Source organism: Streptomyces sp. H27-C3 (genome assembly GCF_030063415.1).
Taxonomy (GTDB): Bacteria; Actinomycetota; Actinomycetes; order Streptomycetales; family Streptomycetaceae; genus Streptomyces.
On the sequence record NZ_JASITA010000033.1, the window covers coordinates 1 to 85269 of the forward strand.

General features: G+C 71.1%; 66 protein-coding genes and 6 pseudogenes. 33 read left to right on the plus strand and 39 right to left on the minus strand.

Features of this window, described 5'->3' with window-relative positions; genetic code table 11:
* The first annotated feature begins 494 nt into the window (after window positions 1-494).
* Both QMK30_RS27830 and QMK30_RS27835 read left to right on the plus strand, forming a co-directional pair.
* Window positions 495-1067: a dihydrofolate reductase family protein gene (locus QMK30_RS27830; protein ID WP_283521085.1), complete on the plus strand. Its 573-nt coding sequence runs from the start codon at window positions 495-497 to the stop codon at window positions 1065-1067.
* 294 nt (window positions 1068-1361) lie between these two features.
* Window positions 1362-1925 carry an IS5 family transposase gene (locus QMK30_RS27835; RefSeq protein ID WP_283521086.1) on the plus strand — a complete coding sequence of 188 codons (564 nt, stop codon included), beginning with the start codon at window positions 1362-1364 and terminating at the stop codon, window positions 1923-1925.
* Between the two features lie 337 nt (window positions 1926-2262).
* On the opposite strand, the gene QMK30_RS27840 is transcribed toward QMK30_RS27835, so the two are convergent.
* Complete coding sequence (locus tag QMK30_RS27840) at window positions 2263-3933, minus strand: TIGR04141 family sporadically distributed protein (RefSeq protein ID WP_283521087.1); 1671 nt, start codon at window positions 3931-3933, stop codon at window positions 2263-2265.
* Window positions 3934-4078: 145 nt separating this feature from the next.
* Here QMK30_RS27840 and QMK30_RS27845 point away from each other — a divergent pair, with 145 nt between their 5' ends.
* A complete protein-coding gene (locus QMK30_RS27845; protein ID WP_283521088.1) occupies window positions 4079-5746 on the plus strand; it encodes an N-6 DNA methylase in 1668 nt (555 codons plus the stop codon).
* A gap of 71 nt (window positions 5747-5817) precedes the next feature.
* Here the strand turns inward: QMK30_RS27845 and QMK30_RS27850 are convergent, their stop codons facing one another.
* The 8 genes from QMK30_RS27850 to QMK30_RS27885 form a co-directional block, all read right to left on the minus strand.
* Window positions 5818-7953, minus strand: a complete 2136-nt coding sequence (locus QMK30_RS27850) for a UvrD-helicase domain-containing protein (protein WP_283521089.1) — start codon at window positions 7951-7953, stop codon at window positions 5818-5820.
* Window positions 7954-7988: 35 nt separating this feature from the next.
* Window positions 7989-9212: an McrC family protein gene (locus tag QMK30_RS27855; protein ID WP_283521090.1), complete on the minus strand. Its 1224-nt coding sequence runs from the start codon at window positions 9210-9212 to the stop codon at window positions 7989-7991.
* On the minus strand, window positions 9209-11008 hold the full coding sequence (locus QMK30_RS27860) for a DUF4357 domain-containing protein (protein WP_283521091.1): 1800 nt from the start codon (window positions 11006-11008) through the stop codon (window positions 9209-9211). The genes QMK30_RS27855 and QMK30_RS27860 overlap by 4 nt, the downstream gene beginning before the upstream one ends.
* A gap of 137 nt (window positions 11009-11145) precedes the next feature.
* Window positions 11146-13659 carry an Hsp70 family protein gene (locus QMK30_RS27865; RefSeq protein ID WP_283521092.1) on the minus strand — a complete coding sequence of 838 codons (2514 nt, stop codon included), beginning with the start codon at window positions 13657-13659 and terminating at the stop codon, window positions 11146-11148.
* A gap of 48 nt (window positions 13660-13707) precedes the next feature.
* The gene (grpE, locus tag QMK30_RS27870) at window positions 13708-14310 is read right to left on the minus strand and encodes a nucleotide exchange factor GrpE (protein WP_283521093.1); all 603 of its coding nucleotides are present in this window, start codon (window positions 14308-14310) and stop codon (window positions 13708-13710) included.
* Window positions 14307-14585 carry a hypothetical protein gene (locus QMK30_RS27875; RefSeq protein ID WP_283521094.1) on the minus strand — a complete coding sequence of 93 codons (279 nt, stop codon included), beginning with the start codon at window positions 14583-14585 and terminating at the stop codon, window positions 14307-14309. The genes grpE and QMK30_RS27875 overlap by 4 nt, the downstream gene beginning before the upstream one ends.
* Window positions 14582-16795, minus strand: coding sequence for a hypothetical protein (locus tag QMK30_RS27880; protein WP_283521095.1), 2214 nt, complete (start codon window positions 16793-16795; stop codon window positions 14582-14584). Before QMK30_RS27880 ends, QMK30_RS27875 begins: the two co-directional genes overlap by 4 nt.
* A 69-nt stretch (window positions 16796-16864) precedes the next feature.
* The gene (locus tag QMK30_RS27885; RefSeq protein ID WP_283521096.1) at window positions 16865-17311 is read right to left on the minus strand and encodes an ATP-binding protein; all 447 of its coding nucleotides are present in this window, start codon (window positions 17309-17311) and stop codon (window positions 16865-16867) included.
* A 155-nt stretch (window positions 17312-17466) separates the two neighbouring features.
* Between QMK30_RS27885 and QMK30_RS27890 the strand changes: the two genes are divergently transcribed.
* On the plus strand, window positions 17467-18330 hold the full coding sequence (locus QMK30_RS27890) for a helix-turn-helix domain-containing protein (RefSeq protein ID WP_283521097.1): 864 nt from the start codon (window positions 17467-17469) through the stop codon (window positions 18328-18330).
* Window positions 18327-18518, plus strand: coding sequence for a DUF397 domain-containing protein (locus QMK30_RS27895; protein WP_283521098.1), 192 nt, complete (start codon window positions 18327-18329; stop codon window positions 18516-18518). The genes QMK30_RS27890 and QMK30_RS27895 overlap by 4 nt, the downstream gene beginning before the upstream one ends.
* A 57-nt stretch (window positions 18519-18575) precedes the next feature.
* Here QMK30_RS27895 and QMK30_RS27900 read toward each other — a convergent pair whose 3' ends face one another.
* Genes QMK30_RS27900 through QMK30_RS27910 form a run of 3 tightly spaced genes read right to left on the minus strand, consistent with a single transcriptional unit; the run spans window position 18576 to window position 32093 of the window.
* On the minus strand, window positions 18576-22700 hold the full coding sequence (locus tag QMK30_RS27900) for an Eco57I restriction-modification methylase domain-containing protein (RefSeq protein WP_283521099.1): 4125 nt from the start codon (window positions 22698-22700) through the stop codon (window positions 18576-18578).
* Entirely contained in the window at window positions 22700-25663 is a 2964-nt protein-coding gene (locus QMK30_RS27905) for a DEAD/DEAH box helicase (protein WP_283521100.1), read from the minus strand. The genes QMK30_RS27900 and QMK30_RS27905 overlap by 1 nt, the downstream gene beginning before the upstream one ends.
* 49 nt (window positions 25664-25712) lie before the next feature.
* On the minus strand, window positions 25713-32093 hold the full coding sequence (locus QMK30_RS27910) for a protein kinase domain-containing protein (protein ID WP_283521101.1): 6381 nt from the start codon (window positions 32091-32093) through the stop codon (window positions 25713-25715).
* A gap of 471 nt (window positions 32094-32564) precedes the next feature.
* On the opposite strand from QMK30_RS27910, the gene QMK30_RS27915 reads away from it, so the two are divergent.
* On the plus strand, window positions 32565-32774 hold the full coding sequence (locus QMK30_RS27915; RefSeq protein WP_283521102.1) for a hypothetical protein: 210 nt from the start codon (window positions 32565-32567) through the stop codon (window positions 32772-32774).
* 366 nt (window positions 32775-33140) lie between these two features.
* Here QMK30_RS27915 and QMK30_RS27920 read toward each other — a convergent pair whose 3' ends face one another.
* Both QMK30_RS27920 and QMK30_RS27925 read right to left on the minus strand, forming a co-directional pair.
* Window positions 33141-34040 carry a hypothetical protein gene (locus QMK30_RS27920; RefSeq protein ID WP_283521103.1) on the minus strand — a complete coding sequence of 300 codons (900 nt, stop codon included), beginning with the start codon at window positions 34038-34040 and terminating at the stop codon, window positions 33141-33143.
* A complete protein-coding gene (locus tag QMK30_RS27925; protein WP_283521104.1) occupies window positions 34037-35047 on the minus strand; it encodes an SPFH domain-containing protein in 1011 nt (336 codons plus the stop codon). Before QMK30_RS27925 ends, QMK30_RS27920 begins: the two co-directional genes overlap by 4 nt.
* A 98-nt stretch (window positions 35048-35145) precedes the next feature.
* On the opposite strand from QMK30_RS27925, the gene QMK30_RS27930 reads away from it, so the two are divergent.
* Window positions 35146-35967 carry a sulfite exporter TauE/SafE family protein gene (locus tag QMK30_RS27930; protein ID WP_283521105.1) on the plus strand — a complete coding sequence of 274 codons (822 nt, stop codon included), beginning with the start codon at window positions 35146-35148 and terminating at the stop codon, window positions 35965-35967.
* Between the two features lie 93 nt (window positions 35968-36060).
* On the opposite strand, the gene QMK30_RS27935 is transcribed toward QMK30_RS27930, so the two are convergent.
* Together QMK30_RS27935 and QMK30_RS27940 are read right to left on the minus strand one after the other, a co-directional pair.
* A complete protein-coding gene (locus QMK30_RS27935; RefSeq protein WP_283521106.1) occupies window positions 36061-37590 on the minus strand; it encodes an amino acid permease in 1530 nt (509 codons plus the stop codon).
* 129 nt (window positions 37591-37719) lie between these two features.
* Complete coding sequence (locus QMK30_RS27940) at window positions 37720-38709, minus strand: hypothetical protein (RefSeq protein WP_283521107.1); 990 nt, start codon at window positions 38707-38709, stop codon at window positions 37720-37722.
* 328 nt (window positions 38710-39037) lie between these two features.
* On the opposite strand from QMK30_RS27940, the gene QMK30_RS27945 reads away from it, so the two are divergent.
* From QMK30_RS27945 to QMK30_RS27960, 4 genes and pseudogenes are all read left to right on the plus strand, one after another.
* On the plus strand, window positions 39038-40471 hold the full coding sequence (locus QMK30_RS27945; protein ID WP_283521108.1) for an FGGY family carbohydrate kinase: 1434 nt from the start codon (window positions 39038-39040) through the stop codon (window positions 40469-40471).
* Window positions 40468-41883: an FAD-dependent oxidoreductase gene (locus QMK30_RS27950; protein WP_283521109.1), complete on the plus strand. Its 1416-nt coding sequence runs from the start codon at window positions 40468-40470 to the stop codon at window positions 41881-41883. Before QMK30_RS27945 ends, QMK30_RS27950 begins: the two co-directional genes overlap by 4 nt.
* A pseudogene (locus QMK30_RS27955) lies at window positions 41880-42818 on the plus strand (NAD(P)/FAD-dependent oxidoreductase); the annotation flags it as partial. The gene QMK30_RS27950 and the pseudogene QMK30_RS27955, both read left to right, overlap by 4 nt.
* A 59-nt stretch (window positions 42819-42877) precedes the next feature.
* Entirely contained in the window at window positions 42878-43552 is a 675-nt protein-coding gene (locus QMK30_RS27960) for an aspartate/glutamate racemase family protein (RefSeq protein WP_283521110.1), read from the plus strand.
* Between the two features lie 288 nt (window positions 43553-43840).
* Here QMK30_RS27960 and gnd read toward each other — a convergent pair whose 3' ends face one another.
* Complete coding sequence (gnd, locus tag QMK30_RS27965) at window positions 43841-45283, minus strand: NADP-dependent phosphogluconate dehydrogenase (RefSeq protein WP_283521111.1); 1443 nt, start codon at window positions 45281-45283, stop codon at window positions 43841-43843.
* Window positions 45284-45459: 176 nt separating this feature from the next.
* On the opposite strand from gnd, the gene QMK30_RS27970 reads away from it, so the two are divergent.
* Window positions 45460-45750: a PfkB family carbohydrate kinase gene (locus QMK30_RS27970; RefSeq protein ID WP_283521112.1), complete on the plus strand. Its 291-nt coding sequence runs from the start codon at window positions 45460-45462 to the stop codon at window positions 45748-45750.
* A 122-nt stretch (window positions 45751-45872) separates the two neighbouring features.
* On the opposite strand, the gene QMK30_RS27975 is transcribed toward QMK30_RS27970, so the two are convergent.
* The 3 genes and pseudogenes from QMK30_RS27975 to QMK30_RS27985 form a co-directional block, all read right to left on the minus strand.
* The gene (locus tag QMK30_RS27975) at window positions 45873-47225 is read right to left on the minus strand and encodes a GH1 family beta-glucosidase (protein ID WP_283521113.1); all 1353 of its coding nucleotides are present in this window, start codon (window positions 47223-47225) and stop codon (window positions 45873-45875) included.
* 20 nt (window positions 47226-47245) lie between these two features.
* On the minus strand, window positions 47246-47935 hold the full coding sequence (locus QMK30_RS27980) for a carbohydrate ABC transporter permease (RefSeq protein ID WP_283521114.1): 690 nt from the start codon (window positions 47933-47935) through the stop codon (window positions 47246-47248).
* Window positions 47928-48398 (minus strand): annotated as a pseudogene (locus QMK30_RS27985) (carbohydrate ABC transporter permease); the annotation flags it as partial. The gene QMK30_RS27980 and the pseudogene QMK30_RS27985, both read right to left, overlap by 8 nt.
* On the opposite strand from QMK30_RS27985, the pseudogene QMK30_RS27990 reads away from it, so the two are divergent.
* Window positions 48397-49209, plus strand: a pseudogene (locus QMK30_RS27990) (ROK family protein); the annotation flags it as partial. The pseudogenes QMK30_RS27985 and QMK30_RS27990 sit on opposite strands and share 2 nt — an antisense overlap.
* Window positions 49210-49401: 192 nt before the next feature.
* Window positions 49402-50628: a transglycosylase family protein gene (locus QMK30_RS27995; RefSeq protein ID WP_283521115.1), complete on the plus strand. Its 1227-nt coding sequence runs from the start codon at window positions 49402-49404 to the stop codon at window positions 50626-50628.
* Here the strand turns inward: QMK30_RS27995 and QMK30_RS28000 are convergent.
* Entirely contained in the window at window positions 50598-51674 is a 1077-nt protein-coding gene (locus QMK30_RS28000) for a DMT family transporter (protein ID WP_283521116.1), read from the minus strand. The two genes, QMK30_RS27995 and QMK30_RS28000, sit on opposite strands and share 31 nt — an antisense overlap.
* A gap of 209 nt (window positions 51675-51883) precedes the next feature.
* Here QMK30_RS28000 and QMK30_RS28005 point away from each other — a divergent pair, with 209 nt between their 5' ends.
* From QMK30_RS28005 to glgC, 3 genes are read left to right on the plus strand one after another with little or no spacing between them, the layout of a single operon-like run.
* Entirely contained in the window at window positions 51884-52594 is a 711-nt protein-coding gene (locus QMK30_RS28005; RefSeq protein WP_283521117.1) for a (2Fe-2S)-binding protein, read from the plus strand.
* 43 nt (window positions 52595-52637) lie between these two features.
* The gene (glgA, locus tag QMK30_RS28010) at window positions 52638-53804 is read left to right on the plus strand and encodes a glycogen synthase (RefSeq protein WP_283521118.1); all 1167 of its coding nucleotides are present in this window, start codon (window positions 52638-52640) and stop codon (window positions 53802-53804) included.
* A gap of 17 nt (window positions 53805-53821) precedes the next feature.
* Window positions 53822-55039: a glucose-1-phosphate adenylyltransferase gene (gene glgC / locus QMK30_RS28015; RefSeq protein WP_283521119.1), complete on the plus strand. Its 1218-nt coding sequence runs from the start codon at window positions 53822-53824 to the stop codon at window positions 55037-55039.
* A 115-nt stretch (window positions 55040-55154) separates the two neighbouring features.
* Here the strand turns inward: glgC and QMK30_RS28020 are convergent.
* A pseudogene (locus QMK30_RS28020) lies at window positions 55155-55340 on the minus strand (ABC transporter permease); the annotation flags it as partial.
* A pseudogene (locus QMK30_RS28025) lies at window positions 55331-55498 on the minus strand (ABC transporter permease); the annotation flags it as partial. The pseudogenes QMK30_RS28025 and QMK30_RS28020, both read right to left, overlap by 10 nt.
* A 156-nt stretch (window positions 55499-55654) precedes the next feature.
* On the opposite strand from QMK30_RS28025, the gene QMK30_RS28030 reads away from it, so the two are divergent.
* Window positions 55655-57136, plus strand: coding sequence for an SDR family NAD(P)-dependent oxidoreductase (locus QMK30_RS28030; protein ID WP_283521121.1), 1482 nt, complete (start codon window positions 55655-55657; stop codon window positions 57134-57136).
* On the opposite strand, the gene QMK30_RS28035 is transcribed toward QMK30_RS28030, so the two are convergent.
* The 3 genes from QMK30_RS28035 to QMK30_RS28045 form a co-directional block, all read right to left on the minus strand.
* The gene (locus QMK30_RS28035; protein WP_283521122.1) at window positions 57108-57386 is read right to left on the minus strand and encodes a hypothetical protein; all 279 of its coding nucleotides are present in this window, start codon (window positions 57384-57386) and stop codon (window positions 57108-57110) included. The two genes, QMK30_RS28030 and QMK30_RS28035, sit on opposite strands and share 29 nt — an antisense overlap.
* A 14-nt stretch (window positions 57387-57400) precedes the next feature.
* Window positions 57401-58690 (minus strand): ATP-binding protein, encoded by a 1290-nt coding sequence (locus tag QMK30_RS28040; protein ID WP_283521123.1) that lies wholly within the window; start codon window positions 58688-58690, stop codon window positions 57401-57403.
* Between the two features lie 178 nt (window positions 58691-58868).
* Window positions 58869-59420, minus strand: a complete 552-nt coding sequence (locus tag QMK30_RS28045) for an inositol oxygenase family protein (RefSeq protein WP_283521124.1) — start codon at window positions 59418-59420, stop codon at window positions 58869-58871.
* 302 nt (window positions 59421-59722) lie between these two features.
* On the opposite strand from QMK30_RS28045, the gene QMK30_RS28050 reads away from it, so the two are divergent.
* Window positions 59723-59908 (plus strand): hypothetical protein, encoded by a 186-nt coding sequence (locus QMK30_RS28050; RefSeq protein ID WP_283521151.1) that lies wholly within the window; start codon window positions 59723-59725, stop codon window positions 59906-59908.
* 251 nt (window positions 59909-60159) lie between these two features.
* Window positions 60160-60906 carry a carbonic anhydrase gene (locus QMK30_RS28055; protein WP_283521125.1) on the plus strand — a complete coding sequence of 249 codons (747 nt, stop codon included), beginning with the start codon at window positions 60160-60162 and terminating at the stop codon, window positions 60904-60906.
* Between the two features lie 29 nt (window positions 60907-60935).
* Here the strand turns inward: QMK30_RS28055 and QMK30_RS28060 are convergent, their stop codons facing one another.
* The 4 genes from QMK30_RS28060 to QMK30_RS28075 all read right to left on the minus strand — a co-directional run bounded on the left by QMK30_RS28060 (window position 60936) and on the right by QMK30_RS28075 (window position 64499).
* Entirely contained in the window at window positions 60936-61415 is a 480-nt protein-coding gene (locus QMK30_RS28060; protein ID WP_283521126.1) for a hypothetical protein, read from the minus strand.
* Window positions 61416-61496: 81 nt separating this feature from the next.
* Window positions 61497-62849, minus strand: a complete 1353-nt coding sequence (locus tag QMK30_RS28065) for an amidase (protein WP_283521127.1) — start codon at window positions 62847-62849, stop codon at window positions 61497-61499.
* Between the two features lie 331 nt (window positions 62850-63180).
* Window positions 63181-63684: a DUF1990 domain-containing protein gene (locus QMK30_RS28070; protein ID WP_283521128.1), complete on the minus strand. Its 504-nt coding sequence runs from the start codon at window positions 63682-63684 to the stop codon at window positions 63181-63183.
* Entirely contained in the window at window positions 63681-64499 is an 819-nt protein-coding gene (locus QMK30_RS28075; RefSeq protein WP_283521129.1) for a YndJ family protein, read from the minus strand. Before QMK30_RS28075 ends, QMK30_RS28070 begins: the two co-directional genes overlap by 4 nt.
* 164 nt (window positions 64500-64663) lie before the next feature.
* Here QMK30_RS28075 and QMK30_RS28080 point away from each other — a divergent pair, with 164 nt between their 5' ends.
* The 4 genes from QMK30_RS28080 to QMK30_RS28095 all read left to right on the plus strand — a co-directional run bounded on the left by QMK30_RS28080 (window position 64664) and on the right by QMK30_RS28095 (window position 70275).
* Window positions 64664-65821, plus strand: coding sequence for a DUF6777 domain-containing protein (locus tag QMK30_RS28080; RefSeq protein WP_283521130.1), 1158 nt, complete (start codon window positions 64664-64666; stop codon window positions 65819-65821).
* Between the two features lie 39 nt (window positions 65822-65860).
* On the plus strand, window positions 65861-67939 hold the full coding sequence (locus QMK30_RS28085; RefSeq protein ID WP_283521131.1) for a SpoIIE family protein phosphatase: 2079 nt from the start codon (window positions 65861-65863) through the stop codon (window positions 67937-67939).
* Window positions 67940-68053: 114 nt separating this feature from the next.
* Complete coding sequence (locus tag QMK30_RS28090; protein ID WP_283521132.1) at window positions 68054-69400, plus strand: wax ester/triacylglycerol synthase family O-acyltransferase; 1347 nt, start codon at window positions 68054-68056, stop codon at window positions 69398-69400.
* Window positions 69401-69414: 14 nt separating this feature from the next.
* Window positions 69415-70275: an Fpg/Nei family DNA glycosylase gene (locus tag QMK30_RS28095; RefSeq protein WP_283521133.1), complete on the plus strand. Its 861-nt coding sequence runs from the start codon at window positions 69415-69417 to the stop codon at window positions 70273-70275.
* 116 nt (window positions 70276-70391) lie between these two features.
* Here the strand turns inward: QMK30_RS28095 and QMK30_RS28100 are convergent, their stop codons facing one another.
* Window positions 70392-71090, minus strand: a complete 699-nt coding sequence (locus tag QMK30_RS28100) for an anti-sigma factor family protein (protein WP_283521134.1) — start codon at window positions 71088-71090, stop codon at window positions 70392-70394.
* Between the two features lie 192 nt (window positions 71091-71282).
* Here QMK30_RS28100 and QMK30_RS28105 point away from each other — a divergent pair, with 192 nt between their 5' ends.
* From QMK30_RS28105 to QMK30_RS28125, 5 genes are all read left to right on the plus strand, one after another.
* Window positions 71283-71495, plus strand: a complete 213-nt coding sequence (locus tag QMK30_RS28105) for a zf-HC2 domain-containing protein (protein WP_283521135.1) — start codon at window positions 71283-71285, stop codon at window positions 71493-71495.
* Between the two features lie 20 nt (window positions 71496-71515).
* Window positions 71516-72307, plus strand: coding sequence for a LytR/AlgR family response regulator transcription factor (locus tag QMK30_RS28110; RefSeq protein WP_283521136.1), 792 nt, complete (start codon window positions 71516-71518; stop codon window positions 72305-72307).
* An 816-nt stretch (window positions 72308-73123) separates the two neighbouring features.
* Window positions 73124-73510, plus strand: coding sequence for a hypothetical protein (locus QMK30_RS28115; RefSeq protein ID WP_283521137.1), 387 nt, complete (start codon window positions 73124-73126; stop codon window positions 73508-73510).
* Window positions 73511-73515: 5 nt separating this feature from the next.
* Window positions 73516-75261, plus strand: coding sequence for a sodium/solute symporter (locus QMK30_RS28120; protein WP_283521138.1), 1746 nt, complete (start codon window positions 73516-73518; stop codon window positions 75259-75261).
* Window positions 75258-76496, plus strand: a complete 1239-nt coding sequence (locus QMK30_RS28125) for a histidine kinase (RefSeq protein WP_283521139.1) — start codon at window positions 75258-75260, stop codon at window positions 76494-76496. The genes QMK30_RS28120 and QMK30_RS28125 overlap by 4 nt, the downstream gene beginning before the upstream one ends.
* On the opposite strand, the gene QMK30_RS28130 is transcribed toward QMK30_RS28125, so the two are convergent.
* Both QMK30_RS28130 and QMK30_RS28135 read right to left on the minus strand, forming a co-directional pair.
* The gene (locus QMK30_RS28130; RefSeq protein ID WP_502963242.1) at window positions 76472-76933 is read right to left on the minus strand and encodes a hypothetical protein; all 462 of its coding nucleotides are present in this window, start codon (window positions 76931-76933) and stop codon (window positions 76472-76474) included. The two genes, QMK30_RS28125 and QMK30_RS28130, sit on opposite strands and share 25 nt — an antisense overlap.
* A 231-nt stretch (window positions 76934-77164) precedes the next feature.
* Window positions 77165-77707 (minus strand): sigma-70 family RNA polymerase sigma factor, encoded by a 543-nt coding sequence (locus tag QMK30_RS28135; RefSeq protein WP_283521141.1) that lies wholly within the window; start codon window positions 77705-77707, stop codon window positions 77165-77167.
* Window positions 77708-78026: 319 nt separating this feature from the next.
* Here QMK30_RS28135 and QMK30_RS28140 point away from each other — a divergent pair, with 319 nt between their 5' ends.
* Window positions 78027-79223, plus strand: a complete 1197-nt coding sequence (locus QMK30_RS28140) for a CapA family protein (RefSeq protein WP_283521142.1) — start codon at window positions 78027-78029, stop codon at window positions 79221-79223.
* A gap of 184 nt (window positions 79224-79407) precedes the next feature.
* Here QMK30_RS28140 and QMK30_RS28145 read toward each other — a convergent pair whose 3' ends face one another.
* Window positions 79408-79866 carry a universal stress protein gene (locus tag QMK30_RS28145; RefSeq protein WP_283521143.1) on the minus strand — a complete coding sequence of 153 codons (459 nt, stop codon included), beginning with the start codon at window positions 79864-79866 and terminating at the stop codon, window positions 79408-79410.
* A 130-nt stretch (window positions 79867-79996) separates the two neighbouring features.
* Between QMK30_RS28145 and QMK30_RS28150 the strand changes: the two genes are divergently transcribed.
* Together QMK30_RS28150 and QMK30_RS28155 are read left to right on the plus strand one after the other, a co-directional pair.
* Complete coding sequence (locus tag QMK30_RS28150; protein WP_283521144.1) at window positions 79997-80371, plus strand: hypothetical protein; 375 nt, start codon at window positions 79997-79999, stop codon at window positions 80369-80371.
* A gap of 91 nt (window positions 80372-80462) precedes the next feature.
* Window positions 80463-81326 carry a polysaccharide deacetylase family protein gene (locus QMK30_RS28155; RefSeq protein WP_283521145.1) on the plus strand — a complete coding sequence of 288 codons (864 nt, stop codon included), beginning with the start codon at window positions 80463-80465 and terminating at the stop codon, window positions 81324-81326.
* Window positions 81327-81366: 40 nt separating this feature from the next.
* Here QMK30_RS28155 and QMK30_RS28160 read toward each other — a convergent pair whose 3' ends face one another.
* On the minus strand, window positions 81367-82026 hold the full coding sequence (locus QMK30_RS28160; RefSeq protein ID WP_283521146.1) for a class F sortase: 660 nt from the start codon (window positions 82024-82026) through the stop codon (window positions 81367-81369).
* 310 nt (window positions 82027-82336) lie between these two features.
* On the opposite strand from QMK30_RS28160, the gene QMK30_RS28165 reads away from it, so the two are divergent.
* Complete coding sequence (locus QMK30_RS28165; protein ID WP_283521147.1) at window positions 82337-82816, plus strand: hypothetical protein; 480 nt, start codon at window positions 82337-82339, stop codon at window positions 82814-82816.
* Window positions 82817-82908: 92 nt separating this feature from the next.
* Here QMK30_RS28165 and QMK30_RS28170 read toward each other — a convergent pair whose 3' ends face one another.
* From QMK30_RS28170 to QMK30_RS28185, 4 genes and pseudogenes are all read right to left on the minus strand, one after another.
* Window positions 82909-83433 carry a hypothetical protein gene (locus tag QMK30_RS28170; protein WP_283521148.1) on the minus strand — a complete coding sequence of 175 codons (525 nt, stop codon included), beginning with the start codon at window positions 83431-83433 and terminating at the stop codon, window positions 82909-82911.
* 168 nt (window positions 83434-83601) lie between these two features.
* Complete coding sequence (locus QMK30_RS28175; RefSeq protein WP_283521149.1) at window positions 83602-84021, minus strand: hypothetical protein; 420 nt, start codon at window positions 84019-84021, stop codon at window positions 83602-83604.
* A gap of 235 nt (window positions 84022-84256) precedes the next feature.
* Window positions 84257-85021 carry a bestrophin-like domain gene (locus QMK30_RS28180; protein WP_283521150.1) on the minus strand — a complete coding sequence of 255 codons (765 nt, stop codon included), beginning with the start codon at window positions 85019-85021 and terminating at the stop codon, window positions 84257-84259.
* 15 nt (window positions 85022-85036) lie between these two features.
* Window positions 85037-85269 (minus strand): annotated as a pseudogene (locus QMK30_RS28185) (hypothetical protein); the annotation flags it as partial.

Sequence of the window (85269 nt, forward strand, 5' to 3'; positions counted from 1 at the left end):
TCGATTCCCCGGCCTTCCACCGCCGCCACAAGTCGGCCTTCATCTCGTCCGGCATCCCCGGCCGACCCAGTCTCGCCACGTATACCCTCCTCGACCAGCACTGTTGCTCTGACCGGTTGAATCTAAGTCCTGAGCAACTCGGGGTTACGGCAACATCCGAGCGCCGGGGGGCCCTGTTGTAATGCCAGGTGAGCTGAGAACGTGGGCCGGTCCCGATAACTCTGCATTTGGACCGAGGCCAACCGCATCTCGTCGCCGCGCCACCGGTCGAGACTGGCTTGTGCACCTGGCGGGTCCCGTGGTCGGACACCTGCCTGACTCCCCGGGGCGATCCCGGTGGCCGAGGTCGCCGGGAGGGACCGGCGAGGGCCGATGAGTTCCTCCGTGATCCGCAGTCATAGATCATGATTGGTGCACCGCAGCCACGAGCGTGGTCAGAGCGTGCACCGGCCGCACCTGCTGAGAACCAGACACGAGATACTGAGGAACCTTAGATGCGTACCCTGATCAGTACCGCTTTCATCTCCCTCGATGGCGTCGTGGAGGGCCCGGGCGGTGAGCCCGGTTACCGAAACTCTGGATGGACCTTCAAGGACGTCGAGTTTCTTCCCGAGGCATTCGACATCAAGGGCCGGGAGCAGAAGGAAGCCACCGCGATATTGATGGGCCGGACCAGCTACGAGGCGTTCAGCCCGGTGTGGCCCGACATGGAGGACTTCGCCGACTACAAAGTGATGCCGAAGTACGTCGTCTCCACCACCCTCACCAAGGATGACCTGGTGTCGAACTGGGGTGAGACCGCGATCCTGCGCTCGCTCGACGAGGTCGCCGCATTGAAGGAGACCGAGGGCGGCCCGATCATCGTCCACGGCAGCGCCTCCCTGAACCAGGCTCTTTCGGACGCCGGCCTGATCGACCGTTACCACCTGCTCGTCTTTCCGCTCCTGCTCGGCGCGGGCAAGCGGCTGTTCAGCGCCACGGACAAGGACACCCAGAAGCTGAAGCTGGTCGAGCACGAGGTCTATGCCAACGGTCTGCAGAAGAACGTCTTCGATGTCGTCCGCTGACAGCACAGTGTGCCCGTGCCCGACTCCGGCCGCGGTCGGGCACAGGGAGGCCGGTTCTGATCGAACAGGGTGCCTGACCGGGGGATCTTGGCTGGGAGGACGCATGAAGGCAGGGTCTCCGGTGCAGCACGAGGGTTGTTGAAGCCAGCTCGTGAGACCGGAGGCCTGCTGATGCTGTTCTACGTGGTTGCGCCCTCGGGGTTCAACTCGATCCGCCCGGTGTGTGATTGTCTCGCTCACCGGTGCGGGAACGCGGCCGACCGTCCGGGGCGGGTGCGGCGGTATCCCTCGGACATGACGGACGCGCAGTGGGCGGTGGTGCGTGACGCGCTGCCGGTGCCGGCGTGGATGGAGGGCCGGGGCGGACAGCCGGAGGGTTACTGTCACCGGCAGATGCTGGATGCGGTCTTCTACGTCACCGACAACGGCATCAAGTGGCGCTCGATGCCCGTCGACTTCCCTGCCTGGGACCGGGTGTACGCGTTCTTCCGCAGGTGGCGGCAGTCGGGTCTGGCCGGGGAACTCCATGACCGGTTGCGCGGCACGGTCCGCGAGGCCGAGGGGCGTGAGCGTGAGCCGACTGCGGCCATCATCGACTCGCAGTCGGTCAAGGCGGCCGCCTCGGTGCCCGCGGTCTCACGCGGCTATGACGGCGGAAAGAAGATCAACGGCGGGCGCCGGCACGTCATCACCGACAGCCTCGGCCTGGTGCTGATGGTGCTGGTGACCGCCGCGAATATCACCGACCGCCAGGCCGCCCGGGGCATGCTGCCCCGGCTGCGGACACGGTTCCCCTTCCCCTCCCTGATAAGGGGAATTCCGATCAAGGACCCAGGGGCATGCGCCGTGCAGCCCTGACCGCCGACGTCACAGCCCCGTTCTCGGAGGTCTCGGAGTGCACGAACCGCAGGCCCGGGCGAAGCCGTCATTTGTGATCGCCGCCAGCCTCCCGGACGGCATCATCGACAGCTCGCTCGACGTGCCGAGGTCTTACCCCTGCAGCCTCACGCACCGAGGGCCCGGAGGCGGCGTCCGCTCGGCGGCCGAGCTGGCGGCGCGACCGGGCGCAGCAGCGGCGTGCTGCCGAAGAATGGCTCCAGACGATTCGTGCCGCGGGTGAGCCCGACGAGCAGGTTCGGCACGAAGTGCACGCCTGCCCCGGCGGACGTCGGTGGACAGTTGGTGGGGGGTGCCGCTACGCCGCGGTGGTCCGAGCGATCTCGGCTGCCGTCGGCACGGGAACGACCTCGACGCTCACCCCGCGTCTGGTCAGCTCCCGTGCTGTCTGGTGGAGCGTGATTTGGGAGAAGGCGAAAAGCGAGTCGGGTGTGAAGGTGGCTCCGGACTTGTGCCGGACCGCGAGGACCAGTCGGCGGGGTGTGAAGTCCTCGGGCAGCCTGATCCTCCCGCCACTCTCCCGTGCGACCCGGCGGACGAACTGGCAGCGCGCCTCAGGTGAGTTGACGAGGAGCTCGACGGCGACCTGTGCCTGCCCGAGGAGGTGGCTGAAGGAGCCGGAGGAACCGGCTTGCTTGACCAGGACAAGGGTGCCGTCCGGAGTCAGCAGGTCGCAGATTTCGACCCGGTCGGTGCGCTTGAGGGGGTTGTTGATGAACTCGCCGTCGAGGAACAGCCATTCGGGCCGGGCCTTTGCGACCGCTCGGTTGTAGGCGCGTTCGTTCGCGACTTCGGGCCAGTGCGGCAGGCCGTACACGGCGGCATCGGTGAACAACCGCCGCAGGTCGTCGCGGACGGAGTCGATGTAGCCGGCGCCGAGCTCGTACCAGTCGCCGTCCAGAAGGCAGTACGTCCGTGAACCGAGGGAGATGTCGGCCTGGATCCAGTCCAGTGCGTGGGTGGTCGCCAGTGGTACGGAGGATCTGGGCGAAGGGTCGCGGTGGAGGGTCACCGTGCCGTCGCGCACGGCGGCGAGACGGCTGCCGGGTCGGCTGATGCGGGCCCGGGTGAGGACGTAGGCCAGGTCGAAGTCGTCGGACAGATAGGCCTCGGTGGTGCCGATACGGGTCCGGTAGGCGGTGGCCTCTGCGTACGTGTCGTGCAGGTCGAGGGGGACGGAGAAGGAGATCCGTCCGTCGGGGGGAGCGCCGAGATGACGGTCGAGGGAGGCGTCGAGCCCGGCGAGGGTGACGGCGTCGGTGACCGGGACGATGTGGTCGACGAATTCGAGGTCGGGGTGCGGGATGTCGTCCTGGCAGACCCGGGTGATCGTGCGCAGGTCTTCGACCAGATCTGCCGGTTCGATGCCGAGGGGAAGGCGCAGGCCGACACCCCCCTGGGCGCTGCAGGCCCGGCCGTTGGCGTGGCGGCTGCGGGTGAGCGGGATGTCGTCGAGATGGCCGCCGAGGTGGCGGACCACCCGTGCCTGGTCGCGGATGCCGAGCGCCGGGACCGAGGTGCCGGCGGGCACCAGCGAGATGTCGGTGCGGGCCATGCCGAGCGTCTTGGTGACGGCGCCGCTGATGTGTCGGGGGTCGATCATGCGGATCGCGAAGCGGAGGCCGAACCGCTTGTCCTTGAGGGCGTCGGGGACCAAGCGGTAGCCGTTGCCGCAGGTGACGGCGTACACCTGGTCGCCGACGGCGAGAAGCAGCAGCGCGCCGGTGCGGCGGACCGGTTCGGAGACCAGGATTCCGGTGGTGCGGGCATTGGGGGCGCACCAGGTGTCGGCTTCCTCCTGCTTCCCATAGGTGAGGTACACCGCGGGCACGCCGAGCACCTCCGGGTGGTGCAATTCGGCTCCCAGCCGGTCGAGCTGTTCGTGGTCAAGGGCGTCGAACATGGCCTCTGGGGTCGGGGAGACCGTGGAGAGCCGGTAGACGGTGCGGACTGCGGTGTGTGTGGACATGAAGTGCCTCCGTGTGTGCGGGTGTGGTGGAGCAAGGCCGACAGGAGCCTCATCCGTATACGGAGGACGATGACAGCAGTCTGTGTACGGTGTCAACGTAATGCAGGTGTTCCCATCTTAAAGGTGCTGCGTGTACGGTGGCCTCATGACGGACCATGCCGCACCCGCCACCGCCCCCCTCGTCACCGGGTCGGAGATCGCCAGAATCGCTGGAGTCACCCGTGCCGCCGTATCCAACTGGCGGCGTCGCTACGACGACTTCCCCGCACCCTCGGGTGGCGCTGCGAGCAGCCCGCTTTTCGCGCTGGCCGAAGTGCAGGCATGGCTGGAGAAGCAGCGGAAGGGACAGGACGTCTCGGCTGAGGTCCACGTGTGGCAGGAGCTGCGGGCCGCCTACGGAGAGGACATGGTCGCGGGTCTTGCGGATGTGGCCGAGCTACTCTCGGCGGGGCACGGGAGACGGCCCTCGAGCGGGCGGCGCCTGTCGAAAGACGCGGCAGCGCGTGTCCGTGCACTCGCAGAAGCTGAGCAGCCCGTTGACGTCGTGAACGCACTGACCGAACGTTTCGCCGACGCCGTCCGCCGCGCCGGTTCTGACCAGGTGACGTCGACCCGGCTGGCACGCGCCGTACGCCACTTCGCCCCGCCGTTGCCGTCCGGAGCGACGGTGTTCGACCCCGCCTGCGGCATCGGTCTGCTGCTCCTCTCCGTCGCCGGGCGGACCGGAGCGCTCTGCCGTGGACAGGAGGCCGATGCCGACTGCGCACGCCTCGCCAGGCTGCGTGCCGCCCTGTCCTCGCTGCCGGACGCCCGGATCGAAACGGGTGACTCGCTCCGCGATGACCGGTGGCCAGACCTCCGGGCCGAACTGGTCGTCTGCGATCCGCCGGTGGGCGTCACCGAGTGGGGACGAGAGGAACTCCTCCTCGACCCGCGCTGGGAACTCGGTACGCCGTCCAAGGCGGAGGGCGAACTCGCCTGGCTGCAGCACGCCTACGCACACACCGCGCCGGGTGGACACGCCATGATCGTGTTGCCCGCCTCCGTCGCCTACCGCAAGGCCGGGCGAAGGATCAGGGCCGAACTCGTCCGCAGGGGCATCCTCACCCAGGTCGTCGCGCTACCACCCGGCGTGGCCTCCTCACATGCCCTACCCGTCCACCTCTGGACCCTGCGCCGCCCCGAGTCGGGCGATACTCCTCCGGCGACGGTGCGCATGGTGGACCTCACCGGCAATGATCCCGACGGCGGCTTGGACCCGCGCCCCGAGCAGACCGTGGAAGTCCCCCTGATCAACCTTCTCGACGACACGGTCGACCTGACTCCGGGCAGCCACCTCCGGGCCGGGCACCGTGACTACCCCGGCGAGTTCACGGCCCTCCGCGACGACCTGGAGGAGCAGTTGCACCGGCTGACCACACTGCTGCCACAGCTCCGGCCCGGTGGCGGAGCGGGCTCGCTCGACGGCGCCACCGCCGGCGTCGCCGAACTCCTCCGGGCCGGCCTCGTGACCTATGAAGGCCCGGAACCGGTCTCCGCCAGCGACCAGCTCGACACCGATTACCTTCAGGGCTTCCTGCGCAGCCCGGCCAACACCCGCCGTGCCACCAGCGCTTCCGGCAGCTATCGGACGGAGACCAAGGGCGCCCGGATCCCGCAGCTGGCCATCGAGGAACAGCGCCGCTACGGTGCGGCCTTCCGCGACCTCACCGCATTCGAGGAGACGATGCGGGCCGTGTCCGAGCTCAGCCGACGGCTCGCCGACCTGGCCCGCGAGGGACTCTGCTCCGGCGCCCTGGCCCCGGAGGACTGAGAGCCCGTCACTGAGGACACACGGCGGGCGGCTCCGGGGGCGATACGCTCGCAGCCCCCGGAGCCGTCGGTTCAAGCGCCGACCGGCAGGAACTCGCTCGGCTCCCCGCTCCAGCTCACGCTCAGCGCCTCGCGCGCCCTGGTGCAGGCGACGAAGAGCAGGCAGCGCTCGAGCATCAGATCGGCCTCGTGCTGCGGCGCGTCCGCCTCCAGCGGGGTGATCTCCCGGGCGAAGGGCACCGTTCCAGTCATGACCCCGAGCACGGAGACCGCCCGGAACTCAAGACCCTTCATGGCGTGCATCGTCGCCAGCCGAACCCCCGGCGTCCCTGCGGCGACCTGCCCCTTCACCCGCACCACCGGGATCCCGGCGTCCTTGAGCCTTGCCTCCGCCGCGTCCAGCGTCAGGTTGAACCGGGCGCACACCCCGATCTCCTGCGGAGCGAGACCTTCGCCGAGCCACGCCCGCACCCGCTCCACGAGCGCGGCGCACTCCTCCTTCTGGCCGGCGTATCCGCCGGCCTCAGGACGGCGGCCGCGCAGCAGCGAGCGGTAGCCGGCCAGGGAGTCGATGCCGTCGCCCTCCAGCGCGTCCACGGTGACCGGGGCGAGCAGCCGCGCCGACCAGACCAGGATCTCCTCGGTGGAGCGGTAGTTGAGACGCAGCCGGAAGCTGCGGCCGGCCGTGGCGATGCCCAGCGAGCCGAGCGTCACCCGGGAGTCGTAGATCCGCTGGTGCGGGTCGCCGGCGAGGAACAGGTCGTCGGGGCCGGGGGCGACGGCAGCCCGGAGCACCCGCCACTGTGCGGGGTGCAGGTCCTGCGCCTCGTCCACCACGACATGGTTGTACGGGGCAGGACCGGCGGCGAGCAGGTCGGCCGCGCGGGCACAGATCCGCAGGTGTGTGGTGGCGCCGCGCTCCTGGAGCAGCTTCTCGAACCGCTCGACGCCGCTCCACACCAGCCCGCGCCGGGCCGCGCCGAGGCCGGTGCCGCATCCGCGCCGACTTGCCGCGAGATAGCCGTCCAGGTCGCGGATGTCCTGGCCGAGCACCACATGGCGGTACTCCTGCGCCAGGAAGCGGGCCTGGAACGGCAGGCCCAGCTGCTTGACCACCAGCTCCCACAGATGCCGCTGGTCGCGGTCGCCCACCGGCTTCGGCGTGCTGCCGGTGCGCTGTCGCACCACGCCGTTGGCGTAGGCGTCGACCGTGGCCACATCGACGCGGGTGAGGAGTTTCTCATCGTTGTCGAGGAGAAGCCCGAGCATGTCGCGCAGCCCGGCGGCGAGCGCGTTGGTGTAAGTGGTCAGCAGGATCCGGCTGTCCGGCTCGCGCCCGAGCAGGTGCTTCACGCGGTGCAGCGCGGCCACCGTCTTCCCCGTTCCCGGGCCGCCGGTGACCTGCACCGGTCCTCCGTACGAGATGCGGTGGGCGACCCGCCGCTGGGAGGGGTGCAAGAAGACCCGCCAGGCCGCGAACGGCTTCGCCAGGGCCTCCTCCAGCTCCTGCGGTCCTGTGACAAGCCGGATCCGGGCGGTGGTGTTGCTGATCACGGTGGCGAGATCCTCGACCGGCTCGGCCGGCGCGTCCACCGGGCGGCGCACCGCCACCACGTCCCGGTAGACCTCCTCCGGCGAAAAGCCCTCCGCGAGGTACTGCAGAACCTCCAGCTGGTCCTCGGGCAGCAGCGTCGCGAACGCCTCCAGCTGTGCCTTGTCCGCCAGCGAGCGCGCGGCGCGCAACACCTGGCCGTCGATGCCCAGTTCGCGCAGAGCCCCGTCGGAGACACCGGCGAACAGCAGCTTCGGCGCCTTGCGGGACGCCGTCTCGTACAGCGGCGTCAGTTCGTCGAGGGCGACCGCGTCGCGTACCTCCAGGCCGCGGGTGGCACTGTTCGTGCTGTACAGGCGCTTGGCCGCCCAGGTGTACGCGTCGTCGTGCGGCAGCACATGGACGAGGAGGAACAGATCGCTGCCGTCGTCGGGCGCGAGGACCACACCGCGCCAGAAGCCGGTGATCCGTATGGTGCGCATCCGCCGGTCGCGGGCGTTCTCCACGGATTCCAAGTGGAGCCCCTTGTCCGCGTTGAGTTCGGCCACGGTGAGCGCCTGGAACTTCGTCATGGCCTTGCGGACGCCGGCTCTGACCGGCTTCTCCAGGGTGTCGTATCCGTCCCAGAAGCTCTGGGCGAAGGCGAGTCGGGGCATGGGCCGATGGCCCCCTTTCCGTTGGTCGTTCGGTGTCAGGCGGCGGGCCCGGCCAGCCGGGCGGCGAGGTCTCGGAACGTCCGCAGCAGCGCCGCGGGCTCGCGGGAGAGGTCGAGACTGTGCTGGAGCAGCCGCAGCCCGCCGGTTCCGCGCACCTCGGTCGTCCGCTCGGGGATTCGGCCCGCCGCGTACACCAGGTGCGCCTCGCGCAGGCCGAGCACGGTGGCGTAGGCGAGCGCCTGGTACAGGTCGGCGTTCGGATAGCCGTCCGCCTTCTCGGTCTTGTACTTGGCGTCAACGACGGCGACGGGTGTACGGGCGCCCGCGCCGTACACCACCAGATCGGGCTTCATCAGGACCTGGCGGCCGGAGTCCAGGTGGTGCTTGTCCTGCAGCCGCGCAGTCAGGCCGTGTTCCCGGAGGGCCTCGCGCAGGGCGACCGTCACGAAGTCCTCGAAGAGCTTGTTCATGTCGAGCAGGAAGCCGTCCAGGGCCAGTGCGCCGGTCCTGTGCTCCGGTGAGGTTCCGTGCAGTACGGCCTCGGCGAGGCGCAGGGCGGGCTGGTAGTGGGAGTTCAGCCGGGACGGCTGCCAGCGCGGCAGTTCCTGGCCTCGCACCAGGGGGCCCACGTCCGCAAGCCTGGTTCGCTGGTGGGCGAGGCGTCGCCGCACCGTCCCCGGCACGCAAGGCAGTCGAAGCAGCCGCTCCACCGCGGCGCGCAGGATGCGGTTCGCCGCGGTGTCGGCGGTGTACGCGTCGTAGACGATCTCGACCGGCGGGGTGCGGCCGAAGTGCCGCCGGATCTGCTCGGCCTCCCGGATCCGGCCCCGCACCACCGGCGCGGACTCCGTCACCTCGCGGTAGCCCTGAAGCACGCCCTGCCGCAGTGCGCCGTCGAGCTGCCGCTCCACCGCGTACGCGAGGGCGGGCACCACGTCGTCGTACGCACCGGTGTTGACCGTGCCCTCCCGGCTGTCGCGCCAGGCACCGCCCGGGTTGAGGCTGAAGCCGAGCAGGAAGAACAGCCGCCGCACCGGCGTCTTGGGCGCGATCCGCAGCACCGTCCCACCAGGCAGCCGCACCGCACCGACCCGGCTGCCCGCCCGCAGTCGCCAGTGCCCGGGCCGTTCCGGGTCCGGCGCTACGCTCTCAAGCATCCGGGACGCGGCGAGCGCCCGTCCGGCCGCCGCGTCGAGCGGTACGGAGACGGTGTCCCCGTACTCCCGCAGCGTGATCTCGCCGGCCGCTTCGGCACTCATGCCTGCCGGGTCCGCTCGCGCAGCGCGGCCAGGCCGTAGCGGGCGGCGATGTCGGTTCCCTCGCCGTAGTGGTGTTCCTCGAGCAGCGGCAGGATCTTGGTCCGCCAGGTGCGGTCGAGGCCGCCCTCGCGGTACACGCCGGGTTTCATCAGGTAGGAGGGGCCGATGGCGAAGTCCGCGTCACCGATCGCTGCGTTGAGGGCGTCGAGCAGGAGGGCCGGCTCCGGGTCCTTGCCCTCGCGTTCCAGCCAGCGGGTGAGCAGACCGGCGGTGGGTTCCACGCGCGGGGAGAGTTCCACGAACGCGAAGCGGCGCCGCATCGCCGCGTCCACCAGTGCGATCGACCGGTCGGCGGTGTTCATGGTGCCGATCACGTACAGGTTCGGCGGCAGCCCGAAGTCGTCCCCCGAGTAGGTCAGGCGCACCGAGCGCTTGCGGTACTCCAGGAGGAAGTACAGCTCGCCGAAGACCTTCGCCAGATTGGCCCGGTTGATCTCGTCGATGATCAGGAAGTGCGGTACGTGCCGGTTGCCCTCGCGGGCGGCGGTGTCGGCGAGCTCCCGCAGGGGGCCTGCCGTCAGCCGGAACGCGACCTCACGTGTCTCGGGGTCCTCGACCGGCCGGAAGCCCTCGAAGAAGTCCTCGTACGCGTACGACGGATGGAACTGGACGATCTTGACCTGCTCCGGGCCGCCGCCGAAGTACTCGGCCAACTGCAGTGCCAGATACGTCTTCCCGGTGCCGGGTGGCCCGTAGAACACCATCTGCCGCTCGTCGAGGAGGAGTTCACGCAGCTCGTCCAGCCAGGCTCGGTCGTGGACGAGCAGCTTCCCGGCGAACTCATCGGTGACTGCGGGGAGCGAGAGGACACGCTGCTCGGACGAGTCCAGGACCTGCTCGGCCTCGTCCGACGCGGTCTCCGCGCCGCCGGTGAGCGCGGGGAGCTGTTCCAGGACGGAGGTCAGGTCGACCACGTCGTGCTGGGCGGAGAGCTTCTGCTGCACCTCCTCAGGCAGTTCCTCGTACGGACGGCCGGTCTCCTGCCAGGTCACCGTCCGCCGCAGGTTGGAGAGCCCGCCGGGTGAGCCCGACTGCACCGGATCGCCGGTGATCCGCCCGAGGTGGAGCAGCCCGTCGTTGAGGGTGGCGACGGTGTCCCCGATCCGCATCTGGGTGAAGAAGGCGTGGAGTTCGTCAACAAGTCCGCGCTTCTGGTGGTACGTCGCCGACCCCTCGTAGCCCTCCTCGACGAAGCGGCGCAGCACGCTCTTGGTCGGGTCCGGCTCGTCCACCTGCGGCAGGTGTGTCCCGTCGAGCGAGACGACGCCCTCCTTCAGCCAGAGCTGCCGGACCAGGTTGTGTCCTGAGACGTTGTTCCCGCGCACCAGCCAGGCCTTCTGCGGGGCCCGCCAGCTCTGCGGCAGGAAGTCGCCGAGGCGGTGCCCGTCGCCGGTGCTGCGCCAGGTGCCGGGTCCGGTGGCGGCGTAGCCGAGGACCAGCGTGGCGGCGGCGGACGGCGAGTTGCACTCGATGTCCCGGGACACGGTCCAGGTGCCGGAACGGTGTCCGTCGGCCAGCGTCCCGTTCCCCCGCAGCTCGGCACGGAACCGGCGCGCGAAGTCGCTCAGCCCCGGCCAGTCCTCCGCCGACACCGCCGACCCGGCGGTCACCAGGAACTTGTGCGATCCGTTGTCGCCGAGCGCGGAGAGCAGGAAGCCGCGGGCCTCCCCGGCGTCCTGGGGCAGGGCGATACGGAAGTCCGGGAAGCCGGGGAGACGATCGGGGAGTCGCGGCATGGGGACCTTCCGGGCGCGGGCGGATCGGCTGCATGAAGTGCGTCCAGCCTACGTGTTGACGGTGTCAATCGGTGTGTGCTGTGTGCAGAGCGCTCACTGCACCCTGTCCGTTGCGCCCTCGGCCCGGCCCCGGCCGGTTACCGGCGCTCGGGGAACACCTGGGCACTTCCCCGGAGCTCCTGCGCCGCCGGGTCGGGCGCCTCCGAGCGGGTGTTGAGGTTTTCCAGCGCCTTGTGCAGGGTGTCCTGGGCGGCGTAGTCCCTGCGTGCCGCCGCGGCACACAGTTCGTCCCAGGTGGTAAGGACAGAGCGTCGTACGGAATCCCGGAAGCGGCCGATCTCGGCGTTGTGAGCCGTGACCATGGAACGCCAGACGGCGGCGTCGATCTTCCGCCAGAGGCCACGGGCGGTCCCCGTCGCGGCCTGCATCGCGGGCAGGTCCATCCGCTCGCGTGCCGAGTCCAGGGCGCGCCGGGCGTCGCCCAGCTCTCCGGCCAACTGGTCGAGCCCCAGCTCCCGGCCCCGCTGGGCGCCGATGGACGCGCTGGCTGTCCAGCTGCGGGCGTTGCGGCAGGCCTCCAGCGTTGTGCGGGCGCCGTCGAGGAATCCGTCGAGGGACCGGCCGAGAGGTTCGCCGCGCACGATCGCCGAGAGCTGCTCGGTCAGTTCGGCGAAGGTGTCGCTCTCCGCCGCCGTGAGCTCGCTGCCGAAGTACTCGCGATGGGTACGGACCTCGCGGAGCAGATGCGCGGCATCGCGGCCGATCCCGCCGGCGACGGCGTTGCGCCGCAGCCGCGCTCCGACCTCCTCGCCGTCGCCGACGCGGTACTTGAGGTGCACGGTGCGGTTCTCGTCGATCTGCACGCGGAGTATGAGCCGCTCCGCGCTGCCGGAGCCCGCGCCGAGGTGGTGCGTGTGTTCTCCGCAGAACTCATTGCGGGAATGGGCCTTGTCGTGCGGCCCTTCCACGATCTGGAAGGTCAGCGCGGTGGCGTCATCCGACCGAACCCGGAGATTCTCGATGTTCTGCCATGCGGTCGGGTACTTCGTCCCGGCGGGGAAGAGGACCGCGACGGTGCCGTCGTTGAGTGCCAGGCCCAGGTTCTGGGCCGTGACCTGCTCCGGCTGGTCGGTGTGGAACAGCGCGTCGCAGGCCGAACACGCCGTCAGACCGGTGGCGTTCACCATCTGGCACTGGGGGCACTTCAGGCCGCCCGCGTCCAGGGGGCGGTCGCAGTCCTGGCACGCGGTGGCCGAGGTGGAGTTCTCCCGGCAGCCGCAGTGCGGGCATTCACCGCGGGCCGCGACTGGGGCGGCTGCCCGCAGGCCGGAGAGATCGGCGGCGCAGACCGGGCAGTTCGAGGTCCCCTCGGCCGCGGGCACATGGCAGCCGGGGCAGTCGACTGTCGCTGTGCCGAGCAGCGAGGCGCCGCAGTCTGGGCAGGCGTTCTCGGTGAGCGGGATTCCGGTGGTCAGGCACGGCTCGGAGGGGCAGGGGAGAACGCGAACCAGCCCGGTCTCGACGGCGGCGCCCAGCGCGACGGCAGCCATGGGGTCGATCTGGTGGCTCACCCTCACCTTGTCCTTGTCGAACAGTTCGGTGAGCAGGCGGCGGACGAGCGGGATGCGGGTCGAGCCGCCGACGAGGAGGACCTTGTCGATGTCCTCGGGTGTCCTGGACGCGTCGCGCAGCACGGTGCGGGTGATGTCCAGGGTGCGGGCGATGCCGGCGTGGATCAGCTGCTCGAAGTCGGCACGGGTGACCTTCCCCGTCCAGGAGCCGCCGTTCTTGCCCAGCGGCCCAAGGACGATCTCCGACGCGGGGACAGAGGACAGTTCGATCTTGGTGCGTTCGGCCGCGGCGCGGATCCGCCCGGCGTCGTTGCTCCCGGAATGGTCGCGGTCGCCGAGCCGCGTCGTGAGCATCTCGTGGAGCGCGTGGTCGAAGTCGGCGCCGCCGAGCGCTTTGTCCCCGCTGAGGCCGTAGACCTCGAAGTAGCCGGGCCCGGTGATCAGCAGGGATACGTCGAAGGTGCCGCCGCCGAGGTCGTAGACGAGTACCGAGCACATGTCGTCGTCATCCTGGACGGGACGCCCCACACCGAACGCGTGGGCCGCCGCGGTCGGCTCGGGCAGGATCCGTGTGACGGTGAATCCCGCCAGCTCCCCGGCCTCCCTCACCGCCGCGTACTGCGGTTCCGTGAAGTACGCCGGGACGGTGATCACAGCACGCCGGAATGCCTCCCCGGCCGTGTTCTCGGCGTCCGTGCGCAGCCGGCGCAGCAGGATCGCCGAGATCTGCACGGGCGTCAGGTAGTGCACGCCGAGCCGGATCTCGACCCCGCCGTCCGCGGACTCCCGCACCAGCCGTTCGCCATCGGGCCGTTCGCGGATGATCCGCTGTACGTCCACGTCGGCGTAGTTGCGTCCGATCAACCGCTTCACCTCGGTAATCACGGAACCGGGCAGCCGGTCGCGCGAGCCGAGCGCCTCGCTGCCCACCAGGAGCGACCCGTCGGCGGCGACACCGACGGCGGACGGGGTGGCCTGCTCCTTGTGGCGGTTGGACAGGACGACCGGGACGCCGCCGTCCAACCAGGCGGTGACGGAGTTGGTGGTTCCGAGATCGATTCCGAGCGTGCGGTACGGCATGGCGTGGCCTCCGGACAGGGGACGGACAGGTGGGCGTGTGCCGCGCGTTCAGCGGCGGCGCTTGGAGGGCTTGCTGGGCAGCGGTAGCGGCTGTCGGCGCCGGGCGCGGCTGATGCGGCGCGGTTGGTTCCGGCGTTCCCGCGCGGTCTCGCCGTCCGGCTGCCCGGCGGGCGCGTCAGGCTCGGCGGCGGGCCCCGGCCCGGGCACGGCGAGTACGACGTCGGCACGGCGCAGGCAGTCGGTCCCGAGGCGGAAGCCGGTGACGGTCTCCCGCAGGACGGTGCCCTCGGGGGCGGTCGGGTGCGGTTCGACGGTCAGTACCTGCGCCTCCACCGGGTCGGCGGTCTTCCCCACGAGGTCCATGGGCCGGACCTGGCAGCGGGCGAGCTCGGCCCGGAGCATCTGGTGGGCGGCGTCCGTCTGTTCGTGCACGGCGGCCGCGAGCACCCCCGTACGGCCTGCTCCTGACCGCCCGAGCTGTTCGGCCCGGAGAGCCGTGTCGGCGAGGAGGTCGTCGAGCGGGAGCAGTGCGGCGAGGAGGCCGGTCAGCCGGGCTTCGGCGTCGTCGCGTTTGCGCGCGAGGGCTTCGACGCGGAGGCGCAGCTTCTTCAGCTCTGGGGTGTCGTCGGTGCCGGGCGGGGGCGTGGTCACGTCGGTGGGGGGCCTTTCGGTGCGGCGGTCGGCGGGAGCGGAGGAGTCAGCAGTTCGCTGACGAGGACGTCGTCCGTGGTGCGGGCCGCGTCCCTGGCGGCCTCCAGCGCGAGGACGCGAGCGCGGCTCGTGTCCTGGTCGCGGCGGGCCCGCGAGATCGCCACGGCCGCCGATTTCGCGAGGTCCGCCGGGCGGGTGCCCAGGCGGGCACCCGGGAGGAGCTCGAACACGGTGGGGCCGAAGAAGGGCATCGGTGTGCGGGACTGCGTGGTCACAGAATCTCCTGGATGTACGCCTGGCCGTCCTGGTCCGGCTGCGGTACGGGACGGTCGAAGAGCCCGGGGAACAGTTCGGAGTCGATCGGAAGGGCGATCTGCCGTCCGGTCTCCAACCGCAGTGCGGACGCTGTGCGTTCGTCGCGTGCGGCCCCTGAGAGGTCGCCGTTCTCACGGCGGTCGAGGGCGCGCCGCTGGTACGCGAGAGCGACGAGCTGGTCGTACTCCGTGCAGCGCCCCGGGGCGATCAGCAGCCCGGCCTGCAGTGCGATGAGGTCGGAGGGATGGCCGGTGTCGACCAGTTTTGCAGCGAACGGCAAAACGGTCTCCAGCGCCTGCTGCTCGCACTCGGCCCCGGTGAGCCGTGCGAAGGACGCGGCGGCGGCGAGCCGTAGGGGCACCTGCTCGGCGAAGTCACCTGATAGTTCTTCGAGGTACCGGACGGCCGTCTCGCGCAGGATGCGGGCGATGTCGTCGTCGCCGCGGGTTCTCCCCTCCTCCGAGGACGGATCAACCTCCTCCCGCTGCCGCAGGGCACGGCGGGCCTCGCCCTTCTTCCCGGCGAGTGCCTTCTCCACGATCCGTTCCGTCATCCGGTGCCGGTACCACTCGTGCACCTCGCCCAGCTTCCCGCCCGATACCCCCGCACGGAGTCGGCGGTGCAGAAGTTCCCCGACCCGCTGCAGGCCGGGCTGCCTGCCCGGTCTGTTCCCCGAGATGACGGCGGCGACCTCGGCGAGCTCCAGCGTGTCCAGCGCCGCCTGCGCCACCGGATCGCCGGGGCGTACGGCGAGCGCCCGCCGGAAGCGCGCACGGCCCTCGTGCTGGTCCTTCCGCTGCAGCGCCTGCGTGCCGCGCCGGACCAGAGTGGCCGCCAGCTCTTCGGCGAGGGTGGCCTCGTCCGGGGCGAGCACGAGCGCGGACTCCAGCCAGAGGGTGCGCTCGACGAGGGTGGCCCGCTGGTAGCCGTTGCCGTTCTGGCCCGCTTTCAGGGCGACCTTGCGGACGGTCTCCTGGTCACTCCGGTCGAGTGCGAAGCCGAGGCGGGCCGCCTCGGTGAAGTCGTCGAGGGCGTCCTGCCACTCGTGCTTCTCGAACTGCTCGTGAGCCCTGACGGCCAGGGCCAGCCCGAGGTGCCGCGTACGGCCCGCGTGCGTGTCGGACTCCGCGTGCCAGGTGGCGGGTTGGCCGTAACGGTGGGTGTACGCGTCGAGCAGGGTGCGGTGTTCGCCGCACTCCGCCAGTTGCCTGGCAGCCATGTCCACGGTGACGGGTGAGCCGCCATCGGGGCGCCCGCCGAACAGCCGGCCGAGGCACGGGGGAGTGGTGTCGGGCGTGAGCGGTTGCCAGGTGTCGACGGTGCACCGGCAGCCGGGGCTGTCCTCCCCGGGCGCGAAGCCGTCGCACATCGCGAAGCACTCCTCCATCCGCAGATACGCGCGTTCGCCCCGGACGAATTCGCCGCTGTTCTCGTACCCCTCGACGTCCCAGACGGTCTCCCAGGCGTCGAGGACGTCCAATCCTTCGCGTTCGTCGATCGAGCGCAGCGCTGTACGGATTCGGTGCGCCAGCGCGTCGCACGCGGCCAACCAGTCCCGGACGCTGACCGGATCACCGCGCCGGGCGGTCACCAGGTCCTCGAAGCCGAGCGGGTCCTCTTCGTCGAGGAGCAGGCGCCACACGGCGATGGCGAACACCGCGTGCCTCGGATCGACCGAGTCGCCCTCCGCGAGCGCCCGCAGCGCGCCGACCGCCAGCGCGTGCACGAGGGCGGTGCGCCGGATCCCGGACAGGTCGGGGACGGCGTCGAGGACCTCACCGATCGCCCCTTGGCAGGCCGCCTGCCACACCAGCCGCCACAGCACGTGCGCCGGGCAGCAGAGGCACACCATCTCGCCGGACGCGGCGTCCGGGGCGTCGAGCACGGTGCGGACGTCGCAGTCACAGCCGATGTCGCAGGGCTGGTCCTCACCGCTCGCGGGCAGTACGCCGCCGAACACCGCGAGCCAGCGGTGGACCGCCTCCGGCCAGTTGCCCGCGCGTTCCGCGAGCAGGGCGCGCAGCGCCTCGAAGGAGGCGCGATCGCTGCCGGAGAGGCTGTCCCGTGCTGCGGCCAGCCGGTGCAGCAGATTGATCGTGTACGCGAATCTGCCCGCGCCGTAGGCGTGTTCGGCCTGTTGGAGCATGCGTAAGGCATCGGTGCCGTTCAAGCGTTCCCCCATGTGCACGTGGCGCGCAGTTGACCTTATGGGGCGCCTGTTGGCTCGGTCAACGGACCGTCAGATACCGGACAGGGTGGCCAGTTCCGCCCGTACTGTCTTGCCGCCCGGTGGGCGTTCCACGGTCTCCCAGTGGTCGGCGAGCAGGGCGACGAGGGTCAGGCCCCGGCCGCCGGTGGAGAGGTCGCGCTCCTCGCCGGCGGGGTGGGGGAGAAGGTCGCCGCGTGCGTCGGAGACCTCGATGTGGAGTCGGCCGGGGCGCGTCAACGGGGTGTAGGTGAGAGCGAGTTCGAAGTCGCGGCCGGGGACGTGGCCGTGCAGGACGGCGTTGGCAGCGAGTTCGGCGACGACGAGTTCGGCACGGTCCGTGACGTCCGGCGAGAGGCCCCAGGTGTGGAGTTCGGTGACGGCGAGGAGCCGGGCGAGGCGTGCGCCGCGGCGGGTGGATGACAGCTTCTGACGGAACGCCAGGGTGGGGGAGGGGGGTTGGGATGCGGTGTGGTCCATGGGGTCAGCGTGGCCGTCGCGGGCGCGGGATGGCGAGGGGTGCGGTCCGTACGCGGGGTCAGCGTACGGGCACGCAGGGTGGACAGTACGGGGCGTACGCCGTCACTCTGGGTGCGTGTGATCGTAGGGAACAGCAGGGCAGGAAGGGGCGGCGGATGACCATCGTCGGAGAAGGGGTCGGGGAGCTTCCCGAGGGGGAAGGGGAACGGGAACCGCATCCGTCGGACAGCCTGCGGACATTCGGGGCGGTCGTGCAGGCGCTGCGCGAGCATGCGGGGATCAGCCGGGTGCAGTTCGGTGAGCTGGTGCGGTTCTCGAAGCACACCGTGGAGTCCGTGGAGTTGGGGCGCCGGATGCCGGACGATTCGTTCGTGGAGCGCGCGGAGGAGGCTACGGGCAACACGGGGGCGCTGCGAAAGTCGGCACGGCATCTGTCGCGGGGCGAGACGGGGCTGGCGGCTTGGTTCAGGGAGTGGGCGCGGCTGGAGCGGACGGCGGTGAGTCTGTGTACGTACGAGTGCAGGCTGGTGCCGGGGTTGTTGCAGTCGGAGGCGTATGCGCGGGCGGTGTTCGAGGGCACGATTCCGGTGGTGACGGACGAGCGGCTTGAGGCGCTGTCGGCGGCGCGGGCGGAACGGCAGCGGATGCTGGTGGAGCGGCCGACGACGCTGTTCAGTTTCATTGTCGAGGAGCATGTGTTCCGGCGGCGGTTCGGGGACGTCGAGGCCATGCGCGGGATGCTCGATCACGTGCTGGAGCTGACATCTCGGCGGAACGTGACGTTGCAGGTGGTGCCCTTGGACTCGGCGCTGCATGCGTGCCTGGACGGCCCGGTGCGACTGCTGGAGACGCCGGAGCGGCGGCGGGTCGGATACGCCGAAGGGCAGCAGAGTGGCCGTCTCATCTCGGACGCGAATGAGGTGAGTCTTCTCCACCAGCGCTATGACACACTGCGCTCGCAGGCCCTCAACCCTCAGGAAACCAGGGCCCTTCTGGAGAGACTGCGAGGAGAGCGATGACGAGCGGTACGGCGGAACTGTTCTGGTTCAAGTCCAGCTACAGCGGTAGTCAGGGCGACGACTGCGTGGAGATCGCAATCGCTGAACAGGCCGTCCACGTAAGGGATTCGAAAGACGTGGTGCGTCCGGCCTTCGCGGTTGGCCGTGAAGGATGGGGACGGTTTGTGCGGTTCGCGTCGGAGCGCTGATACGCCGAGGGGCGCCGCCGCTGAGCAGCGGGCGGCGCCCCTCGCGCTGTCCGGACGTCAGCTGTCCTGGCGGGCCGGGTGGCGCGGGCCCTGTCCCGGGGGCGGGGTGAGCGTGGACCGGTACGTGCCGGAGTCGCTCTCGTCGAGCGGGGTCTCCAGGGTGAGGCCAGCGGCGGCCATGCGGTCGTACTCGGCGAGGATCAGGTCCTTGGTGCGATAGGTGCCGTGGGCCTTGATGTCGTTGCCGCGCGTGACGTTGAAGGTGTCGAGGATGTAGGCGGTGTCGTCCCGGTTGATGTCGTAGAGGTGGAAGAAGAGGGCGTCGAGTTCGGCGCGGATCACGGCGCGGCGGTCGGGGTCCCAGTGGAAGGGGGCGCCGGTGTCGGCAAGGTCGCGGGCGAAGGGGGCCATATCGTGAGAGGTATAGGTGAGTTCGAGGAGGCGCAATGTCAGTGAAGAATGATGGGCCGCGAGAGATTCGGGCGTGGGTACGGGAAGTTGCCGGACAATGAAGTAGCTCATTGATGTCCCGCCGATGGATTGCCGTGCGGTGTAGTCCAGAACGGAAGACGACCAGACGGAGGACAGAAGCGCACCATTCGGTGAAATCGCTAGTAGATACTTATGGCCGAATCCATAACTTGGGGCGGCGGAACCAATCATGGTTCGTTCATCGCTCGCCCGGCAAACGTCACGCCACCCCATCACCCACCCCCTGTTCCACCCCTTCGCCGCAAATCGACTCTTGACGCCCGGCACTATAATCTCCTGCCCGCTCTTGTCAAACTCCCCAGTGGGGACGTCATGTTCAGGAACCCAATAGCGGGGGAGTGGCGTGGCGTCCGGGTTCTGGTGCTGTTCCTCTGTGAACCGTGGGAGTGTGCGCTCGTTTAGCTGTTTCTCGGTCGCGTCCTCGTACGTCGAGAAGCGGTGGTCATAGTGGTGGAGCATCTTTGCCTCGTAGAGGGGGAGGAGGCGGTCGTCGTTTCGGACCAGGACGTTTTGATCGAGTTGCCAGCCTGCCTTGATCAGGTCATCGAAGGTCTCACCATTCTGGGCATTTGGACGGAACAGATGTGAGTCAGCTGACATGTGGAACGTGGTCATGAAGGTGACGTCCCACGGGTTGCCGTCCGGTTCGCTTTCGTTGATGAGAACGGGGAAACGGCGGTAGATCCCAAGGTTGATATCGACATCGCGGCGAGATGAAAAGACCGGGCAGGTTCCCGTGTTGGGGTTGATTCGGAGAATGTCACTGGAGGACAGTGTGTAGGCGCGGTCGGCGATCTGGGAGACCTGTCGGACCTTGAAGACCATGGGGATCGGAAGTTCTGGATTTCCTTGGCCGTACATGGTGAGCAGGCAGAATCGCACGTAGTCCTTGACTGCGGCGAATAGCTTGTCCTCGTTCCCGAACTCGAACAGGCTGGCCAGGTCGCCGCGCTGCACCAGGTCCTTGAAGAAGAACTGTGTCGTCGCATCCGTCGCGATCCCCGTCGGAACGATCACGCCCGTCCGACCCCGCGGCCCTGTCAGCGTCCGGTCCGTCTCCGTGAACACCGCGTACGTATTGATGTCGCCGCGCCCTGTCAGCGGAAAGCGCTCGCTGGCCCGTAGGAAGTGGCTCTCGCCCTCGGCTCGTCGCTTGGCGCCTTCGAACTCCTCGTACAGGATCGCACCGTCGCGGTCTGCCCGGAGTTCGCTGATGAGCCGCTTCCGTGCCGCCGCGTTCTTCGCCCCCGCGATCTCGGGGTTTCGCTGAGCGAAGAACTCCTGCTCCTGGAGCTTGACCCGCTCCCACGGCGGGTTCCCCACCACCGCATCAAATCCCCCCGCCCATCCAGTCCCCGCCTGGACCCCCGCCCCGCTCTCCGGAACCGCGAACACCTCCGGGAACTCCAGGTGCCAGTGGAAGAACCGGTACTGGTCCCGCAGCCGCAGAATCTCCGCGTGCGTGGCATCCGGAACCGCCGACTGGTCCCGCCCCCGCAGTGCCCGGAACACCTGGTCCGTAGGTGCCTCCGGTGCCCCCGACCCCTTCGGCCAGACGAACGCCGCACACCACGCGTCCGCCGCATGCAGATCCTGCACGAACGCCGACGACCCCACGTACTCGCGGTACGCCCGCTCCTGCGCGTGCACGTCTTCCAGCGACTCCGCACGCGCCGAGACGATCCGCCGCAGCGCGTCCGCGTACACGTCGTTCCCGGGCAGCGGCTCCGTGTCGAACAGCAACTCGTCCTGGCCGCCGCGCTGCGTCTTGTTCCGCTTGACCAGGCCGGACGCGTACTTCTTGTCGTCGCCCTCGATCGGCTTGAACGCGTCGTCCGGCACCCCGTCCGCAAGCAGCTTCGGCGTCGAGCCGATCAGCCCGTTGCCGTGCTTCACATGCGCGTCCAGGAACCCCAGCGCCTTCCCCGGCTCCATCGCCTCCAGCCACAGCGACACCTTCGCCAGCTCCACCGCCATCGGGTTGAGGTCGACCCCGTAGACGCACCGCGCCACGACCTCCCGGAGCGCGTGCCGCACCGCGTCCACCGTCGGCTCCGGGTTGCGCTCGCGCACCGCCGCGACACGCTTGGCGATCCGCCGAGCTGAGGCGACCAGGAAGTGCCCGGAACCGCACGCCGGGTCGCACACCGTGAGCCCGAGCAGCTCGTCGACGATGTCGTCCGCCGGGTCGGGCCGTCCGCCCGCCGAGGCCCGCTGCTCGCCCCGCTTCAACGCATCGTCGATCACCGGGTCGAGCGTCGTGTCGAGCAGGCACTCGATCAGCGACGACGGCGTGTAGTAACTGCCCGTCGTCTTGCGGCTGTTGCCCGCCACCTCGACCAGCTCGAACGACCGGTCGGTCGCCGAGTGCTTCGGCTCCAGCTCAAGGAGCGACTCGTAGACCGAGCCGAGCTCCTCCGCGTCCAGGTGTCGGTAGTCGACGGCCCGCCACCGCCGCGCCCCCGGGTCGCGGACCTGCGCCAGACGCTGAACCGCCGTGAGCAGCGCCTCGTTGGACAGCTTCAGCCCGTCGAGCGGCGCGTCCGCCTCGGTACGCGAGAACAGCCCGCCGAGGCCGGGCAGACCCAGCTCGGGCCGACCGCCCTCGGTGCCGAGGGCGTCGAGGACGAGGCGCAGCGCCTCGTACTGGTCACCGTGCGCGGTGCCCTGCCGCCGCCGGGCCCGTCGGCGGAGCCGGTCCGAGGAGAAGTACCGGACGTAGGTGTCCCGGGCGCGCTCGTCCGCCGCCGGGTCCAGGAGTGCGTCGCGGTCCTCGGCGACGAAGACGAAGAGCAGGCGGTACACGAGCCTGAGCAGCGCCGCCTGCAGCGCCTTCGGGTCGGTGTCCTCACGCAGCGCCGCGTTCTCCGGATGGCGCAGGAAACCCGTACCGAGCACGGTCAGCGCCTGCTGGACACCGAGCCTCAGCTGGTCCAGGGCACGCGCACCGGAGGTGACCGCCTCGGTCCGCCACTTCTCCAGCCAGCACCCAGCTGCCGCCGTGCCCTCTGCCACCTCGAACCGTGACGCGTGCAGGACGCAGTACAACAGCACGAACTCGCTGAACAGCTCACCGTCGAAGATCGCCTCCAGGTCGAACTCGACGTACGCGGCCGTCGCGAACGACGACGAGTCGCGAAGGAGCCGCAGCGTCCGCCCGTTGGTGAGGACCGCCCACAGATGGGCCTCGGTGCGGTTGAGGCAGTCCTGCACCAGGGACTGCGGCGGCACCTGCCCGGCCGAGGGCCGCTTGTCCGGCTCCTGGTTCCAGGGGATCAGGTGGACCAGCGCGGGCCCGTGCCGGTGCGAGACACGGAACCGGGTCTCGGGGTTCGCGTCGGCGGCGATCCCGGCCGGGCCGACCTCGGTGAGCGCGCCGAAGTCGAGCTTGCGGAACAGTTGGGAGAGCCAGTCGGACGAGGCCCGGCCAGTGGGGTCGGCGGCCGGTGCGCCGGTCACCGGATCGGCCGGAAGGGCAGTGCGCAGTTCGCGCCAGAGCGGCTTGAGGTACTCCCAGGCGCGCTCGGCCTCGTCGCGGACGGCGACCGAACCCGGCAGTCCGTAATCGGCGGACTTCGTGCCCGGCAGGTTCCGCGCCTCTGCGATGCGAAGCAGCATGTCGGCGGGGAGCAGCCCGCCGACGGTGGTGACGGCGGTGAAGACCGGTGCGGTGCGGGTGGCGGCGGACATCAGGCTTCGGCTCCGGTCACGGTAGAGGCGGAAGAAGGGTAGACGGCAGCGGCGGGCTGCTCCGGCAGATACACGTACACACCGAGCACATCGGCAGGCTCCTGCGGGACGACCTTCAGGCCACGGACGATCTCGTCGCCCGCCTTCCGTACCCGCCGGTGCGAGGCGGCGAGCTCGGCGGCGAGCTCGACCCCGTACTCGGTGATGTGGCCGGTCAGACCCGGCAGTCCGTCCAGGGTGCGGGTGATCTGGTTGTGGGCCAGCTGCTCGTGCGTGTTCGTGGCGGCCCGCGCTCCGAGGAGCGCCGCCGCCGCGTCGTCGTCGAGCCAGCGGGCCCGTGCAGGGAGGCCCTCGAAGGCGAGCAGCCGGGCGTCCTCGGCGACGACCTGCCGCTCCCCGGTGCGCGAGGGCAGCGTCAGGTGGAAGCGGTAGCGCACCAGGAGCAGCGTCGTGCGGATGGTGACCGCGTCCGTGGTGACGACGCCGCAGCGGCGGGCCGGACGCGGCCCCGGTGTGTTCGCGTCGAGCGCCGAGTCGAGGACGTACGAGGCGAGCGCGCCGACCGCCGGATCCGTGCGGACCAGGGCCGCTTCCCCGCGCCCGATCGCCGGACTGGTGCGGAACGGGATCTCCCGGTCCTCCTCCACGATCCGCCCGCCGAGCACCGCCGCGAGCCCGTCCCGCACCCCGGCAGGGGTCCCGCTGACCTGCGCGGCGAAGTCGCCGGAGCCGTCGCGCGGGTCGCGGACCTGGGCGTCCAGGTCGCGCAGCGCCTCCAGGACGAAACCGCGGACCTCATCCGAGCCGCCGAGCGCGGCTCGTACGGCGGCGACCTCGCGAGCCACCTCCTCCGGGTGGACGGCGCGCTGCGCGTACTTCGAACGGGACGTCTTCTCGCGCTCGGCGGCCGAGTTCCACTCCCGCTCGATGCGGTCGAAGGACTCCTGGTGTCCGTCGAGTTCGAAGAGTCCCTCCTGGGTGCCCTGCCTGCCGTGCAGGAGCAGCCACTCGACCACCGCGTCGGTGACACCGGAAGCCGTCTCGTCCGGCACCGAGACCGAGATGCCGAGGTCCTTCTTGATCTGCCGGTGCTTGGCGAACAGCACCTCCAGGACCTTGCCGTCGATGCCGTTGTCCTCACCGAACATGGTGATCACCCGGACCTGGTCGCGCTTCTGCCCGTACCGGTCGACGCGGCCCTCCCGCTGGTCGTGCCGGGTCGGGTTCCACGCCAGGTCGTAGTGGACCACCGCGTTGAAGGCATGTTGCAGGTTGACGCCCTCGGAGAGGCAGTCGGTGGCGATCAGGACACGGCGGACGGCAGGGTCGTCCGCGTCCTCTGCGGCGAGCTGCTCGATGCGCTCCAGGCGCTGTTGCGGGGAGAGTGTGCCGGTGACGGACGCGATGCGTGTCTTCGCCCCCAGCTTCTTCTCCAGCTGCGTCGCCAGGTATTCGGCGGTGGGGATGTAGCGGCAGAAGACGATCGGGCTGTAGCCGTCCGCGATCAGCGACTTCAGGTGACCGGTCAGGGCCTTCAGCTTGGCGTCGGACGCCGGACCGTACAACTCGGCGGCGCGCACGGCGAGTTCGCGCAGTCGCGGGTCGCCCTGCTCGCTCTCCGCCGCGCCCGGTGCGACGTCCATGCCCTCCATGCGGTCGCTGTCGGAGGAGTCACGGGTCAGCGGGGCTCCGAGGGCGTCCGCCTCACCGGCACTGCGCGCGGCGGCGGACTCGGAGCGGGTCTCCAGGGTGCGGGCGGCGGCGGCCGGCGAGGACACCATGGAGCGGAGCAGCGCGATCACCGACCACCAGGCGATTCGCGCCTCCCGCTTGCCCTGAAGCCCGGCAGTCTCCACCCGGTCCCTGGCGTAGGCGATGGCGTCGTCGAGGAGCGCCCGGTAGGCGGGGGTCAGCTTGTACGGCTCGTCCTTGGTCCACCGGTCGGAGGGGAACGCGGTCCGCTCGGCGAGGGAGTCGTCGGCGAGACCGTCCTCCTTGGTCAAGTACTCGCGGACATCGGCGCGCTTGCGGGCGACGAAGTGCTCGGCGAGGCGGGCCCGGCCCGCCGGGCTGTCGAGGTCGACGGTGGCGAGGTCCGGGCGGACCAGGCCGAGCAGGTTGCGGAACGCGGACTCCTTGCCGGAGTGCGGGGTGGCGGTGAGCAGCAGCAGATGCCGGTTCTCGTCGGCGGCGACGCGCCGCAGCAGCTCGAAGCGGAGCTGGCTGGTGGTTGACGAGGTGGCCGGGCCCGTCGCGTCGTCGGCCGCGACACAGGTGTGCGCCTCGTCGACGACCACCAGGTCGGGACAGTGCCGTACGAAGTCCTCGCGGTGGCGCGTCGACTTGATGAAGTCCGTCGAGATGATCGTGAACGGATGCTGGTCGAACAGCGACTGGCCCAGCTCCAGGCCGCGCTCCAGACGCGACACGGTGGAGGCGAGCACCAGCTCGGCGTCGATGCCGAACTTCTCCCGCAGCTCGCCCTGCCACTGCTCGGCGAGCGAGGGCGAACAGAGCACCGCGAGACGGGTCGCCTCGCCCTGCGCGAGCAGCTCCTTGACGATCAGACCGGCCTCGATGGTCTTGCCGATCCCGACGTCGTCCGAGATGAGCAGCCGCACCGTGCGCTGCCGCAGCGCCATGAGCAGCGGCACCAGCTGGTACGCGCGCGGCTCCACGGCGATCGACGCCAGCGCGCGGAACGGCCCGGCCCCGGAGCGGAAACCGATCCGCAGCGCCGTCCGCAGCAGGCCCGCCGCCCGCTGATCACCGAGGTCGGACGGGCTCGGCGGCGCGAACTGCGCCGACTGCACCTGCTCGAAGGCGGGGAAGACGGCCGCGATGTCGTCCTCGCCGCCACCCAGCGGGCGCAGCACCAGCATGCCGGAGGCGCTCTCGGGGAGCACCACCCATTCGCGGCCGCGGGCGGTCACCAGCGAACCGGCCGTGTATGTGGGGCTCATGGGTCTCTCGGTTCCTTCGGGATCGGCGGGACGGGGAACGTTCCGGGTGTCAACGGGTATGGAAATACGTCGCGTTGTCGTCGGCAACGGCATCCCAGTCGGAACCGGCCCGGAAGCGCAGGACGTCCCAGCCGGCCTCCTCCAGGCGGTAGCCGGCCTCGGTGTCCCGGGTGGAGTCGGCGGCGTGGTCCGGGAGGTCGACGAACACGGCGAGATGGGCGCCTTCGAGGCGGAACACCAGATCCGGCTTTGCGGCGGCCTCCGGCACCAGGACATCGACCTCGTCCGGCAGCCGGTAGCCCTTGGCCTTCAGCCAGCCGAGGAGATCGCCCGAGGCGATCAGGGCCGCGAGGTCCGCCTCCAGCGGCGTGGAGACGGCCGGTGGCGTGGAGACGGCCGGGCCTTCGACTTCGGTCCGCACGGGCGTCGCCAGCCGGCGGAACTGCTCGCTCCGCGACTCGCCCCGGTCCTCCCGCTCGGTGTGCGAGCCCGCGAGCCGCAGCAGCAGCGGGCGTGCCGCGAACCGGCTCAACTGCCGGTGGTTCGTCTGGTTTCCGTACGTCAGGAGGCAGGCGTAGCAGCCTCGGGCGCATTCCTCGCCGCCCTGGGGACCGCCCAGGTCCTCACCGGTGTCCGGGTCGAAGTGGCAGATCTCCAGGGCGGCGCGGGCCGCCTTCGCCAGCGCCTTGCGTTCTTGGCGCAGCCGGCGCAGCACACCCGCGCCGCCCTCCGCGGCCTCGGTGAAGAGCAGCCTGCGGCGCGGCCCGTCGGGGGGCGGGAGCAGCTCGGCCGACAGCTCGGAGTCCTCCAGCTCGAAGGCCGCCTCGATGCCCCGCTCCAAGGCGTACAGGACGGAGAACGCGATCGGCTCGGGCAGCGGCTCGTCCAGTGTCGCCACCAGGATGTTCCGCCGGTCCTCCACGTATGGCAGGACCCGCTTCTTGCGGCGCTTCTCGTTGCCGTCCTCGTCGACCACCGGCATCCCGGTGCCCTCCACGGCGTCCGCGGCGGCCCGGTCGTTGAGCCAGCGGCCGTCGCCCAGGTCGAGCCAGTAGCCGTCCTGCACGTCCTCCTTGTCGCGGACTCGGCCCAGGTTGGTGATCCGGACCGTGGCCGAGTCGCCGTAGTCAAGACCGAGGACGGCCGCGCCCTCGCTGTCCGTCACGTGCGAGGTGAGACGGCCCTTGCGGACCCCGTGGTCCTGGAAGGCGTACGAGGTCTCCAGACGGAAACCGGCCCGGCGCCGCTCCTCCTCGTCGGAGGAGATCCGCTCGCGCGGCGTGGTGTACACGGTGTGCAGATGGATCAGGCCGGTTCGCTTGCCGGTCAGCTCCGTCTTGCACATGGCGCAGCGGTCGAGACCGGGGCGCGCCGGGTGGTGGTAGCCGCAGGCGTCGCAGCGGCGCGCCTCCGCCGTCGCCAGGTCACCTGAGGCGTCCGGCGGCAGCTGGATCCGGGTCACCTGGTAGCGGGCGCCCTCGTGGTAGATCAGCGCGCCAGGACCGAACTCGCGGATCGCCAGGAACCGCGGGCGCTGCAGATAGTCGCCGTCGGCGTTGCGCCTGTTGCCCGTACGCGGGATGTACGCGGCAAGCGGCAGGCGCGGGAAGCTGTAGCCGGGCAGGAAACCCTCGGAGGCCAGATAGCGGTAGGGGTTGAAGTCGCTCATCACCGACTTGTTGTCGGTGGAGCGGTTGAGCAGCAGATTGGTCTGTGTCTCGGCCTCCCGGCGGCGGGTGCGGGCACGGCCCTGCTCGCCCTGGCTGAGAGTGTGGTCCACCACCCGCTTGTTCTGCTCGTACTGGTCGAGGACGGCGGCCCGGAACAGGTCGCGCCAGCGGTCGAAGGAGGCGTCGAACTTGGCGGGGGCCCGCTCGATCCGGTCCTCGATCCAATCGTCGTACCACCAGGTGGTGTCCTGGAAGTCCGGGATCAGCGGCGCGAGCACGGCATGCGCGGCGGCGACCGCGCGGCGGCGGGCGTCCTCGTCGAGCGACTTGTCACGGAAGTGCGTGTGGAGCGGCAGCTCCATCCGTGGATCGGGCCGGTCCCCGCTCTCCGGGTCGTACGCCACATCGACGACGTCCGGGACGGCCGTACCGAGCTTCATCCTGGTCTCCGCCAGCCAGATGCCCTGGACGTGCGAGCGGACCAGGTCCTCGTTGGCGAGGTCGAGGCGGGGCGGCGAGACCTGGCCGGAGACCATCGCCTCAGAGCGGCGGAAGTAATACTGGTCGTGGCTGTTGCCCGTCGCGCAGTACGTGGTGACCAGAGCAGGCTGGCCGTGGCGGCCCGCCCGGCCGGAACGCTGCGCGTAGTTCGCCGGAGTCGGCGGCACATTGCGCATCATCACCGCGTTGAGCGAGGAGATGTCGACACCCAGCTCCATCGTCGGCGAGCAGTAGAGCAGCGGCAGTTCGGCCGTGCGGAACTCCTCCTCGCGCTGCAGCCGGTCCTCCGGCGGCACCTGCGCGGTGTGTTCGCGGGCGAAGAGACCGGCGAGTTCGGTCGCGGCGTCGCGGTACAGGTCGCGGAAGAAGGGATTGACGCGCGGTCCCTCACCGTGGTTGTAGGTGCGGGTCAGCGGATCGATCGCACCCGTCTCGCCGTTGCCGGCCCGCCACACCAATGCGGCGGCCGACACCCGGTACCCGGTACGCTTCTCCGTCGAACGCCGGCGGAACGCCGGACCGAATCCCTCCGGGGTGGCCTCCACCTCACGTACCAGATCGGCGTCGCGCAGCACGGTGAACAGGTCCTCGATCACGCCCTGCACGTCGTCCTGCGGGGCCTCGCGCAGCGCGGGCACGTTCCGCCGCAAGTACTTGCCGAATTTGCCGCGCGGGGAGAGGAACAGGGCGGTGCGCTCCATGCCGGGCTTGGACCCGTACGGGTAGGCCGTGCCGACATTCGGCTTGTCGCTGTCGCCGAGCACCCAAGGACCGGTCAGCCGTTCCTCGCTGGCACCCTTCAGAGTGTCGAAGTCGTCCCGGAAATGCTGCACATCGATGGCGAGACCCCGCCGCAGGTAGTCCAGGAGGGTGCGGGCGATCTCGGCACGCAGCTCCGCGTCGATCTCACGGAGCACCGGGTGCGCCTGCTCCCAGCGCTCGGCGCGGTCGGCCACCCAGTTCAGGTCCTCGTAGTCGATCCGGAGCAGACCCGTCTGCTCCAGGTTGGGCATGGTGATCCGCCAGCCGCGCTCCAGATCGCGGTAGAGGCGGTAGCCGACGACGTCCCGGAAGGTCTCCGTCGCCCGGCGCTCCATGGACGGCGGCTGGTCGGCGATGCCGGTGTACTCGCGCGGCGACAGACTCATCACCTCGGTCACAGCCTGCGTCAGGTCGTCATGCCGAAGTCCCTCCTCACCGGACCGCACCACCGCCGTGTACAGCGCCCCGCGCAACTGGGAGACCTGCGCGAAGTCATTGAAGTGGCCCGCCTGCAGCGACGCGTCCTGACGGTTGTCGACGAAGGTGAGGAGCTTACGGGCCTCCTTGCCCAGGCTCTTCTCGGGCACCGCGCGCAGCGACTTGAGGATGGAGGCGGAGATCAGGGACGTGGCCGATGAACGGCCCTCCTGGTCGAGCGTGGCCAGCTTGGCGAAGTCGCGGCCGCGGGTCTGCTCGTACGACACCTGGCAGTGCACACAGAACAGGAACGGCGCCGGGACGAACGCCGCCTCCAGACCCTCGCCGGTCTCCGCGCTCCCCGCGCTCTCCGCACCGAGCGGGTCCACGACGACCCGCTTGGGCACCCGCTCCCGGTACGACTTCTTCACCACCGTCAGACCGTTCGCGTCCGGCTCCAGCCAGGACTCCGGAAGGCGCCGGTCGTCCACCGCCTTCTGCGGGTCGGCCGGCCAGACGTAGTCCTCACCGGGCACCCCGACGTACAGATAGCCCTCGCCCTTACGGCCGCCGGAGGCCGAGGTGTCACGGCGCGGTTCGTAGCGGAAGACGCCGTCGCGGTCCTCGGTGCGCCACACGGTGAGGTACTCCTGGCCGCACTCCCGGCAGAACGCCAGCGGATACAGCGGCATGCCGCCGCTGCCCGGCCGCTCCAGCTGGAAGGTGCGGGTCAGCGGGCGGGTGAGCGGGTTCTCCAGGGTCGTGAACACGGTGTCGCCCTTGGAGAGGAACTGGTGCAGGCGGAAGGCGAACAGCGGACGCTCCGTCACCGGGTGCTTCGCCTGCGAACCGGCCTCCAGGGTCGCCCGGATCGCCTCCCGGACCTGATCGGCGGGAACCCCCGACTCCGCGGACAGCTCCTCGGCGGCCGACTCGATGGTCCGCGGCGCACAGCGGCGCAACCGCCCAGTACCCGGCTCCTCTTCGAGCCCGAACCGGGACTCCACCCAGCGGGCGAGGGGGTCCTGGGTGAGCGCCTCGTACGCGCGGGGCGCCGCGGGCATCCGCAGCCGCTGGGCGGGCACCGTCTCCTGGGCCTGGCCGGTGGCCCGCACCAGCGTCTCGCCGATCACCCGGGAGGGCAGGACCGTGGTGCCGAAGAGCCGGCCCGCGACCCGGGCGACCTCCCGCCGCTGGTCGTCCCAGGTGCCCTCGGTGGACATGGTCGCCGAGGTGCCCACGCACTGCAGTGTCCGCCCGGCCCGGCACGCCTCGCGGACCCGGCGGATCAGCAGCGCGACATCGGCGCCCTGCCGGCCCCGGTAGGTGTGCAGCTCGTCGAAGACGAGGAACTGCAGCCCCTCGGCGTTACGGATCAGACCGTCGCGGTCGTCCGGCCGGGTGAGCATCAGCTCCAGCATCACGTAGTTGGTGAGCAGGATGTCCGGCGGATTCCGGCGCAGCTCCTTGCGCCGCTCCTCGTTCTCCTGGCCCGTGTACCGGGCGAAGGTGACCGGCTCACGGCCCTCCCCGAAGCCGTGGCGCAGGAACTTCTCCAACTCCTTGAGCTGCGAGTTGGCCAGCGCGTTCATCGGGTAGACGACGATCGCCCGCACCCGGCGCGGGGCCCCAGGGCCTGACGCCTCCCGCTCCTTGAGTACCTGGTCGACGATCGGCACGATGTAGGCGAGCGATTTGCCGGAGCCCGTGCCGGTGGTGAGCACGTACGAATCGCCCGCCTGGGCGGCCTCGACCGCCTCGCGCTGGTGGCGGTGGAAGGTGAGGGGCCGGCCGTCCGGGCGGCGGGCGTCCTCCTTCTTGCCGGCTTGGAAGATCTCGGCGCAGCGGGGATGCAGCACCCCGTCCCTGACCAGGTCGGTGACCTGGCCGCCGTCGGCGAAGAACGGATTCAGCGAGAGCCAGGGGTCGGGCCACTGGGACTTCGAGGCCAGGTCGTCCTCGACGAAGTTCTCGATCCGGGCGTCCCGGATGACGGTGGCGCTCCGGGTGAAGCTCTCGTACTCACTGATCAGGTCGGCGTGGATACCGAAGACGTCCATCGCCTCGGGCAGCCGAGGTGCGCGGCGCGGCACAGGAACCGGCTTGACGGCGGCGGGCTGCGGCAACTCGGCGCGGAGCCGGGCCACCGGGTCCATGGCCGTCCACTCCGGGGCCAGCAGGTCGATCGTCCCGTCGGGGGCGAGAGCGTGCGGGATCAGTGCCTCGCGGACCAGTGTGGCGTTCTCCGGCCGGTTCTCCGCCTCCTTCTCCAGGAGCCGGGAGACCAGCCGGACCAGGGACTGCGGCAGATCGGGCCGGACGATGGTCAGCTGCGGCGGCGGGTCGTACTGATGCTGCACGGACAGCTCGAAGGCGGTCCGCGCGGAGAACGGGGGGCGGCCGATCAGCATTTCGTAAAGGACGCAGCCGAGCGCGTACAGATCGGCCGCGGCGGAAACCGGCTCGGCGCGGAACTGCTCGGGCGCCATGTACCGTGCCGTGCCGACGCTCACGCCGGTGCTGGTCAGCCGTGTCTGCTCGGGGTCGTCGACGATCGAGCCCATGCCGAAGTCGAGGATCTTCACGGTGCCGTCGTGGAGCAGCATCGCGTTGGCCGGCTTCAGATCGCGGTGGACGACGCCCGCCGTGTGCGCGGCGGCGAGGCCGGACGCGATCTGCGCGCCGATCGCGGCGACCCAGGAGACCGGGAGCTGCGGCTCTTCGTCCATCAGCAGGCCCAGGGTGTGGCCGTCGAGCAACTCCATTGCCAGATAGGGGAGACCACTGCCGCCCGGTGCGTCGTCGACGCCGCCTGCGATCAGATGGGTGAGGTTGGGGTGCCCCTGGGAGAGCATGCGCATGATCTTCACCTCGCGGTGGAAGCGCTGTGTCTCCTTTTTCCCCTCCGCAGCCTCGACCAGCAGGCCAGTGCGGTTGCGCAGCACCGTCTTCAGCGCCACCTCGTTCTGCGTCGAACCGGGTGTGGCTTCCAGGTCCACGGCCCGGTGCACCTCGCCCATGTTTCCGCGCCCCAGGTCGCCGATGATCCGGAAACGTCCACCGACCTGCTCCAGTGCCACTGCTGCTCCCCGTCACTCGCGTCGTGGTGGAAGGTGAGTATCTCGCGGGGAGTGTACACCAGGAGTGAGGTTATAGGTTCTCAAAGTGCTGTTGACGATGTAAACACGCCTCTCGAACGCTGGCTGCGGCAAGGTCTAAGAGGGGGTAGTGGTGGCGTTTCGGTCCATAGTGGGTCTGCCGGTACGGCAGGCGGTGGTGCATACCGAAGTCGACCCTCCGGTCGCGAAAAAGGTTGCACAGCCTCGTGAGGAGAATGTGCGCGACGGGGCCGCCCCGACCGCGTACCCGAAGCCGGACAGCACAGCCTGCTCGCCTCAGCCGCGCACGCCGCCGCCCCGCCAGTTCGCCCGTTGCCGCACGGCCGGACTTCGCTGTCCCCCCCGCTGGGCCGGGGCCGGAGGGTGCCCATGCGCCTGGCCCCATGGCGGACAGTGCTGGGGCTGCGGACATTACAGTTGCGGCGGCCGGTCATGAACGCCCGCCACGGGCCCCACCAGCCCACCCGTGCCCCCACCCCCACCCCGGGCGGGACGGACGCCGACGAGGGCAAGTTGCGCGGCGCGGCGCGGGCGTGGCGCACGTTCGCGGAGGCGGTAGAGAAGCTCACCGGTCTCTCCAGCAACGCGGCCCGCTCGGTGATCGAGCACAACAAGGTCCCACGCAGTGACGAGTCCTGGTGAGCCGGCTTCCTGACTCGGCGGCAACTCTCGATTGCGGGCGCCGCAGACGTGGTACATGGGGACCGCTTGGGGACCAGACGGCCTCCGCGCACTTGATCGGTATACGCGGCTCCGCACGTCGTGCACCCTGAATTTCGGTCGTATGTGCCGATAAAAGGGATGACCCGTACTCCTGGGGGTCAAGGGGTCGCAGGTTCAAATCCTGTCGTCCCGACCAGCGGTTTACGCAGGTCACAGGCCGCATCGGGATCATCCGATGCGGCCTTTCGACCGGCGTGCCGCAGGCTCCACCCTGCCGTTCCTCCTACTCACCGCGCTGGACGCGGTCGCCGACCGGGTGGCGGGCGACAAGCGAGGGCGAGCACCTCAGCCGAGCAGCCGCAGCGCGGTGGCGGACCTGCCGATGCGGATCGTCTGGCCCCAGGTCAGTTCCAGGGCGTCGGACTCCATGCCGTCGCCGAAGGCGATCAGTCGGTCGGACTCCACGGTGAGGCGAAGCCGCTGTTCGCCGGTGAGTGCCCCCGCCACCAGAGAGGTGCCGGTGGCGGGGGAGGGCCAGGCCTCCCGTACGAACCAGATCAGCCGGGGATCGGCCGGTCCGGGCAGCGGCACGGCGGCGCCGCGCTCCTGCCACAGGGAGCGCAGCCAGCCGGTGGCGCCGGTTCCGGTGCCGACCAGGACACCGGAGGAGGCCTGCGCCTCGGCGGGGGCCGCGTCGTCGTCGTGGCTCAGTTGGTAGCGGGCGGTCTGGTGGCCCGGCGGGCCGAAGTAGATCTCGTTGAGGGCGAGAAGACGCTGTGTGTCGTCGGCGACCGCCTCGACCATGGTGAGTTCGTCGACGCTGCCCGCGCCCGCCGCGGCGGCGCCGAGCAGCGCGGGCGCGTCGGCCGCGCGGTGGCGGACCAGGACGCCGGGGTTGCGGCCGGGGTCGGTGTTGATGCCCACCACCGGCTGGCCCGACAGGTACTTGGCGGCATTGGCGACCAGCCCGTCCTGGCCGACCACGACCACCACGTCCTCGGGCGCGAAGAGGAACCGGTCGAGGTCGGCCCGCTCCACCCGGGTCTGCCGCCACTGGAGCGGCACGGCCGCCGCCACCTCGACGAGCGCCTGCCGCGTACGGCGGTGCCGCTCGCGCACCTCCTCGACGCCCCGGCCGCGCGAGGACAGGAAGAACGCGGCCTGGCCATGGGTGCTGTGCCGGGCGAGCAAAGCCTCGTACTCGGTGGTGCGATGCACCAGCACCGCGCGCGGCGCGAGGCTCACGCCCCCTCCCCGTCGGCCCGGCCGAGCCTGGCGAGCAGCCCCGTGAGCACGTCGGGGGAGAGCGTGACGCTGTCGATGCGGGGCAGGTTCTCGGCGAGCCGGGTGACGGCCAGGGCGTGCAGTGTCGCGGCGTCCACCTCGGCGTGCACCCGCAGCCAGGCTGCCTGGGACTCCGCTCTGGCGGCACCGACCGCCCGCGCCGCCTCGGCCTCCGCCCGCGCCAGTCGCACCGCGCGCGCCGCCTCGGCCTCGGCCCGCACGCCGTCCGCAGCCGCGTTCTCCTCGGCCTCGCGGCGGGCGTTGGTGCCGCGCTGCTCGACCAGCTGTTCCTCCTGACGGGCCAGTTCGATCTTGCTGCCGAGTTCGTTCTCGGCGATGGCACGTTCGCGCTGCACGGCCACGGCCCGCCGCTCGTACGTCGCGCGGTCGGCCTCCTGCTGGATCAGTTCCCGCGCGGGCGTGCGCAGGGCCCGTTCGACGTCCGGCTCGGGGCGGACGGCGACCACGCGCGCGGTCACCACTTCGATGCCGGTGGCGGGCAGCCGCGGCTCGCCGGCCAGACCGTCTGAGATCCGCTCTCGTACGGACGCGACACCGTCGACCAGGGTCGCCGCCAGCGGGGTTCGGGCCAGGACATCGAGGGCGTGCTGCTGGGCGGTCTCGGTGAGCAGGGTGGAGATCTGCTCCAGCGGTGCCCCGCGCCAGGCGCCGGTGTCCGGGTCGACGGAGAAGTCCAGACGGGCGGCCGCGATGGCCGGGTCGCTGATCCGGTACGTCACCGTGGCCTGCACGCTCACGTCCTGGAAGTCGGACGTACGGGCATGGAAGGTCATGGCCAGTTCCCGGTCGTCGACCGGCACTTCGGAGAGAGCGGCCGTCAACAACCGGAACCAGAAGCTCAGTCCCGGGCCGTCGTGGACCAGTCGGCCGCGCCTGTGGTGGCGGACGTGGGCGGTGGGCGCGGAACGCAGATGGCGCCAACCGAGGCGCCTGGTGATGTCGGCCATGGTGCGACCCCCTCTTTCTCGTCAGTCAGACGATATGGCGTCGATTCGTTATCGTCAAGGTGACCTGAAGGGGGCGTGGCATAGCATCGGTCCCCGATATGGACTCCGTGACCTTGTGGGAACTCGCCGTGCTCGCAGCGGCATCGGCGCTGGTCGGCTTCTCGAAGACCGCGGTGAGCGGTGCCAACACGATCAGCCTCGCGGTCTTCGCGGCCGTGCTCCCGGCCCGCGAATCGACCGGTGTGCTGCTGCCGATCCTGATCGCGGGAGACCTTCTCGCCGTGTTCGTCTACCGGCGGCACGCCCACTGGCCGACCCTGCTGCGGCTGTTCCCCGCGGTGGCCGTGGGGGTGGTGCTGGGCGCGGTGTTCATGCTGTGGGCCGACGACGACGCCGTACGCACCTCGATCGGCGCGATCCTGCTGCTGATGGTGGGCGTCACGCTGTGGCGCCGAAGGGCGCAGGCCGACAGCGGTGGCGGCAGCGGCGGCGGCAGCGGCGGCGGCGGTGACAGCGGCGGTGACAGCGGCGCGGGCGGGGAGCAGGGCACGGAGGTGGTGCGCGGCGGTCGGGCCAAGGCGCGTTCGTACGGTGTGCTCGGCGGATTCACCACGATGGTCGCCAACGCGGGCGGCCCCGTCATGTCGCTCTATCTGATCTCCGCGGGCTTCCAGAAGCTCGGCTTCCTGGGGACCTCCGCGTGGTTCTTCCTGATCGTCAACACCTCGAAGGCGCCCTTCAGCGTGGGGCTCGGTCTCATCGACCGGCAGTCCCTGCTGCTCGACGCCGCGTTGCTTGTCTTCGTCGTCCCGGGCGCGTACCTGGGCCGCAAGTGCGTGGGCCGGATCAACCAGCTGGTCTTCGAGCGGCTGGTGATCGGGGCGACCGTACTGGGCGGCCTTCAGCTGCTGTTGCGCTGAGCCGCGCCGGGCCCCGGGGACCGGCTGGAGCGTGTGCGCGCGCTCCAGCCGGCCGGCATCCGGGGTCGGGGTCGGGGTCGGGGTCGGGGTCGGTCAGACGATGCCCTCGGCGATCTCCGCCTCCTCGCGGGCGGTTCCGTACGACGACGGGGTGCTGTAGGTCCGGCGCGCGACGAACCACCACACGGTGGCCAGGGTCAGCACCGCGATCAGCGCGATCGAGGCGTAGTTCATCGACGAGACGGTGACCGGGTACGACTGCGGCAACAGGAAGACCACAGTGATGACGGCCACCCAGGTGACAGCGGTCCAGCCGATCGCCTTGCTCCAGCGGCCCAGGTTCCAGGGGCCGGGCTCGAAGCTGTCGCCCGCCCGCAGGCGCAGGTAGATGGGGATCGCGTACGCGGGGGTGATGCCGATGACGTTGATGGCCGTCACCGCGCCGTACGCCGTCGCGGAGTACAGCGAGGGCAGGGCGAGCAGGGCCGCGACGCCGACCGACAGCCACACCGCCGGGACCGGAGTCTGCGTGCGGCGGCTGACCCGGCGCCAGATCTTGGAGCCCGGCAGGGCGCCGTCGCGGCTGAAGGCGAACACCATGCGGCTGGCCGCGGCCACCTCCGCGTTGCCGCAGAACAGCTGCGCGGTGATCACGACGAGCAGCAGGGCGGTCGCGCCGCCGGTGCCCAGCGCGTCCAGCAGAATCTGGGCCGGCGGTACACCCGTCGCGCTGTCCTGCGTCCCCGCGTAGTCCTGGATGGCGAAGGTCAGGCCGGCCAGCAGGGCGAAGCCGGCGATCCAGGAGACCCAGATGGCGCGCACGATGCCGCGGGCGGCCGAGACCGACGCGTTGGACGTCTCCTCGGAGAGGTGGGCGGAGGCGTCGTAACCGGAGAACGTGTACTGCGCGAGGAGCAGACCGATCGCGGCCACGTAGATCGGGTTCGACCAGCCGGTGTCATTGACGAACTCGGTGAAGACGAACGACGGCGACTGGTGGTTGGAGGGCACGATCGCCAGCGCGCCGACGATCAGGGCGACACCGCCGAGGTGCCACCACACGCTGATCGAGTTGAGCACACTGACCAGGCGTACGCCGAAGAGGTTCAGCACGGCGTGCAGCAGAAGAATGCACAGGAAAATGACCATGGTCGAGCCGGGGGTGGCGCTGAAACCCCACTGCAGATTCATAAAGGCGCCGGTGAACAGGGCCGCGCCGTAGTCGATTCCGGCGATGGCGCCCAGCAGACCGAGCAGGTTCAGCCAGCCGGTGTACCAGCCCCATTTGCGGCCGCCGAGCCGGTCGGCCATGTAGTAGAGGGCCCCGGAGGTGGGGTACGCGCTGGTGACCTCGGCCAGTGCCATGCCGACGCACAGGACGAACAGGCCGACGCCCAGCCAGCCCCACATCATCACGGCGGGGCCGCCGGTGCCCAGGCCGAACCCGTACAGGGTCATGCAGCCGGAGAGCACCGAGATGACGGAGAAGCTGATGGCGAAGTTGCCGAAGCCGCCCATCCGGCGGGCCAGCACCGGCTGGTAGCCGAGTTCCCGCAGTCGCTCCTCCTCGTCCTTCTGTGGGACGGGGTCCGAACTCGACCATCTGGGTGGGGATATAGCCATGGGGATGCCTCCGGGGGAGAAGGGACGTGTGGAGCGGGCGGGGTGGAGTGAGCGGTCTGGAGGGGACGGAGTGAAGCGGACAGAGTGAAGCGGACATGGGAACGCGCGGGACATTCAAAGAGCGGGGGGTTACGGGGGAGAGGACGAGGTGAGGCATCGGCCCCGGGCCCGGAGGAACACCTCTTCGGCCAGCGAAGCGTCACCAAGGCCGCGAGCGCGGTAGGCCCACGGCAAGGTGGTGTAGAGCGGCCCCAGCGCCTCGAACACCCTGGACGCGTCGTCGAACTGCTGGGCGCCCCACAGGGCGTGCGCCAGATAGTTCAGGTCCAGCAGGGACCGGTCGGCCGGCGCGGAGTGGTCGAACCAGATGTGCAGGGCCCGCCGGGCGTCCCGGGTGGCGTCCTCCGTCACCCAGTGCAGGTCCAACGCCTTTTCGTGGCCGCGCTCGCGGCGGTAGCGCTCCACGCGGACGTACAGCGGAAGCGCCTGGAGCGCCGACCCCTCGGGCGCGGCGGAAGCGGCCCACTGGACGAAGTTGACGCCCTCGGACAGCGGCCCCTCGGGCTGGCGCGCGTAGATGAACTGGAGCATCCGGTGGTACGCCTCGCGGTTGCACGGGTCCCGCTTGTCGGCCTCGGCCAGCAGACCCCACGGCCCGGGGGAGAGCATCGGGCCCGGCGGGGGCATTTGGTGGTCGTCCCACCGCTGCCGCTCGTCGAGCTGGGCCAGCGCCAGCAGACACACCCAGGGCACCGGGTCCGCGGGGGACGCGCTGGAGGCCATCTGGCATGCCTCCCAGGCGGCCCGCCACAGTTCCTGCGTACGCCGGTGTCCCTCGCGGTGGGCCCGCACGGCGCGCTCCACCACTACACGGGTGTGCATCACCGTCGCTGCGACGCTGTGCGGCTCCTCGTTGCGCCAGGCCTGTACGGCGTCGGACCCTGCGGCCACCGCCGCCAGTACCTGGGTGCGCTGGGTCCACAGGCCCCAGTCGGGGGTCGCTGCCAGCAGGTCGCGCATGGACACCCAGCGGCCGGTACGCAGCTCCTGGACGGCGACGCGCAGGGCGCTGTCGTGGCCCGCCGGGTGGTAGACGGGGCGGAACTCATCGTGGGACATGGGTCATTCCCGCCGCCGCGCGGCCGGACGCGGCGATTGCTGTGGTCGTCATGGGTCCTCTGGGACCGTGGGGGCGGGGCGGGCATGCCCTGGTCAGTGGCATCCCGAACTATTCGTTGGCGTACCGCTGTTACTCGGCGGACAGTGTAGATCGAACAGCAGGTCCCCGTTCCACTTCCCTCGATCTTTCTCAAACCTTGATAACAACAGCGTGTTTGACCTCAATTCAATTCGACCGGCGCGAAAGGGACGGCCCTTGACGCCGGACCGGGCCTGCCCCACGCTTTCGATCAAAGATCCGGGCGCCGAACGAAGAACGGGGTGGGCGATGACAGGCCCAGTGCTTGCCGTCGACCAGGGCACATCGGGCACAAAGGCCCTGGTCATCTGCCCGGACCGGGGAGTGATCGGATCCGGCTCCGCACCGGTGCGCCCCCGCTACACCGCAGGCGGCAGGGTAGAGGTCGACCCGGCCGCACTGCTCTCCTCGGTGGTCGACGCCGGACGCCTGGCGATCCGGGAGGCCGGGGAACCGGTGGCTGCCCTCGGTCTCGCCAACCAGGGCGAGACGGTGCTCGCTTGGGACCCCGCCACCGGCGCACCGCTGACCGACGCCATCGTGTGGCAGGACCGGCGCGCCGAAGGGCTCTGCGCGGAACTCGCGGCCCACGACGAGCAGCTGCGGGAATTGACCGGGCTGCCCATCGACCCGTATTTCGCCGCGCCCAAGATGGCCTGGATACGCCGCCACCTGACCCGCGAGGGCGTCGTCACCACCACCGACGCATGGCTGGTCCACCAGCTGACCGGCGAATTCGTCACGGACGCGGCGACGGCGGGACGTACCCAGCTCCTGGACCTCGACCGCGTCGACTGGTCACCGCGTGCCCTGGACATCTTCGGCCTCGGCGACGAGCGCCTGCCGCGCATCGTCGATGCCGCAGGGCCGGTGGGCAGCACGGACGCGTTCGGCCCCCGGATACCGCTGACCGGCCTGCTCGTCGACCAGCAGGCCGCCCTGCTCGCCCAGGGCGCCACCGAACCCGGCGCCGCCAAATGCACCTACGGCACCGGCGCCTTCCTCCTCGCCCAGACGGGCACCAGCCCCCGGCGCACCACCACCGGCCTCGTCAGCTGCGTCGCCTGGCGGATCGCCGGACGCACCGACTACTGCCTCGACGGGCAGGTCTACACCGCCGCGTCCGCCGTCCGCTGGCTCACCGAACTCGGGGTGATCGGCGGCGCCGAGGACCTCGACCCGGTCGGCTCCGCGGTGCCCGACTCCGGGGGAGTGACCTTCGTACCGGCGCTCGCCGGACTCGCCGCGCCCTGGTGGCGCAGCGACCTGCGCGGCTCGGTGACCGGGCTCGGCCTGGACACCACCGCGGGGCATCTGGTGCGCGCGCTGTGCGAGGGCATCGCCGCCCAGGTCGTTGAGCTCGCAGACGCGGTCGCCGCCGACTTCGGCGCGCCCCTCACCGTCCTGCGGGTGGACGGCGGCCTGACCCGCTCGGCCCTGCTCATGCAGACCCAGGCCGACCTGCTGCAACTGCCCGTCGAGGTGTCCGCCCTGCCCGACGTCACCGCGCTGGGAGTGGGCGCCGTCGCCCGTCTCGGCCTCGACCCCGGCCTCACCCTGAGCGGCGCGATACCCGTCTGGAAGCCGGCCGCGGTCTACGAGCCGCGCATCTCGGCGGCGCAGGCCGCCGACCAGCTCGGCCGCTTCCGCACGGCGGTGGCCGGGCTGCTGGCAGCGGCATGAGCGTCACCACCTGCGGCAGCATGCCGCCCGATGTGTACGACGTGACGGTCGTCGGAGCCGGAGTGGTCGGCGCCGCCATCGCCCGTGAGCTGGCCCGTCACCGGCTGCGTATCGCCCTCGTGGATGCCTCCGACGACGTGGGCAACGGCACGTCGAAGGCCAACACCGCGATCCTGCACACCGGTTTCGACGCCGTGCCCGGCTCCCTGGAGTCCCGGCTGGTACGCGAAGGCAGCGGACGGCTCGCCGCGTACGCCGCCGACGTCGGCATCCCGGTGGAGCGGATCGGCGCGCTGCTCGTCGCCTGGGACGAGGAACAGCTCGCCGCCCTGCCCCGGCTGGTCGAGAAGGCCGAACGCAACGGCTGCCACGACACCCGGATCATCGGCCTCGACGAGCTGCGCACCCGCGAACCGCACCTGGGACCCGGCGCGCTCGGCGCACTCGAAGTGCCCGGCGAGAGCATCATCTGCCCCTGGACGACCACACTCGCGTACGCCACCCAGGCCGTCCGCGCCGGAGTGGACCTGCACCTGAACTGCCGGGTGGAGGCCGTCGACTGCCTGGTGCGTGACGCAGCCGACGGAGTCACGCACGCGCTCACCACGGGCCGCGGCCCGCTGCGCACCCGCCACCTGGTCAACGCGGCGGGCCTGTACGCCGACGAGATCGACCGGATGCTCGGCCACCGCGACTTCACGGTGACACCACGCCGCGGCCAGCTCATGGTCTTCGACAAGCTCGCCCGCGACCTGGTCCGGCACATCCTGCTGCCGGTGCCCACCGCACTCGGCAAGGGCGTGCTGGTGACACCGACCGTGTACGGCAATGTGCTGCTCGGCCCCACCGCCGAGGAACTGGACGACAAGTCGGCCACCCGGTCGACGGCCGAAGGACTGGCCCTCCTGCGGGACAAGGGCCGCCGGATCCTGCCCGCCCTCCTCGACGAGGAGGTCACCGCGGTGTACGCCGGACTGCGCGCCGCGACCGAGCACGAGGACTACCGGATCCACGCCCACCCCCAGCAGAGGTACATCACCGTGGGCGGCATCCGCTCCACCGGCCTGACCGCCTCGATGGCCATCGCCGGGTACGTCACGGAGCTGCTCGAAGCCGCCGGTCTGGACCTCGGCGCCGCGCACGAGCCCGAGCCCGTACGCATGCCCAATCTCGGTGAGGCCTTCCCCCGCCCCTACGAGCGCGGTGACCTCATCGCCGCCGACCCCGAGTACGGCACCCTCGTCTGCCACTGCGAGCGGGTCTCCCGGGGCGAGATACGCGACGCCCTCACCAGTACCGTCCCGGCCGGCTCGCTCGACGGTCTGCGCCGCCGCACGCGCGCCCGGGGCGGCCGGTGCCAGGGTTTCTACTGCGGTGCGACGGTGCGGGCACTCCTCGAGGCCGGACAGTGAGCCGCTTGCCGCGTACGGTCGACGTCCTCGTCGTCGGTGCGGGACCCGCCGGTCTCGCCGCGGGCGCCCGCCTGGCGGCCACGGGCGCGGGCACGGTCGAGATCATCGAACGCGAACAGCGGGCCGGCGGCATCCCCCGGCACTGCCACCACAACGGCTTCCCGATGAGCGGCCCCGAGTTCGCGCGCCGCGCCGTCAACGCGGCACGCCACGCCGGGGCTTCGGTGCGGGTGGGCGTCACCGTCACCGGCTGGGCGGGACCACTCACCGTGGACATCACCGGCCCCGCCGGTCTGGAACGTGTCACCGCCCGCGTCGTCGTCCTCGCCACCGGCGCCCGCGAACGCCCGCGCAGCGCCCGCCTGGTGCCGGGCACCCGGCCCGCGGGCGTCCTCACCACCGGAGAGCTTCAGCAGGCCGTCCACCTCCACCATCAGCGGGTCGGCACGCGAGCCGTCGTCGTCGGCGCACGGTCCATGGGCCTGGAGGCGGTACGCACCCTGCGCCGCGCTCAGGTCGCCATTGCCGCGCTGATCGGCGACGCGCCCGACGAGCCGCCGGGCGGCCGGCAGCACCGGGCCCGTGGCCTCGGCGTGCCGGTGCTCACCGGCGTCACCGTGACCGAGCTGTTCGGCCGGGGCCGGCTGACCGAGGTGGGGCTGCGCCGCGGCGACGGCAGCACCTTCACCGTCGGCTGCGACACCGTCGTCTTCACCGGCGACCGGATCCCCGACCACGAACTGGCCAGGCGCGGCGGCATCACCCTCGACCCCGCCACCGGGGGACCCGCGGTCGACGCGGAGTTCCGCACCGGCCACCCGGGGGTGTTCGCCGTCGGCAGCCTGCTGCACGGCGTCGAAGCGGCCACCACCGCGGCCAGGCAGGGCCGGTTGGCCGCCGCACCGGTGCTGCGCCACCTGGCCGGCCGGCAATGGTCTACCTGACGCGACGGCGAGCGCCGCGGCTCCGGCGGCCGGGCTCCAGCATCGCGCGCATGCTCACGCTGCTGCACACCTCACCGGTCCACGGCCCGGTCTTCGACGCACTCAGGGACCGGCATCACCCCGGCCTCGGACTGCGCCATCTGGTGTACGAGGACCTGCTGGCCGCGGCCCGCTCCGAAGGCCCCGGGGCCATCGACTCCGCGCTCGCCGCGGTGCTCACCGAGGCGGTCACCGACGGTGCCACGGCCGTGCTGTGCACCTGCTCCACCATCGGTGGCGCGGCCCAGGCGCACACGGCGCGGCTCGGTGTGCCCGTCCTGCGCGTCGACCGCCCGATGGCCGCCGCGGCCGTCGCGGCGGCGCCGGAGCGCGGCACGGTCCGGATCGCGGTGGTAGCGGCGCTGCGCAGCACCCTGGCGCCGACCACCGACCTGATCAGGGAGGAAGCGGCAGCGGCCGGGCGGCGGGTGGACATCCGTGCCGTGTCCGCCGGGGGCGCGTGGGAGCGCTTCGAGAGCGGCGACCGGGACGGCTATCTGGACAGCGTGGCCCGGAGCGTCGACGGGATCACCGGGGCCGATGTGGTGGTGCTGGCCCAGGCCTCGATGGCGGACGCGGCCGACCGTACGGGCACGGCCCTGCCCGTGCTCTCCAGCCCCGCCCCGGGTCTGCGCGCCGCGGTGGCTGCCGCCGGGGATGCCGAAAGATCTGCTCAGGACGTGTGACCCCGCCGGGCGGGGAAAGGCGGACGGGGAGAAAGTGGGTCTTGACCCGTACCACGATCGTCAGGAGGTCAGCTGTGACCCAGCCTTACCCCGACCCCGTGCCGCCGTCCCCGACCCCGACACCGGGCCCGCTGGGACCTGAGCCGGGCCCCACGCCAGGACCGCTCCCCGGCCCGCCGTCGCCCGTCCCGCCGGGACCGGCCCCCGACCCGATCCCGCAGCCGCCGGGGCCCGACCCGGGCCCGGAGCCTGCTCCGGGCCCGCTGTCGGGGATCTGACCGGCTCGGGTCAGCCGGTGTTCACCTCGGAGCGGTCGCCGCCCCAGAGGGTGTGGAACGAGCCCTCGCGGTCGGTGCGCCGGTAGGTGTGCGCCCCGAAGAAGTCACGCTGGCCCTGCGTCAGGGCAGCGGGCAGCCGCTCCGCGCGCAGCGCGTCGTAGTACGCGAGCGCGGCCGAGAAGCCGGGCGTGGGCACGCCCTGCTGCGCGGCGGCTGCCACTACCGCGCGCCAGTCGTCCTGGGCCGCACCGATCTCGTCGGTGAACCCCTTGTCGGAGAGCAGGCTCGGCAGTTCGGGCCGGGCGTCGTACGCCGTCCTGATCCGGTCCAGGAACGCCGCGCGGATGATGCAGCCCGCGCGCCAGAGCGCGGCCACCGCGCCGAGGTCGATGTTCCAGTCGTACTTTTCGCTGCCCGCCTGGATCTGGTGGAAGCCCTGCGTGTACGACACGATCTTCGACGCGTAGAGCGCCTGCTCCACCCGGTCGGCGAAGACCGTGGCTTCCGCCTCGCCGAGCGGCGCGGACGTCGGTCCCGGCAGCGCGCGCGAGGCCTTGCGCAGATCCGCGTGGCCGGACAGCGAGCGGGCGAAGACCGCCTCCGCGATGCCCGAGACCGGCACGCCGAGGTCGAGCGCGATCTGCACGGTCCAGCGCCCCGTGCCCTTCTGCTCGGCCTCGTCGGCGACGATGTCGACAAAAGGCTTTCCGGTGGCCGCGTCCTTGTGGGCGAGCACCTCCGCGGTGATCTCGATCAGATACGAGTCGAGCCGCCCGGTGTTCCAGGAGCGGAAGGTCTCCGCGATCTTCTCGGGGCTGTAGCCCGCGACGGTACGCAGCAGGTCGTACGCCTCGGCGATCAGCTGCATGTCGGCGTACTCGATGCCGTTGTGCACCATCTTCACGAAGTGGCCCGCGCCGTCAGGACCGATGTGGGCGACACACGGCGTGCCGTCCTTCGCCTTCGCGGCGATCTTCTCCAGCAGCGGCCCGAGGGACTTGTAGGACTCCGCCGATCCGCCCGGCATGATGCTGGGCCCGTTCAGCGCACCCTCCTCGCCGCCCGAGACGCCGGTGCCGACGAAGTGGATGCCGCGCTCGCGCAGCTCCTTCTCACGGCGCCGGGTGTCCTCGAAGTGCGCGTTGCCGCCGTCGATGATGACGTCGCCGGGCTCAAGCAGCTCCGCGAACTCCTGGATCACCGCATCGGTCGGCTCACCGGCCTTGACCATGATGACCAGCCGGCGGGGGCGCTCCAGCGAGGCGACGAAGTCCGCCGCGCTGTCGGCGGGGACGAAGATGCCCTCCTCGCCGAATTCCTTGACGAGGTCGTGCGTCTTGGCGGCCGTGCGGTTGTGCAGGGCGACCGTGAGGCCGTTGCGGGCGAAGTTGCGCGCGAGATTGCGGCCCATTACCGCGAGCCCCGTGACACCGATCTGGGCTGTACCAGTCATTCCTGTGCTCCTGGATTCCGTCGGGTACGTGAAGAATCAGACGTAAGAATCAGTATGGATACGGACCGGGTGGTCCCGCCGTCCAGGGATCATCAAGCCATACCAGTGGGCCCTGATTCCCGCGTTGCGCGGAACCGGTCACACCGCATTCAGAACTTGCCGCCGAGGGCCGCCTGGTGGTGCTGACCCGCGGTGCGCGCGGCAGTACGGCGTACACCGCGTCCGGACCGCCGCTCTCGGTGCCCGGCGCGCCGGTCGAGGTCGTCAACACGATCGGCGCCGGAGACGCCTTCACGGCCGCGGTGCTCAGCCGGCTCACCGAGCTGGGCGCGCACCGGGCCGACGCCGTGGCGACACTCGCGCCCGAGCAGGTCCGGGAGATGCTCACCTTCGCCGCGCAGGTCGCGGCCTCGGTGTGCGGGCACGCAGGCACGGAGCCTTCCCTGCCGTCGGGTGTCCAGGGCTGACCCGGCACCCGCCACGCACGGATGGACCGGCTCGAACGTCGAGTCGGTCCACCCGTTTTCGCCCTGGCAGGAACAGGCAGGAACAGGCAGGAACAGGCAGGAACAGACGCGATCCGGCGGGCTCAGGCCGCCTTGCGTGCCCCGCGCGCCGAGGAGCGGATGATATCCGCGTAACGGTGCCCGCTGCCCTTGATGGTGCGGCGCTGGGTCTCGTAGTCGACGTGGATCAGGCCGAAGCGCTTGTCGTAGCCGTACGCCCACTCGAAGTTGTCGAGCAGCGACCAGGCGAAGTAACCGGCGAGCGGCGCGCCCTTGCCCGCGGCCCGCGCGCACGCCGCCAGGTGCTCCTCCAGGTAGCGGGCGCGCTCGGGGTCGTCGACGGTGCCGTCGGGCTTGACGACGTCCGGGTAGGCGGAGCCGTTCTCCGTGACGTAGATGCTCCGCGCGCCGTAGTCGTCCGTCAGGCGCATCAGGAGCTGCTCCAGGCCGTCGGCGCACACCTCCCAGTCCATGGCGGTGCGCCGACCGGGTGCTTCCACCTGCTTGGCGTGCGGCAGCGGGCCTGTCGGGTCGTCGGCCACCACATTGCGGAAGTAGTAGTTGAGGCCGAGCCAGTCGAGCGGCGCGGCGATGGTCTCCAGGTCGCCGGGGCGCTCGGGGAGGGCCACGCCGTACAGGTCCAGCATGTCCTGCGGGTAGCCGCGGCCGTGGATCGGGTCGAGCCACCAGCGGTTGGTGTGCCCGTCGGCGCGCACCGCCGCGGCCCGGTCGGCGTCGCTGTCGGTGGCGGGCTCGCAGGGGCTGAGGTTGTTGACGATGCCGACCCGTGCGCCGGGGACTGCGGCCCGTATCGCCTGGGTGGCGAGGCCGTAGCCCAGGTGCAGGTGGTACGAGGCGTTGACGGCGGCCGTCAGGTCGGTCAGGCCGGGCGCCATCCTGCCTTCGAGGTGACCGATCCACGCGGAGCACAGCGGTTCGTTGAGGGTCGCCCAGTCGCGCACCCGGTCGCCGAGCCGGTCGGCCACCACGGCGGCGTACGCGGCGAAGTGCTCGGCGGTCTCCCTGACCGGCCAGCCGCCGCGGTCCTGCAGGGCCTGCGGCAGGTCCCAGTGGTACAGCGTGGGGAAGGGCGTGATGCCCGCTTCCAGGAGGCCGTCGACCAGGCGGTCGTAGAAACCAAGACCGGCCTCGTTGACCTGCCCGCTGCCGCCCGGCACCACCCGCGGCCAGGCGATCGAGAAGCGGTACGCGTCCACGCCCAGCTTCTTCATCAGCGCGATGTCCTCGCGCCAGCGGTGGTAGTGGTCGCAGGCGATGTCGCCGTGGTCGCCGTTGTCGATGGCTCCGGCGGTGCGGGAGAAGGTGTCCCAGATGGACGGCGAGCGGCCGTCCTCCGACACCGCGCCCTCGATCTGGTAGGCCGAAGTGGCCACGCCCCAGGTGAAGTCGGCGGGCAGGGCATTGAGGTCGTTCACGGACTGCCTTTCTGGCACGGCTACTTGACGGCGCCGGCGGTGAGACCGGCGACGAGGTAGCGCTGGAGGAGGAGGAACCCGATGACGACCGGGATGCTGACGACGAGCGAGGCGGCCACGACGACCCGGAAGAGTGCGCCGAGCGGCCCGCAGCCGTCGACCATGGCCGCCTCGTCCAACTCCCGGGGGATGGAGTCGAAGTACCCGATGAGCATCCAGATCGAGAACGGCAACGAGAAGGTGAGATACGCGAGGATCAGGCCGCCGCGCGATCCGTAGAGCGCGACGCCCGTCGCGTTACCGATGTTGACGTAGATCAGGAAGAGCGGGGGCAGGAAGAGGATGCCCGGGAACATCTGGGTGGAGAGCACGGTGACGGTGAACAGGCGCTTGCCGCGGAAGCGGTAGCGGCTCACCGCGTACGCCGCGAAGATCGCGATGATCACCGAGCAGACCGTCGCCGAACTCGCCACGATCAGCGAGTTGAGGAAGTAGCGGGCGAGCGGGACGGTCTCCCAGATGTCGAAGTACGGGCGGATCGTGAACCCGCTGGGGATCCAGCGGAACTTGCCCGAGACGTCCTCCAACGGCTTGAGCGAGCTGCTGAGCATGACGTAGACGGGCAGCAGGGCGAACGTGGCGATCAGGCCGAGCACGATGCGCCGAGTCCATACGAAGGACATCGGGGGCGCGGTGGGGGACTTAGGCATCGGCGCTCTTCCTCCCGCGCGAAGTGAAGAACAGGTACACGGCGGTCACCAGCAGCAGGAAGAGCAGCAGCAGGACGGACATGGCCGCGCCACTGCCGAAGTTCCAAGTGGCGAACGACGACTGGTAGATGTGGATGGAGATCAGGTCCGCGGCCCGCGGCGCCGACTTGCCGAACAGTACGAACGGCGTGTTGAAGTCGTTGAAGGTCCACAGGAACAGCACGAGGACCAGTACCTGGTTGATGGGCGCCAGCGAAGGCAGGGTGATCCGCCGGATCTGCTGCCAGATCCCGGCGCCGTCGATCGAGGCCGCCTCGTACAGCTCGCGCGGAATGTTCTGGAGCCCGGCCATGATCATGAGGAACGCGAACGGCCAGGTCTTCCAGATGGCGACGACGGCCAGCGCGATGAAACTGTTGTCGCCGATCAGCCAGAACGACGGGCTGTCGGTGAGGCCCAGCTGGGACGCCGTGCCCCTGGAGGCCTTGCTGCGCGAAACGGCAGGGCTGCCCTCCGAGGTGCCGTTTTTCATCGACAACGGCGCCAAGACGCTGGGCCAGGCCGAAATGTGGTTCGGCGGCGGACGCGGGGCGCGCGACGCCGTCATCGCCCTGATCGGCTCCGGTGTGGGCGCCTGCGTGGTGGTCAACGGCGCCCTGTACGGCGGCGCGCACAGCAGCGCCGTCGAATGGGGGCACACCACACTGCGGGTCGGCGGTCGCCGCTGCCGCTGCGGGTCCCTGGGCTGCCTGGAGGCCTACGCGGGTGCGCAGGCGCTGCGCGAGCGCTGGCTGGAGGCGGGCGGGCCCCTGTCGGAGGGTGCCGACGAGGAGACCGCGCTGGCCGCCCTGCTGCTGGCGGCGCATCCCGGTGACGGCGGTCCGCCGGCCGACCCCGCGGCCGTTCAACTCTTGGACGAGACGGCAGAGTTCCTTGGGGCGGGCATCGCCGACCTGGTGAACCTCTTCCACCCCGAGCGCATCCTCCTCGGCGGCTGGGCCGGTCTGATGCTCGGCCCCGCGCTGCTGCCCGCCGTACGCGGGTACGCGGCCCAGTACGCCCTGCGCTACCCCGCCGAACGGACCGTCATCGAGCTGGGCAGACTCGGCCCCGACGCGGTGACCGTGGGGGCTGCGACCCTTCCCCTGGCCGACTTCTTCGCACGCGGCGGCAGGCGCAGACAGCAGCTGCCCGACGAAGCGTGGCCTGGCCAGGCGGCGTTGGTGGCGGAGGACGAGTGGCGCGCGTACGGGGTGGGCAGGAGCTCGGGCTGACTTCCGTACCACCGACGTGAGTTCGACGCTCACGGAGGCCTTACGACCTCGGGGGCAATAGTGCGCGGGCTCCCGGCGTCATGCGACTACGCCTCCGACGTCGTAAGTGCCCTCGGCCCTTGTCATGGCCTGTTCGGGCCCGTACTTTTGCCGATTGCGACGTGTCCGAAGCGTAAGTGGGGGATTCGAGTCATGGCCTCAACCGGTCGTCATCGGCGGTACCAGCCCAGCCGCATCAACCGTGCCTCGCTGACGGTCACCGCCGGAGGAGCCGGAATGGCTCTCCCCCTGGTCGCCACCGGGTCGGCCGGCGCCGCCTCCGTGGACGTCTGGGAGAAGGTCGCGGCCTGCGAGTCGACCAGTAACTGGGACATCAACTCGGGCAACGGCTATTACGGCGGCCTGCAGTTCAAGCCGTCCACCTGGCAGGCGTACGGCGGCACGGCCTACGCGCCGCGCGCCGATCTGGCCACCAAGGGCCAGCAGATCACCGTCGCCGAGAAGGTGCTCAAGGGACAGGGGCCGACCGCCTGGCCGCTGTGTTCGGTGCGCGCGGGCCTCACCCGCGGTGGCGACGCCCTCGACATCGGCACCGGACCGAAGGCCGCGCCGCCCCGGACCCAGAAGGTCTCGACCCCGGCGCCCGCCAAGCCCGTCCGGGCCAAGGCCGCTCCGGCCAAGCCCACGGCCGCGCCCCCCAAGGGGACGTACACCGTCGCCGGTGGCGACACACTCTCCACCATCGCGGACACCGAGCGCGTCAAGGGCGGCTGGCAGCGACTGTACGAGGCCAACCGCCAAGTCGTCGGCGACGACCCCGACTTCATCCTCCCCGGCCAGCGACTGGCCATCGAAGGCACCCAGAAACGCGCTGCCAGGGACAGGACCGCCGACGCCGAGCGCGCCTCGGCCACCGCACCGGCCAAGAAGGCACCGGCGGCGCAGAAGACCGAGAAGACCGCACAGAAGACGCAGCAGAAGGCACCGCGGAAAACACAGAGCGCGCCGAAGACATCCGGGCTCTTCGCCCCGGTGGAAGCCGGGCCGAGCACCCCCTACCGTGCCGCCGGCGCCTCCTGGGCCAAGGGCTACCACACGGGCGTCGACTTCCCCGTCGGCACCGGAACCGCCGTGAAGTCCGTCGCCTCGGGCCGCGTCGTCTCGGCCGGCTGGGGCGGGGCGTACGGCTACCAGGTCGTCGTGCAGCACAACGACGGGAAGTACAGCCAGTACGCACACCTTTCGGCGCTCACCGTCCGCGAGGGCCAGAACGTCGGTGGCGGGCAGCGCATCGGCCGCTCAGGATCCACCGGCAACAGCACGGGGCCGCACCTGCACTTCGAGGTGCGCAGCGGCCCCGGCTACGGATCCGACATCGACCCGCTGGCCTACCTCAGGGCGGGTGGCGTCGTCGTCTGATCCCGGGAGCGGGTCTCCTCGCGCGGGCGCGGGCGGCGACGGCGCTGCTCCATCACGGGCATCGGCTGCGAGCGGGGCGCCGACGGCTGCCGGGATCCCTGCGCCTCGCTCACCGACCTCGCGGGCGCCCGCCGCACGGACACCGGCGGCAGCGGCGTCCGTGACGGCACCGCGGGCGCCCGCGAAGGCGCCACGGGCAGCTGCGGCCTGTCCGTGCGCGCGCCGAGCCGCTCCGTCGTCAGCAGGATCAGCCCGCCGGCCGCGACAGCTCCGCAGCCCAGTGCCAGGGCGGTGCCCAGCACGCCGTAACGGAAGTGCTCGCCGAAGAGCATGATGCCCACGCCGGCCGCCACCACCGGGTTGATCATGGTGACGGCGGCCAGCGGTGCGGCCAGCCCGGCGCCCCGGTAGGAGGCCTGCGAGAGCAGCAGGCCCGCCGTCGCGAGCGCGGCGATGACCAGCAGGCTCGGCAGCTGCCCGGTCAGTGCCGCGGACGATGTCCAGTCCACGGCGACGGTCTTGGTGAACACCGAGGCGATTCCGAAGGCGGCGCCGGCCGCCGTGGCCAGCAGGATGCTGCGCACGGCCGTACGGTGCACGCGCTGGGCGACCGCGAACAGCGCCGCCACCGCGCCGAAGGCCGCCAGCGCCACCGTCAGCCGCTCGACGCCGCTCAGCGACTGCGCGTCGGTCGTGCCGGTCAGCGACAGCAGCCCCGCGAGTCCGACCGACGCCATGATCGCGCCGCGCCAGGCGGTGGCGCCCGCCCCGCGACGTACGAACACCGCGGCCATCGGCAGCGCGAAGACAATGGTCAGCGCACCGAGCGGCTGGACCAGGCTCAGCGGCCCGTACGCAAGCGCCCCGACATGCAGCAGCGCACCGACCCCGTTGAGCGCCACGGCGGCCCACCACCCGCCGTGGCGCAGCGGGGCGTACGGCCGGTGCGGAGCGGCGGAGGCGACGCGTTCCTGCACGATGGCCGCGGCCGCGTACGCGACCGCGGAGACCAGCGCCATCAGCACGGACAGGGCGAGTGCACTCATGTACTCCACGATGTCTCCTCGAAGGCTCCGCGTCGTCGTCCTTGAGCAGGCATTGCGACGTACTGCTGACGTAGTACGCGAGTACGCTCAAGGTCCTACTCCCGGGGGTCGTCCGGGGCGCCGGGCGGCCGGGACAGCCCTGGTCCTTGGCTACGGTGAGCGCGGTGCGGACACCCCGCACACGGGAGAGCTGCGGTGGGTGGCTACGGATGGACCTTGCGGAAGTGGCATCGGTGGGCGGGTTCTTCGCCCTGCGGACCGAGGCTCCGAGCGGCGCCCATGTCCCGCTGGCGCGGATCTACGCGGGCGAGGACGCCCCGCTGACGTTCCGGGTCGAGAAGGTCGCGGGTGCGCTCGGGGCCCCCGAGCGCAGGGTGGCCGCGTCCATCGCGCACCTGGGGCTCGCTGCCCGGCTCTGGTCGGTCGTTCTCGGCCCGGCCGCCCTGTACGGGGAAATCCTCGACCTGCCGGCCGCCGACCTGCACTGGGACGCCGATCTGAGCTCCCCGGACGACCTGTGGCTGGCCGCGTCGCGCACCCTCCCGGGGACCGCGGACCGTATCCGCGAGGTGGTCCAGACCGGTCATCTGGTGCCACTGGCGGACTCGTTGCGCCGAGGAGGCCCGGTGTCGCCCGCACTGCTGTGGGGCAACGCGGGCTCCGCCCTGGCCGGCGCCGCCCGTGAGCTGCGCGCCTGGGCGCTGAAGAACGGCCGACCCGAGGTGGGGGAGCGGGCCGTGCGCCTGGCCGCCGAACTCCTCCGCCACCCGGACCTGCGCTCCACCGGCACACTGCGCGGCGCCGCCTTCCGCCGCCGGAGCTGTTGCCTGTACTACCGGTGCCCGTCCGGAGGCCTGTGCGGCGACTGCGTATTCGACCACCCGCCATCGCGGTCTTCCGATCGGCCCGGATCTGAGTGACCATCAAGGGACGGCAGGACACGGGCGACGACGGGGGACGACGGTGAAGGTCGGGCTGCTCACCCGGGAATTCCCGCCGGACGTGTACGGCGGAGCCGGCGTCCATGTGGAGTTCCTCGCCGGCGAGTTGAGGTCCCTGGTCGACATCGACGTGCACTGCTGGGGTACGGGTGAGGCTTCCCCCGGTGTCCTCCGCCACCGGGCCGGCACCGGACTCGAAGGCGCCAACGAAGCCCTGCGCACCTTCTCCGTCGACCTGTCGATGGCCGCCGCGGTCGAAGGTCGCGAGCTGGTCCACTCGCACACCTGGTACGCCAACCTCGCGGGCCACTTCGCGAAGCTGCTCCACGGCATCCCGCACGTGATGACCTCGCACTCGCTGGAGCCGCTGCGCCCCTGGAAGGCCGAGCAACTGGGCGGCGGATACGCCCTGTCCGGCTGGGCCGAACGCACCGCGATCGAATCGGCCGACGCCGTCATCGCCGTGTCGCACGGCATGCGCGCCGACATCCTCAGCAGCTACCCGACGCTCGACGCCGACCGGGTACGGGTCGTGCGCAACGGCATCGACACCTCGCTCTACCGGCCGGACCCCGGCACGGACGTGCTGGAGCGCATCGGCGTCGACCCGGAGCGCCCGTACGTCCTGTTCGTCGGCCGCGTCACCCGCCAGAAGGGCGTACCCCATCTGCTGCGTGCGGCCCGCCGGTTGGACCCGGCCACGCAACTCGTCCTGTGCGCCGGCGCCCCCGACACCCCGGAGATCGAGCGGGAGTTCCGCGAGCTCGTCGACGAGCTGCGCCGCACGCGCGACGGAGTGCACTGGATCCCCGAGATGCTGCCGCGCCCGGAGGTCATCCAACTCCTCACCCACGCGACCGTGTTCGTCTGTCCGTCGGTGTACGAGCCGCTGGGCATCGTCAACCTGGAGGCGATGGCCTGCGGGACGCCGGTCGTGGCCTCCGCGGTCGGCGGCATTCCGGAGGTCGTCGAGGACGGTGGGAACGGGCTGCTCGTCGCGTACGACGCGTCGGACGCCGGGGCCTTCGAGGCGGGCATCGCGGACGCGCTCAACCGGCTCACCGGCGACCGGCACACCGCGACACGGATGGGCGAAGCGGGCCGTGAGCGTGCGGTGCGGGAGTTCGGCTGGGACGCCGTCGCCCGTCGCACGGTCGAGGTATACGAGGAGATTCTGAAAGCCAACTAGCGTGCAAGGGGCGGCAGATGCGCGGTGGACCTTCGGTGCTCGGGATCGTACTCGCAGGTGGGGAGGGCAAGCGGCTGATGCCGCTGACCGCCGACCGGGCCAAACCGGCGGTGACCTTCGGCGGCACCTACCGGCTTGTCGACTTCGTCCTGTCGAACCTGGTGAATGGTGACATCCTGCGCAACTGCGTACTCACCCAGTACAAATCGCACTCCCTGGACCGCCATGTGACCACCACCTGGCGGATGTCCAGCCTGCTCGGCAATTACGTCACGCCGGTGCCCGCGCAACAGCGGCTCGGCCCGCGCTGGTACCTGGGCAGCGCCGACGCGATCCTGCAGTCCCTCAACCTCGTCCACGACGAACAGCCCGACTACATAGCCGTGTTCGGTGCGGACCACGTGTACCGGATGGATCCGCGGCAGATGCTGCAACGCCACATCGAGAGCGGCGCGGGTGTGACGGTAGCCGGTATCCGGGTGCCGCGCGCCGAGGCGTCGTCCTTCGGTATCATCACACCGGCCTCCGACGGGACCAGAATCGAGCAGTTCCTGGAGAAGCCCACCGACCCGCCGGGGCTGCCCGGCGACCCGCGCCGGGTCTTCGCCTCGATGGGCAACTACATGTTCAGCACCAAGACCCTCGTCGACGCGCTCCTGCAGGACGCCGAGGACGACAACTCGGTGCACGACATGGGCGGTTCCATCCTGCCGATGCTCACCGAGCGGGGTGTGGCCCAGGTGTACGACTTCGACGAGAACCATGTACCGGGGGAGACTCCGCGCGACCACGGCTACTGGCGTGACGTCGGGACGCTCGACACGTACTACGACGCGCATATGGACCTCATCTCGGATCAGCCGCAGTTCAACCTCTACAACCGCCGCTGGCCCGTCTACACCCACCCCGGCCAGCTGCCGCCGGCCCGCTTCGTGGCCGGTGGTATCGCGGGCGAATCGGTCGTCAGCGCGGGCTGCGTCATCCGCGGCCAGGTCACCCGCTCCGTGCTGTCGCCGGGGGTGATCGTGGAGGAGGGCGCGGTGGTGCAGGGATCCGTGCTCCACGACAACGTGCGGATCGGGCGGGGTGCGGTGGTCCGGGGGTCGATCCTGGACAAGAACGTGGAGGTGCCGCCGGGGGCGACGATCGGGGTGAATCCGGAGCGGGACCGCGAGCTCTACACGATGTCCAGGAACGGGGTCATCGCTCTGGGCAAGGGGCAGTTGGTCCTTTAGGGGGCAGGGGGGTGCGGGTAGGGGACAGCTCCGCAGGCAACCCGAACCGCCACCGCCACCCGCACCGCACCCAACCGGCCCGCACCCATGCACCGCCCCGCCCCCCACTCACCCCTCACAACATCCGCCGCCGCCTCCCCAGCCACGTCTGCGCGACCACCACCGCCAGAAACGCCCCGCTCACCACCTGCTGGTAAGCCGAGTCCAGCGAGCCGATCTGGTTGATGACGTTCTGGATGACCTTCAGCAGCAGCACGCCCACCAGCGAGCCGCTGATGAAGCCGAACCCGCCGCTGAGCAGCGCGCGATCAGCACCAGATACGGGATGCCGAACAGGGCTCCCGAGCCGAGCGATGCCATGCCCGGGTCGCGGATGTCCTTCAGCTGCGGGAGCGGTACCAGCGCCAGGCCCCGCCCGGCCACCATCAGCGCGAGCGTGGCCACGATGGGCTGCACCCCGCTCTGACAACGTTGTCCAGGCGGGTGTGAATCCGCCCGGCCCGCCGCCCGCCCCCGCTCCGGGGGCGGGCGGTTTGGCTGGGCGGACCTTGGCCAATTAGACTTCTGCTTTTGAGAACTTTCAGCGGCACGAGTGAACGAGAAACGGCAGCGGCGATGACGGTGACAGAGGACAGTCCTGGGTACGACGAGAACCCGGACACCCTGGTGTACGGCCCGGGCATCGACCCGGAGCGCATGGCCGTCTGCATGAGCGTGCTCGATGAGCTGGACAAGCTCGACGTCGACCACCCCGACGCCATCGCGGTACGGCGCGCCACCGCCGGCGTCTACCGGACCGTGAAGCAGCGCCGCCGCCAGGAGCGCCGCGCCGCCAAGACCGCCCACGACCAGGCCGTCACGCACTCCACGGCGACCGGCTCCGCCGAGCGCATCGACGACGAGACGCAGGGCGTCCTGCCTTCCTCGTCGGCCACCGCCGAGATCGCCGGGATACTCAAGCGCCCGCGCTCCTGCTACATCTGCAAGACCCGCTACGTCGAGGTCGACGCGTTCTACCACCAGCTGTGCCAGAGCTGCGCCGCCGAGAACCGCGCCCGCCGCGACGCCCGCACCGACCTGACCGGCAAGCGCGCCCTGCTCACCGGTGGCCGCGCCAAGATCGGCATGTACATCGCGCTGCGGCTGCTGCGCGACGGCGCCCACACCACCATCACCACCCGCTTCCCCAGCGACGCGATCCGCCGCTTCAAGGCGATGGAGGACAGCGCCGACTGGATCCACCGCTTGAAGATCGTCGGCATCGACCTGCGCGACCCGGCGCAGGTCGTCGCGCTCGCCGACTCGGTCGCGGCCGAGGGCCCGCTCGACATCCTGATCAACAACGCCGCGCAGACCGTACGCCGCTCCCCGCGCGCCTACAGCGAGCTGCTCGGCGCCGAGTCCGCCCCGCTGCCCGCCGGTGAGTTGCCCGCCTCCGAGGTCATCGGAGCCTTCGGCTCCGGCGCCCAGCTCACGCTGCCCAGCGCCCGCCCGGAAGGCCTCACCGCCCAGCAGGTCACCGACCTGGCGCTGGTGACCGGTTCCGCCTCGCTCGCCCGGATCGAGGCGGGCACGGCGATCGACGCGGGCGGTCTGGTCCCCGACCTGGACCACACCAACAGCTGGATCCAGACGGTCTCCGAGGTCGACCCGGTCGAGCTGCTCGAAGTGCAGCTGTGCAACTCGACCGCGCCGTTCATTCTCATCAGCAGGCTGCGCGCGGCCATGGCGGCTTCGGCGGCCGAGCGCAAGTACGTCGTGAACGTCTCCGCGATGGAGGGCGTCTTCAGTCGCGGCTACAAGGGCGCGGGCCACCCGCACACCAACATGGCCAAGGCCGCGCTGAACATGCTCACCCGTACCAGCGCCCAGGAGATGCTGGAGTCCGACGGCATCCTGATGACCGCCATCGACACCGGCTGGATCACCGACGAGCGCCCGCACCCGGACAAGATGCGCCTCGCCGAAGAGGGCTTCCACGCCCCGCTCGACCTGATCGACGGCGCGGCCCGCGTCTACGACCCGATTGTGCGCGGCGAGGACGGCGAAGACCTGTACGGCGTCTTCCTCAAGGACTACGCACCCGCCAACTGGTAGGCGGCAGCGGATATATGACGGCCGGACGGGTGCTCCCGTCCGGCCGTCGGCCGTTGCGTGCGGTCGGTTCCATGACGTCGGCCGGGCTCACGAACAGGTCCGTGAGCGCCCGCTGTCCGCCGGGGCCGAGGGATCCGAGGAACGCCCGGAACCGGAAGGCCGACTCCGGCAGCTCAACGCCCCAGTTTTGCAGGGCACGTTGTTCGATGCGGGCTCGCCGCTCCGGGCTCACCGCCTGCTGCACGGACATGGGAGAATCCCCCCTCAGAATCGTGCGTGCGCGGTGATGTCCGCGCCGAACTGGTCGATCATCGCAGGCGTCACGGTGGGCCTGCACTGGGCGATAGCCGCCAGATAGTCCTCCGTGCCGGCGCCGGGCAGCCGCTGTCCGGCCGTCGCCGCGCCGACCGTCTCCAGGTCTCGCTCGAACGCGGCCTGGGCCGCGCTGCGGGCCGCGTGCTCGATGTCGGCCGGGGTGAACAGTTCGCTGGCCGCCACCAGCACCGCCACGTCCACATCGGAGCGGCCGTCGGTGTAGCGCGACCAGATCGCGTTGCGCGCGGCCGTGTCGGGAGTGCCGATCGGGATCAGGTAATCGAACCGGCCGGGCCGCAGGAACGCCGGGTCGAGCGAGCGGATGGAGTTGGTGGCGCACACCAGCAGCCGCTCGTCGCGCTCCCGGAAGCCCGGTATGAGCTTGAGCAGTTCATTGGTCACCCCGTGCATCCCGCCGGGCTGTGCGGGCTCGGTGCGGACCGGGGCGATCTCCTCGACCTCGTCGATGAAGACCAGCACCCGTTCGAGCTCGGCGATCCGGGCGAACGCGCTGCGCAGCGCCGCCGCGAGGTTGCCCTCGTCCGCCAGCCGAGAGGGCAGCAGCTCGACGAACGGCCAGCCGAGCTTGGAGGCGATGCCCCGGGCGAACGTCGTCTTGCCGGTGCCGGGCGGGCCGAACAGCGCGACGGCCCGCGGGGGTCGTACCCCATGCCTCGTGGCGCGCTCGGGCTCCGCCAGCGGCAGCACGATCCGGCGCTCGATGAGGTCCTTCTCGGCCTCCATGCCGGCCACCTTCGCCCAGAGGTCGCTGGGCAGGAACCGCCCGCCGAGGTCGTCCAGGAGACTGGCCGCGGGGCCGTGCAGCGGCTCGACCTTCTCGAAATAGGCCACCGCGGGCCGCCGCGTGTACCCCGCGTTGAGCAGCCCCTCGCCGAACAGGTCCTCCTCGGGCAGTACGTAGGCGATCCGGCCCACCCGGGCCGCGACGAGCCGCCGCTCCAGCTCGACCAGGAGCGCGCTCGCCAGCCCCCGGCCGCGCCAGGCCGACGCGATGGCGATCCGCATCACCCAGCCGCGTTCCCCGGCCACGCACGCGAGCGCCGCCCCGATGGGGACGCCCTGGTGGACCGCGACGACGGCGGGCTGGCGGGACGTGAGCGCGCCGATGCATTCGGCGAGCGAGAAGACCGACTCCTGCCCCAGTCCGGCCGTGGTGTCGATCAGATGGACCACCGCTGCGAGATCACTCTCGCGGTAGTCGTGGATGAGCCAATTCACCGGTGCCGCCCCTCGTTGGTGCTGATGCGGTGAGGCTAGGGGCGGCCGTGCGCGGGGTCCTGCTCCACCGTGCACAAGCCGCGGTGGCAAATTCGACACTCCGTCCGTAGCCACTGCGGGCCGTGTGCACGGTCGGGGCGGCGGCTCCCGGGGGCGCTTTCCGCGCTCTTCTCCCCGGTCACCCGCCGGACGTGCGTGCGGCGGCCACCAGTTCCAGCACCGGCCGCCAGTCGTCCATCACCCCGGCGTCGAGACCGACGACCTTCCCCGCGTCATCCGCCTGGCGCAGTGTCACCGCCGCTTCCGCGAGCGGATCGCGCGCGAAGGCGTCCGCCTCCCACGGGGTCATCGTCCCGCCCTGCAACCCGAGTGTCAGCGCGCTCTGCGGCGACAGTGGGCGCCCCGGCTCGGCCGTCGCCAGATAGCGCTTCGCCGGTACGTGCAGCTGTACGAGCCGGGCCACCCGGTCGCCGAGCAGCGGGCGCACGGCGATGGCCGCACGGTCCGCGTGACCTGCGTCGTCACCCGGGTGCAGCAAGTGCCCGAGGTCATGCGCCAGGCCCGCCACCTGGAGTTCCTTGTCGCTGGGGTGCGAGCGGCGCAGCAGGTGGGCCGTCTGCAGGGCGTGGTCGTGCAGGTCCACCGGATCGCCACTGCGGTCGGGGGAGTCCCAGGCGCCCCGGCAGGCGTGCAGCAGGGACATCAGTTCCTCGACGCTGCGCAGTTCCATCCCTGTCCTTTCCCGGCCCTGAGGCATGTGTCTCCGAGCACATCACGGAGGCGTCGACTTCCGGCTGAACGGGGTACGAAGGGAGGCAGGCTTAAAGACGACTAAATCCATCGAGCGGAAGGCCGCTCATATGGGTACTCTGTTGCTCACGGACAGCCCCACCAAGGCCACTCCAGAGTGAACGCCGGCGCCACCGCGACCGAACTGCCCCATTTTTCCTGACCCGTCGGGCGACAGGTCGCTGCCGCGAGAGAGCCGTGGTGCTCAGGTCCGAAGGGTTACGCGACACAAAGGAGTGCGCGGTGACATCAAATATGGCGAAGCAGGACAATCGGTCGCACGAGCGTGGCGACATGGCCGGTCAGGCCAGACGTCGTCGGCCCGGCGAACTCGGCAGCCTGGAGGTCTGGTCCAGGGCCGCGCCGATCCGGCTGGCGGGCTACGAGGAGGATCTGGCGGAGCCGCACATCCTGCCCGGTATCGACTGACCGGCCCGTCGGCCGACGGCTGAACGACTGTCCGGTGGGGCGGTGGGGCACGATGCCACCGCCACGCCGTTTTTTGCGGCCGGCTGTGGGTGGTGGACGGCACCCGTCTCCTCGGGCTGCAAGCCGGGGCTCGTCGGTGAACTCGCCTACATCAAAGGCTTGTTCATGAAGTGGTGCGAGTTTGATCAACGTTCTGCAAATCATGTACAAATGCGAACAGCGCGTCGCGTGCGGGGGATATTTTCCCGTCCGTGAAGCTGAAGTTGAGACCCCAAAAAGATCCTCTGACCGGTCCAGGGCGTCGTACGTTGCTCCGGGCGGCGGTCGCCGGCAGTGCGGTGGCCACCGGTGGTCTGGCCCTCGGGGTGATCCCGGCATCGGCCGCCCCGCCGTCGTCGATTTCCGGCACCCGGCCGACCACCCCCGCGCAAGCTCTGCGCGAGCTGAGCGTGGGCAATCGGCGCTGGCGGACGTTTCAGCAGCAGCACCCCGACGAGTCTCCTTCCGTGCGGAACGCTCTGGTGACCGGCCAGCACCCCTTCGCCGTCATCCTGGGCTGCGTCGACTCGCGAGTACCGCCCGAGCTGGTTTTCGACCAGGGTCTCGGTGACCTGATGACCGTCCGCTCGGCCGGTGAGGTCCTGGACGAAGCCGTCCTCGGGAGCGTCGCGTACGGCGTCCTGGAACTGGGCATCCCCCTGGTCATGGTCCTCGGGCACCAGTCCTGCGGCGCGGTGGCCGCGGCGGTCCACGCGGACGAGACCGGTGAGGAACTCCCGGCGCACATTCAGTACTTGGCCGACCGGATAAGCCCGGCCATAGACCACAGCCAGCACGGCGCCGCCCGCGTCGACTCCACCGTCAGCCGTAATGTCGGCCTCGTTCGCGGGCATCTGGCCGCGGAGCCGGACCTCGCGGCCAAGGTCGCCACCGGGGCGCTGGCCATCGTCGGGGCCCGCTACGAGCTCAACTCGCAGCTGGTCCACGTCATTCACTGAGGCCGTACGGGCCGGGGGAGCCGCCGTCGTCAGCGCCCCACAGGCGCGGCGGGCGGTTCGACCTCCAGGAAGCGCCTGCGTCGCGGCCCGATGTACAGCAACGCCGTCCAGCCCGCCCGCTCCAGGGCACCCGCGCACCCGGTCAGGGCGTCCTGCTCCTCGTGCGCCGCGCCGCTGCCGGCCGGCCCCAGCCACTCCACCCGCACCGTCCCCGGCCGCTCGCCCGGAACGACGCGATACCCGGTCACGGCGCGCTGCCCCGACGCATCGGCCGCGGAGGCAGCGAAGCCCGCCGCCTCCAGCGTCAACGCCACACAGCGCACCGCCTGATTACGCTCCCAAAGCGCCGGTATAGCCTGCGGGTCCTCGGCCTCCGTATTCGTCAGGCGCCGGATCTGCATCAGCCCCTCGAACGCGACCCGGACCTCGGCGGCCCGCGCACGGGCCGGCGCGGCGGGCGCCGGCCCATCACCGGTGGCCGCCGTGAACGCTCCGGACGTCATCGTCATCGCCGCCTCCCGGATCCAGGAGAGCCAAGTCTGTCAGTCGGCACTGACAACCGGCCTGGACCCGACGCCCTGCCCGGTGGGCTACCGGGCCGCCGTCGCGGAAGGAGCGGTCCGCTGCCACGGGCGGAGCGTCTCGATCCGCTCGGCCAGCGCCAGCAGCCGGTACTCACCGCCGGGCGCGGCCACCAATTGCACGGAGCAGGGGGCGCCGCCGGGCAGCGACCCGAACGGCAGCGAGAGCGCGGGCCACCCGGTGAGGTTCCACGGCGGAGTCGTCGGCGCGTACGCGGTGTTGACCAGGACGTTGTGCAGCCAGCCGCGCTCGTGCCAGGGCGCGGCAGCGGGCCCGCGCCGGGCCAGCGCGGGCATGATGAGCACGTCGTACCGCTGGAAGAACGGCGCCAGCCGCTCGCGCAACAGCGACCGCTGATCAGCGCGCATCAGCGGTGTACGGGCGAACACTCGGCCGGCCGCGGCATGCCGGCGCGTGCGCGGGGCGAGACGCAGGGGATCGAGTCCCTCGGCGTCCTTCGCGGTGCCCGCCGTCCAGCGGGCCAGCGCGGCGGGCCCCAGGCTCAGCGGGTACGGCGGATCGGCGTGCTCCACGTCCTGCCCGTCGTCGAGCAGCAGCCGCGTCGCCGCTCGGACCGCGTCCGCGTAAGGGCGGGAGATGCCGGCCCCGACGAGCGGGCTGCGCGAGGAGGCGGCGATCCGCAGGGGACCGGTGGGGGACTCGGGCCGCTCCCCGGCCAGCACCGAGAACATCAGCCGGGCGTCGGCCACTGTCGTGGTCAGCGGCCCGTTCTCGGCCATGCCGAACCAGTCGCCGTTCCCGATTCCGGCGAACACCCGGCCGTACCCCGGCTTGAGACCGAGCACCCCGCAGTTGGCGGCCGGGATGCGCAGGGAGCCCATGCCGTCGTTGCCCAGCGCGATCGGGACCAGGCCCGCCGCCACGGCGGCCGCGCTGCCGCCCGATGAGCCGCCTGCGGTGCGCGACGGGTCCCAGGGGTTGCGCGCGGTGCCGTGCACACCCTCGGTGGTGCCGAAGACACATAGCTCGGGGACGTTGGTGAGGCCGACCACCACGGCCCCGGCGGCGCGCAGCCTGGCCACTGTCTCGTGGTCGGCCGTCGCGGGTACGGCCGACGAGGCCGCCGTGCCGTTGCGGGTGGCCTCGCCCCGCACAGCGAGGTTGTCCTTGACGGCCACCGGCACACCCGCGAGGGGCAGTTCGGCCAGGTCGGAGTGGGAGGCAAGCTCCTCCGCCTCCCGGAGAGCCGCTTGCGTACGTACGGTACGGAATGCCCCCACCTGTGCGTCGTCCTCGGCGATCCGGGCGAGATGCGCCGCCACCACCTCCCTCGGCGTCACACGCTTGTCCCGCACTGCGGCGGCTATTTCATGGGCTGTCAGGCCGGTCCAGTTCGTCACGCGCGCCACTGTGCCCGCCGCCGCGGCGCGCGTCGAGTGCCGGGTGCGGTCGTAGGCCGGAATTCGCGTGGACCGGGATCGGGGCGTGAAGCTGCCGCTCGTGCTTTCACCCCGCCCCACTCAGCCCGTCCGGCGTTTTGAGGACCGGGACCGGCGTGTGGGGCCGCCCCGCGTTCTCCCACCCCGCTCATTTCAGCCCGCCCGGCGTTTGAGGACCGGGGTCTGGGGCGGAGCACCAGTTGAGGCAAGAGGCGGGTAGGGGACCAGCGCCGCAGGCGCCCCGCACCACAAGCATCCCCGCACCCAAGCCCGTTCACCCGCACTTCCGCACCTACCCCGCGATCCTCCGCAGCGTCCGCCCGAGCCGCCGCGCGTACCAGTGCTGGATGACAGGCATGCAGGGCCCCGCCAGCCGTGTGTACCAGCGGCTCGCCCGGCTGAAGGCGGTGACGGTGAACCACACGGCCCCGTCGTCGGCCAGCTCGACGACGAAGGACTCCTCGCCGCACTCCGGGTGACGGCCGGTCGTCCCATAAGCGAAACCGATCCGGTCGTCTTCGTACGCCGCCCAGACCACCTCGCACGGCGCCGTCACCCGCAGCGGCCCGACGCCGATCCCGCACTCGACGGCCACGCCGGGGTCGGCCCGCTCCGCGTCCGACCGCACCCGTACGCCCGACTCACGGTGCAGCCGCCAAGTGGTGACCGCCCGGCCCGCCGCCTCGAAGGACGCGCGGCCCCGGCCGATCAGCGCGCGGTGGTGGAGGTGGTTGTACCCGGCGGGCAGAAGATCCTGCCGAGTGGCCCCGACCTCGGGGTAGTTGAGCGTGCTCATGCGGCGGTCTCCTCAAGTCGTCGCCAGGCCAGCACCGCGCAGAGTGCGAAGCCGAGGGCGTTGCCCAGGCCGTGGGTGGCGGCCATCCAGGTCAGGTTGGGGTGCGGAATGCCGGTGGCCTCGCCGAGTGCCCAGCTCAGGGCGAGCAGCATGGTCGCGACCAGCACGGCGGCCGACACCGCGAGCAGGAACCTGGTGGTCCCGTCCTGCCCGTCGTCGCGGACGTCCCGCCAGGTCAGCAGCGCCACTGCCCACATGCCCGCGGTCAGGACGAGCGCCCCCGCCAGTTCGGCCCAGTCGTCGACGAAGTAACCGGCGAGGACGAGCAGCGTGCCGAGCGGCACGCTCAGCGCGGCGAACCGCCCGGCCGGCCGGGCGGCGGCCCGGCAGACGAGCCCGGCCACCAGCGCCGCGGCGAAACCGGCGAAGTGGAAGTGCGGCACGGTGAGCGCCAGGATGTCCAGGTCGAAGCCGAAGAGCTCGTGGCCCCCGCGCTCGGCGACCAGTGCGAGCCCGGCGACCGACGGTGTCACCAGTGCGGTGAGTACCGCGATCTCGGCCGGGACGAGCGAGCGGGAACGGGCCAGCCGCGTCGGGGCGTGCAGGGCGAGCGCCAGGGTGCCCAGGGCGTAGACCGCGGCGAGCGCGGCCGCGACCGTACCGCGCGGCAGCCACAGCGCGACGGCTCCCGGCGCCGACAGCAGCGGCCACAGGCGCCGGATCCGGGTGAGGTGCGGTGAGCCGACGAGGCGCAGTCCCAGCGGCACGACGATCAGCATGCCGAGCATGACGATCAGGTTGACCAGTACGAACACGACCCGCCCCCTCATGTCTCATGTTTTGAACATGTTCAACTCCGCGTCGACCCTACGGCTTTATTTGAACGTGTTCAAGTAGCGGCAGTCCCGGGGGTGCGGCAAACAATGGGACACGCGACACCTCCACGCGACACCTCGGGGTGAACAGGCGGGAGACCCTTGTGCGCTCACCCACGCGTCGGTACGCGCTGGCCGCGACGGCCCTCACCATCGGACTCGTCGCCGCGGGCTGCGGCGGCAGCGACGCCAAGGACGTGACCGAGTCCCAGGACGTCCTCCTCCAGCCGGTAGCGGCCCAGGGCCCCGACCCGTTCACTGAATCGACGGCCAAGAGCACCGCCGCGCTCCCCTCGGACGCGACCGGGAGCCCCAGTGTCACCGGCAGCCCCTCCGCCACGACGCAGGCCATGCGCAGCGTCTCGGGCGCCGAGCCCGGCCTGTACGGCGGTACGCACTCCCTGGCCAGCTGCGACGTCGAACAGCAGGTGCGCTTCCTCACCGCGGACCCGGCCAAGGGCCGGGCCTTCGCCCGTGCGAGCGGCATCGACCAGGGCGCCATCGCCGGTTATCTGCGCGGCCTCACCCCGGTGCTCCTGCGCGCCGACTCACGCGTGACGAACCACGGCTACCGCGACGGCTCCGCCGCCAGCTTCCAGTCCGTACTCCAGGCGGGCACCGCCGTCCTCGTCGACGGTCACGGCGCGCCGCGCGTCCGGTGCGCCTGCGGCAACCCGCTGCTGGCGCCGACGATCGCCGGGGGGACGGTGGCGCATCGCGGGCAGCCGTGGTCCGGATACCGGCCCAGCCAGGTCGTCGTCATCAAACCCGTGACGCGGGTGATCACCAATCTGGTCATCGTGAACATCGTCAACAACACCTGGATCGAGCGGAAGACGGGCGACGACGGCGACCGGGACAGGACGCCCGACGTCACGCCCAGCCCGACCAATCCCGACCCGGGCACCACGAGCCCCGATCCGGACGACCCCGAAACCGAGTCCGGCTCAGCAACGGCCACGGAGTCCGAGTCCGAGTCCGAGTCCGACCCGGCAACGGAATCCGAGTCGGAGCCGGAGTCGGAGAGCCCCGACGTGTCGAGCGCGGACCCCGGCATCAACACCAGCCCCAGCACTGACACCAGCCCCAGCACCGACACCAGCACCACCACCAGTGACCCGGCCTCCCCGCCCTGCCCGTCCCTCACCCCCCTCGGGCCAGGACGCCCCGCGACAGCGCTCCCGTCGGTTGTCCCGCCGGGCTGCCCCACCCCGACGCCGCCCTCCCCGACCTCGTCCGCGCCCCCCATCGATCAGCCCTGACCGGTCGAGGAATGAGGCGAATGGTGGCAGAGTGGCGGCATGGCTGATCGGGGAGTGAGTGCCCTGTCGCTTCCGGACGACTGGCCGGCCCACTCGGACCTGAGCCTTTCCCTCAACCGCATGGGCAGCTTCGACTGGGACCTGGGCAGCGGGCTGATGCACATGGATCAGGCCGCGCTCGACGTCTTCGAGCTGCACCGGGACGAGTACCTGGGCCGCCCGGAGGAGCTTGCCGCGCGCGTGCCGAGCTCCGAGGCCACCCGGCTGGACGCCATGGTCTCCGAGGCCCTCAAGAACGGCAGTACCACCTACGGCGCGTACTTCCGTATCCGCTGCCGGGACGGCTCCCTGCGCTGGACCCATACGCAGGGCTTCGTGCGACGCGACAGCAGTGGCAGACCGCACCGCATCATCGGCATCGTCCGCGACGCCACCCAGGAGCTCTCCGACGCGACCGCCCGGCTCGAACGGGACGACGCGCGGCAGCGCAGGACCAGCGTCGTCGAGAGCACCACGGCGGCGCTGGCGCACGCGCGGACCGTGCAGGACGTCATCGACGTGCTCAACGACTCCCAAGGCCTGGAGAACCTCGGCGCCACCAGCCTGGTGATGGGCCTCGTCGAGTCCGGCCGCATTCACCTCGTCGCGGAGGGCCCCGAGGACTCCTTCGTGCCGGGCACCCGCTACACCCGGATCGACGAGCAGTATCCGATGAGCGAGGTGGTCCGTACCCTCGCGCCGCGCTTCATCGAATCGCGCGAGGATTTCGCCGGCTCCTACCCCCGACTGTGGCCGCACATCAGCCGCCTCGGCATCACCTCCGCAGCCTATCTGCCGTTGATCGCCCAGGCCCGCCCCATCGGCGCGCTCGGCCTGCTCTACAACGACCGGGTCGGGTTCACCGCCGACGAACGCAATGTGCTGATCGCCCTCGGCAGTAGCATCGCGCAGAGCCTGCAACGGGCGATGCTCTACGAGCAGGACAAGGACCTCGCGCAAGGACTGCAGCAGGCGATGCTGCCGCGCCGGATACCCGCAGTCCCCGGGGCGCAGATAGCGGTCCGCTACCGTTCGGCCCGGCTCGGCCGCGACATAGGCGGCGACTGGTACGACGTGATCCTGCTGCCGGGCGGCCGGGTCGGTGCGGTCATCGGTGACGTGCAGGGCCACGACACCCACGCCGCCGCCGTCATGGGTCAGCTGCGCATCGTGCTGCGCGCGTACGCCGCCGAGGGCCACACCCCCGCCACCGTCATGGCCCGCGCCTCCGGCTTCCTCCACGAGCTGGACACCGAACGCTTCGCCACCTGCACCTACGCCGAGGTGGACCTGACCACCGGAGTGATCCAGCTGGTCCGGGCCGGACACATCGACCCGATGGTGCGCCACACCGACGGGTCCTGCCGCCGGGTGACCGTCGAAGGCGGCCTGCCGCTGGGGCTCTCCGCGGAGTTCGGACGGCTCGAATACCCGGTCACCACCATCGAGCTGGACCCCGGACAGACCTTGCTGCTGTGCACCGACGGTCTGGTGGAGCAGCCGGGCGCCGACCTCGACGACGGCATGCAGATGCTGGCCTCGCTGGTCCGTACCGGCCCCAGCGACCTGCAGCAGCTCGCCGACCGGCTGTGCGAGGTGGTCGACGAGCGGGGCGGCGAGGACGACGTGGCGCTGTTGCTCCTGCGCCGCCGAGGGGTGGACGTACCGCAGGGCGGCGGGCGTCTGCAGCAGCATGTGGCGCAGAACGACCCGGAGGCGCTGAGTTCGGCGCGGCACATGATCCGTGCGGCGGTACGGGCCTGGGGCGCCCAGGAGCGCGAGGACGAGATCGAGCTGGCCGCCGACGAGCTGATGACCAACGCGCTGATGCACACCGACGGCGGGGCGGTCGTCACCGCACGGGTGCTGACCGGGGACCGCCGCCGTCTGCGCATCGAGGTGGAGGACACCTCCAGCGCGCTGCCGCGCCGCCGGGAGGCGGGGGAGTCCGGGGTCTCGGGGCGCGGGCTGATGCTGGTGGACCTACTGGCGGTCGGCTGGGGCGTGGAGTCGCGGGGCAGCGGCAAGTGCGTGTGGTGTGAATTCCACATCCCTGACCGGTTTGACCGGCAGGCCTGATCGTACCGGACGATAGCTGTCCGTCATGTGAACTTACTTGACCGTAACCAACCGTTCGGTATTGACTGCGCTCTTCCCTTGCACTCGCACCGCCTCCGATGACGTGAGGGCTTCTTGAGCACTGAGCTTCTGGCACCTCTTGATCTGGCGTTCTGGCACCTCGAATCCTCCGAACACCCCATGCATCTGGGCGCGCTCGCTCTGTTCGACGGCGGCGATCCGGCCGACACGAACCCGACCGCGATCGCCGAACTGCTCGCCCGGCGGGCCGCCGCGATCCCGCGGTTGCGCATGCGTGTACGTGACGTCTGGCTGCCCGTGGGCGGCGCGGCGTGGGTCGCGGCCAAGGACTTCGACGTACGCCGACATGTCCAGCAGGTCCGGCTGCCCGAGGACGGCTTCGCCTCCCACGCCGTCCACCACGCAGGGGAACTGATGCAGCGCCCGCTCGAACGCGGCCTGCCGCCCTGGAAGATGTACGTCCTGACCGGAGCCCCCGGCGGCTCGTTCGCCATCCTGGTGAAGCTCCACCACGCCCTGGCCGACGGCATGCGTGCCGTCGCCATCGGCGCGGGCATCTTCGACCAGATCGCCGGCGCCCGTGAGGCCGGCAGCGGGCGGGAGCGCAGCGTGCCGCCCCGGTCCTGGCTGCCCGGTCCCCGGCAGGCCGTCGGCTTCGCCCGCGACCGCATCGAGGAGCTGGGCCGGGCCGTCGGCATCGGCGCGTCCGTGATGCGGGCCGGACGTTTCGATCTGTGGGGCGCCAGCGCCCTAGCGGCGGGCTCCAGCGGCACACGGCGGCTCGGCACCGCCGTGCTCGACCAGGGCGACGTACTGAGGGTTCGCCGGGTGGCCGGCGGCACGGCCAACGACGTGCTGCTCGCCGTCGTCGCCGGCGCGCTGCGCCGCTGGATGCTGGAGCGCGGCGAACCACTGCCGGGCGCGGATCCGCGCGCCCTGGTGCCGGTATCCCGGCGCCGCCCCGGCAGCCCAACGGGCTCCGGCAACAAGCTCTCCGCCTACCTCCTGGGCCTGCCCGTGTCCGAACCCGATCCCTGGGCGCGGCTCACCGCGGTCCGCGCGGCCATGGACCGCAACAAGGCCGACGGGCCGGGACGCGGCGCCGGCGCGGTCGCCGTACTGGCCGACCAGTTGCCCTCGCTCGCCCACCGGTTCGGCGCCCCGCTCGCGGGCGGCGCTGCCCGGATACTCTTCGACGTCCTCGTCACGAGCGTGCCGCTGCCCCGCTCCACCCTCTCGCTGGGCGGCTGCCCGCTGCGCGAGATCTACCCGATGGCGCCGCTGGCCCGTGGGCAGGCCCTGGCCGTGGCGCTGTCGACGTACGGCGGACAGGTCCATGTCGGCCTCGTCTCCGACGGCAAGGCCGTGCCCGACCTGGACCGACTGGCCCGGGGCATGTCCGACGAGCTGGCCGAGCTGCTGCGGGCCGCCACGGCCTGAGGCACGCTGGAGGTATGCCTGAGCTGCCGGAGGTCGAAGCGCTGCGGGAGTTCCTCGACGGACAGCTGGTCCGCCGGGAGATCAGCCGGGTGTTCCCCGTCGCGATCAACGTCCTCAAGACGTACGACCCGCCGCCGTCCGCGCTCGAAGGCGCCACCGTCTCCGCCGTGGACCGCCACGGCAAGTTTCTCGACATCACCGCCGGGGGCCTGCACCTGGTCACCCACCTGGCCCGCGCGGGCTGGCTGCGCTGGAAGGACGCGCTGCCGGACGAACCGCCCCGCCCCGGCAAGGGGCCGCTCGCGCTGCGTGTCGCCCTGGACCGCGGCGCGGGCTTCGACCTCACCGAGGCGGGCACGAAGAAGGGCCTCGCGGTGTACGTGGTGCGCGACCCGGCCGAGGTGCCCGGCATCGCGCGCCTGGGCCCCGACCCGCTCGCCGACGGCTTCGGACGCGAGGAGTTCGCGGCGCTGCTCGCCGGGGAACGCCGCCAGATCAAGGGCGCGCTGCGCGACCAGAGCCTGATCGCGGGGATCGGCAACGCGTACAGCGACGAGATCCTGCACGCCGCGAAGATGTCACCGTTCAAACCGACCGCGAAGCTCACCGAGGCCGAGATCACGGCGCTGTACGAGGCGTCACGCGCCACCCTGGAGAAGGCCGTCGAGCGCTCGCACGGGGTCGCCGCTGGCCGGCTGAAGGCAGAGAAGAAGAGCGGGCTGAGCGTCCACGGCCGGGCCGGCGAAGCCTGTCCGGTCTGCGGCGACACGATCCTTGAGGTGTCCTTCAGCGATTCCGCACTGCAGTACTGCCCCACGTGCCAGACGGGCGGAAAGCCGCTCGCGGACCGGCGGATGTCCCGACTGCTCAAGTAGGCGGGACCGAGCAGGTCGGACCGACAAGGCCGGGGACGGGCCCCACGCGCTGACCGGGTGACCCTGCGCCTTGACCGGGCCCTCGCGCCTTGACCGGGCGCCCCTCGCGCCCTGCCCTAGGCCTTGATGGTGACCAGCCGCTTGCCGTCCAGCGTACGGACCTCGAAGCGGTCGATCTCGTTCCCGCTCAGCGCTGCCCCACCCTCCGTACGCAGCGGCTCCTCGTGCCCCACGGCCCCCGGAATGCCGTAACCCCCCGCTGGCACTGCCCAGGTGGTCACCGTCTGTTCCTCGCCGTCCTTGCCCACGGCAATCAGCTCGCAGGCCAGCGGCCCGTCGACCCGGGCGAGTTCGAGCCCGACCCCCGCCCCCCAGCCGCTTTCCCACAGCGCGACGGTCGCCGAGACCCCGGTGGCCGAGTCGGTGGCGGCGAGCTGCCGCACTGCCCCATCCCCGGCACCGCCTTCGCCCTGGAGCTGCAGGCCGAACACCGCCGCGGGGCCACCGATGATCAGCGCGGCCGCCGCCGCGACCAGCCGGATACGGCGTCTGCCACTGCGCCGCCGCGCCACCTCGACCCGGTCGAGCAGGCGGTCGAGCAGCTCCGGCACCGGCGGCTGGGGCAGGAGTACGCCGGGACCCCCGCCGGGGTGGGCGAAGGTGGCCAGCATCGATTCGAGTCCGGCGAATTCGCTGAGCCGCACGGCGCACGTGGGACAGTCGGACAGATGTTCCTCGAAGCGGAACGTATCTGCTGGATCCAGGACGCCGAGCGCGTACGCGCCGACGTCCCGATGCCGCTGCTTCGGACTCATGGGGCAATTCCTCGTGGGTCTCGCGCGATGCACGGGGCGTGATGGGCGGGTCGTCATCAGGTACGGACTTGACCGGGATTCTGCTCAGGATGGGCGGTAATCCCACCGGATTCCCCACAGTCCGGACGTTGTTGTGGGCACGGGGCGGGGCCCGCACACTGGGCGGGTGACAGCCCGCGAGACGAACCCCGCATGACGGTGCCTTCGCCCTCGGGGGGCGCGCATGTGCGCTTGCAGCTGGGTGCGTACGTGCTGGGCGCGTTGTCGCCGGGCGAGGACGCCGAGGTCGCGTTCCACCTCGGCCGGTGCGACGTGTGCCGCGCCGCCTACCTGGAAGTGGCCGACGCTCCCGCGCTGCTCGCACTGTTTTCCGAGGACGACCTGGCGCCGGAGCGCGACGAATGACACCCCCTAAACTCCGGGGCATGTTGCGTGCACTGGCTGTCGACGACGAACGACCGGCGCTGGAGGAACTCCTCTACCTGCTGCGCGCCGACCCCCGGGTCCGCAGCGCGGAAGGAGCCACCGACGCCACCGCGACGCTGCGCCGGATCAACCGTGCGCTCGACGCGGGGCCGGACGGCGCGGACGCCATCGATGTCGTCTTCCTCGACATCCACATGGCCGGTCTCACCGGGCTCGATGTCGCCAGGCTGCTCGCCGGGTTCGCCAGGCCGCCGCACATTGTCTTCGTCACCGCCCACGAGGGCTTCGCCGTGCAGGCCTTCGACCTCAAGGCCGTCGACTACGTGCTTAAGCCGGTCCGCGGAGAGCGTCTCGCCGAGGCCGTACGTCGGGTCTGCGACCAGGTCGAGGCGGCCTCCGCCGCCGCGCAGACACCCGCGGCCGCGCCCGCCGCCGTCCTCGCGCCGCAGACCGGCACCGCGGACCAGATCGCCGTCGAGCTGGGCGGCGTCACCCGCTTCGTCCCGATCGACGACATCGCGTACGTCGAGGCCCAGGGCGACTACGCCCGGCTGCACACGGGTGCGGGCAGCCACCTCGTCCGTATCCCGCTCTCCACGCTGGAGGAGCGCTGGGCCACCCGCGGATTCGTCCGCGTACACCGTCGCCATCTGGTCGCCCTGAGCCGCATCGACGAGCTGCGGCTGGACGCGGGGGCGACGACCGTACGGATCGGCGAGGTGGAACTCGCGGTCAGCCGCCGCCATGCCCGCGAACTCCGCGACCTGCTGATGCGGCAGGCGCGCGGCTGATCTCCGGCCCTTGTGCCTCCGACCCGGCCTGGGCTGTTGCCGGGCCGGGCCGGGTCTGGGTGCGGGTGGGGCGCGGCCCGGGGGGGGGGCCGCCCCCCGCGCGGGGCTGTCCCCTACCCGCGCAGCGCCCCGAAACTGGGGGCAGGCCCCCAGACCCCAGACCCCGGGGGAGGTGGGGTGCGGCGGCAAGTCCCAGCCCTCCGGACACGGTGAGGCGTGGGGCCCGGGACCAGTGCTCCTGATGGTGGGCTCCAGCCCCGGCCCGTTGCTTCTGACCGCCGGCCCCGCCCGCCGGCCCCGCCCGCCGGCCCCGCCCGTCGGCCATGGGCCGGGCGCCTCGGCCTGCCCATGGCCGTGCCACCGGGGAGGCCGCCACCGCTGGGCCGCCATCGACCACCCCGCCCGGCCCGCGCGTCGCGGCCCTGACCCCCGACCGCTGATCGTTCCCGGCGTGCCGTTCGCCGCCGTACAACCGCCGCCCGGCGACCGGCCACTCGAACGGGGCCGCGCCGCCGGGCACGCTCGCAGTCCCGCACGCCCGCCGCATCGCCAGGCCCGTACGGCCGGCCCGCCCGCCCGCTGGGCCGCACGCACGCAGGTCGGCCGTGTTGCCCGGCCCGCCCGCCCGCCGCATTGGCCGGCCCGCCCGCTGAGCCGCGCACCCGCACGCCGCGCCGCCACAAAAGGCCCGCGTGACTCGGCCACAAGAGCCCTCCGGCGCCATGCGATCCCACGCACCCGACGACGCGGGCTGAGCCTGCCGGGGTTCATCCGCAGGCCCTACCCGCGGTGATCGTTGCTGCGTAGACTCCATCGGTGTCCGCTCAGCAGCAGCCTCCCCGCCGTGAAGTCGTCACCGGAGTGCCCCGCGGCGCCCGGCGGCCCCCGGGCCACGCTCCGGCCCGGTCCGAGATCACCGAGCAGACCACGCTGGGCGCCACCTATGTGCGCTCACTGATGCGCAGCCAGCTGCGAACCGCCCTGATCTCCCTCGGCGCCCTGGCGCTGCTCGTCGGCTCCCTGCCGCTGCTGTTCGCGCTCCCGCAGGTCTTCACCGACTCAGACCTCCCGTCACCCGCGCCCTTCGTGTGGGCCGTGCTCGGCGTCGCCGTCTATCCGGTCATGTGGCTGATCGCGTTCTGGCAGGTCCGGCGCGCCGAGCGCAACGAGCGTGCCTTCAGCAGGCTCGTCGAAGGGCGCTGACCTCCTTGAACCAGGCGTACGCGGTGGCGGCCGTCACCGTCGTCGTGCTCGCCACCGTCCTCATCGGCGCGCTCGGCCTGCGCATATCCCGTACCACCTCGGACTTCTACGTCGCCTCCCGCAGCGTCAAGCCGGGCCTCAACGCCGCCGCGATCAGCGGCGAGTACCTCTCCGCCGCCTCCTTCCTCGGCGTAGCGGGCCTGGTCCTTCTCCAGGGCCCGGAGATGCTCTGGTACCCGGTCGGCTACACCGCCGGGCACCTCGTCCTGCTGGTGCTGGTCGCCGCCCCGCTGCGGCGGTCCGGCGCGTACACCCTCTCCGACTTCGCCGAGGCCCGGCTCGAATCCCCGCACGTCCGCAGGCTCGCGAGCCTCTTCGTCGTCGGCATCGGCTGGCTCTACCTGCTGCCGCAGCTCCAGGGCGCGGGCCTGACGCTGGAGATACTCACCGGCGCGCCCGGCTGGGTCGGCGGCCTGGTCGTCGCGCTCGTGGTGACCGGGACGGTGGCGGCCGGCGGGATGCGCAGCATCACCTTCGTACAGGCCTTCCAATACTGGCTCAAACTCACCGCACTGCTCGTTCCCGCGCTCTTCCTGGTCGTGGCCTGGCTGGGGGACGACGCGCCGCGTGCCCGGTTCGACGAGCCCGCGACCTTCCGTGAGCACACCGCCGTACGGATCGACGACACGGTACGGATCGACCTGGCGGAGCCGCTGCGCGTCACCGTGAGCGGCCTGGTGGACGACCGGCGCTACGAGAATGAGCCGGTCGCCCTCGACGCCGGACCCCACCGCATCGGCGCCGGCACGACCCTCGGCTTTCCCGCCCACGCGCAGGTCCCCGAGAAGGCCGCCACACCGGGGGCGGGCGCGTCGAGCTGGTCCCAGCCACTGTCCAGCAGCCGGGAGGAGCACCCGCTGTACGCGACGTACGGGCTGATCCTCGCCACCTTCCTCGGCACCATGGGGCTGCCGCACGTAGCCGTGCGCTTCTACACCAGCCCCAACGGCACCGCCGCCCGCCGCACGACCCTCGTTGTGCTCGGGCTGGTCGGCGCCTTCTACCTGCTGCCCCCCATCTACGGCGCGCTCGGCCGGATCTACGCCCCCGAGCTGTCCCTGACCGGGACGGCGGACGCCGCCGTCCTGGTGCTCCCCGCCCGGCTCGTCGGCGGCGTCGGCGGCGAACTGCTCGGCGCCCTGCTCGCGGGCGGGGCCTTCGCGGCCTTCCTGTCCACCGCTTCCGGGCTGACCATGTCGGTCGCGGGCGTACTGACCCAGGACGTGCTGCCGTCCCGCGGCGTACGCCACTTCAGGCTCGCGACCGTCCTGGCCGTGGCGGTGCCGCTGGCGTTGAGCACCGTGACGAGCGACGTGCCGGTGGCCGACGCGGTCGGGCTGGCCTTCGCCGTCTCCGCGTCCTCCTTCTGCCCGCTCCTTGTGCTCGGCATCTGGTGGCGGGGGCTCACCCCGCCGGGCGCGGTGGCCGGCCTTGTCGTCGGCGGCGGGGCCGCCCTGACCGCGGTGATGGCGACCAGGGTCGGGCTGCCGGCGAGTGGCTGGGCGCACACCCTGCTGGCCTGGCCCGCGGTCTGGTCGGTACCGCTCGGCTTTCTGACGATGGTGCTGGTGTCGCTGGCGACCCGCGACCGGATCCCCGCGGGGACCGCCGCGATCCTGGCGCGGCTGCATCTGCCCGAGGACCTGATGGCGAAGGCCGACAGCGGCCGACCCGGGGGAGTGGAACGATGACTGGCATGGAACTGGCGGCGCTGGCCGCAGCGGGCACCGTGATCCTTGCCGCGGGCATCGCCCTGGGCCGGGTCGCGGCCCGGCGCGGGCGCAGCGAGGATCTCGACCTCGGTACGCCCGTCGAGCGCGCCACTTTCCACACCCTGCACACCGCGTCGCTCGCAGCGCCGCCGCTGCGAGCCGGCCTCACCGAGGACACCGCCCGCAAGGCCTCCCGCAGGCTGCGTTCACTGCTGGGCACCGAGGCACTGTGCCTGACCGACCGCGAGGCCGTGCTGGCCTGGGACGGGCCGGGCGGGGACCACCACAGGGAAGCGGTGATGCGCCAGGTCGGGGAGGTGCTGGAGTCCGGGCGCAGCCGGAGCGTGCGGACCGGCTGCGAGGACCTCCAGTGCCCACTGCGCTGGGTGGTGATCGCGCCGCTGACCGGCGAGGAGGGTGTGCTCGGCGCGCTGGTGGCGTACGGGTCACGGGAGTCCGCGGTCCTGGTCAGGGCCGCCACCGAGGTGGCCCGCTGGGTTTCGGTACAGCTGGAGCTGGCCGAGCTGGACCGCTCACGCACCCGGCTCATCGAGGCGGAGATCCGCGCCCTGCGCGCCCAGATCTCGCCGCACTTCATCTTCAACTCGCTGGCCGCCATCGCCTCGTTCGTCCGCACCGACCCCGAGCGCGCCCGTGAACTGCTTCTGGAGTTCGCCGACTTCACCCGCTACTCCTTCCGCAGGCACGGCGACTTCACCACTCTCGCCGACGAACTGCGGTGCATCGAGCAGTACTTGGCGCTGGCGGGCGCCCGCTTCGGGGACCGGCTCGCGGTGACACTTCAGGTCGCCCCGGAGGTCCTGCCGGTGGCGCTGCCCTTCCTGTGTCTCCAGCCGCTCGTCGAGAACGCGGTCAAGCACGGTCTTGAGGACTCCAGGGAAGCGTTCAAGGTGACCATCTCGGCCCAGGACGCGGGCGCCGAGGCACTGGTCGTCATCGAGGACAACGGCGTCGGCATGGACCCGGCCCTGCTGCGGAGCATTCTCGCGGGTGAGCACACCACGTACTCCGGCATCGGCCTGTCCAACGTCGACGACCGGCTGCGTCAAGTGTACGGCGACGACTACGGCCTGGTCATCGAGACGGGTGTGGGCGCGGGCATGAAGATCACGCTGAGGTTCCCCAAGTACCGGGCGGGAGTGCATTCTTCGACGCCCGCCGGGCGTGATCAGAAGAGGTGGATGGCGAGATGACCGAGCGGCAGGCCCAGCTGCCAGGCAGGTGTCCAGACCTGTTCGCTCTCGTCGACGCCGAGATCCTCGGCCTGGTGCCAGGGGGTCACGCCGCCCAGATCAGTGGCGAGTAACTCGGTGGTGCTGAGCCACTGCCAGGACGCCAGGGCCAGCTCCAGGTCCGGGTTCCTCGTGGTGAGTTCGTCGGCGCGGGCCGTGCGCTCCGCGATCCGCTCACGCACCCACTCCTCCCAGGGATGCCCGTAGGTGGTGAGGGAGAGCCACTCGTCCAGGCCGGCCACGACCCGGATGCCGGAGAGCTCGTCGGAGCTGTCGGACAGGTAGATGGTGAGCGCCAGCGTCTCCCGGCCGGCCCGGAACTCCAGCGTTCCGTGCGGAATCAGATTGCTCGTGCGGAGCACCTCGTCGGCGATGTACTCGGCGTACAGCCAAGCCATCGGTACCGCGAGCCTGCCTCCACTGGTGCCATTCGTACTTTCGGGCCGCACGGCTTCCCACCTTCTCCCGGTCCTAATCCGCATTTCGAGCCATCCTTGAGCCTTCACTCTCACAGACGCACAGCGGGGTGTCTTTACTCAACTTGGCGCTCTGGTTTCGAATTCGGCCTGGTCTGCACGGGTACTGGAGGGAAAACAGGCGGTCAGTGATGCAGTTGGGACGTGAGAGCCTCAGTCGGTATCCAGACCGTAGCCCGGCAGAACTTTCTTCAACGCGCGCAGAGCGTAGTACGTCCGGGACTTGACGGTCCCCGCCGGGATGCCGAGTGCTTCGGATGCCTCCGCCACGGACCGACCGCGGAAGTAGACCTGGGTCAGCACCTCGCGGTACTCGCCCCGCAGCGCCTTGACGGCCTCCCGCACATCGAGAGCGGTGACCGAGCGCTCCGTGTGGTCGTCGCAGCCGGGCACCGCGGACTGCTCCAGGACGTCCGCGGTGACCTCGTGGGGCCGGGCACGCCTGGCCCGCCGGGCGTCGATCGCCAGCCTGCGGCCCACCGTGAACAGCCAGGGGCGCATCGAGTCGTGGTCGCTGGCCAACGCCTCGGGATGTTGCCACACCCGGACCAGCGTCTCCTGCAGCAGATCCTCCGCCCGTTGCCGGTCCCCGTAGGTGAGGCCGAGCAGGAAACCGTAGAGCGCCGTGCCGTGCTCACGCTGGAGATCGGCCAGCTCTCGTTCGTCGGTGTGCTGCTGGAGGAGGGAGGAAGTCACCGTAAACGCTCCTTCGCGAGACCGGTTGGCCGTTGGCCGGACGGCCGCGAAGGTATCCGCCACCTGGCGAGAATGCGGCGGTGCGGCGCGGCGCGGCCGAACGGGCGGCAGGGGCGTGCGGTGAGCGGTCGAACGGCGCGACGAACGGTCCCGTCACCGCGTCCTCCGCCGCGCCCCTCACGGCGCCTGTCACCGCGTCCTTCGCCTCGTCCGCCATCGCGTCCGTTCCAGTGACCTCGGCGGCCCCGATCCTTGACATCCCCCTGACCCACGTATGGATTCATATCTACGTATTAATCCCCATACGGAAGTCGGTTCCATGACGAAGCGCAAGCTGCAGGGCGCGGTGGCCGCGGCCGCTCTGCTGATCGGCAGTGCCACAGGCTGCGCCGGACCGCCGACAGCGGCCCCCGCGCCGGTCCCGCCCCGGGACTCCGCACGCCCGGCGGCCTCCTCGGCGGCGGGCGGCGCGGCGTCCGCCGGGCGCGGCTTCACCCTCGTCGCCTCCGGGGACGTACTTCCGCACGCCTCGATCATCCGGCAGGCGAGCGCGGACGCGGGCGGCAACGGCTACGACTTCGCGCCCATGCTCGCCGGGGTCAAGCCGGTCGTCTCCCGGGCCGACCTGGCGATCTGCCACATGGAGACGGTGTACGGCGCCAAGGGCGGCCCATACACCGGCTACCCCGACTTCAAGTCCCCGCCGCAGGTGGCCGAGGGGCTGCGCGCCACCGGCTACGACGCCTGCTCCACCGCGTCGAACCACACCCTGGACGCGGGTACCGAAGGCATCGGCAGGACCCTGGCCGCGCTCGACAAGGCGGGCATCAAGCACGTCGGCTCGGCACGCTCCGCCGCCGAGGCTCGGCGGCCCGCCCTGCTGGACGCGGGCAGCGCCAAGGTCGCCCAGCTCGCGTATACGTACGGCACCAACGGCTACCCGCTGCCCAAGGGGCGGCCGTGGGCGGTGAACCTGATCGACGAACGGAAGATCCTCGCCGACGCGCGTGCCGCCAGAAAGGCGGGCGCCGATGTCGTGGTGGTCTCGCTGCACTGGGGCACGGAGTGGCAGGACGCCCCCGACGGTCAGCAGCTGCGCCTCGGCAGGGCGCTCACCGCGTCGAAGACCGCGGGACGCCCCGACATCGACCTGATCCTGGGTACGCACGCCCATGTCCCGCAGGCGTACGAGAAGGTCAACGGCACCTGGGTCATCTACGGCATGGGCGACCAGATCGCAGGCTCGATGATCAATTACTCGGGTGAGAACGACGCGCGGGGCAACCAGGGCACCATCGGCCGCTTCACCTTCGCACCGCCCGCCCGGCCCGGAGAGCGCTGGGCGGTGAAGAAGGCGGAGTTCATCCCGCAGTGGTTCGACACCGAGGAGGGCCGGGCGGTGAATCTCAATGCCGTGATGTCCCGCGGCGCCGACTACAAGGGCGTACGCGACCGTATCCGCAATGTCGTCCTCAGCCGCGGCGCGGCCAAGGACGGCCTGCTCATGGGCGAGTAGCCCACACCCGCCCGATGGGTCCATGGGGCGTCGGGGGGGCTTTGCACACCGGCGCCTTCGCCAGCTCCGCCTTGCGGTAGGAGTACGCGAAGTAGATGACCAGAGTGATCAGAGCCAGGAGCGCGACCGAAGACGACTCACCCTCGCCGAAGTGAGGAGTCTGCCCGGTTTACGGTGTGCGGGTTTACGGCACGACCGTGACGGGCCAGCGTCCGGCCTTCACCAGCCGCAACGCCACCGAGCCGATGAACCGGTGGCCCGCCGACTCCGACGCCCCAACGATCACCGCGTCCGCCTTGAGCTCGTCGGCCGCGGTGACCAGACCGTTGTACGGGTCGCCGCGGAAGGTGTGGAACTCCCAGCGCACCTCGAAGGCGTCCTTCACCCGGTGCGCCGCCGTGCGGATCTCGTTCATCAGATCCTCGGCGATCTCCTCGGTGGTTCCGGCGACCGGCACCCCGAGCGCGGCCCCGGCCGGCATCACCGGCTGGACGTACACCATGGCGAGGAGCGCGTTCTGCCGCCGGGCGAGGCCCGCCGCGTACGCCACCGCGCGCATCGAGGAGTCGGATCCGTCCAGGCCGGCGACGATCACCTTGGGCCCGTCGGTGCCGCGTTCGAACTGATGCCCTCGCTCTGTCACAGCAGCGAGGCTATCGGGCCCGACAGGCGCCCCGGCGGCGCCCTCCCTGGAGTGCGGACATGAGTGCCGGCGCGGTGAAGCCCACTTCTGCCGGCAGCCGCTTCCTGGCCCGGGTGCCCGACGGTTCGCCATGTTCTTCGGCGTGCTCGGCCTGTACTGCGCCGTACTCTCGCTCATCCCGCCGCTCAGAAGCCTGCTGGGTCCCGTCACCCGGTTCCTGGACACCGTCACTGTCCCGGTCAGCGTCAACCTCGCCCACGCCGTCTTCCTGCTGCTGCTCGCCGCGGCGAGCGCCGCCCGGAAGAAGGCCGCGTGGTGGCTGGTCGTCACCTATCTGGCCCTGCTCCTCGCGGTGGATGTACTGGCGCTGCTGTACGTCGTGGAGTGGACGTGGATCCCGAACCTGGTCCTGTGCGCCCCCGCGGCGATGTCGTCCTCGAAATGTACGAGCGCCTGGTCGAGGATCAGCGAGACGCTGCCTTTCTCCCTCGTACGCCGTCAGTGAAGTGCGCGTGGGCTCGTCCCATCGGGTACTTCACAGCCCGTTGCCGGTGTTGATCAGCCACTTGGGCCTGCCCCCGTGCGAGCTATTGGTCATGAAAAGGGATCAGATCCTTCCGGGGCGCCGGACCGTACTGCGGGGCACCGCCTGTCTCGGGGCCGCCACCGTCCTGCGGGGGCTCAACACGGACCCGGCACAGACCCCCGGACGCTTCCCCTCGGGAGATCCGCCCCCGGCGGCCGGTCCCCAGGCGAGCACCCCCGCGAAGTCATCGGCGTACCGGCTGCAGCCCATGACGGCGAATGCCCCGCCCTCCTTCCGGCCCGCGCGGCCCCCGGTGCGTCGGCGGCCTTTCCTGCGGATGCCGGGGCTGGGCCGCGCCATGGTGCTGACCTTCGACGACGGTCCCGACCCGCGCTACACCCCGGACATCCTGCGCACGCTGCGGAGCTACGACGTGCGGGCGATGTTTTTCGTCTGCGGGGAGATGGCCGTCCACAACGGGGACCTGCTGCGCGAGATGGCTGCCGACGGGCATGTCGTCGGCAACCACACGTGGTCCCATCCGCTGATCCCGAGCCTGTCGCGGGCCCGGATCCGCGACCAGCTGGGCGGCACCAGCGAGGTCATCGAAAAGACCCTGGGCGACGCCCCGACCTGGTACCGCGCACCGTACGGAGCCTGGAACAGGGCCTCCTTCCAGATCGGCGCGGAACTCGGCATGGAGCCGCTCGGCTGGACCGTGGACACCCTGGACTGGAAGGAGCCCGGCACCGGCACGATCATCCGCAGGGTGCGGGGCGGGGCGGGCCCCGGGGTGGTGGTGCTCTCGCACGACGCGGGCGGCAACCGGGGGCAGAGCGTGGTGGCGCTGCGCACCTATCTGCCGGAGCTGCTCGACGCGGGCTACCGGATCACGGTGCCGAGCTCCGCGCCGCGGGGGATGCCTCGCGCTTGAGTGCGCCGACCGGCCGGAACCCCGGCCGGTCGGCGGCCCGTCAGCGGGTGGCGATCAGCCTCGCGAAGACGACGACGTTCCCGGCGTAGCCGCCCGCCTTCGAGTAGCCGCCGCCGCAGGTGAGGACCCGCAGCTCCGGGTGCCCCGTGTCTCCGTACACCCGGGCGCCCGGGAACTGCTCCTTGGAGAAGACCTCGACGCCGTAGACCTCGAAGACAGCCACCCGGCCGTCGTAGCGGGTCACCTCGACGCGGTGGCCCTTCTTGAGGGAGCCGAGACCGAAGAAGACCGCGGGCCCGGCGGCGTTGTCGACATGGCCGACGATGATCGACGTGCCCTTCTGGCCCGGGGAGATGCCGTTCTGGTACCAGCCGGCGAGGTTCGCGTCCTGCGGCGGCGGTGCGTCGATCCACCCGTTCGCATCGAGGCCCACATCCACGACCGGGGCATCGATCCGGATGTCGGGCAGACGCACCCGGGAGGCCGGGGCGTACGGCAGCGGCTCGACGACGGCGCGCGGTGCGGCGGCGACCGCGGTGTTGGCCCGGCTGTCCAGAGCCGCGGCGGATGCGGGCTGCGGCGGGCCGAGCGACACGTCGACGCCGTTTCGCATCAGCGCGAGACCGGTGAGCATCACGAGGGCCACGGCCCCCCAGGGTGAGCGTCTCCTCGGCGCGGAGCCGCTGTACTCCTGGCCCATGGTGCTCCCTTCGTCGCGTCTGTAGGGACGCTATGCGCGGGGCCCGGGGGCGGCGAGATGTGGAGGGCGAACGGGTGGTGTGGCAGCCCGCAGTGACCCATCCGGGTAACTCATCGTACAAATCATCTGACGGTCTGTGACCTGCGGGTCCGTCAGATTTGGACCCTCCGTACCGGCGTGTCGCCTCACCGGGGTGGACCAGTCCCGAAATGCGGTAATTGCGGGGCCCGGTGAGTGTTCGTCATGGGAGGCGTTCTCGTCGATCTTCCCGGAGCACCGCTCCGGGGCGCCGTCCCATGGAGGTTTTACGATGCGTGCTTCACGCGCCTTTGCGGTGACTGCGGCGGCTTGCGCGGCGGTCGCTCTCGCTGCTCCGACGGCCGCTGCGACCAACGGCCCGAGCAATGTCACCGTCAACCCGTACTCGGTCCATCAGGGCAGCACGATGCAGGTCAGCGCCGCCGGGTGCGGTCACGGCGGCATGGTGACGTCCAACGCCTTCCCTCAGGCGCACCTGTCGGCGGGCGCCACCGGGTACGCCACCGCGAGGATCAAGCACAACGCCACGCCGGGGCACTACAACCTGGCCGTGAAGTGCAACGACAACTCGATGGTCTCCACCCACCAGTTCACCGTGCTCGCGGGGCGTGGCGCGCAGGGCGGTCTGGGTGGATCGGTCGGCCCGTCCGACACCGAGATGGCGGTCGGCGCCGGCCTGGTCGCCACGGCGGCCCTCGGCGGCGGCCTGTTCATCGCGCGCCGCCGTCGCCTGAACGGCGCGGGCATCTGATCGCGCGGAGTGCCGCGGCACCTGCCATAAACGCCCGTCGCCCCGAATCCTGGTCCGGATTCGGGGCGACGGGCGTGTGGGGCGGTTCGGCGTCAGTGCCGGCGGCTGCTGGTGCGGCGGCGCACCACGTAGACGGTGGCACCGGCGGCCACGGCGACCATCGCCGCACCGGCGGCGATCTCCTTGGAGTCCACCCCGCTGACACTGCCACCGAGACCACCCCTGGCGGGGCCGGTCGGGGTGGTCGTGGGGGCGGTGGTGGAGCTGGTGGTCGGGGCGCCACCGGCGATGGTGAGTTCGGAGGTACTCGTCACGCCGTTGCAGGTGAACGTCACCGTGTACACGGCGGCGGGCTTGGCGTCCGTGAAGACGCTGACCGCCTTGGCCGTTCCCGTGGGGATGGTGGTGGTGTCGAATACCCCCGAGTCGGCGGTGGCGTTGCCGGCGCAGCCGGGCACGGCCAGCGTGACCTGCCCGCCCGCCGCGATGGTGGAGGGAGTGATGGTGCCACGCACCGGCGCCGCGGCCTTCTGGTCGTCGGCCGAGGCGCTGGGAGCGGCGAGCGAGAGAGCGGCAATGCCGAGCGCGGCGGCGGATGCGAGACGTATCGCGCGCATGGTCAATCCTCCGGGTCCCCGAGGAGCAGCGGCGGAACTGATATCCACACATAGCGGGAAATGCACCTCGATACCCGGCACGCTAGGAGCGCTGGCGCCGACGCGCGATCACAGTCGCGCGAATGGGGCATCAATGTCCCCCACTCGGCTCACCGTCACAGCCCTCGCCTACTCCTCCGGCGGGAAGAAGAGCCTGAAGAGCCAGTCGGGCAGCAGGTCGGCCTCGGTGATCGGCGGACCGAATTCGAACCCGTGCCTGCCCTTGTGGTCCAGCGGCAGCCCGCAGCACTCGGCCGCGGTGGAGCCCTCCAGGAAAGTGGCAGGGCAGCGGGGCAGTATGAGCGTCTCGCGCAGCGGGCCGTACTCGTCCTGCGACGACCAGCGGGTCCAGAGATTCTGGGGCGGCACTTCGCTCGTGCCCCTGATTCCCTGGGTGTACGCGTGGTGCAGACCGGTGTGACCGGCTTGGAGTGAGCAGTACAGCGCGGATTCGACCTCGAAGCCGCCGCCCTCGATCCGACGCAGCTCGGCGAGCTCGCTGTCGAGGAACAACAACCTTGTCGGGCAAGAGATTTGGAACACGGACATGAGGAGCCCCTCCCCTTGCGGACTTCTCCAGTCTGCCGCGCCGAGAGGGCGTTTTCAGGGTGTTCGACTGCTATTCGGGTAGTCCTCCCGGGCCTGGCGCCTGCGGCTCCGCCGTTTTCCGGAGCGCCGGTATTCGGAGCACTGGCGCCGCACGGCCCACGGGCCGTGCGGCGCCGGCATGCGCCGAGAACTTCCGGGGCCCAGGGGCTTCAGTGACCCCCGGACCGTCCTGCCGTCATTTCTGGGCGTTCGGGAAGAGGTCCAGGAAGGGGCCCGCGGTGGCTGAGATGCCTCGGCCGAAGGGGGCGTCGAAGTCCCAGATGAGGAAGAGCAGGAACGCGATGAGGGCGCTGTAGAGGCCCGCCAGGAGGAGTTCGCGTGGGGTGCGGCGGATCTGGAGGGTGAAAATCAGGCCGACCGCGATCGCGGCTCCGATGATGAGCCCGAACCAGACGACGCCCGGCATCGTGGCGGAGGCGCCCTGCCCCCGGGCGCCGCGCGCGTCGTCGGCCGAGGCCACCTGGTCGACCAGGGGCTGGTACGCCTGGCCCTCGTGGTCGGTCTTCGGCTCGTAGTCGGTGACGTCGCGGCGCACCTGCTCAAGGAGAGCGGTGCCGCGGGGGGCGAGGGACCCGTGGTCGCTCATGTAGCGCCATTCGGTGTCGACGACATACGAGACGTAGGCGTCGACGTCGGCGCGGATGCGGTCGCGGACCTCGAGGGGGTAGACCTCGGCCCGTGCGCTGACCTCGTGCAGGGCCTGGGCCTCCTGGCGTACTGACTCCTGGGCGGCGCTGCGGCCCTCCCAGACGCCGGCGATGGCGAGGCCCAGGACGATCGCGTAGATCACGCCGATCATCATCGCCATGTACTCGATGACGTCCGGGGTCTCGGACGGGTCGTCGTCCTCGCCCACACGGCGGTGGTTGATGACGGTGATGGCGAGAACGACCGCACACGCGGACGCCATCGCGATGCTGAGAACAAGCCATTCCGACATGAGAGCCTCCGTCGGCTAGCGGGATCGGGGGCGCAGCACGGCTGCGGCGAATACGGCGGGGGCGGTGACCAGGAGGGTGAGGGACACCAGGGAGGGGCCGCCCCGGGGTTCCTGGCGGGTGGCCCGCCGGTAGGTGGGGAGAGCGACCTGCGTGCCCTTCGGTCCGGGGTGGGCCACCGGGGACCGTGAGGGGGGCCGGGGCGATGACGGGGGTGGTGGCGGCGGAGACGGGCGAGGCGGGGTGAAGG

Bases quoted from the DNA above. Each gene is read 5' to 3' on its own strand.
- QMK30_RS27830 (WP_283521085.1), top strand. From the start codon at position 495: ATGCGTACCCTGATCAGTACCGCTTTCATCTCCCTCGATGGCGTCGTG.
- QMK30_RS27835 (WP_283521086.1), top strand. From the start codon at position 1,362: ATGACGGACGCGCAGTGGGCGGTGGTGCGTGACGCGCTGCCGGTGCCG.
- QMK30_RS27840 (WP_283521087.1), bottom strand. From the start codon at position 3,933: ATGTCCACACACACCGCAGTCCGCACCGTCTACCGGCTCTCCACGGTC.
- QMK30_RS27845 (WP_283521088.1), top strand. From the start codon at position 4,079: ATGACGGACCATGCCGCACCCGCCACCGCCCCCCTCGTCACCGGGTCG.
- QMK30_RS27850 (WP_283521089.1), bottom strand. From the start codon at position 7,953: ATGCCCCGACTCGCCTTCGCCCAGAGCTTCTGGGACGGATACGACACC.
- QMK30_RS27855 (WP_283521090.1), bottom strand. From the start codon at position 9,212: ATGAGTGCCGAAGCGGCCGGCGAGATCACGCTGCGGGAGTACGGGGAC.
- QMK30_RS27860 (WP_283521091.1), bottom strand. From the start codon at position 11,008: ATGCCGCGACTCCCCGATCGTCTCCCCGGCTTCCCGGACTTCCGTATC.
- QMK30_RS27865 (WP_283521092.1), bottom strand. From the start codon at position 13,659: ATGCCGTACCGCACGCTCGGAATCGATCTCGGAACCACCAACTCCGTC.
- QMK30_RS27885 (WP_283521096.1), bottom strand. From the start codon at position 17,311: ATGGACCACACCGCATCCCAACCCCCCTCCCCCACCCTGGCGTTCCGT.
- QMK30_RS27890 (WP_283521097.1), top strand. From the start codon at position 17,467: ATGACCATCGTCGGAGAAGGGGTCGGGGAGCTTCCCGAGGGGGAAGGG.
- QMK30_RS27895 (WP_283521098.1), top strand. From the start codon at position 18,327: ATGACGAGCGGTACGGCGGAACTGTTCTGGTTCAAGTCCAGCTACAGC.
- QMK30_RS27900 (WP_283521099.1), bottom strand. From the start codon at position 22,700: ATGTCCGCCGCCACCCGCACCGCACCGGTCTTCACCGCCGTCACCACC.
- QMK30_RS27905 (WP_283521100.1), bottom strand. From the start codon at position 25,663: ATGAGCCCCACATACACGGCCGGTTCGCTGGTGACCGCCCGCGGCCGC.
- QMK30_RS27915 (WP_283521102.1), top strand. From the start codon at position 32,565: ATGAACGCCCGCCACGGGCCCCACCAGCCCACCCGTGCCCCCACCCCC.
- QMK30_RS27925 (WP_283521104.1), bottom strand. From the start codon at position 35,047: ATGGCCGACATCACCAGGCGCCTCGGTTGGCGCCATCTGCGTTCCGCG.
- QMK30_RS27930 (WP_283521105.1), top strand. From the start codon at position 35,146: ATGGACTCCGTGACCTTGTGGGAACTCGCCGTGCTCGCAGCGGCATCG.
- QMK30_RS27935 (WP_283521106.1), bottom strand. From the start codon at position 37,590: ATGGCTATATCCCCACCCAGATGGTCGAGTTCGGACCCCGTCCCACAG.
- QMK30_RS27940 (WP_283521107.1), bottom strand. From the start codon at position 38,709: ATGTCCCACGATGAGTTCCGCCCCGTCTACCACCCGGCGGGCCACGAC.
- QMK30_RS27945 (WP_283521108.1), top strand. From the start codon at position 39,038: ATGACAGGCCCAGTGCTTGCCGTCGACCAGGGCACATCGGGCACAAAG.
- QMK30_RS27950 (WP_283521109.1), top strand. From the start codon at position 40,468: ATGAGCGTCACCACCTGCGGCAGCATGCCGCCCGATGTGTACGACGTG.
- QMK30_RS27960 (WP_283521110.1), top strand. From the start codon at position 42,878: ATGCTCACGCTGCTGCACACCTCACCGGTCCACGGCCCGGTCTTCGAC.
- gnd (WP_283521111.1), bottom strand. From the start codon at position 45,283: ATGACTGGTACAGCCCAGATCGGTGTCACGGGGCTCGCGGTAATGGGC.
- QMK30_RS27980 (WP_283521114.1), bottom strand. From the start codon at position 47,935: ATGCCTAAGTCCCCCACCGCGCCCCCGATGTCCTTCGTATGGACTCGG.
- QMK30_RS27995 (WP_283521115.1), top strand. From the start codon at position 49,402: ATGGCCTCAACCGGTCGTCATCGGCGGTACCAGCCCAGCCGCATCAAC.
- QMK30_RS28000 (WP_283521116.1), bottom strand. From the start codon at position 51,674: ATGAGTGCACTCGCCCTGTCCGTGCTGATGGCGCTGGTCTCCGCGGTC.
- QMK30_RS28005 (WP_283521117.1), top strand. From the start codon at position 51,884: ATGGACCTTGCGGAAGTGGCATCGGTGGGCGGGTTCTTCGCCCTGCGG.
- glgC (WP_283521119.1), top strand. From the start codon at position 53,822: ATGCGCGGTGGACCTTCGGTGCTCGGGATCGTACTCGCAGGTGGGGAG.
- QMK30_RS28030 (WP_283521121.1), top strand. From the start codon at position 55,655: ATGACGGTGACAGAGGACAGTCCTGGGTACGACGAGAACCCGGACACC.
- QMK30_RS28035 (WP_283521122.1), bottom strand. From the start codon at position 57,386: ATGTCCGTGCAGCAGGCGGTGAGCCCGGAGCGGCGAGCCCGCATCGAA.
- QMK30_RS28045 (WP_283521124.1), bottom strand. From the start codon at position 59,420: ATGGAACTGCGCAGCGTCGAGGAACTGATGTCCCTGCTGCACGCCTGC.
- QMK30_RS28060 (WP_283521126.1), bottom strand. From the start codon at position 61,415: ATGACGATGACGTCCGGAGCGTTCACGGCGGCCACCGGTGATGGGCCG.
- QMK30_RS28070 (WP_283521128.1), bottom strand. From the start codon at position 63,684: ATGAGCACGCTCAACTACCCCGAGGTCGGGGCCACTCGGCAGGATCTT.
- QMK30_RS28085 (WP_283521131.1), top strand. From the start codon at position 65,861: ATGGCTGATCGGGGAGTGAGTGCCCTGTCGCTTCCGGACGACTGGCCG.
- QMK30_RS28095 (WP_283521133.1), top strand. From the start codon at position 69,415: ATGCCTGAGCTGCCGGAGGTCGAAGCGCTGCGGGAGTTCCTCGACGGA.
- QMK30_RS28100 (WP_283521134.1), bottom strand. From the start codon at position 71,090: ATGAGTCCGAAGCAGCGGCATCGGGACGTCGGCGCGTACGCGCTCGGC.
- QMK30_RS28105 (WP_283521135.1), top strand. From the start codon at position 71,283: ATGACGGTGCCTTCGCCCTCGGGGGGCGCGCATGTGCGCTTGCAGCTG.
- QMK30_RS28110 (WP_283521136.1), top strand. From the start codon at position 71,516: ATGTTGCGTGCACTGGCTGTCGACGACGAACGACCGGCGCTGGAGGAA.
- QMK30_RS28125 (WP_283521139.1), top strand. From the start codon at position 75,258: ATGACTGGCATGGAACTGGCGGCGCTGGCCGCAGCGGGCACCGTGATC.
- QMK30_RS28130 (WP_502963242.1), bottom strand. From the start codon at position 76,933: ATGGCTTGGCTGTACGCCGAGTACATCGCCGACGAGGTGCTCCGCACG.
- QMK30_RS28140 (WP_283521142.1), top strand. From the start codon at position 78,027: ATGACGAAGCGCAAGCTGCAGGGCGCGGTGGCCGCGGCCGCTCTGCTG.
- QMK30_RS28150 (WP_283521144.1), top strand. From the start codon at position 79,997: ATGTTCTTCGGCGTGCTCGGCCTGTACTGCGCCGTACTCTCGCTCATC.
- QMK30_RS28155 (WP_283521145.1), top strand. From the start codon at position 80,463: ATGAAAAGGGATCAGATCCTTCCGGGGCGCCGGACCGTACTGCGGGGC.
- QMK30_RS28160 (WP_283521146.1), bottom strand. From the start codon at position 82,026: ATGGGCCAGGAGTACAGCGGCTCCGCGCCGAGGAGACGCTCACCCTGG.
- QMK30_RS28165 (WP_283521147.1), top strand. From the start codon at position 82,337: ATGCGTGCTTCACGCGCCTTTGCGGTGACTGCGGCGGCTTGCGCGGCG.
- QMK30_RS28170 (WP_283521148.1), bottom strand. From the start codon at position 83,433: ATGCGCGCGATACGTCTCGCATCCGCCGCCGCGCTCGGCATTGCCGCT.
- QMK30_RS28175 (WP_283521149.1), bottom strand. From the start codon at position 84,021: ATGTCCGTGTTCCAAATCTCTTGCCCGACAAGGTTGTTGTTCCTCGAC.
- QMK30_RS28180 (WP_283521150.1), bottom strand. From the start codon at position 85,021: ATGTCGGAATGGCTTGTTCTCAGCATCGCGATGGCGTCCGCGTGTGCG.